The following is a 115343-nucleotide window of genomic DNA, read 5'->3' on the forward strand; positions in this document are numbered from 1 at the left end:
TCACAGCTCACCCCGCTGCATGCGCCGGCTGCGCAGCCAGAAGACGAGGGCGCCGGCCAGCAGCAAGGCCGCGCTGGCGGGCTCGGGCACGGCCTGGGTGAAGCTGAGGTTGGTCAGCTGGTAGCTGTTGCCGTCGGGGCCGATGGCGCGGTCGACGATGAAGGCGATGCCGTCGACCTGGGCGAAGTTGAAGAGGCCGGCCGGCATGTTGGCGTCGGCCCCCTTGAACTGGATGTTGCCGCTGACCGGGCCGCCGCCGGCGGCCGGGTTCAGCGTGATCTCGCCGTTCAGGTAGTAGGTCGCGCCCGGCGCCGCGACGGGGTTGCTGGTGTAGAAGCTGACGATCAGGTTGATCGGCTTGGCCAGCGAGGCGAAGCTGACGCGCAGGGCGTCGTAGCCACTCAGGTCGAGGTTGAGAAAGGGCCCGTTGCTCTGCAGATTGCCGGCCGGAGCGCCATAGGCGCCATAGCCCAGCCCCACCTCGCCGATGGTGCCGGGCGCGGCCGCCACGGTGACCGCGCCGTTGCCGATGGTGGCCGTGTTGCCCGCGCCCGCCGCCGGGTTGGGGAAGTAGGGGTAGTAGTAGGCCGCGCGGTTCTGGCCCGGGACGCCGGCATAGCTGCCGGCTTGCGAGGTCACGAAGTTCTGCGAGGGCGCCATCAGATTGACGACCGGCGTGGGCGCCGCGAAGTCGTCGAGCAGCAGGCTGCTGGCGGACGCCTTGGATATCGGGCACAGCAACGCGGGCAGCAGCGCCGCCAGCGCCAGGGATGGGCGGATCAGTCGGAACATGGGACCTCCTTGATGTCGACGATGGGGACCGCGGCAATGCCACGACTCCCAGCGAAAAACACGCTGGAGGCGCCCATCCGGACAGCGCGATGGAGGTTGAATTAGGGGGCGGGTTTTCCTGGGAGGGCCGCGACAGCCTGTTCGACGCGTGCGCGCCAGATGCTGGCCGCGTCGTCGTTGGCAAGGCGCAGGCGCAGCGCCGTCGCCAGGGCCTCGCGGGCTTCGACGGGTTGGCCCATGGCGCTCAGGGCCAGGCCGCGCTCCAGCCACAGGGCGGCACGCAGCTGCGGCAGGGCATTGGGCTTGAAGCTTGCGTCCAGCAGCTGCAGGCCGTCCCGCGCCGCGGTGGCGGCGTCGGCGGGCCGGCCCGACTCGCGCAGCGCGGCCGCGCGGTTCTGGGCGAGGGCCGGCAGCAGGGGCCGGGCGTCGGGGTCTGCGGGGGGCAGATCGACTGCCAGCGCATCCAGCAGGGACAGGGCCGCTGCCGGCTGGCCGGCCGACAGCAACAGGGCGGCCTGGTCCAGGCGGATGGGCGCCAAGCCGGCCGCCCTGGCCTGTGCGCCCAGCGCGCGCTTCATGGTGGCCAGGGCCGTGTCTATGGCCTGGGCGGCCTCGGCCTTGCGGCCCAGGGCATCGAGCACGCGGGCGCGCAGCTGCAGGGCGCGCGCCAGCGGCACGCTGCTGCCGTTGCTGCGCTGCTGGGCCTGCACGGAGGCAGCCGACCAGGCGTCGGCCTCCTCCAGGCGGCCGGTGTCCCAGGCCTGCAGTGCGGCGGCGCCCAGCATGGTGGAGTGCAGATTGGTGCTGCCGCGCACGATGGGGTCTTGCAGCAGCAGGCGCAGCCGGGTCTGGATGGCCCGGGCCTCGGCGGCGCGCGAGGTCTCGCGGTAGACGCGCATCTGGCGCAGCAGCACGTGGTAGCTGTCGATGTGCTCGGCGCCGTTGACCCGCAGCGAGGTGCTCATGGCCTCGTCCAGGGCGGCTTCGGCGCGGGCATGGTCGCCCAGGCACAGCGCGACACCCGCGATCGCCGTGTCGTCCGTGATGACCCACTGGGGCGCCGGGGGACGCACGGCCAGCGTGATGCGGTGCGCGTCGTCGAGCTTGGCGAGACCCTGGGTGCAGGCGCCGAGAAAGCCGAGGTCCAGCCCTTGGGAGTAGAGCGTGCTGCGCCGCTGCGACTCCGTGCCGCCGATGCTGGTGATGAGCGCGTTGGCTTCGTCCACAAAGCGCATCGAGGTGCTGACGTCGGTGTAGCGGGCCTCGTTGGCCTGGGCCAGCAGGATGCGCAGCTTCAGCGGCGGATCGCCCAGGGGCGCCTGGTCGACGATGCGCCGGGCGCGCTCCAGCAGCTGGGCGCCGCTGATGGAGCCGGCGGTGGGGTCCGTCGCATAGGCCTGCTGGATCAGCGCGTCGGCGACACGCAGGTCATTGGGGCCATAGGTCTTGGCACGCAGCGCGACGCGTTCGCCGGCGAGCTGTGCCGCCTCCGGGTCCAGACCTACGTCGACATACATCTCGGCCAGCGTCTGCAATAGCAGATCCCTGACCTCGGGCGAGCGCCCCGAGTCTTGTCTGGCCTGGGCGGCGCCCATGTCCAGCAGTTCGCGTGCGGTCGTGGCCCGAGCCCGCGCGGGGTCGGGATGGCTGTCGGCATTGGCACGGAACAGCCCGAGCAGGAACTCCTGCACCGCCAGCGCGCGCTGCTCCTGCTGCTGCGCGCGCCGCGCCTGCCACAGGGCCAAGCCCGTTCCCACCAGCAGCGCCAGGCAGGTCAGCACGCCCGCGGCCACGGGCAGGCGGTAGCGGGCGACGAAGCGACCGAGCCGGTAGCGCAGCGTGCCGCGTCGCGCCATCACGGGCACGGCACCCAGGTGGCGCTGCACATCCGCCTGCAGCTCCGCCACGCTGCCGTAGCGCCGCTCGGGTTCCTTGCGCAGCGCCATGGCGACGATGGCATCCAGGTCGCCCGCCAATCGCGCCGCCGGCACGGGCGGTGCGACCTGGGCTTGCGCCGCGCGGCTGGGCGCCTGGGGATCCTGGGTCGCGACCTGCTGCATGGCGGCCGCCAGCGGCAGGTGCTGGACCGGCTGGGCCGGCTCGCCCGTGAGCAGCTCGTGCAGCAGCAGGCCCAGGGCATACACGTCGGCCGCCGTCGTGATGGCGCCACCGGCCAGTTGCTCCGGGCTGGCATAGGCCGGCGTCAGCAGCAGCTCGCGCGTGACGCCGCCGCCCGGCGCGTCCAGCAGGCGCGCCACGCCGAAGTCCAGCAGCTTCACGCGGCCCTCGTCGGTGACCATCACGTTGGCCGGCTTCAGATCGCGGTGCACGACAAGGCTGCGGTGCGCATAGGCCACCGCTTCGCAGACTTCGACGAACAGGGCCAGCCGCTGTGCCAGCGACGCCTGGTGATCCCGACACCAGCGCGTGATGGTCTGGCCGCTCACCAGCTCCATCACCATGAAAGGCTGGCCCGCCGCCGACACGCCACCGTCCAGCAGCCGCGCGATGCCGGGGTGCGTCAGGCGCGCAACGATCTGCCTCTCGGCCTGGAAGCGCGCCAGGTGGGGCGCCACGTCCGCCCGCATCAGCTTGATGGCGGCCTGCTGCTCGAACTCGTCATCGGCCCGCTCGGCGCTGTAGACCTCGCCCATGCCGCCTCGGCCGATGAGGGCCAGCACCCGCCAGGCCCCCAGGCGGCTGCCGGCCGCGAGCGTGGGCGCCGGCACGTCCTCCGCCGCCGCGCCGCTGGAGACGGCCATGGTGGCGGGCTGGTCGAGCAGGGCGTCGGGCGCGTCCAGTTCGGCCAGCAAGGGCAGCAAGGCCGCTGCCAGTGCCGCATCCCCGCCCGTCAGGCGCTCCACGGCCCCGAGGCGCTCCGCGGGGGGCAGGGCCAGCAGGGCATCCAATGCAGCGTCGAGCCGGTCCCAGTCTTCGGGTGTCGGCGGAGGGGCACTGCGGGGCATGAGCTTCAGTATGCACTTGACGACACCCAGCGCATCCTGCGGCAGCGGGCCGCCTATCATCCCGGCATAGACACTGGAGAACACAGTGCAGCGACGCCAGTTGGGGCTGTTGGGGCTCGCATGGACGTTGGATGGCCTGGCGGCGACGAGCACGCCAGCGCCTTCGACCTCGTCCGCCGCCGGGGTGCGGTTGCGTCTGCTGAGCGAGGAGTTTCCGCCCATCAACTTCACCGAAGCTGGCCAGCCCAGCGGCCTGGCCGTGGAAGTCGTGCAGCAGGTGATGGTGCGACTGGGGCAGGTGGTGCCCATCGAATTCCTGCCCTGGGCGCGCGCCTACCGCGATGCGCAGGGGCGGCAACCGATCGCGCTGTTCTCGGCCGCGCGCATCCCCGAGCGTGAGAGGCTGTTCCAGTGGGCCGGACCCATCGTCACCTTCTACAGCAGCTTCTACGCGCGCGCCGGCGCCGAGCGGCTCAAGCGCTTCGACGACGCCCGCCATGCCGAGGACGTGCTGGTGGTGCGGGACTGGTACACGGCCCAGCAACTCGCGTCGGAAGGTTTCAAGAATCTGCGCTACGTCAGCGACCCCATCCAGGGCCTGCGCATGCTGCTGGCCGGCCGCTCGTCGCTGTTCGCCACAGAGCGCATCAGCATGCCCAGCACGCTGCAGTCGGCAGGCATCGGGCCTGACGCGCTGGCCGAGGTCTACACCTATGCCAGCAGCGACGGCTATATCGCCTTCTCGCCCGGAACGCCTCGCCGCGTCGTAGCGGCCTGGCAGGGCGAGATCGACGCCATGAAGCGCGACGGCAGCTTCCAATCCATCTACAAGCGCTGGCTGCCGCAGGACAACCCTCCTCGTTGAGCAGCGTCCTTGTTTTTTGTATTCGGGCCGAGCGCTGGACCGCTCCCGAGCCGGCCCGCCTGGGCGATGTGCTTGCTGGTCGATCCGGCAAGCATCGCCGTCCCCTCGGGGGACCGATCAGACTTGCCGGCGTTCAGCCGGAGCAAGCTGAGCGAGGGGCTTCAGGTCAACATTCGACGATGTTGACCGCCAAGCCGCCGCGGGCGGTTTCCTTGTACTTGGTCATCATGTCGGCGCCGGTGTCGCGCATGGTCTTGATGACCTTGTCCAGGCTGACGAAGTGGGTGCCGTCGCCGCGCAGGGCCATGCGGGCCGCGTTGATGGCCTTGACCGACGCGATGGCGTTGCGCTCGATGCAGGGGATCTGCACCAGGCCGCCGACCGGGTCGCAGGTCAGGCCGAGGTGGTGCTCCATGCCGATCTCGGCCGCGTTCTCGACCTGTTCGGGCGTGCCGCCCATGACCTGGCAAAGCGCCGCGGCCGCCATCGAGCAGGCCACGCCGACCTCGCCCTGGCAGCCGACCTCGGCGCCGCTGATGGAGGCGTTTTCCTTGTAGAGGATGCCGATGGCGGCAGCGGTCAGCAGGAAGTCGGTCACGCCCTTGGCCGTGCTGCCGTGGACGAAGCGCGTGTAGTAGTGCAGCACCGCGGGGATGATGCCGGCCGCGCCATTGGTGGGCGCCGTGACAACGCGGCCGCCGGCGGCGTTCTCCTCGTTGACGGCCAGCGCGTAGAGGTTGACCCAGTCCATCACCTGCAGCGGGTCGCGCAGCGCGGCCTCAGGGTTGGCCGTCAGGTCGCGGTGCAGTTGCGCGGCGCGGCGCTTGACCTTGAAGCCCCCCGGCAGGACGCCCTCGGTCTTGCAGCCGCGCGTGACGCAGGCCTGCATGACCTCCCAGATCTTCATCAGGCCGGCGTCGATCTCGGCCTCGCTGCGCCAGTGGCATTCGTTGCGGCGCATCAGCTCGGCGATGGACAGGCCGTGGCGCTTGGTCTGCACCAGCAACTCGTCTCCCGTCTTGAAGGGGTAGGGCAGCACGGTCACGTCGGGCGCTATTGCCCTCTGCTTGCTGCCGTCGGCCGCCACCTCATCGCTGACGATGAAGCCGCCACCGACCGAGTAGTAGACGCGGTTGGCGATTTCATTGCCCTCGGCGTCGAAGGCGATGCAGCGCATGCCGTTGGCGTGGAAGGGCAGCGTCTCGCGGCGCTTGAAGACGAGGTCTTTTGCTTCGTCGAAGGCCACCTTGTGCTGGCCGACCAGGTTCAGGTCGCCGGCGCGGATCACGTCCAGCAGTTGGGGAATGGCCTCGACGTCGACCGAATCCGGCTCATGCCCGGCCAGGCCCAGCAGCACTGCCTTGTCGCTGCCGTGGCCCTTGCCGGTGGCGCCCAGCGAGCCGTACAGGATGACCTGCACGCGGGCCACCTTGTCCAGCAGTCCATCGTGCTGCAGGCGCAGGCCGAACAGGCGCGCGGCGCGCATGGGCCCGACGGTGTGCGAGCTGCTCGGGCCGATGCCGATCTTGAAGAGGTCGAAAACGGAAACGGCCATGGCTGCCTCGATTTGTTAGAGGGCGGCTTGTGGCCGCCCCATTTCATCCAACGGAGCCCGCGAACCGGGTTGCCGGTCTTCGTGACTCGCCCTCATTTCAGAGGGCGATGGCGATGATCAGGCCTCGTCGTACTCGGTGAGGGGCACGCAGGAGCAGAACAGGTTGCGGTCGCCATAGACGTTGTCCACGCGGCCCACGGGCGACCAGTACTTCTGGCGGCGCAGGCTGGGCAGCGGGAAGGCCGCGGCTTCGCGGCTGTAGCCGTGGGTCCACTCGGTGGCGCTGACGACCATGGACGTGTGCGGCGCGTTGACCAGCGGGTTGTCCTCGCGGCTGAGCTTGCCGGACTCGACGTCGGCGATCTCGTGGCGGATCTGGATCATCGCGTCGATGAAGCGGTCCAGCTCGGCGCGCGACTCGCTCTCGGTCGGCTCGACCATCAGCGTGCCGGCGACGGGGAAGCTCAGCGTCGGCGCGTGGAAGCCATAGTCGATGAGGCGCTTGGCGACGTCCTCGGCGCTGACGCCGGAGGAATCCCTCAGCGGGCGCAGGTCCAGGATGCACTCGTGGGCCACGCCGCCACCCTTGACGCCGGCTATGCCTCCGGAGAAGTGGATGTCGTAGTGATCGCTCAGGCGGGCCGCGACGTAGTTGGCCGACAGGATGGCGACCTCGGTGGCCTTCTTCAGGCCCTCGGCGCCCATCATGCGGATATACATCCACGAGATGGGCAGCACGGCCGCATTGCCCAGCGGGGCTGCGGACACAGCGCCGATGTTGGTGGCCTTGCCCAGGCCCGCGGTGCGGTGCGCCGGCAGGAAGGGCACGAGGTCGTCCACCACGCAGACGGGGCCGACGCCCGGGCCGCCACCGCCGTGGGGGATGCAGAAGGTCTTGTGCAGGTTCAGGTGGCTCACGTCACCACCGAACTCGCCCGGCGCGGCGATGCCGACCAGCGCGTTCATGTTGGCGCCGTCCACGTAGACGCGACCGCCATGGCTCTTCACCATCTGGCAGATCTCCTTCACGTGGGTGTCGAAGACGCCATACGTGGAGGGGTAGGTGATCATGATGGCGGCCAGCTTGTCGGCGTGCTGCTCGCACTTGGCCTTCAGGTCGACCAGGTCGATATTGCCTTCCTTGTCGCACTTGGTGACGACAACCTGCATGCCCACCATCTGGGCCGAGGCCGGGTTGGTGCCGTGCGCTGATTCGGGGATCAGGCAGACCGTGCGCTGCTTGTCGCCGCGCGACTCATGCCAGGCCTTGATGGCCAGCAGGCCGGCGTACTCGCCCTGCGAGCCGGCGTTGGGCTGCAGGCTGATGCCGGCATAGCCGGTGCATTCGGTCAGCCAGTTCTGCAGCAGCTGGTCCAGCTCGGTGTAGCCGGCCAGCTGGTCTTGCGGCGCGAAGGGGTGCACGCCCGCGAACTCCGGCCAGGTGATGGGGATCATCTCGGCCGTGGCGTTGAGCTTCATCGTGCAGGAGCCCAGCGGGATCATGCTGCGGTCCAGCGCCAGGTCCTTGTCCGACAGGCTGCGGATGTAGCGCAGCATCTCGGTTTCGCTGTGATGGGTGTTGAAGACCGGGTGGGTCAGGTAGGCGCTGCTGCGGCGCAGGTTGGCCGGGATCAGGCTCTCAACGCCAGCGGCGAATTCTTCGACCTTGGGCGTGGAAGCACCAGCCGGTGCAAGCCAGGACCAGATGGCTTCGATGTCAGCACGCGAGGTCGTCTCGTCCAGCGCGATGCTGACGTGCTTGTCGCTTTGCTTGCGCAGATTGGCTTGCGCTGCCACGGCCTTGGCGGTGACGGCAGCGGCATCGCACTCGGCCAGCAGCGTGTCGAAGACATGTGGCGTGACGACCTTGACGCCCATGCGGGTCAGGCCGGCGTGCAGGATGGCCGTGTAGCTGGCCACGCGCTCGGCGATGCGCTTCAGGCCTTGCGGGCCGTGGTAGACGGCGTACATGCTGGCCACGACGGCCGGCAACACTTGCGCCGTGCAGATGTTGGAGGTGGCCTTCTCGCGGCGGATGTGCTGCTCGCGGGTCTGCAGGGCCAGGCGCATGGCCGGGTGGCCTTGCGCGTCCTTGCTGACGCCGACCAGGCGGCCCGGCATGGAGCGTTTGAACTCGTCCTTGCAGGCCAGGAAAGCGGCGTGCGGGCCGCCGGCGCCCATGGGCATGCCGAAGCGCTGGCTGTTGCCGGCGACGATGTCGGCGCCGAACTCGCCGGGCGAGACCAGCAGGGTCAGCGCGAGCAGGTCGGTGCAGACGATGAAGGCGGCCTGCTTGGCGTGCGCCTGGTCGGCGAAGGCCTTCAGGTCATGGATGAGGCCGGTGGTGCTGGGGTATTGGCAGACGACGGCGAAGTAGTCGTTCTCGGCCATCAGCGCGGGCGCCATGCCGACCAGCACCTCGATACCCAGAGGCGCGCAGCGGGTCTGGATCACCTCGATGGTCTGCGGGTGCACGTCGCCGGCGACGATCAGCGTGTTGCTCTTGCTCTTCACGCCGCGCTTGGCCAGGGTGACGGCCTCGGCGGCCGAGGTGGCCTCGTCCAGCATGGAGCCGTTGGCGATGTCCATGCCGGTCAGGTCGGTCACCAGGGTCTGGAAGTTCAGGATGGCTTCCATGCGGCCCTGCGAGATCTCGGCCTGGTAGGGCGTGTAGGCCGTGTACCAGGCGGGGTTCTCGAGGATGTTGCGCAGGATGACACCCGGCGTGTGGGTGCCGTAGTAGCCCTGGCCGATGAAGCTCTTGTAGACCTTGTTCTTGCCGGCGATGGCCTTCAGCTCGGCCAGCGCGCCGGCCTCGGTGATGGGCGCGGGCAGCTTCATGCCCTGCGAGCGGCGGATGGACTTGGGCACGACCGCGTCGATCAACGCGGTGCGGCTGGCCACGCCGACGGCGGCGCACATCAAGGATTCATCGACGGCATCCGGCCCGATGTGGCGGGCATGGAATTCGGAGGCGTCTTCGAGTTGGGAGAGCGGCGTCGGCATGGCGGGTCTTGCTTCGAGAAATTACAGGGTCTTCAACAGGGCGTCGTAGGCGGTGGCGTCCATCAGGGCGTCGAGCTGGCCGGGGTTGCTCAGCTTGACCTTGAAGAACCAGCCGGCCTTCAGCGGGTCGGTGTTGGCCAGGGCCGGGTCGTCGCGCAGGGCTTCGTTGACCTCGGTGATCTCGCCGTCGACGGGCATGTAGACATCGGCGGCGGCCTTGACGGACTCGACGACGCCGGCGACTTCCTTCTCGGCATAGCTCTTGCCGACCTCGGGCAGGTCCACGAAGACCACGTCGCCTAGCGCGTCCTGGGCGTGCACGGTGATGCCGACGGTGGCGGTGCCGTCACCATGGACGTCCAGCCATTCGTGGTCGGGGGTGTACTTGATGCTCATCGTTCAGGCTCCGTGTATTAGCCGCGGTAGTAGCGGTTGGGGGTGAAGGGGGTAGAGGAGACGACCATCGGGGTGCGCTTGTCGCGCACGATGGCGAAGACTTCGGTGCCGGCGGCGGTGTGTTCCTTGGCCAGATAGGCGAGGGCGACCGGCTGGTTAACGGTGGGGCCCAGCGTGCCGCTGGTGACGGTGCCGATCTCGGTGCCGTTGGCATCGACGATCTTGGCGCCTTCGCGGACGGGCATGCGCTCCTTGCCGACCAGGCCGACGCGCTTGCGGGCCGCGCCGTTGGCGAGCTGCTCGTCGATGACAGCAGCACCGGGATAGCCACCAGCGCGGGCACCGCCGGCGCGGCGCACCTTCTGGATGGCCCAGGTGATGGAAGCTTCGACCGGCGTGGTCGTCTGGTCGATGTCGTGGCCATAGAGGCAGAGCCCGGCTTCCAGGCGCAGCGAGTCGCGCGCGCCCAGGCCGATGGGCTTGACCTCGGCATGGCTCAGCAGCTTGCGCGCCAGCGCCACGGCGTCGTCCTGGTGGACGGAGATCTCGTAGCCGTCTTCACCGGTGTAGCCGGAGCGGGTCAGGAAGGTGTCGATGCCGTCGAGCTTGAAGAAGCCGCCGGTCATGAAGGTCAGCTTGGCGACTTCGGGGTTCAGGCGCGACAGCACGTCGACGGCCTGCGGGCCTTGCAGGGCCAGCAGGGCGCGCTCAGGGACCGGAATGACTTCGCAGCGGCCGCCGATGTGCTTTTGCATATGAGCAATGTCCTGCTCCTTGCAACCGGCATTCACCACCACGAACAGGTCGTCGGGGCGCCGGCAGACCATCAGGTCGTCCAGCAGGCCGCCTTGCTCATTGGTGAACAGGGCATAGCGCTGCTTGAAGACGCCCAGGTCGACGATGTCGACCGGCACCAGGGTTTCCAGCGCGGCGGCGGCATCGGCGCCCACCAGGCGCACCTGGCCCATGTGGGAGACGTCGAACAGGCCCGCGGCGGCACGCGTGTGTTTGTGCTCGGCCATCACGCCGGCGGGGTATTGCACCGGCATGTCGTAGCCGGCGAAGGGCACCATCTTGGCGCCGAGTTCGACGTGGAGGGCGTGAAGAGGCGTTTGCAGCAAAGAGGACATCAAGAGCTCCGACGGATTTCGGGTTTGGATGTCCTCGCTGTCCGGGGTACCTGAGAGATTGACAAGGCGGTGTGCAGTCCCGCGCTCGCTTGCCCCTTCGGTGGACGGGCTCCAGGACCCGCCTCTCTCCAGTGAGGAACGCCCCAGTGTCTGCCACCGGTGGCGTTTTGTCAGTCCTTTTGCCTGAGCGTTCGAGTGATGAAACCCTGCGCCTTCGGCGGCCCCCAACTTCAACGGGGCGCTCTCCTGACGAATGAGGATTCTATTCATAACTAGGGGCTGTCCCGGCGAACCGTGGAGAGCAGACTCACGCCACTCATTTCTGAGGAGCGTGCCGTGAAGCTCTCCCATCTTGCATTGGCCGGGGCGATGGCCACCCTGGGCGCATCCGCCGGTGCGGTCACCATGGTCACCGCGCAACTGGGCATCAATCCGAACTTCAGCGGTGGCACGGGGCCGGTGAATTCCGTCCTGAACGATCCGGTCTCGGCCGAATTGACCAGCGGCCTCGTGACCGGCGGCTTCAGTTCCAGCGGTACGGGCCATGCCTATGCGCAGATCGGTGCGCTGAAGGTGGACGGCACGTCCGAGGGCAGCCTGAACAGCGTGGTGCGAGCCAGTTTCCGCGACGACTTCAAGCTCGACCTGGCCGGTGTGCCCGCCAACACCCAGGTCACGGTCAACTTCCAGCTGCTGTTCGACGGCACGCTCAGCGTCAACAACTCCAACATTGCCTCGACCTCCTGGCAGGTGAGGGCCGACATGGGCGGCGGCGCCTATGACCTGGGCGGCGACGCGACGCTGTACAACAACTCACCGTCGCTGGCCAAGCATGGCTATTTCGGCGACCCGCTGGGCCCGCTGAACGGCACGGCCACCTTCATGACCGGCCAGACCCTGCCGCTGATCGTGGAGCTGACGGGGACGGCCCAGACGGCATACGACGGCTATGGCGGCGCTTTGGCCTCCTCTTCCTTCGACCTGTCCCACACCCTGCGCTGGGGCGGCATGACGGTGCTGCTCAATGGCGTGCCGCAAAACCAGGTGACCCTGACCTCGGGTTCGGGCTTCAACTATCTGCAGGCCGCGCCGGTGCCCGAGCCGGGCACGCTGGCCATGGCGCTGTGCGGCGCCGCCGTGCTGCTCGTCCGGCGACGCCTGTCCCGCACTTAGTCGCTCTCAGTCACCCATATGCCCCGACTCGAGGGCCTCGCCGTCGATGGGCATGCTCTTGCCGTCGGCACCTTCGAAGAACAGCGGCTTGCGCGCCTTGGCCACCGGGGCGACCTGGTTCATCGTCGTCGCGTCGAACAGGCGGCCGTTCTGCATCACCTGGGTGATGCGGTCGGTCTGGCGGATGTCGGCCAGCGGGTTGCCGTCGATGACGACCAGGTCGGCCAGCTTGCCGGCTTCCAGCGAACCCAGGTCCTTGTCGAAGCCGAAGTTGCGCGCCGGGTTGATGGTGGCGGTGCGGAGGGCCTCCATGGGCGTCATGCCGCCCATGACGAACATCCACATCTCCCAGTGCGTACCCAGGCCTTCGCGCTGGCCGTGGGCGCCGATGGAGGTGTTGACGCCGGCGCGTGACAGCTGGGTGGCCGTGCGGGCGACGCGGATGACGTTGAAGTCCTCCTCGGGCGCAGTTTCGCGGCGCACCGAGCGCGGCTCCAGCACGCTGCGCGGCACGTAGCGGCTCAGCAGCGGGTGCTTCCAGACGTCGGTGCGGGCATACCAGTAATGCTCGCCGTCCAGGCCACCGTAGCCGACGTTCAGCGTCGGCGTGTAGCCGACCGCGGTCTGGCTCCACAGCTGCTTGACGTCGTCCCAGACCTCGGCCAGCGGCAGCGCGTGTTCCACCGTCGTGTGGCCGTCCACCACCATGCTCATATTGAGCTGGAAGAGCGAGCCGCCCTCGGGCACGACCATCATGCCGGTCTGGCGCGCGGCCTCCAGCACCTGCTGGCGCTGGTCGCGGCGCGGCTGCTGGTAGCTCTTCACGCTGATGGCACCTTCGGCCTTCTGGCGGTTCAGGTGGGTCAGCGCGTCGTCCAGGTTGTTGACGTTGGAATAGAAGGGCGTGCGGGCACCGTAGAGGATGGTGCCGGTCGAGTAGATGCGCGGGCCCAGCACGATGCCGGCGCGCTGCATCTCGGCCTGGGTGAAGATGGCCGAGCTGAGGTTGGACGGGTCGTGCAGCGTCGTCACGCCCAAGGCCAGCGACGCGAGGTTGACCCAGCTGGTCTGCGGGATCAGGCCGGAGTCGGTCATGGCGCCATGCCAGTGGGCGTCGATGAAGCCCGGCACGATGGTCTTGCCGTCGGCGGCGATGCGCTTGGCATCGGCCGGCACGGCGACATCCTTGCCGACCGCCACGATGCGGTTGCCGTCGATCAGGATGGTGCCGCCTTCGATGACCTCATCACCCTTCATCGTCACGATGCGGGCACCGGTCAGCGCGACCTTGCCCGTGGGCTTGTCGCTGGCCTGCTCGAAGCCGATCTTCTGCGCCGTGGCCTTGTCCTTGCCCTCGGCATTGGCCGTGAACAGCTCGTCGCCGAGCGTGAAGTGCAACTGCTTGCTGTCGCCACTCCAGTGCAGGGCCGAGCCCGCATTGACGTCGAGCTGGCGCACCGGCAGGGCGTCCATCTTGGCACCTACCGTGATGGCCTTGCCGGACTGGCCCTGCACATTCGGCAGCGGCGTCACATAGGCGTGATAGCGCTCGACGAAGCCCAGCCATTGGCCGTCCGGCGAGACGGTGTACTCGGAAGCCGCGTCGCTGCGCGCGATCTCGGTCTCGCTGCGGTCGCGCAGGTTCAGACGGGTCAGCGAGAAGCGCTGCTCGACCTCGCTGGTGCTGCTGGTCTTGGTGAAGAAGACCTCGTCGCTCCTGGCGCCGAACTGCGCAGCGCTGCCGTCCTTGCTGATGCGCTCGGGCTTGCCCGAGCCATCGGCGGCGGCCAGGTAGAGACCGGTGTCCAGGCTGTGCCAGGGGCTGGTCAGGCCGCCGCCCTTGACCTTGCGGTAGACCACCTGCTTGCCGTCCGGCGACAGGCGCGGCTCGAGGTATTTGCCGGGCTCCTTGACGACGATGCTGTCCTTGCCGGACGCGACGTCCAGGCGGCGGATCGTTCCCTGAGTGTCGTCGCGCCAGGTCGCATAGACCAGGCTCTTGCCGTCGCGCGACCAACTGGGGGCGAATTCAAACGACTCGTCCTGCCTGGTCAGGCGATGCGGCTTGCCGTCGGGCAGATCCTTCACGTAGAGCGAACCCAGGGCCGAGTAGACGACGCGCTTGCCGTCCGGCGACACCTGGGCGCCGCGCAGCTGGTGCACGGCGAACTTCTCGGGCGCCACCACCTGGGCGTAGCGCATCGGCTCGCGCAGTTCGCGGCTGTCCTTCACGTGGAAGGGGATGTCGGCGGCCGTGCCCTTGAAGGGGTCGACGCGCCAGATCTTGCCCTCGGCCCAGACGACGATCTCTTTGCTGCCGGGCATCCAGGCGAAGCTGGGGTAGACGCCCCACATGGCCCAGATCTCCTGCAGGTCGCGCGACAGGCCGCTCCAGGCCGGGAGCTCGCGGCCGGTGGCCAGGTCCTTCAGGAACAGCGTGCTCTGGTTGCGCACGCGGCGCACGAAGGCCAGGTATTTGCCGTCGGGCGAAGGCGTGGGGCGCACCGCGCCGCCGGGGCCGGTCACGAAGGGCTCGACCGAGCCGTCGCTCAGATCCTGGCGGAAGATCTTGTAGATCTCGCCATTGCTGTCCTTGTTGTATTCGAAGACCCGGCCGGGCGTCGTGTCCTGGGAGTAGTAGAGGTATTTGCCGTCCGGCGAGACGGCCGGCTCGCCCAGGTCCTTCTGCCAGTTGGGCTTCTCATTGAGCTGCACGCCCTTGTTCTTGGCCGCGTCGCCGTCGACGTGATACAGCCAGATCTCGCCCGAGCCCGCACTGCGCGTGCCGGTGTAGTGCTTGCGCGCCAGCAGGTATTTGCCGCTGGGGTGCCAGACCGGGTTGTTCAGCAGGCGGAAGTCTTCCTTGGTCACGGCGCGAACGCCGCTGCCGTCGGCATTCATGACCCAGATGTTGTCGCCGCCGCCGGCATCGCTGAGGAAGGCGATCTGCTTGCCGTCCGGCGAGAAGCGGGCCTGGTGCTCCCAGGCGATGGAATGCGTCAGGGCCTTGGCCTCGCCGCCACCAATGGGCAGGGTGTAGAGATCGCCGAGCAGGTCGAACACGAGGGTCTTGCCGTCGGGGCTGACGTCCACGCTCATCCAGGTGCCGGTCTTCACGTCGATGTTGGCCGTCTTGGCCACGCCGGGCGGCGTGTTGACATTCCACGCCGCGGGCTTGGGCGCTTCTTTCGCGGGCTCCTTGGTGGCTTCCTGGGCGTTGGCGACCAGGGCGGCGGCCAGCAGCAATGAGGGGGCGAAGGTCAGACGTGACATGAGGTCGGGTGGGGGAAGACCAAAACCTTCGATGCTAGCGAAGGCCGGCTTGCCCGCCCGTTCGTCACGCCCCGGCCAAGGCCAGGGCTTCGCTCAAGCTGAGGGTTTGTCCCGAGCTCCACGCGGCCTTGGCGCGGTCGCCGCTCAACTGCGAGGTGGCCAGCCGGCGCACGCGGGCCAGCGAGCGGGCCTCGCGGCTGCCCAGGGCGCCGAGGTGGCGCTGCCAGTACTGCTCGGCGAAGGCCGCCAGCTGCAGTGCATGCTCGGGATGACGCAGCCGCGCCAGCGGTCGCGGGAAGAGCTGCAGCGTCAGCGCCCGCGCATGCAGATGCTGGCGGCCATGGGCGATGCGCAGGGCCTGGCGTGCCGCGGCCAGCGCGGCCGGCCAGTCGCGTCGGGACTCATGGGCCATGGCGAGGGAATAGGCCGCGTCGAGCTGTCCCACGCCATCGCCATCGGCCTCGGCCATGCGCTGGCAGGCCGTGATCCAGCCCACCGCCGTGGCGACGTCGCCCAGTTCGATCAGGCATTGGGCGCGGTTGCGCAGCCGCGCCGCGGCCTGGCGGGAATGGCCGACCGCTTCCCACAGCTCCTGGGCGCGGGCGTAGAGCGCCTCCGCCTGGGCCGGCTGGCCGCGCGAGACGGCGATGGCGGCGAGCTGCTGCCAGGCGCGCGCCTCGGTGGTCACGTCGCCGACGCGGCGGGCCAGGGCCACGGCTTCCTCCAGCGGCCGGGTCTGACCCTGCTCGCGGTTGTCGCCGGCCAGCAGCACCCAGGCGCGGCGCACCAGGGCCGGTGCGCGCGCGGCCGGATCGTTGCCGGCCAGATGCAGGGCCTGCTCGGCCTCGGCCAGGGCCAGGGTGCGATCACCATGCGTGAAGGCCAGGTGGGCGCGCAGCTCATGACCGGCGGACGAGGGCGGTGCCAGCTGCAGCAGCTGGCCGAGTTGGTCGACCAGCGTGCGGTCGACGCCATCGCTTTCCCAGCAGGGCCGCATGGCCAGGGCCAGGTTCAGGCCGGTGGTGGCATCGTCGTCGTCGGCCGCGTTGGCGATCAGCGCCCGCGCCAGTTCGCGACGCGGCGCCCAGGCGGTGATGGGCGCCTGCAGGCCAAGGGACGCGGCCCAGTCGCAGAGCTCGGCGCGCAATGTGCCGCGTGCCGCGCGCTGCGCCGCGGCGTCCACGCGGGTCAGCACGCCGCGGCGCAGCAGCTCCAGCATGCGGTAGCGCGGCTCGGCGTCGCCCGCGGCCTGGATCAGCGAATGCCCGGTCAACTCGTTGAGCAGGGCCGGCGTGCCGTCCAGCGCCGCAACGTCGGCCCAGGCGAAGGCGCCGGGCAGGGCCGCCAGGCGTTGCAGCAGCGCACGCGGCTCGGGGCCGAGCAGGGCCAGGCTCCAGTCCAGCAGGCCGGCCACCGAGGCATGGCGCGGCGCGCGCGTCGGGCTGGCCAGCCAGCTGGGCAAGGTGCTGGACTCGGTGCGCAGGTTGCGCCATTGCTCCAGCATCTGCGCGGGCGAGAAGCTGCGCACGCGGGCCGCGGCCAGCTCCAGGGCCAGCGGCAGGCCTTCCAGCTCACGGATGAGTTCGGTCAGCGCGGCCTGGTTGTCGCGGCTGGCGTGGAAGTCGGCCCGCACGGCGCGTGCGCGGTCGATGAAGAGGGCTTGCGCAGTCTCCTGGGCTTCGGACAGGGGCGCCACGTCGACCAGGGTTTCACCATCGAGCTCCAGGGCGTGGCGCGACGTGACCAGCAGGCACAGCGCGGGCGAGATCGCCAGCAGCCGCTGCACGGCCTGGGCGACGACGCCCATGGCCTGCTCGGCGTTGTCCAGCACCAGCAGGCGCAGGGCGCCGGGGTCCTGCAGCGCCGCCTCGATGGCCGGCCAGCCGCCGCCCCGTGTGATGGTCAGGCCACGCTCGAGCGCGGCGACGAGGCCGGCTTCGTCACGCACCTCGGCCAGGGCGGCCATGCCACAGCTCCAGTCCCGCTGGCTGAACTGCCGCCAGGCCAGCTCCACCGCCAGACGCGTCTTGCCGACGCCGCCGGGCCCGATGAAGGTCAGCAGGCGCAGCTCGGGCAGGCGCTCGGCCAGGGCTTCGAGCCGGCCGGGCGGCGCGAAAAAGCGCGTCAGATAGCGCGGCAGGCTGATGGCAAAGGAGGGCTGGGCGGGCGCCGACGCCGACGCGATGGCCGGCTCGGGTCGCAGCGGTGGGTGCTGGGGCATGGCTTCGGCCAGGGCGGCGAGGCGGTGACGCTCTTCGACGACCCAGTCGTCGAAATAGCCGGGCAGCAACTCGCCGCCGTAGATGGCCGTGTCGCGCAGGGCTTCGAATTCCTGGGCGTCGGTGGTCAGGGCGCCGGGCAGCAGCGAGATCTGCAGGCGGTCAGCCTGGATCAGCGGCGCCTCGGGTGTTTCCAGCAAGGCGCGCAGCGTGGACAGGGTCTGGCGCAGGCGGTTGCGGCCGGCGTCCAGTTCGACGCCGGGCCACAGCAGCTCGACGAGTTCCTCGCGCGGATGCTGGCGCTTTGGTTGCAGCGCCAGACGGGCCAGCAGCAGCGTGGCGGCGCGGCTGGGCAGGCGGGTCAGCTCGACGCGGCCGGCGCGCTCGATCTCGAAACCCCCGAGCAGGCGCAGCCTGAGCATGTCAACGGCGCCCGGCCGCCCGTAGGCGTTGACGCGCCCCCTCGGGGGGCAGCGGCCGAAGGTCGCGTGGGGGCCTCATGTTCTATGGCCAGAGCCACCAGACGATCAGGCCGCCGAACACGATCCATTGGATCGCGTAATAGGCAAAGCGGCTCTTGGCCTTGATCTGCTTGCCGAACAGGCGCACCTGCTGCACATAGCCGAAGGCCTTGTTGATGCCGCCGGTCTTGTCGGTGTCCGAGTTGGGTGCCGCCGCGGCGCGGATCAGCGTGTGGCTGATGAAGTGGTTGAACCAGCGCGCCACCGGGTTGTTCAGCGGCCGCTCGACGTCGCAGAACAGGATGATGCGCATCATGTCCGACTGGTTCTCGGCATAGTGCAGATAAGTCTCGTCGAAGATGACGCCCTCGCCGTCGCGCCAGAAATAGCGCTCGCCGTCGACCGAGATATAGCAGCTGTCGGCATTGGGCGTGACCAGGCCCAGGTGGTAGCGCACCGAGCCGGCGAAGGGGTCGCGGTGGGTCACCAGGCGGCCGCCCGGGGGCAGGGCGGCGAACATCGCGGCCTTCACGGTCGGGATGCGCTGCAGCAGCTCGGTCGTCACCGGGCAGAGCTCGCGCGCCGAGGGGTGGGCGTCGCCATACCACTTGAGGTGAAAGCGGGTCCAGCCGGTCTTGAAGAAGCTGTTGAAGCCGGCGTCGTTGTATTTGTCGCTCTTCTTGATCTCGCCGGCCTCGGCCAGCTTGAAGGCCTCGGCGCGGATGTCCTGCCAATGCTCCTGGAGCAGCTTCAGCTCGGGGAAGCCCGCCACCGGCAGATAGGGCTTGGCCGGCAGCCGGGAGAACAGATACATCAGGCAGTTGATGGGTGCCATGAAGGTGGAGTGATCCATCAACTGGCGGAAGAAGCGCAGGCGCACGCGGCCGCGGAAGTGCACATACATCGTGCTCGCGATGAAGATCGCGACGATGCCGAGCTTGATATAGGGGATGTTGTTCATCGTGCGTAGAAATCAGCCTCGCCGGGCGGGCGCGACTTGAAGCGCTTGTGCAGCCAGAAGTACTGGTGCAATTGTCGACGCGCCTGGGCTTCGATCACCGCATTCATGCGGGTGGCGTCGGCCACGATGTCCTTGCTGGGGAAATCTGCCAGCGCCGGCTCGATGACAAGGGTATAGCCATTGGCCTCCCGGCGCGGGTAGCAGGGCAATACCGCCGCCTGGGTGGCGGCGGCCATGCGCGACAGGCCGCCGATGGTGGCCGCCGGCACGCCGAAGAAGGGCACGAAGACCGAATCGCGGTGGCCGAAGTCCTGGTCGGGCAGGTAGTAGAGGCGGTAGCCGTCCTTCAGCGCCCGCAGCGTCGGCCGCGTGCCTTGCTGGCGCGCGAAGATGATGCCGGTGCCGAAGCGCAGCCTCTTGGCGCGGAAGAAGGCGTCCAGCCAGGGATCCTTCTGCACCGAGTAGATGCTGACCAGCGGCGTCTCCAGCGACACGCGCAGGCCGGCCAGGTCCAGGCCGGTGAAGTGGGGCATCATCAGGATGACGTTGCGCCCGTCCAGGGCGCGCAGATGCTCCAGGCCTTCGATGCGCATCAGGCGCTTGAGGCGCTCGCGCGAGGCGAACCAGCCGTAGCCGTACTCCAGCAGCATCTGCACCATGGCGACGAAATGCCGGCGCAGCAGCCGCGCCCGTTCGGCTTCGCTCATTTCCGGCAGGCACAGGCGCAGATTGACCTCGCCGATGCGGCGGCGCGAGGTCGGCAGCGCATAGATCAGACTGCCCACCACCCAGCCCAGGGCCGTGATCACGCGGAAAGGCAGCCAGCTCAGCAGCCACACGACGCCGACAAGCAGCCTCAGGCCCACGATGATCTCTGCCGGTTTTTCAAGGCATTCCTTTTGGAATCAACAACTTGGCTTCTGGTTACGCCACTCGGGCGCCCGGCATTCTCTCAGGCCGGCAACGCCATCCGACGCAGGCGCAGCTGCTGCGCCGCCAGCATCAGCAGCGGGATGGCCGCCAGCCAGGCGAAGGCCCAGGCGGAGGGGTGCGCCACCCAAGCCGCCGCGACCAGACCGCATTGCAGCAGCATGGCGTTGCCGAAGCCCGCACCGCGTCCGCCGGTGTAGCCGGCGACGAGCATGGCCAGCAGCCACAGGCCGAGCAGCACACGCAGAATGAGCCCGGGCAGGCCGGGGGCGTCGATCGACAGCAGGCCCATGAGGGCTGGCCATTGCAGCAGGGCGAAGGTGCAGGGCTCGGACAGGGCGCGGCGGCAGTCGGGAGTCGAAGTCATGGCCAGCTCCAGTGCGGGTTCAGCGCCGGTACAGGCGCAGGCGGAAGGCGGTCGTCGCGACGACGCTGTCCCAGTTGTTCGGCGCCGCGGCGGCATCGAATTGCTGTCGCGTCCGATACGGCCCGCCCGCGGCGATGCTCTGCGCCATGGCGGCGTTCATGTTGGGCAGGCGCATCAGCTCGGCCGGCGACATCTCGCTCACATAGGCCGGCGCGCGCGGCGCGTCGGACAGCGCGTAGTTGTCCACGTTCTCGTCGACGGTGTTGGTCAGGCTCAGCGGTGGCACCTGGGCGCCAGGCTGGCCCGTCGAGAGGTCGGTGGCCGTGCCGGTCACGGTCAACGGCACGGCCCTTTCCGCCTGGATGATGTCGGCGATGACGGCGTCGTCCGGGTTGCCGGTGGCGCGCAGCCGGGCCTGATCGGCGGTGCGCGCATCGCGGCCGAAATGGGCCGTGACTTCGAAGCGCAATGGCACCGACGGTGAGCCGTGCACACGCGTCTTGGCGTGCTCCTCGAAGCCGGCCGACATGCTGCTGTTGGCCGATCGCGTCAGCGGCGTCAGGTTGGCCCAGGACGCGCCGGTGCCGCCGAGGTGGTGGTTCAGCAGATGGCCCATGATGTAGTAGGTCGAGCCGCCGTGGCGGCGCCGCCCCAGGGCCTCCCACAGGCCGCCCGACACGCTGGGCTCGCTGCCCGGCGCATGCACGGCGGTCAGCCGCTCGACGGTGGCCGAGCGGCCCATGCCGGATTCCAGGTTGCCGTATTCCGGCGCGGTGGAGGCACCGGCGCCGCCGCCCATGATCTCCTTGGCCAGGTCGGCCAGCTGGGTGGTCAGCGACACCACCTCGGCCTCGGCGTTGGCACCGGGGGCGGTGGCCGAGCCGTCCGCCGCTGCGGGCGCCGCCGTTCGCTGCACGCGCAGCAGCTCGGTGTGCAGGGCCCGGGCGCGCGCGATCTTGCCCTGCTTGGTGGCGCTGGCACCGACTTCCTGGGCGTCGAGGAAAGCGGTGAAGGACTGAGGCGTCGACGCGATCGTCAGCTGGGCGCTGGCGCCTTCGCCGGTGAAATAGAGCTCATGCCCTTCGCCGTTCTCGTCCGTGAAGGCGAAGTGGCGGTTCCACCAACCCACCACCGCGTCGCGCACGGCTTCCACGCCGCGCCGCGCCATCGCGATGAAGGCCTGGCCCAGCTCGATGGCGCGGTCGATCAGCCAGTCGATGCCCTGGTCGACCAGCTCGCGCACCGTCTCCAGCAGCTCGTGCATGCGCTCGCCGATATTGCCCAGGCCGAACTGGTTGGCCAGGAAGCCGATGGCCACCGGCATGGCGCGGTCCAGCGCATCCTCCAGAAAGCCGGCCGCGCCGTCGATGGCGCCGTGGGCAATGTCCAGGATGCCGTCCAGCACGCGCGAGACGATCTCCAGCATCTCGCGCAGGTATTGCACGAAGGACTCGATGGCGTTGTAGACGGCCACCAGCGTGTTGATGACGGGCATGATGCCGGTCACGTCCAGCAGGCTCATCAGCCAGCGCGTTGCGCGGCCGATGATGGCGTCGGTGACCCAGCTGATGACGCCGTCCAGCACGCGGTCCCAGAGGTTGGACAGCTGGTTCTGGATCTCCACCCACAGCCCCGCCGGTCCCTCGGTGATGAGGATGGACAGGAAATGCCAGGCGCCGGTCGCCAGGTTCATGATCTGGCGCAGCCGCCTCACCGTGCCGGGGTCGAGCTTGCGTTCCAGGCGCTCGAAGATGTGCTCGACGGTGATGCCCAGCACCTGCAGCACGAAGCTGAAGATGGAGGCGATGGAGAAGTCGGTCGGCGGCGTGATGCCGGCGGACTCGGCCTGGCCGAACAGCCAGCCACTGACGCCGTTCAGAAGATGGGTGCCGATGTTGTCGAAGAAGCGCCCGAAGCCGGCCTTGACGGCGCCCAGCAGGTTGATGAGGAAGCCCACCGGATCGGTCAGGATGTCGCCGATGGCCGCGGCGGCCTTGGCCAGCACCTGCACCACCAGCTCGGGCGGCAGGCCCAGCACGCGCAGCACCGACTGGAAGAAGGTCCATGCCGCGCCGGCCAGGTCGCCGTCGACGAAGACCTGGCGCAAGATGCGCAGGGCCGTGGCCTGCACGCGCGGCCACAGCGTCGGGTCGCTGAAGAACTGGCCGAAGACGGGGATGCGCGCCAGGATCTGGTTGAAGACGAAGTTCTTAATCGGCTCGCGGATGCAGCAGGGAATGGCCTCCCAGACGCTGGACAGGATGAGCTGGGGCAGGCGCATCAGGTCGCCCACCACGCCGATGAGCCGCCGCACCACGCCCACGGCGTTCTCGATGAAGGGCGTCAGCGCGTCGAAGCCCTGCAGCAGCCAGTCGAACAGGCCGCGCACCTTCTCGTCCGCCCAGCTGACCAGGCGCAGGGCCGCGTCCTCCAGCCAGCCCAGGGCGTTGGCCAGCATGGCCATCAGCGTGCTGGAGCGCAGGCTGCCCATCAGCGAGGTCACGGCGCCGCCGAGAGCGCCCACCTTGGTCGACACCCAGCCGCCGGCCTCGACGATGACGTTGCGCACGGTGCCGATCACCTGGGTCACCGACGGCAGCACGCTGGCCAGGGTGTCGCGGTTCTCGGCCACGCCGTCGCCGCCTTGCATGGCCGTGGCCGAGGCGTTCAGCTGCGTGGACATCTGCTGCATCTGCTGGCCGAAGTTGCGCATCCACGGCGGCGGCAGCATGTCAGCCACCTTCTGCGCGGTGGCGGCGATGGGCTGCCAGACCGGCGCGGTCTGCTCCTTCACCCAGTCCCAGGCCTCGCCGGCCTTGGTCGTGATCCAGCCGACGATGCCGCCGGAGCTGTCGCCGTTGCCTGCCTCCTCGGGCCCGAAGAGCTGCTCCTTGACCCAGCCCCAGGCGTCGCCCACTGCATTGCGGATGGGCGCGGTCCAGTTCCAGATGTCGGTGCCGAAGGCCTCGATGCGCGCCCACACGGCGCCAGCCTTGTTGCGCAGCCACTCGATGGCCGGCGCGCCATAGCCATTCCACAGATCGCTGAAGAAGTCGCCGATGGGCTGCAGAAAGGTCGTCAAGCGGTCCCACGCCTCGCCGGCCACCTCCGTCACGAAGGTCTTCAGCTCGTCGATGGCGTTCAGCAGCGGCTGGCAGTCGCCCGAGATCAGGGCTGCGGCAATGCCGGCGGCCCGCTCGACCAGGCCGGTGAAGACGCCGAGCATGGCCGTCAGCGTGCCGCTGGGATCCAGGGCATTGAGCACCGCGGTCAGGCCCTCCAGGGCCGACGACACCATGTCGCGCAGCAGGGCCATGGGGCCGCGTTCGATGACGGGCACCAGGCTGGGCGCCACCTCGCGCACCAGGCGCATGGCGACGGCGCCGATGGCGTCGCCCACCGCGTCGACGGCGGCCGAGCCGGCGTCCACCACCGCACCGGCGGCGTCGCTGACGGCGCCGGTCGCACTGTCCCAGGCGTCGCCCGCCCACGAGCGTTGCACGCCGGTGGTCGGCGCCTCCTTGGCGGTCAGCGGCGCGCGGCTGGCCATCAGCTTCGCATTCGCTTCGGCCTCGCGTTCGGCCTTGTCATGGTGGGCGCCGCCGTCGGCCGCACTGCGCTGCGCCGTGGGCGGCGCGGCCGGGCTGCGCTGCTGCACGACGTGGGTGAGTTCATGCGCCAGCAGGCCGCGGCCTTCTGTGCTTTCGGGGTCGTAGCGGGCAGCGCCGAAGACGATGTCGTTGCCGGCCGTGTAGGCGCGCGCGCCCAGGCCTTCGGCGGACGCGGCGGCGGCGCCGTCGGCATGCACGCGCACATCGGCCAGCGGCGCGCCGAAACGGCCTTCCATCTCGGCGCGCACCGGCGCCGGCAGGGGCTGGCCGCGGCCGGCCTTGTCCTGCAGATAGCGTGGCAGGCCGGCAGGCGACGATTTGGAGTTGGCAGCGCGAGGCGGTCCGCGGTTGGCCGCGCCTTTGGGCGTGCGTGCGGTGGCAGTGCGCGCCTGCATGGTGGCTACAGGTCAGATGGCGCGCTGCGGCCCAGCTTGCGGTATTCGGCGCGCAGGCCGTCGGCGATGTCGGCGTAGACGATGCGTTCGCCGCGGGCTCGGGCCTGGGCGGCGGCGGCCAGTACGGCATTGCGCACATGGCCGCCGGCGAAGTCGCCCAGGGCGGCCAGGCGGTTCAGGTCGGCGGCACTGCAGTCGCTGGCCTCGCCGAGATGGGCCTGCCAGAGGCTGCGCCGCGCCGTCGCATCCGGTGCAACGAAGTCGACGATGAAGTCCAGCCGCCGCGCGAAGGCCGGGTCGAAACGGGCGCGGCTGTTGCTGGTCAGCACGACGATGCCGCTGTGGGTCTCGATGCGCTGCAGCAGGTAGTTGGTCTGGGCATTGGCGAAGCGGTCGTTGGCGCTGGCGACCTCCGTGCGCTTGCCGAACAGGGTGTCGGCCTCGTCGAAGAGCAGCACTGCATCGGCATGCTCTGCGCGCGCCAGCAGCTCGGCCAGGTTCTTCTCGGTGTCGCCGATCCACTTGCTCAGCATGGCCGCCAGGTCGACGCGGTAGACCGGCAGGCCCAGGCGATGCGCCAGCCATTGCCCGGCCAGGGACTTGCCGGTGCCGGAGCCGCCGGTGAACAGCATGCGCACGCCGTCGCTGGCCCGCGTGAGGGCCGCGGCACCCAGGCCGGCGTGCAGGGTCTCGCGCTGCCTGCAGCGCTGGGCGATGCGCTCCAGTTCGGCACGCAGCTGCGGGCTGGCGACCAGGGCCTCGTCGGGCACGGCCTCGCTCAGCGGCTGGGCCAGGGCATCGAGGGCGCGGCCGGATGGCGTCATCAACGCGGCGCGGTGCAGGCTGTCGCCCGTCGCCTGGCCGGCGCCGAGCAGGCGGGCCAGGCGGGCGTGGTCGCTGATCTGGGCATAGCCGGCGCGGTAGCGCTGGGCAGCTTCGGTGGCCAGCGCCTCGTCCGTCAGCGCGGCCTGCCAAAGCGCGGTCCGCGTGGCAGCGTCGGGCAAGGGCACGCGCCAGTCGGCCATGGGGCCGTCGCGGCGCACGCCGCCATCCAGGCCGGTGACGACCAGGGCCGGGCCGTCATAGATGGCCAGCGGCGGCAGCGTGGTCACGGCGCCGGGTGCGCCGTCGATCTCGAAAACGGGCACGCGGCCGCTCAGGATCAGCCAGGCTTCGGCGCCGGGCGGCAGGGCTTCCGAGTTCGCAAACCAGGCGGGTTCGCTGCCGAGCCGGCGTACCAGTTCGGTGGCCAGGCCGCTTGCCTCGTGAGGCGCGGCGCTGCGGATGACGAGGCCGGAACGCGGCATGGCCGCCAGGTCGCGGGACCAGGCGGCCAGGGCCGTGTCGAGGGCAGGGACGGCAGCCACGGGCCAGAGGGCGGGCGACGGCGCACCGGGCCAATCACAGGCCACGCCGGCCAGGGCGGCGGCAATCGGCGCGGGCACGCGTGGCGTCATTTCGCAAAGCGGGCGAAGGCCGTGGGCTTCCTCGGCCTGCAGCAGGCCGTGGCGCATGGCGCGGCCATAGGCCAGGGCATGCAGCGTGGCGGCTTCGCCGCGTTGCGGATCGGCGGTTGAGTAGCTCTCGTGCAGAGGCGCCAGGGCGCGGGCCAGCAGGGCCAGCGCGGGGCGAGGCTGGGCTTGCGGCGCCTGCATCCAGGCGATGACGCGGCCGACCAGCGGGTCGTCCTCCACCGCGGCGACCAGGGCCAGGGCCAGGGTTTCGACGGTGCTCAGGCCAAAGGCATCGCGGGCCCGGGCCAGCGGCTCATCCCGTTCGATGCCGGCCAGCGCATGGACGCGCCAATCCTCGCCCCCGGCGGCGGCCAGGGCGTCGCGCAGCAAGCGTTCCTCGGGCGCGGCGGCCGGGTCGCCGGGATGGACGAACAGCGCGCCCAATGCCGCGAGGCCGAAGTCGCGCGGGCGCATCGTCAAGTGCGGCGGCAGGTCGGCGGGGTTCATGAGGGGTAGTGAAAGTGGACGATGCGGCCCAGCCAGGGGACGAAGCCGGGGTCGATGTCGAAGCCGGCGCGGCGGATGCGCAGGTCCAGCGACGCGGCTGGAAACTCGATGTCGATGCGCTCCGGCGAGACCCAGGCCGAGCCGCGACGGCGGGCGATGCGCAGCAGCGGCAGTCGCGCGTCCTCGATGGCGGCGAGGCGGGCCGTGCGCAGCCACTGCACGTCTTGGGCCGGCGGCAGGTCGAGGCCGGCGATGGCGGCATGAAGGGCATCGTCGTCCGGGACAAGGAAGCGCTGGCAGGCGGCGCGCAGGGCGCCGGCCCAGGCGGCCAGCGGGTCGTCGGCGTCATCCAGGCCATGGCGCAACAGCAGAGGCAGCAACAGCCAGAGACCGGACCAGGGACTGACCAGACCGTGGTGGAGGTCGGCATCAAGCGCCGACGCTTCGAGGGCGCGCGATGTGATCGCTGGGGCCCCCGGCACCTCGGTGCTTCGAGGCAGATCGCGAGCCGGCTCGCTGGCGCCTTCGATCAAGCCTGGCGACTCGATCAGCTCAAGCGTCAAAGCGCTGGAGTCGATGGCCCGTCGTTCGAGGGTAGGGCTTTCGCTGCCCGGCGACAAGGTCTTGATGACCTGCGTCAATCTTGCCCGGGCCGCCATTGGGCGTGCGTCGGATGCCGCCGCGTGGGGAGGTCGCTGCACCAGCCCCGGCGGTGCATCCGCTGCGTCGACCACCTTCAGCACGGCGAGCGCCTGCGCTTCGTCGATCGCTTCAATGAAGGGCGCCACCATCCGATGGTGCGCGATCAAGGCGAGCAGCGAACGCGCCTGCTCAGCCTGCCTTTGCTCGCTGAACGCAGTGACAGCCACTGCGGCTTCCTCGTTCGCCATCAGCATCAACGCCACGGCCCGCGCCGGCCAGGCTTGCTCTTCGACCTGCGGCGGCGCAATCTGCTTCCAATACCAGGCCTCGGTCGCTTTCCCCCGCAGCCAGCGCTGCAGCAGCATCTGCCGCGCCACCCTCAGGCTGGGTGCCCACACGGCCTGCGCCGCATCGCCGGCCAGCTCCATCGGTTGGGCCTGCGACGCCAGTTGTTGCCACGCCCGCTCCAACTGCAAAGCCAAGGTCTGCGCGCTCGCACCTGCGGCCGCACGCAGGCGCAGGCGACGCACCAGCACGAAGCGATTCAGCAGGACCGCCGGCTTGGACGACACGCGCAGCGCATCCTCCACGCTGGGCAGCAGGCCGGGCGCCGGCCGCGGCGCGCTGAGGCGCAGGCGTTGGACGGTGAGGTCGGCCGCAGCCATGGTTCAGGCCAGCAGGAAATTGACGGTGGACCGCGCGCTGGGCGTGAAGCCGGCCTGCACGGTCTGGGTGACGCTGACATGGGCAATGCCGCCGACGATGTCGGCCACGACGGCATGGGCTGCGATGCGGGTCGCGCCCAGCGACGCGTTGAGCACCGGGTCCATCAACTGCACCTTCATGCCGACGCGCAGGCGCTCGGGCAGCGAGGGCTGGACCTCGAAGCGCACGCCGGGGTGGATGGGAATGGGCCGCAACAGCCGCCCGGTCAGCAGTTGTCCGGCCGGGCTGTGGCTGGCGGCCAGCACGCAGACGCGCACCAGGGCCGCCATCAGCGCGACGGCGCGCGGCTGGCTGGCATCGACGCGGCGACGCAGCCAGGAGGCGAGGTCGTGGATGTCTTCGCGGTCGTCGCGGTCCAGTTCGGCGAAGTGGGGCAGCGCGGACAGGTCGCCGAGGTCGCCGACGCTGTCGAACTGGCTGAAGCGCTCGGCCCAGTCCAGGCGGATGCCGGCCTTCACCGTGGACAGGCGGGCATGCAGGCAGGTCGCCACCTGGGCGATGCGGGCGAGTTCCTCGGTCACGCGCCGGTTCAGCAGATTGCGCTCGGCATTGGCGGCAGCCAGATCGGCCAGCGAGGCGCTCTTGGCGATGAGGGCTATCTTGCCCACCAGACCCAGGCTGGCCGAGGCCAGGGCGACGTTGGCGAAAGGCAGGGCCTCGCTGCGGGCCAGGCTGACGCTTTCGGCCTGGGCGCGCACGGCATTGAAGCTGATCTGTTGGCTGGCGGTGCCGGCCAGGCCGTTGAGCAGCGTGAGGGCGCTGACGCTGGTGGTGGAGATGGCGGCGGTCGTGGCGGGCAGGGCCGTCAGCAGGCGGTCGGCGACGAAGTGGGTGTCGAGCAGGCTGAGGTGGGCGCGCATGGCCGGGAACCAGTCGACCGGCGCCTGGCGCACGATGCCTATCATGGCCGCCACGTCGCCGGGCGGGTCGTCGTGCTCGGCCAGGCAGGCGGGCACGGCGTCGGGTTCCAGGGCCGAGTAGAGATCGCGCGACGGCAGGGCCACGGTACGGCTGCCGACGCGCGCCCGCGCGAAGGCGAGGAACTTGACGTTCTCCTCGATGGTCGCATCGCGGGAGGCGTTCAACGCGGCGGCGCGTTGCTCGTCCTCGGCCAGCAGGGCGCGCGCGGTGGCCACGTCCTGCCGCGACTCGGCCAGCTCGCGCTCCACCAGGGCCAGGCGCCCGGCGAGGCCGGCGAGGCTGGCATCGATGGCCGTCAGCGACTTCTGGCACAGGGCCAGGGCGTCGCGGTATTTGCGCACGATGCCTTCGGCGGCGCGCAGCACGGCGATGGTGTGGTCGGACAGGTCCACGCCGCCGAGGAAATAGGCCGACTCGTCGCGGGCCTTGTCCTCGGGGTCGGGGTCGAAGCTGAGGTCGGCGAAGCGAATGCGCAGCGCGCTGAGCTTGATGGGTGCGGCGCGCAGCGGCTGGCCGCCGGGATCGAACTCCTTGACGACGCCGCCCACGGTCTGCTTCTCGGCAATGCCCGGCACCTCCAGCTCGTCCAGGTCCAGCCCGAGGGAAGCCAGCTTGCTGATGACCTCGAGGCGGGTGGCGACGGTGAAGTCCTTGGCTTCGATGGCGCGTGGGCGTTCCAGGCGCGAGGCGATGGAGGTGGTGCGGATCTCGGCCTTGCCGGTCAGGGCCGAGGCGTCGGTGACCAGGGCACTGGGGGGCGGTGGCGGCGTCGGTACCGGCGCGAGAGGCGCCAGGCCGGCCAGGTTGAAGCGAGCGTCGAGGCTGGCCTGGTTGCCGAGCAGGGCGCCGATGTTGCCGGCGTTGATGACGCCGCCGGTGGATCCGCCGACGACGCCGGCCACCGGCGTCAGGCCCGCGATCGGGCCTATCGGCACCATCGGCGTGCCGATGACGCGGATGGGCGCGGGTGCCGGCGGCATGAAGCCGCCGATGCGCGCACCGATGCCGCCGACATTGCTGCTGACGTTCAAGGCCGCGGCGCGTTGCGCCGTCGGCGCCGCGGCTGCGCGTGCCATGCCGCGCGGCATGGGCACCGGTGCAATGCCGGTGCGAGTCCGGATGGGGAAGATGGGCGGCGCCGTCGCGCCATCGGGGCGGGTCAGCTGGGTCTGGCTCTTCACCGTGCCATAGAAGTCGGAGAGCTGCTCGCGGGTGGCGCTGGCGTTGTCGAGGTCGGCGATCTGGGTCAGGGCCGGCGACACGGCGAAGCGGCTGGCCTGGGAGGTCTTGAGCACCGTCTGGCGCAGGCGGTACATGTCGGTCTGCACGCGCAGATAGCCGAGGTTGACGGCGTCGTCGGCCTCGTCGATGCGGCTGGACAGGTCGGCCACGGTCTTGCGCAGGCCATTGGCCTGGATCAGCGCGGCCAGGGTCTGGAAGCCGCGTTTGGCGGCATCGGCCTCGGTGGGTGTCAGCTTGCTGTCATCGCCGGTGATGGGGGCGAGCTTGCGGCCGGTGATCAGCGGGTCGGCCAGCAGCGTCTGGAGCTCGGTGGAGTCGCGCCCGCCGTTGGCGTCCAGGCTGGTGTCGTAGGCGCTCTCGAAGGCCGTGTCGGCATTGCCGGCGACGACGAAATCCCAGGACTCGCCCTCGCCGAGCTGGCTGCCGGAGTCCAGCGTCTTCTGGTCCAGCCAGACGGTCTCGACGCCGTCGCGCAGCACGCCCACCGGGCCGAACAGGGCCTGACCGTCGAAGAGGGTGAAGTTCACGCCGCTGACGGTCATGTCTTCCAGCGCCAGCGCGGCAGCCGGCACTTCCAGCCGGTGCCAGCGACCGGGCGTGGGCACCATGGGCGGGTTGTCGGTGGACTGCTGCAGCCGCGAGGGCGTGCCGTCCAAGCCCCAGCCGATCAGGTCCTCGCCCCAGTAGGCGCGGTGTTCCCAGCTGGTGGCCACCTGCCATTGCAGCATCAGCTCGCGGGGCGGGAATTCGCGATCCAGCTGCACCCAGGCATAGAGCACATCGCCCTGCTGCACGGCCAGGGTCACGCTGGCATGGTCGAGGAAATGCTGGTGCAGGCCGCGCACGTTGGCGGAGCGGTGCAGCAGGCCTGGTGGCGCCTGCAGCAGCGGGGCAAAGCGTTCCTCCTCCAGGCGCAGCGGGTCGTCCTGCGGGTCGGGCACCGTGTCGGTGTTGTCGGGGCCTTCGGCGGCGATGCTCAGGGCCTCGCGCTGCTGGCGCTGGCGCTGGCGGCGGCGCAGCCAGTCGGCGCGGTCGTCGACATGGCGCTCGATGGCGTCGGCGATCTTGTGGTCGGCGTCGGCGACCTCGGTCAGCAGCAGCTGGGGGTCGAAGACGGTCTGCGGCACGGGCACGTAGACGCAGAGGCTGTCGCGCACGGCCAGGTCGATGGGCGCGAGGCCGGCCGCGCCTTCCAGCACCAGGTCCAGCTGCTCGATGGGCAAAGGCAGGGCCACCACGTCCAGCGTCGACGGGAAGAAGAGCTGGCGAGCCGCACGCGCGTTGACAGCATCGCGGGGCAGCAGGCCGGCGGGCGGCAGGGTCAGCATCTGGTCGCCCAGGGCGGCGGTGTCGGCGCCCGCGACGGCAGCTTCGGTCAGGTGTTCGGTGAACTGGTCGATGCGCGCCTGCCAGAGGAAGCGCGTGCCGGCGCCAAGCCTGGCGTTGGCCTCGGCGCGCGGGCGGCCGCCCAGGCGGGCAACGGCGGCGCGGTCGGCGAACAGCGGCTGCCAGGCGGTGTTGACGGCCACCAGGGCCAGCGGCACGCCGCTGCGATGCCAGGGCATGCACTGGCTGTTGCCGAGCTGGGCCTCGCGGCCGAAGACGGCATGGGCCAGGGCATTGCGCCAGGTGTTGCCGGGCGCCGGCAGGGGCAGCCATTCGTCGGGCCAGGCGTAGAAGACCGGACGGGCGGCGTCCTGCCTGACCTGGTCCTCGAAGGCTTCGGCGTCGAGGTCGCGCTCGCATTGGTCGAAGGGATCGGCGCCCGGCACGACGCGGTGCTCGATGGGCTCCAGCACGACGATGCCGACCCGGGGCAGGGGCCGGCCCAGGGCCAGCAAGGCGCGCAGGCTGCGGCCGGTGGCGCGGGCGAAGAGCACGCTGCCGTCGGCGTCGGCCGGCATGGCGGGCGCCGGGTCGGCGTCGGACAGCAGCCAGGGTGGCGCGACGACGGGCAGGTCCAGCAGGTCGAAGGAGAAGGCGGTGGGGACGATGACTTCCTCGCCACCGGCACTCAGGCCCGAGCCGGTGTCGATGCTGACGCGCCGCGGCGTGGCCAGATCCAGGCCGGCCGCCGGCAGGGGCGCGGCGGCGGTCGCCATGGCCGCGATGGCATCGTCGTCGAAGGCCAGGGACAGGCCCTCGACCACGCCGGCGCTGAGGGCCCGGTTCAGCAGGGCGATGCGGCGGGCGCGCTGGTTCTGCTCGGCCTCCAGAAGCGGCGCGGTCAGGGCGCGGCCAGCAAAGGCATTCATGCGCCTTTGGCCGTCAGGGGCGGTGCGGCTGGAAAGCCGGGGCTGCACGGCCACGGCCACCTCGCCGGTGTCCAGGGCCAGGCGCTGGCCGCGCGCGCTGCCGGCCGGCGGCGTGACGCTGAGCGCGACGATGCGCGAGCCGTCCAGGGTGGGGGTGCTGCGGTCGCTGGCCATGGTGGTGCGCTCCGTTCAGCGGGGCTTGGCGGGCGTGAAGCGCGCCGCCAGCAGCTTGTCGAGATTGGCCTTGCCGCGTGCCGGCACCTTGATGTCGGCCGTCAGGCGCTCGGCTTCCTGGCCGCTGCTGCGCGCCAGCGTGCGGCCCATGTCCAGCAGGTGTTCGCTGCCGGCCAGCTTGTGCAGGGCCTCCTTGTCTTCCAAAAGATCGGGGCGTTGTTTCGCGAGCTTGGCCAGGCCGTCGGCCACGCCGGGCTTGTTCAGCGCCGTGGCGACCTCGGCGACGGCCGCCTCATCCAGCGTCTTGTGCGTTTCCAGCTGGGCCAGGGCCGCATGGGCCATCAGCGGCTCGGAGAACTTGGTGGCCGACAGCAGCTTGACCGCCTCGGCCCGCGCCAGCGAGTCGGAGCGGTTCAGCAGCTTCTCGACCCGGTCCGTCTCGCCCAGCGCCTTGAAGCGCTCACGGATGATGAGGTCGGGGTTGGGGCCGGCGTTCAGCACGGCCACGGCCACGCCTTCCACCTCGGGCCGCAGCGCCACGTTGCGGCGGCGCGCATACCAGAGCGTCGTCTGGGCGTTGACGAGGCTGGCCCAGGCGGTGTCGACCGGGTCGGTGGGTGGCGCCGGCGGGAACAGGCCGGTCTTCACCAGCCGCGTGTTCTCCAGCAGGCGCAGGGACTCGAGCGGCGAGCGCTTGACGGGCAGGCGCGTGGCGGGCACGGCGAGGACGCGCGTCAGGCGCTGCTGCAGCGCGCGCGCCTGCGCCGCCAGAGCCTCGCGCGGCACCGGCACGAGGATGCTGACGAAGGTGGAGGCCTGGGCCTCGGCGGCGAGTTGCAGGTCGATGGGCGGCAGCGTCAACGACTCCTCCACCAGCATGGCGATCTCGTCCTCGGGCACCAGAGTCAGCTCGGCGGCGATGCCGGCCGGCAGCCAGCTCTGGCTGAAGTCCGCGGTGTTGACGGCCGCCGCCGGCAGGGGGCCGGCGGCGGGCAGGGAGGAGAAGAACTGGGCGGCGCTGGGGCGGGCGCCGAGGGGCCGCTTCAGCACGTCGTCCAGCTGATCCTGGTACTGGGCCAGATGGGCCTCGCGCAGCAGGCGCGGCGCGAAACCGAAGCCCAGCACATCGGCATGCGATTGGCCGGCAGTGCGGCGGGCGAGGTGGACGTCGATCCAGCGCACCGTATCGCCCGTCAGCGCCACCAGGGCCAGGGCCAGGGTTTCGGCCGGCAGATTGGGGCCGGCCTGCTGCACGAAGATCTGGCGCGCCAGCTCGCCACGCATGGCGTCGACGCGGTCGGCGGGAGCGTCGGCCACATAGTGCAGGGTCAGCGCGCTGGCCTCGATGATGTCGCCCGGCTCGACGGTGCGCTCCGCATCGAGACCGGTCGGGTAGCTGGAGACCGGGTTGGCGCTGAACTCCAGAGCGCGCAGGCCCAGCACGAAGATGCCGGTGCGGTTGCGCAGCGGCGGCGCGAGCAGCTTCTTGGTCTTGGCATTGAGCTGCTGGGCCAGGGTCTGCAACTGGAAGAGCTGGGCCAGGGACACGCGCACCGGCCCGGTCAGCGCGACCAGCTCGCCCGCCGTCGTGTAGCCGAAGCCGGGGCTGACCTGCAGCTCGGTCGCCACGCTGCCCTGGGAGACCTCCAGCCCCTCGACCACGCCGGTGCCGAGCGCCCGCGCAAAGCCGGCCTGGCGGGCCAGGAAATAAGCCTGTTCGCGGGTCAGGTCGCGCGCGGCCAGGAATTTGCCGTCGAACCAGCGCGGCCGCACGCGGTGCGACTCTTCCACCATCAGATTGGCCTCGCGCAGGGTTCGGGCGGTGTCCACGCTGACGACGGTGCGCTGGGTGCCGCTGGCGGCGCCGAAGGAGACCTGGGGGGCTTTCTGGATGGCCATGAGGCGTCTCCGGTTCAGATGCCGAACACCGCAGCGAGCGCGTCGGCCGGATAGGCGAAGCGGCGGCTGGTGTTGTCGATATGGGCCGCGTCCAGCGCCGTGAAGTCCGGCGTGGGGCGGACACCGGCGGGCACGGCGGCCGGCGCTTCGACGGTCGGGATCAGCACGCGTGCGAGGAAGAGCGACGTCGGGTCGGCGAGCGAGTCCGAACCATCGGCCGCCGCGCCATGCTCGGGCAGGGGCGGCAGGGTCTCGCCGTCGGGGCGGGCCAGGTCGTGGGCATGCGGGTTGGTCGCGTCGTTCCAGCCGTCGAGCAGGGCGTCGCGCAGCGCGTCGGGCCGATCGGCGGGGGCCAGGGCGCGCACGGCCTGGAAGCGCGAGCGGGGCAGGAAGTCCGTGGCCGGCGCGTCCTTGGCGTCGGGCCTCAGCACCAGCTCGAAGCGGAAGGCGTCGCGCACGCGGTTGGGCACCAGGGCGTCGGTGGCATCGAAGGCGCCCTGGGCGAAGCTGGGCGTGCGGCCGCGGGCCTGGGGCGTGAAGCGCAGGAAGAGGTCGGCCACCACGCCCTGGGCACCATGGGCGGCCCGCAGCGAGTCTGCCGGCTGGGCGCCGAACCAGGGCTCCAGGCGCACGCACCAGGCACGCGGCACTTCGATGAGGCGGCCCAGGCGGTCGATGGCGAGACCCGGGCCGACCTTGAGCTCATGCTCGGTGCCGGCCGCGTTGGCGACGGCTTCGGCCCTCAGGCCGATCAGCGTGCCGGCGCCGGCCAGATAGGCCAGGGCGCGGGCCAGGCGCGAGCGGTGATAGGTCTGCTCGTCGCGGAAGTCGTCGCTGCCCAGCAGCACGCCGGTGTCGTAGAAGGGCCGGTCGGGCCGGTCCAGGCGGTCGGCCGCTTCCAGGGCATCGACTTCATCGAGGGCATTCATGGGATCGGTCCTCTGTCAATGGGCGTCACCGGCGTTACGGGCGTCACAGGCCGGCGCGGCACGATGAGGCCGGCACTGACGCTGACGTCCAGCGAGACCGCCTCGCTCTCCACGCCCTTGTCGTTGATGACGACGAGGGTGAAGCGGTGCTTGCCGGCCGCGAGCTTGTTCTCGACCAGCAGCACCGGCTTCTCCTGATCCAGTGGCTTTCCGACGGTCAAGACGGCCATGGCGCGGTTCACCGCACGGGGCCGAGATAGGTGTAGCGGAAGGTCTTGATGACGCCGCCGATGTCGAAGGACTTGGAGCCGTCGAGCTGGAAGTTCTTGCCGATGTCGGCGATCTGCGGGCCGGCGATGACGGCGGTGGGGCGCTCGCGGTCGGCCACGATGATGTCGACCTTGTCGGGCAGGGAGACATTGCCGGAGTCGTCGATGACCTCGAGCTGGAAGGTATGCCGGCCGCGCGCCAGCGGGTTCTTGGGATCGACCTCGACGACCAGGGTCGGCTGGTCGGTTTCGAAGGGGACGTTGATGTCGAGCTTGGCCATGGTGAGACTCCTTGGAAGGTTCAGTCGGGGTCGGAAAGTCGCGTGAAGCGCCAGCGCGCGATCACGCCATTGGGTGGGGGTTCGGAGCGGCGGCCATCGAGCAGCAGGTTGCCGCCGGGGCTGCCGATGGCAGCGGCGTCCAGATGGGCGCGCGGTGCACCGTCGAAGGCGACCAGGCCGCTGCTGTCGTCCAGGCGCCAGTCCAGCGCGCCGCCGCCGCTGATGCGGTCGCCGCGGCCGATGCCGCTGAGCTCGACGCGCGCCACTTCCAGCGGGATGGGCGCGCGCAGATAGCTGTCGACACCGACCAGGGCGGCGATGCCCACCATGAAGGGCTCGCGCGCCGCCATCACCTTGACGAGGACATGGGCCGGCGCAATCTCCTCGGCCAGGTTGCGCACCATGTCGATGAGTTCGTCATCCAGCCCTTCGTGGACCAGGATGGTGGCGCGGTGGGCGGTGCGCTCGTAGACGCTGGCGACGGTCGCGCTCTCGGCTTCGGAGTCGATGTCCTCGCCGAACAGCGCCAGGAACTCGCGGCGTGCTTGGGCGTCGTCGGCATCGCCCAGGGTCAGGGTGTCGCCGACGAAGGAATTGCCGGAGATGACAAGGCCGGGCAGCAGCGGGTCGTCGCTGCGTTCCAGGTCGATGCCCAGCAGCGTGGCCAGGGTGCGGCGCAGGCGGAAGTCCTCCAGCACGATGATGCGGCCCAGGCTGACGGCGCCGTCGGTGGCGATGTCCAGGGCCAGGGCCAGGCCGCCGCGGGTGCCGCGCAGCCGGCGCAGCAGCGGCGCGTTGGCCAGCCAGGCGCGCTTTTGCGCCGTGGGCAGGCGCGACGGAAAGCGCTCGCCGGTCCAGCGGGCCAGCCAGTCCAGCGCGTCGGGCGGTGTGCTTGAAGGGGCGGTCAGCACGCGGGCGTCGGCGACCTGGTCTTCCAGCGGCGTCAGCACGCTTTCGAACAGGCCCAGGAAGCGTTCCAGGAAGTCGTGGCGCGTGGCATCGCCGCCAGCCGTGCGGTCGAAGACGGGGTCGTCGCGGTACAGCTCGGGCAGGTAGCGACGCAGATAGGAAAAGCGGTCGCCCCAGGCGCGCACGGCGGCGACTTGCGGCGTGGCGCGGCCATTGCCGTGCAGGGTCAAACGCAGTTGCAGGCGGCGGCCGTGCAGTTCGCGCAGCTGCATGCCGGCGCGCTGCACCAGGGCGCCGAACAGGCCGACGCGATTCGCCTGCGGCGCGCAGCCGAGCAGGCTGCCGTGGTGCGGCAGCTCGCTGGGGCTGGCCAACCAGGCGCCGCGCGGTGTACCGGCGGGCAAATCGGTCTGCAAGACGCTGGCATCGCCGAACCAGTGCGGCCACCAGGCGCCGCCAAAAGCCTCCTCGTCGGTGGCGCGCAGTTCCACCAGCACGCCGCAGCCGGGCGGGATGATGGCCTCGATGTAGAGGCGGTGCCAGACCAGGTCGAGGGACTGGGTGTCCACGGTGCGGCCTTGGGCCGTGCCGCTGGCCGCGAAGCCGCGCCAGGACAGCGGCACGAGGGCGCGGCTGAAGCTGGCGCCTTCCGGCGCGTCGGGCACATCCTGCGGACGCACCAGGGGCAGATGGGGTGGCCAGTCCTGCGAAGCGACAAAGCCGCCGGGCGCGGCGTCGGCGCTCGGGTAGCGGCGGCCGAGAGGCTTCTGCAAGGGCGCGGCGGCGGCCGGATAGACCAGGGCCTCGGCCAGGTCGGACACGCGCAGGGCGACCTCGGCCTCGTCCAGCCAGGCAATCGCATGCGCGTACTCGGCGCCTTCGAGGACGGCGCTCTTGCGCTCCGTGCCGTCGATGACGGTCAGATTCAGCTCGCCGTCCGGCCCCCAGGCGATGACGGCGAGCCGTCCCTGCGGGCTGGCGGCCAGGGCGATGGGACGCAGGCTGGCATCGAGCAAGGTCTCGGGCAGCAACTCGAGGCGCGCGTCGTCGGCGTTCTCGGGCTGGGGCCGGAAGGTGCCGGTGTCGTAAACCACGTCACCACGCTCAGGGAAAGGTGTCCCGGCCAGCACGGCGAGGCGGCGGTTGCCGCGGTCCAGCAGCCAGCGGCCGCCGCGGGCATCGCAGGCGACGGCCTGGGGCGTGAACCCCGGTGGCAGCTCCAGGCGCGCGGGGTCGTGGCGGTCGCGCAGGTCGAAGAGTTCGACACGGTCGGCGAAGGCGAAGACGATGCGGTCGTCGGCATCGAGGGCCATGGCCGTCGGCGCGCCGGGGGCCGAGGTGGCATAGCGCGGCACCTCGCCGGGGAAGGCGCCGAAGCCCATCAACGATCCGCCCGGGCCTTCGGGAGTGGGGCGCGAGTCCCAGCGGGCATAGCAGCCGAAGCGGTCGCGCAGCAGCGGCAGCATGGCCAGCTCGGTCTCTGCGCTGGTCAGGCGGGAAACGCCGTCGATGACCGGCGCCACGCCCAGCTCCGAGGCCAGGGACAAGACCTGCTCCACGCCGCCATGCGAGGCGTCGCGCGGCGCCATCGCGCAGCCTTCCGCCAGCGCCCAGTCCTCGGGTCGGGACCAGAGCCAGAAGCGTTGCGAGTTGGCGTCCATGTCAGTACCGCCCGGCCGTCCGAAGGTGCTGACGCACCCCCTCGGGGGGCAGCGTGCGAAGTGAGCGTGGGGGCTTGTTCATCTCAGCAGAGGTCCACGATGACGGGCACCGCGACGCGGGTCGTGCCGCCGCCGGAGGTCGCATCAGGCCCGAGGCGGTTGGCCGGCGCATTGCCCACTTCGACCAGCACCTGCATCAGCTCGGGCAGTTGCCAGGGTGCGAGGGCGACGCGTTGCAGGCCGTTGGCATCCCGGCCGGCCAGGGCCCAGGCGCCGGGGCCGCCGGTGAAGAGATTGACGCCGGCCACGGTGCTGACGCCGGGCACGCGGGCGGCTTCGACCTCCAGTTCGCGGTCGGCCACGGCGCGGCCCAGGGGCCAGCCATTGCCGTCGAAACCGCCGGGCGCCAGCGGCCACAGCAGGCGGCGGATGACGAGGCGTACGGCGGCCAGGGTCTCCTCGCGCGGCGCACCGTCGCGCAGCGTGATGGCTACCGAGACCGACAGCGGCAGGTATTCGCAGCCAATGACATTGAGTTCCGTGGCCAGCGGCCGGCGCGGTTCCAGCCAGGCGTGGACGGCTTCGATGAGCGGCCGGTCGGCGCGCGGGTTGGGCGCCATGCCGACCTCGCCGCCGGCGGTGCCCGGGAGCACCATGACGGCGACGACGCCGGGGATACCGAAGGCGCGGGTGCGCGGTGCAAAGCGCGGCAGCACCTCGACGCGAGCGATGTCCATGCCGGGTGTCTCCCGGGCCAGGCTGGCGTAGTCGTCGGCCGTCACGGCGCGCTCGCGGTGGCGCAGCATGGCCGGGATGCGCTGCTGGGCGGCGTCGACGTCTTCGTCGTCTTCACCGCCTTGCGTCGCCACCGGTTGCGACAGCTTGAGGTTGCTGACCGTGGCGCCGGGCAAACCACTGGCATTGATGCTGGTCGCGACGATGTCCTTCAATGTGCCGGCTGCGAGATTGCCGGCGCGGCCACCGCCGCAGCGGACCGAGACGACGCGCACCCGCGAACCGGCCGGCGGCAGGCGCCCACGCATGCCGTCGCCCAGGCGCAGCTCGCCGGATTCGGGGTCCAGCTCGTAGGCGCGGGCGTCGCGGGCCAGGTCGGCGCGGTGCGAGACCAGGGCGAGGTCGTCCACGCGCGTCCAGGCCGCGTACTGCATGCCGGGCTCGGCGATCTCGAGCTGCAGGCTGTCGGGCAGCACATTGCGCATCGGCAGCGTGATGACCTCATTGGGGCGTCCGGAGGTCTGGGCCACCACCAGGCCCTGGCTGGTCACGCCCTGTTCGATCTGCACCGCATGCAGGCCGGCCCAGCTGAGCAACAGGCGCTGCACGCCGGCGGCGGGCTTCATGCGCAGCCAGGCAACAAGGCGCTGGGCGCGGTCGGGGTCGTCCAGGCGCGGCGGTTCGTCGTCGACGCCGGACACGGCATCGATGCCGCGGGCCGAGTCGCCCACGCCGATCAGCTCGGGGCCGGGCATCAGCACCCGCACGACGCCGGCGCGGCGCAGGCCGTCGGTGCTGTCGTTGCCCGAGGGGTCGAGGGTCTGGTAGTCGGTGGCGCGGGCGCCGCCGACGGAGATTTCCCAGCTGACGCCGATGCGCTCGCGCTCGCCGACGAGCTCCTGGTCGTCGGGCACGGTCAGGGCCGGCACCAGGCCGATATTGAGCAGGCGGGCCGCGCCGGCGCTGTTGCGAGCCAGCTGCTGGACGCAGCGGTCGCGCAGCGCGGTGATGGACTCGCCGCGGGCCGGCTTGGGAGCGAACAGGGCCATCCACAGGCAGCCGTCGACGCTGTCGGCCACGATGTCCACGCCGGCGTCGACCGCGCCATCGGCGAACAAGGCCTGGGTCTGGTAGGCATCCAGCGTGCGGCCGCCGTAGAGAGCGCCGAGCTGGGCCAGGGTGTCGGCCAGCTCGGGGTGGTCGTCGGGGCTGATCCGCTGCTTCAGATAGACCTCGCCAGTGACCGGTGCGACGCTGATCTCCTGGGCGGTCTCGAAGGGCACGGGGCGGGCGATGGTGGCGCGCTCGCGCAGGTCCACGGCTTCGCGGGCCTCGTCGGGCAGGCGCAGCGTGACCAGGCCGCGGGCCATGCGCGCCGGCTTGAGGCCCATGCCCAGCAGGTTGAGGAAGACGCGGCGCTGCAGCTCGGGCACCTGGTTGGCGCGGTAGAGCAGGGCGTCGCCGAGGAAGGCGAACAGCTCGATCAGCGTGCGGCCGGGGTCGCCGACACGCGGGTCGGTCCACTCCGGCGTGTGCGCCGGGATGCGGGCGAGCAGGTCGGCGACGAGGTCGTCGGCGCGGCGGTCGTCGAGCAGGGGGATGGGCAGCGGCATCGCGATCAGCTCCCCAGGGTCAAGGCCAGCGCCATGCGCTGCGGTTCGCCGGTGCGGCGAAGGCGGTAGTGCACGGCGACGTGGACGACGCGCGGGTCATCGGGGTCTTCGTCCACGTCGATGCGCTCCACCTGGGCGCGTGGTTCCAGGCGCGTGATGGCGCCCGTGATGCGCTCGTGCAGGCGGGCGCGTACGGTGAGGTTGTTGGGCTGGTTCAGGAAGTCCTGCACGCCGGCACCGAAGTCGGGGTGCATCAGCAATTCGCCAGGGCGTGTGGCCAGCACGCAGCGAAGGCCATCGGCCACGCTGCGCGCCAGGCCGGGCCAGGGCCAGCGGCCATCGGCGTCGGGGCGGCCCAGCAGCGGGAAGCCGATGGGCGGCGAGAGTTCGGGGGCGAGCTTGCGGGCCATGGCTATTTCTTCCTCGGGACCGGCAGGCAGATCTTCACGAGCGGCAGCCAGAAGAACACCAGGTTCAACAGCGACAGCACGACGTTGAGCAGGATGAAGGCGCAGATCGTGATGATGGGAATCGAGAAGGAGCACAGCCAGCCGAGGCCGATCTCGCTGCCGGCCTTGGGCTTCTTCATGAAGTCCTCGGGCTTGTTGCGCATCAGCAGGTTGGCCAGGCCCGGTGGCACGTCGAAGGCGACGTTGGGCTTCATGGCCGCCAGCGAGGCGCGGTCGAAGGCCGGCAGGGCGATGCGGGCCTGGGGCGTACCGGTGGAGGCATACCAGGGCGCCACGCGGTAGAGGGGCGTCATGTCGCTCCAGACCAGGCGGGTCGGGCAGCCGCTGTCACCGTCTTGGCCACGCACGCGCACGAAGGCGCGGATGGCGTAGAGCGCTTGCGCGTCGTCGAAGCGGCTTTCCAGCGTGCGGGCTTCGGCGGCCCGGCCTTCGAGCACGGTCAACGCGGCGTTGGTGAAGCGGTCCAGCCAGCCGACCGGCACGGGGCCGAAGTCGTCGGGGATGTCGACGGCATCGGCATCCACATCGGTGGCGACGCGCACGCAGGCCTGCAGGAAGGCCGCGCCGCCGACGGCGATGCGGGTCGTGATGCCCAGGGAGCTGATGTTGCGGCCGATGGCCAGTTCGTCCAGCAGCGGCAGCAGGTCCGTGCCCCGGCCGTTGATGTCGAACTCGAAGGCCAGCTGGCGGATGAAGGCGGCGAACTGCTCGCGCATGGCGGCGCTGTCGCCGCTGTCCGGTTCGGCGGCGTCCACCGGGTCGCTGCCGTTCAGCCAGGTCGCGTCGAAGCTCGAGCCTGCACCGGGCAGGGGCCGGATGCTGGCACGGGACAGATAGGGCGAGAGATGGGCCGTGAAGCTGTCTCGCGCGAGTGAGCCGGATGCGCGGGCGGCGCTGTAGTCCACCGCGGCGTTGCTGGGCTTTCGCAAGGCCTCGCTGGTCGGCACGACGCCGTAGAGCAGGCTGCGCCTGGCCGCATTGCAGACATCGGGCATCAGCGCATGCAGCGGGTTGACGGCCTCGGCCGGCAGCACGCTTCGCAGGGCGGCAAGGCGGGCATCGACACCGGGGTTGCCGGTGCGCGGCGCGGGGCGGCGGGTCGGGTCGGGGTCGGTGTCGAAAGCGGCCGCATTGGGGAGGCCGCGCCAGCCGTCGGCCTGCCAGGCCTGCCAGTTATGCGGGTCGGCCAGGGCTTGGTCGTTGAGATCGTCAGGCCCGGCCCAGCGGCGCACGACGAAGCCGCTGGACTCGATCTTCTTTGGGTCCAGGCGCGGCGAACCGAAGACTTCGCAGTGGGTGTCGAAGAGGATGAGGTTGAAGCGCCGGTGGATGGGCTGGAACAGCGCGCGCGGCGGGGCCTGGTCGGGCAGGCGGGCGATGGGCAGCGTGGCGGGCCAGCCAAAACGCGGCCAGGCCGTGGACGTGATGGCGTCGCTGAGGGCCGCGACGAAATCGCCGGCCTCGATGTCCACCAGCACGGCCGGCGCATGCGGATGCTGGCGCGACGGGCCACCCATGGCGACGGCGTGGTGGGTGTGAGGGTCCATGACGGCTGCCATTGCCGGCCTCACCAGATATTCCCGGCGCCGGGCGTGTAGCTCGACGACACGACGGAGTTGGTGATCAACGTGTCGCACTGGACGACGCCGCTGAACTTGGACATGCCGGCGTCGACGCTGACCATGCCGGCGCTGACATTCACCGTCGAGGCATTGACGGTCACCTTGGCCGAGGCGGTGACGGTGATGCCGCTGGGCTCGAGCTTGATGCTGTTGCCGTTGGCATCGACCAGTTCGCAGGAGCCCGGACCGTCCTTCAGCGTCAGCTTCTGGCCACCCGGGGTTTCGACAACGAGCTTTTCCTGGCCGTCCTGATCGTCCATGGTGAGCTTGACGCCATTGCGCGTGCGCAGCACCTTCAGGTTGTTGTTGCCGGAGCCATCCATGCTTTCGGGCGGTTGGGCGTTGCCATGCCAGAGGCCGCCCAGCACGGCGGGCATGCGCGGGTCGCCCTGCACAAAACCCACGGCGACGAGGTCGCCGACGTCCGGAACCCACCAGGCACCGCGGTCCTTGCCGGCGAACGGCGTCACCAGCACGGCCCAGAGCTCGGCGTCCTCGTCCTGCTGGACCACGCCATGCACGCGCACCTTGACGCGGCCGCGGCCGTCGGGGTCCTTCACGTCGGTCACGTCGGCCAGGAAAAGACCGCCGCCCAGCCAGGCCGGGCCAAGGGCCGGCGGGTTGCCGGCGGGAGCGAGGCTGAAGGCGGCGCGGTCCATCGTGATCAGGCCTCCGCCAGGAAAGCCGACTGCGCGACGAACTCTGTCACATAGCCGCTGGTCGGATCGAAGCGGTGGCGGGCCTCGACAACGGCATAGCGGTTGTCGAAGCGCCGGCCCACGCCGTGCAGGTTCACGCGCGTGCCGACGCGCAGGCCGGCATTGCCCTCGGTGCGGCCATGCAGGCGCACGAACTGGCGGGCGCGCTGGTCGAAGGCGGTGTCGGCCAGGGACTGGGCATCCGCCTCGTTGCGGCAGGGCAGGGCGCCGAGGTTCTCGCTGCGCTCGATGCCGATCTCCTGCAGCAGCGACGCGCCGCTGCGGCCATTGCCGGGGCCGGTCTGGGCGCCGGTGCTGGTCTTGTCGAAGGGGCTGCCGCTGGCCGGATCGAAGCCCCGTGCGCCGACCTCGGTGACCTGGCTGGACAGGTCGGCGATGACGCGCACCTCCTGCAGCTGGCTGTAGAGAGTGAGGTCCAGGGTGCCGCGGTCCATGTCGGCACTGCTGCGCACCTGCAGCGTCGTGCCGACGATCTGCATCTCGCAGTCACTGCGACCGAGCACACGGCGCAGGAAGGAAAGGTCGCTTTCGTTCATCTGCACCCAGAGGGCGCTGCCGCTGGGCAGGCCGCTGGCGTCGACGGTCAGGCCGTGGTCGCTCGCGATGGCCTGCAGGACGTCTTGCACGTTCATGTTCTCGTAGCTCCGGCTGCGGCGCTTCATGCGGGCGGAGAAGAGCTTGTCTTCGGCCAGCACGAGCAGACTGGGCGGCGCACCGACCGAGCCGCTGGCTTCGATGGCGTGGATCTGGCCGTCGAAGATCTCGGTGGGTCCCGAGGTTTCGCCGGCATAGAGCTGCACGCGGGCGCCGAGCTTGATGGGGCTGCCGGCGTCGAACACCAGGCCGAGGCTGCCATCCACCATGCCCCAGTTGCCCAGACCCAGGCTCAGACTGCTCATGCCGCCCTCGGCCTCGCTAACGGAGAAGGTGCGCACGAGGTCATCCAGCGCCGGCAGGGCCTGACCGTCCACACGTAGCGTCGGCCGCGCGCTGTAGGCGGTGCGCGAGGAGACGGGGCGTTCGGTGGTTTCGGGAGGCATGGTTTTCGGCTCCTAGTCGGCCAGCAGGCGGGCACGGCGCTCGAGGGCAATGCCCAGTTGCTGGTCCAGCATGGAAGCGAATTCGGGCGTCCAGGCCGGCGTAGGCGCGGCGTTGGCGGCGCCCTGGGCGTCGCGCGATTGCTGACCGGAGCTGGCCTCGGGCGGCGGCACGTCGACGACGATTTCATCGATGAAGATGGGCATGGCTTTGGGTCTCCTGCTCAGTCGTCGAAGCGGATGGCGCGCGGCGCCTGACCGACGTTGGCCCGCAGGCCGGCGGCACCGGCGGGCAGGGCGCGGCCGTCGATGCTGAAACCGGCACCGACGTCGGTGGCGAGTTGCTGCGCAGCGGGCGGCGGCGCCAGGCGGCCGGCGTCGAAGCGCAGCGTCGGGGCGGAGGCCGAGAGACCGATGCCGGCGCTGGCAGCTGCACCCAGGCCGATGCCGGAACCTCCTCCGATTCCAATGCCTGCACTGCCCGCGAAGGACACGGCGGCCTTGAGTTCCACCTTGGCGCTGACGGCCAGCGTCGCACCGGCCGAGAAACGCAGGCTGGCTTCGCCGTTCATGCTGGCGATGGCGCGGGCGGCGCGCAGGTCACCCCCCAGGCCGGCGATGCCGGCGGCACCGCCCATGCCGCCGGACACCTCGAAGGCGCTGCTGCGAGCGCGCGAGGCGTTGGCGGCGGCCGGGTTGTCGCGTTCCAGCGCGCTGAACTCGTTGGGTTGTTCCTTCAGCGCCAGCGCGACGCTGGAGCGCAGCGGCACGCCCTCGGGCGAGAAGAAGTCCAGGGTCTCGCGGTAGCTGTCCGAGATGCCGGTGAAGGTGAAGGTGCCCCACTCGAAGCGCAGCGTGGGCGGCGTGAAGGCGGCGCTGGCCTCGGCACTCTGCGTGCCTGTCGCGTCGGGCGAGCGCACCGCTGCGCGCAGGCGGCGCGTGATGCTGCGCACGTCTTCGCCGGTGTGGGTGGTGTCGAAGAGCAGGTCCAGGCCGAGCTTAGCGCTGGACTGGGTGGCCGTCTGCGTGGTGCTGCCGCTGCCGCTTTGCGGGCTGGTGGAGTTGGTGATCTCGACCTGCAGGGACACCGGGTTGAAGTGGACCTCCACGGTGTCGATGTCCTGCCCATTCCTTTGCAGGACGATCTTGGCCTTGACCACATTCGGCGCAGTCATGATGTCGAGTGCTCCAGTCCTTCGTGCACGATGTGCAGCTCTTCCACGCCCACGTCGGTGCCGCGGGCGTTGAGGTCGGCGGTCTTGAACTTGACCGGCATGGCGCGGCGCAGCGTCCAGCCCATGACGCGCTCGCCGGTCACGTTGCGGATCTCGATCTCGGCCTTGAGGCGGTTCACATAGCCGCCCTGGCCGAGCAGCTCGAACCACTGCCAGAGGTCGCGCGAACGGGTGATGCCGCGCTTGAGCACGACGGTCGCGAAATTGACACCGCCGGGCCGCTGCACGTTGCCCCAGTTGCGGCCACCTTCGCGGATGCTGCGTGGCTCCATGGTGGCTTCCAGGCCGCTCAGTTCGCTGAAGGCGCCCTGGCAGAGCGTGGCGTCGTCACCGCCGCTGCCGTCCAGCGGATCGCGGCTGAAGGCGATGTGGAAGTTGAAGACGCCGATGGGCGCGCCGCGTGCATCCAAGCTCATGTGCGCCCCCCGCTCAGCGAGTACGCTGATCGGCCCCCCGAGGGGGCGGCGATGCTTGGCGGATCGACCGCCAAGCACATCGCCAGGCGGGCCGGCTCGGGAGCGGCCCAGCGCTCGGCCCGAAATACACGCGACACCACATCTGTCATAGAGCCTCCGCCGTATCAACCAGGGGCTCGGCGTCCTGCCAGTTGACGCTGCCGTCCTCGGCCAGGGCCAGCTCGATGCGGATGTGCTCGATGGCGGCTTGCGGCGCGAACTGCACCAGCACGACGACGCGGCCGGCGTCGAGGTCGCTCTGCGTCATCACCGTGCGGTCGCAGCGCACACTGAAGGCCTCGGCCGCGCTGGCGCCGCGCAGGGCTCCGGCCTGCCAGTAGCTGGCCAGCATGTCCTCGAAACGGCTGCGCACGCGGGCCCAGAGGGCTTCGCCGGAGGTCTCGAACACCAGCGTGGCGCCGACCATGCGCGCGGTGCGCATCAGCTGGCCAAGCAGGCGCACGACGCCGGCGCTGCGCCATTCGCGCACGGCGCTCAGTGAGGGATCGCTGAGCAGGCGGATGCCGTTGGCCGTGGGGCCGAAGAGGGCAAAGGTCTCGGCCAGGGGCCAACCGCTGCGGCGGCTGTTCAGGTCGACCAGATAGCCTGCGAACTGGCCGCGCGGCGGCGAACGCAGCTCTTGATCGATGGGTTGCGGATGCACGGCGATCACGCCCATGGGCGCCTGGCCGGCGGCCGGCCGGACCGGGCCGTTGGCCAGCACCGAGGCGGCGATCAGGCCGGCCAGGGCGCCGTCGGGCGGGATCAGGCCTTCGGGCGTGCGCACCTCGCGCAGCGGCAGTAGCCAGGGCGTGGCGCACTCCACCATGCTGGTCTGCAGCGTGATGGCGTCGCTGAGTTGACGCGCCGCCTTGCTGTCACGCGCGGCCAGCGGTGCGGCAACCAGCAGCATCAGGTCGCGGCGCTGGCGGGCCAGCGTGTTGCGCAGTCGCAATACGTTGGTGTTCCAGAGCTCGAAGGCCGCGTCGGACAGCCGCGGAGCCGCGAGCTGGCGCACACCGTTGGTCGGCGGCGTGGCGAAGGTCTCGGTGCCGCATTCGACAAAGACTTCGGGTGCGGCAGGCTCGAAGCCGGGATCGCCGGGAAGCGGCGGCTGGTTCAGGTTGGCGTGCAACTCGGGCAGGTCGGGCGCCAGCACGAGGCTGACGTCCTCCAGCGTCCAGGCCTGCTGCATGCCGTCGTCCAGCATGTCCATCAGCGTCACGGCGGGTGTCGAGCCCAGCGGCCAGGGCGCGCCCAGGCACAGCACATAGGCCTTGCGGCCACCGTTGGCGAAGAAGTCGCGCACCGCCAGGCCCAGCCAGTCGTCGGCGGCCTCGCTGCGGCCCTGCACGGTGCGGGCATGCCAGTCGAACAGGCTGTCGAAGGCTTCCCAGGTGTCGATGGGGGCCGGCATGCCGAGCAGGGTCTCGCGTACGGCGGCATCCTTGAAACCGCGCGCGTTCAGCCAATCCGAGATCGCCCGCGGCAGCGCCACGCCGGCGCGGCGGGTCGTCCAGCCGACGAAGAGCGCGATGTCGGCGCGGGCCGGATGCGGCCGCTCGACGGGGCGGGTCGATTCGAAGCTCAGGCCGAACATGGCAGTGGTCCCGTCATGCGGCCTCGATCTCCAGGCCTTCGGAAGACAGCACCAGCTCTTCCATGGCGACGTCACCGCCGCCCTTGGCCGCCAGCGTCGGGCCGGTGTACTTGAGCGGGATGGCGTTGCGCAGCAACCAGACCTGCACCGGGTTGCGGGCCTCGTCCAGCAGGGTGATGGAGACGTTCTTTTGCGCGTTGACGCCGGTGGTGCGGGTCTCCTTGACCCAATCCCACAGCGACTTGGAGCTGATGATGCCGCGCTTGAGCGTGACGTCGCCGACCTTGTGGACGCCGGGGATCTTGCGCACATGGTTCTCGGCGTCGTTGCCGTAGCGGTACTCGGCCACGGTGATTTCCGAGCCGAGGCCGGAGACGTCGGAGAAGCCGCCGAAGGCTTCCGCGCCGTCGAAGTTGACGAGGAAGTTGAAGGCGCCGTAGGGGACTTTGCGTGCCATGGAGGGCTCCTAATCAGTCTCGGGAGTCAGCCGTCTTCTGGCCGATGCGGAAGATCACGAACTCGGCCGGCTTGAGGGCCGCCACGCCGATCTGGCAGACCAGGCGGCCGTTGTCCAGGTCGTTCTGCGTCATCGTCGAGCGGTCGCAGCGCACGAAATAGGCCTCCTCGGCCTTGCTGCCCAGCAGGGCGCCGTTGCGCCATTCGTTGTAGAGGAACTGCGCGATGGTTTCGCGGATATTGGCCCAGAGGCGCTCGCCATTGGGCTCGAACACGGCCCACTGGGTGCTGCGGTCGATGGAGGCTTCCAGGTAGTTGAAGTAACGCCTCACGTTGACGTACTTCCATTCGGGGTCGCTGCTGGCCGTGCGCGCGCCCCAGACGCGGTAGCCGCGGCCCGGGAAGTAGCGCAGGCAGTTGACGCCCAGCGGGTTGAGCACCTCCTGTTCGCCGAAGCTGACGTCGCGCTCGAAGCGCAGCGCCCCACGCACGATCTCGTTGGCGGGCGCCTTGAAGACGCCGCGCTCGATGTCGTTGCGCGCATAGATGCCGCAGACGAAGCCCGAGGGCGGCAGGGCGATCTCGCGCGGGATGTCGTCGCGGCCCGGGCGGGCATTGGGGTTGGCGATGACGACCCAGGGGTAGTACATCGCGGCGTATTTGCTGTCGATGGTGGCGCGGGCTTCGCGAGCCGCGCCGGCGTTGAGGCCGGAGTTGGTGTCCAGCACGGCGATGCGGTACATGCGCCGGCCCTCGGCATGGCTGATCAGCGAGTTGCGGATGGCGTCGCGGGCGGCATAGGCGCTCGAGCCGGGCGCGGCGACGATGGCGATGTCGTCGAGCTTGGCCAGGGCGGCGAAGGCGCCGGTGTAGCTGGCCTCCATGGGTTCGGCGCCGTCGTTGCCGCCGGACAGCGCGAAGGAACCGCGGCGGCCGCCCACGTTCGCAGCGCCGGGGAAGAGGGCGGTGAGCAGCTGGAAGCCGTTGACGCCGCTGCCCAGGTTGGCGGCGTAGAGGTTCTCGATCTGGTCGACGCGCCGGTTGGGTTGCAAGGGCATGACGGTTCCCAGCCAGCGTGGGTGGGCGCGGTCGTAGCCGAGGTCGTCGATGGCCAGGCTGCCGCCGTCGGCATCGGTCGTGATGACGGCCAGCGTGATCAGCGACACGGAAGCGAGCAGGGCCGCGGCGGCGTCGCGCTGGGCCTGGGTGACGGCGGCCGCAACCGCGGCCTGGGCGGCGGCGTCGGGCGGCGTGACGGCACCATCGCCCGCATCGGTCAGGGCATGCCAGCCGTCGGCGCGCTTGACGAAGTAGCTGAAGGGCAAGCCCACGCCACTGCGGGCCAGCGAGCCCAGGGGCGCGCTGTCGAGCACGCGTTGCGGTGCCGGCGCGACGATCTCGCGGGTCTGGATGCCGCGCAGTTGGGGTTGCTCGCGAGTGGGCACGGCGCCGTCACCGCTGGCGCCGGGGAAGCGGGCGACGAAGCGGATGCGGTTGCTGTCGTCCTCCACCGGCGCGCCGGCGGGCCGCAGATCCACCGTGGTCGACAGGCCGGAGTCGTTGGCGCCGCGCGCGAGGAAGACCCGCGCGACATACAGCCGCGAGCCGCCCTCGTTGAAGTAGGCCCGCACCGCATGCGCCAGGAAGTTGATCGCGTCGCTGCCCAGGTTGAGATTGGCGGTGCCGCCATAGATGCGCTCGAAGTCGGCGAAGCTGGTCAGGATCTCGGGCAGCAGCTCGGCCGTGGCGATGGGGCCCTTGCGCGTCGGACCGGTGAAGGCCGTGGTGCTGGTGCCCACGCCCTCGATGGACTTGGCACGGAAGCTGGTCTCTTCGACGTAGACGCCTGGGGCGAGGTATTCGGGCATGGTGTGCCTCCTTCAATCGTTCAAGCAGGACTCAGGGGAGCGTCAGGTTCATCACTTCGATGCGGCCGCTGGCGAGGTTGCGCGGCGCGGTCAGGCGGGACAGGCTGCCGCCCGCGGCGCGCGCGGCCAGCAGATCGGGGTCAACCAGGCCGCCGGGAGCCAGCGCGGTATCGGCGCTGATGACGACTTCCACGGCGATCTCGGTTTCCACGACCAGCTCATCGGCCCCGGGCGTGACCTGGGCGACGCCGACGACGGCCACCAGGGCCTCGCCGCGCGCGTCCGTCATGCCGCGGCCGAGCACGGCCTGGCTGCCGGGGCGGTGCACGCGGATGGCCGCCTGCGCCACGGGTGCACCGGCGCGCTGCACGCTCAGGCGCAGGGCGGCCCAGGTGGAGAGCAGGGCGGTGGCGGGGGAGGGGTCGAGGGTGATGGGGGCGGCTTCGAACAGCGGTGTTGTTGCGGGCGGCGCAGCGAGCGGCGAGCGGGGCAGGGCGAGCGAGAAGCGGCGCGGCAGATAGCGGTCGGCGGGATCGCGGACGGTTCCCTGCAGCGGCAGCGCGGGCGTCGCCGGGATGGGATCGAAGGCGTTCTCGTAGTCGCGGCGGTCGTCGAGGTTGGCGGCATCGTCCAGGGCCGTCACGACGAAGAAGCCGCTGCGGTTGCGCTGCAGCCGGGCGCCGGGGATGTCCACGCGCAACGGCGCCTCGATGGTGTGGCCCGACATCGCATCGACGAAGCGCAGCGCCGCCCAGACGCGGCGCACATCGCTCTCTATCGTGTGGAAGACGGCACTCATGCGGGCACGCCTCCGTAGTCGAAGCGCCGCGCCACGACGGGCAGGGCGTCCGGCTCTTCGACGTCCAGCTGCACGATGCGGGCGACATAGGGCGCGCTGAGCCGGTAGCCCGGCGCGATGGCGTCCCAGATGCGCATCATGTCTTCCACCGTGATCTCGGCGGGGATGAGCTGCACAACCTCCTCGGCCGACCAGCCGCCGTTGCTGGACAGCGTGGACGCGTCGAGGATGGGCTCGCGGTGCAGTTCGCGCAGCACCCAGGCGAAGACGGCCAGCTCCATGGAGGTGCTGCTGGTCCAGACGGACAGCAGCAGATGCACGTCCAGCGACAGCGGTCGATTCGTCAGCCCCGGCGTGCGGCGCGAATCGCTGGCGCTCAAGTTGCGCATCTGCTCGTTGATGGTGACGCGGTAGGGCCAGATGGACAGCACGGCGCCCTGCCCGCCGAGGTCGGCCAGCAGGCCGCCGCTGCCTATCGCCTGGAAAGCGACCCCGCCATGGCGCTGGCGCAGCTCGGGCGTCCAGGCGTTGTCCAGCCTTTGGGCCAGGGATTCGGCCAGCGAGAGCAGGGCGGATTCGTTGGCCATGTCAGTAGGTCGAGTCCTGGGCCACGACGCCGTTGCCGACCGGGATGACCGGGCCGTACTCGGTCTCGTAGCGCTGCAGGGCCTCGGACAGCAGCTGCAGCAGGGCCTTGGCATAGGCCGGCGTCATCACCACGCGGGTGGGCATGCCGTGAGTCAGCGTTTCGCCCTCATAGGCCTGCGCCATGCGCAGCAGCACCTCGTTGCGGCTGAAGCCGACCTCGAACTGGTTCGCGTACTGATAGCCCCCGGCCGGGCAGCCCTCGGCAGCCCAGTCCCGTCGAACATCGGATGACGACTTCATGCGCCGTATGGCGCAAGGGCCGTGCCATGCCGAGCGGCGTGGGCGACCCCATATGAATCAATGGCTTGCGCACCCTGGTGTGAACGACGTCACATGGCGGGTGTGACGCTGTGCCGGGAAAGCCTCGGCGAATCAAGCAGTTGTGCTGTCACAGCCGCTTGTTACAGCGCACGTGCATTGCGGGCAGGTTCGGGTGCGATGTGGAACTGCTTCATCTTGCGGTACAGCGTCATGCGCGACCACTGCAGCATCTCGGCGGCGCGGGTGCGGTTCCATTCGCAGCGCTCCAATGCCTCGATCACGCGGCTGGACTCGTTGTTGAGCGGCTGCTGCGTCATGCTGAACAACGGCAGTTCGCCGGACTCCAGCGGCCGACCGTCGAACACCAGGCCGGCGGCTTCGACCAGGTTGCGCAGCTCGCGGGCATTGCCGGGCCAGTCGTGCTGCTGCATCAGCGCCATGGCGGCGGGCGTCACGCGCACCGGGCCGGCACCGTCATCCAGTTGACCCGCGAAATGCTCGAAAAGCGGCGCGACGTCCTCGGGGCGTTGGCGCAGCGGCAGCAACTCGACGCGGGCCACGTTCAGCCGGTAGAACAGATCGGCCCGGAAGCTGCCTTTGCGTACTGCCTGTTCCAGCGCGCAATGCGTGGCCGCGACGATGCGCACGTCGACACGGCGGCAGCGCATGGCGCCGATGGGGAAGACCTCGCGTGTCTCGATGACGCGCAGCAGCTTGGCCTGTGCGTGCAGTGGCATGTCGCCGATTTCGTCCAGGAACAGCGTGCCGCCGCTGGCCAGCGAGATCTTGCCGGGGTAGGCCGCATGGGCGCCGGTGAAGGCGCCGCGCTCGTAGCCGAAGAGTTCGCTGTCCAGCAGCGTGTCCGGCAACGCCGCGCAGTTGATGCTGACCATGGGCCCGGTGCGGCGTTCCCCGAGTTCGTGCAGGGCCCGGGCCACGCAGTCCTTGCCGGTGCCGGTTTCGCCGGTGATCAGCACGCTGCAACTCGAGCGCGCCAGCATCGGCAGGCGTGCGCGCAGAGCGGCGAGCGATGGGCTCGGTCCGACGATGCCGGCCAAGGCGTCCTTGATCAGCCGAGCCGCGCGTGCGTCGTCCTGTCCTGACACCAGGGCAGGCAACTGCTTGGGCGCGCTGGCTGGGGTCATGGATGGGCCTTCCTGAGCTGCCCGCCATCACGCGACATTACGTCGGCGGCTTCACGGCTTGATGCAGCGAACCGCGGTTGTACGACCGGAAGCCGGCAGAGGTCATTGGCCGTACGACGTGAACGCTGGGCAGGGCGTTTGCAAGTAAGTTCTTGATCTTGAACGACTTCCAGATTCGAACGCCCAGCGTTTACCTCTCGGAAAGTGGACGCCAACGTTGGGCGACCTAGCCACTGTAGGCGATCGTTGGGTAATGCAGCCAGTTGGTCACCATCGTTGGGTAATACAGCCAGAGGATGTTCGATCACTTGGCCGTTGGTTTGCCGTCAACCGGCCGCGGCCGCAGACGCTGATTCAAGTCTCGGACGGTGCGCTCATCGGAGGTCAGTTCGGTAAACAAGCCGCGGGTCAAGACAGCGGACATTACGACGCTTCCGACCAAGTAGCCGATCAACTGGGTCATGTTCAGCTTGCCATCGATGGCCATCCACACGAATACCAGTGCCAGCCAGGCCACGAACATGGCGAAGAGTGAATAGCCGGCGATTCTTCGGCGCTTCGCTCTTGTCAGCGTCAGGCCTTCAGCGGTGCTCGAAATCTCGCCGTTTCGCACCAGGTGGGCGTATCGGGCTCGGACTTCAGGGATCTCGCAGACCTCGAGACCCAAAAGTTGCTTCGGAGTCGCGCTCGGCCCCAGCTCGTAATGGACCTGAGCCCTGGAAAGCGCGATCAGTGCATCTAGGAGTGCCTCGTCGCTAGAACTATCGTCCGCAGCCAGTTCCAGCATGGCCCTCTGCTCCGCAATTAGCGCAAAGCACTTGGTCAACCGGCGGCTGAGCAGCGCCTGGTACCAGCGCAGGGCTATCCGAAGAGATCGGCATGAAAGGCGGTGCCAGTTGATTGCCTGGGCGATCTGCTGCCACTGAACGTCGGCACCGCCAACCGTCCTTTGCGAAAACACCATCGCCAGCTCCAGAGATCGCTGGGTGATGCTCTCGGCAGTCAGCCGCGGCCTGCTCATGCAGCCTTCCGTCCCGACAGCTGGCTCAACCGTTCTTCGACTTCGGCTTCGTTGCGCGGACCGTCCCTGAGCCATCGATAGAAGAGAGTGATGCGCTGGTATCGAGCGTATTCATTCAGCGGCTTGCCGTCGACGTCGTTGGGATTGGTGGCATCCCAGGCTTTCACGCGTTCCCACAGGGCGGCATCGAGGGGTTCAAGTGCTTCGCGATCCTTCCCGTAGACGACGAAATTGACGTCGATCTTCGCCTCGCGCATCGCATGAAGAACAGGCGTCTTGATGGAATTGCGGCCCTGCTCCCATTTTTGGACAGCCGAGTGAGCAACGTCCAAGATGCCTGCCAGCTCCTCCTGCGTAAGTCCCAGGCGGCGACGTTCGGCAGCCAACCGCTCGCCCGCGGTTTCGGGTGGAGGCAGAGGGAACTCAGGGTTTTTTCTAGGTCTTCCGGCCATTTTCAGCGATTGACACACCCGGCGCGCCGCGCGCAGACTCGCACTTCAAACAAAACAAGTACAAAAGTATTTATTTCGTTTGAAATGCTTCGCAGCAAGTGGAACACATGCAGCCTATTGCGCCCGCTGAGGAAAGTCAGCTTGACGGCCCCGCTTCTACCGGACGAGGCAGGGCCGTCAAGCTGAAGACGAGGGAAGAAGCCGCGCAGTGGTTCGCCGACCGCGGCATCACGATCACTGAATGGGCACTGGAGCGGCGGTTCAGCCCAGCTTTGGTCTACCAGGTGCTCGCCGGGACCCGCAAGGCTGTCCGAGGAAGCAGCTTCCAGATTGCCGTCGCGCTGGGCATGAAATCAGTGCCGGTCGACGATTTCGAATCCGCCTAGAACCTAGGCAAAAAACAGGAGGTGGTGCCAGACGCAAGGACCAAGTCGTCCGAAATCTGGGACCCAAAAACGCCAAACGCGTCAGGGATGGGGATCCACTGACGCGTCGGGACTTTTTCCTAACACCTACATAGGAAGTGTCCGGCGGATTTGGGCAGGCGTCAAGCGCCTGCTGAGCTTTTCGGTCACCGCGCCCAGCGGCGAAAAGACGACGGGCCAGGACAGCCCGTCCCAGCGCAGCCATGGGCGGCCTTCGAGCCGCACCTGGACCCATCCCATCGAGCCTTGGCGGTCGGGCTGTGCCCCGACCGGATGGTGGCTCATGCCTGGACACTTCTCATGAAAGAACAAGACCACTCGGTCGTGACCCATTGGGGCGGCCGTCAGGAACGCTATCGCGAGTTCAAGCGGACCCAGAACCGGGCTCACGACCCTTTCGGCGTCCAGCCCCTGCAATTCGGCTCCGACCTCCATTACGAGGCCTGGGTCCTGGAGCGCTTCTCGCCGACGACCAAGTCGTTGACGCGCAAACCAACGGACGTGAGGGCCGTCGTCGCGGGCACTGATCGCAGCGCCAAAGCTACCTTTGTCGTGACGCGGCGAGATGACTCGGTTGACTATGTCTTCGTGGCCAAGACCGATGCGTCCACCCCAGCGATGCGGGCCCTTGGCAAGATCGCGGCCGCGAACGGCGCGCAAGTCATCGTTCGTACACGCGCCGAAATCCGCGCTCGCGCTGACGAGTTCTGGTGGTGGGAAAAGCTCCGCCAAGTCGCTGTGCTGTGGGTACGAAAGGGCAGCGAATACGACGACGCGCTGGTGGCGTTGGTGGCCGCGGGCAACGGGACGCTGGCGGAGCTCTGCTCGCAGATCGAGGCGCCGCGTGATTTGATCAGGGCGCGCCTGGCACGACTCCACGTCGCAGGGCGGCTGGTGGTCCATCGTCAAGACGGCGAGTTGCACACCTCCGCGGTTGCAGGAGGCATGCAATGACTTCAATCCTCGCACCATCTCGTCAGGGCGTATCGCTTCTCCATCTGACGGCGATTGCCAAGGCAGGCCACACCCGTCGGGTGCTAGCGCAGCTATGTGATTTGCTGCGCGCGACGTCCTCCTCCTCGGAGGTCGGGAGCGTCGTAGCCGGGCCGCAGAGCATGCCGTTCGCTCGTTGCTCCAACGAGTCGAATCAGAACCTGAGCAATGTCAGCGCCGATGAGGAGGGCCATTGAATGGACACCTCTTCAAGAAACGGCCGGCGGAGCGTTCCGGCCGGTGACGGCTCGCGCGCGGGTCGCGTGCCCCGCGGAGCCTTTCGGCGACTGCTTTCCCAGCACCCGCGTATCTCACAGGCCCTCACAGCCTATCTGAACAAAAAGCCGCGGCCGGTTTCGCTAACGCTGCGCGAGCTGCACCAAGTGCTGGTCCAGGCGTGCAAGTGCGAAGGCCTGGGAGCTGACGACTATCCGCTCAACACCAGGAGCCTTGGCCGTCAGGCGCTCTCGCGATGGGCTGAAGGGTTGTCGCAACCTTCGGTTCGGCCTCAACCCAAGAGGTGGCCTGAATGAGCGCCCGGAAATCGGAGATGCGTCGAAAGGCGCTGCTGCTCAAGCTGCCCAAGGACTTTCAAGAATTCAAGTCGTGGCCACGAGAGGCAAGGTCAGCGATACCGGAGGATGAACTGGATCGCTACGACGGCCTGTGCAAGGCGGCGGACCTGTTCACCAAAAAGCAGTGCGTTGCCGACCTTGCCAAGGCTGCCGGCATGCGGCCCTTCAGGGTGCTGGACTACATCGAGACGGCAATCGAGCCGTGGAAGGAAGGCAACGGCATCACGGGGACGCGAGCCTTTGTCCGCTTCAAAGTGCAGAGCAACCGGGTGCGCACTGCCGACCTCCAGCCGTCGGATCCGCAGGACGCTCCAACCGCCGGTTTCAGTGGCTTGTTTGGCAAGCTCTTTACGGACCGCCCCGCCATAGAAACCAAGCTTGTCGAGTTCCTGAACGGGAAACAAAGGCCGAACAAGATCGGCGACAAGACGCTGCACACCAAGTTTCAAGCGATCTGCAAGGAAGAGGGGCTGACTGACGAGGACTATCCCCTTCGCTGCGCGACCAAGGGGTTCAGACCGCTGCTGCGTTGGTTCAAGACGAAATACCTCCCTCAATACCTGCTTGCACACATCAAGAAGAACAGCGGCAAGGCCGCGGGCGTGACGGCCGCGTCGTTGTCGGGTGATGGCGAAGCCAGGACGCCGTTCTGTGACTACCTGGCTTGGGTGATCGACGAGTGCGATTCCAATTTGGAAGCGAAGGTGATCATCCCAAGCGTGCGTTGGGGTGGGGACATCGTGCGCGTGCGCAGGTTTCCTGTCCTTCGCCTGCGTAGCCTCGGCGACTACGCGATGAACATCGCATTCCAAGTCTGCTTCACGCGCCAGGCCAAGGGCGCGGACGTCATCAAGCTCCTCAAGAATGCAGTGCTCGGCCAGCCGGTTCCACCGATGGTGGATCCGAATTTGAAGCCGGTCGAAGGGGCAGGCTTCCCGCAGGACATCTTCGAGAAGCTCAAGTTCGTTGTGCCGGTGGTGATCTATCTGGACAACGCCTTAGCCCACTTGTTCAATGACCTGCAAGAGGTGGTCATGCGACTGTTCGGGGGGCGCGTGGCCTTGGGCCCTCCGGCCACGCCCTTGGGCCGACCTGAAGTCGAGTCCAACATCCATCGCACCCGAAAGTGCTTTGACCTTCAACTGCCCGGGGCACTAGGCAGCGGTCCGAAGGATCCGCTTCGCCAGATCGCCGATTGTCCGACCGAGAAGCTCGTGCACTTCAACCACTATGAGCAGGGGCTCTACTGTCAGCTGGCCAACGAGAACGTATCGGACTCGGCGTCAGCAGGCTACCTTGACTCCTTCACGCGGATGAAGGAACTGTTGGCCCGCGGAACTTTCGAGCCCAACTACTTGCCCGAGCACCTGCGGGAGGGCTACCACTTCTGTGCGCCCAAGCGGCTTCCGGTGAAGTGCGAGATCACCACCAGCGGGCGGCTTCCGTTCATTCTGATCAGCCCCGTGGACCGCCGCTATTCGAGCAAATGGCTGAAGGCCAATCCGCCCGATGGCGTCCGAGAGTACTGGATCCTGCAGGATTACGACGACTTGCGCACGGCCATCATCTGCAACGACGACATGGCCTACGTCGATACCTTGCGGTGCGAAGGGGACTGGGGCCGTGTGCCCTTCGACCATCGCATTCAACAGATCATCAGCCGACGCAAGCACGCCGCCCGCTTCAAGACCCAAGCCAAGGAGATATCGGTCTATCAGATGCTGCAGTTCCTGGCCGACGATGCCAAGACCGACTGGTCCATCGGGCAGGATTTCTGCTATTTCATGAGCTACCTGAAGCGCATGGTGACGCCGGAGGAGTTGGCTGCAGCGCAGATCGAATACGGCAGCGAAGAGGCGCCCCTGGTCTACAACGATGGCTACGTGCCGCCGACCCCGGTGAGGGCGCCCGCCACTCCTGACCCATCGACAGGGCCAGCGATGCCCGCGCCGGCGCGCTCGAGCGTGGCGCCACGACTGCCTGGTCGCCGCTTCAATGTGCCGAGGGGGATGCGATGAGCGATAGCGTCAATGAACCGCCGGAAGATGCAGGACCTCTGCCGAGCAATGTCGAATCGCTCTATTTCTTCGAAGGCATCAGCTGGACGCCACAGATCGAAGATGCCGCACAGGCCGCAGCGCTGTGGATCAACTGCGACCAATGCGGCGCCGCTTTCTGGGGACTGCCACGGGTTGGGAAATCCGAGTTTGCCAAGTACTTCGAGAAAGTGGCCCTGGAGATGTTCGGTGGCACGGTCGTCGTCGTCCGGTTGCAGTTCGGCGGAGAACAGTTCAAGAAGCCCGAGCAACTGCTCAAGCGGGCCCTGACCAACTTGGGAGTTCGCTCAACAGCCCGCGAGCGTGAGTCGTTGCGCATTCGGTTGATGGACGAAATCTGGTTGAAATGCACACCACAGACGCGGCGTGTTGTTGTGATCGGCGACGAACTGCAGAACGTTGCACCGGACCTGTACGGTGAATTCGCTTTGATGGAGGCGGCGATCTCAGAAAAGAAGTACATCCCTTGCCTCATATGCATTGGCCAGCCTGAACTTCAGTCCACGATTGCCAACGTCGACAAGAACCTGCACATCATGGGCCGGCAGTTCCAGGAACTGCGCGAGTTTCGTGGCTTGTCGTTCGACCAGGTCGGCGAGTTCCTGCAGGCGCTGGATGGCGCGGATCACCACTTCACTTGGAAGCATTTTCCAAAGCGCGCTCAGGGCGGCTGGTCGATCGTCAAGTTGGTGCCGGCGATCGAGCAAGCAATCCGGTCCGTTCACGACGTCGACAAGATGAACATGGAGCTGTTCTTCCCGATGGCCTACCTCAGGCAGACCTTGAACTATCTGTTCTTCTTCCTGATCGACCCGGACAACGGTCAGAAGGAGGTCACTCACCACACGGTGCTCGATGCGTTCGACCGAAACGGCTTCAAGAAGGTCATGCTGTCCTACTGCAAGGGCAAGGCGCCAGCGGTCGACCATCAGGAGGCGACGCAATGACGGACAGCTCACGAATCTGGAACCGTCACGGCAAGCAGTACCTTGACCTCAAACTGGAGAAGTCCGCTTTCATCGCCTTCGTCGAATTTTCGTCGGACATGGTGCTGGACGTCAGTGAGGCCGCCACGCTGTCCAAGCAGAAGTGGCAGATGAAGCCGTCCATTTTTCATCTTGGAGAGGAAGTCGCCCTGGACCTGGCAGAGGCTATGGCGATCGATCCGGCGATGTGGGCCCAGGCGCGCGGAGCGGACTTGTTGGCGGGGCGCCCGCCCAGGCGCGTCTTGCTCGGTGACTTGCGTTACTGCCGGTCGTGCTTGCAGGTCGGCAACCATTCCCCGCTGTTCCAGTTGCCTCAACTGGTTCTGTGCCCGATCCACCTGGAGCCGCTTCGGATGGGCTGCCCGCATTGCGGCCGCGCCATCCCGACCAACGCGCTGGCGCTGGCGCGCAACCACTTCTACTGCGGCGCCTGCGATCACAACATGGCAAGCGAGCGTCGGCGGGCGTCGGTCGGTTGCGCGGTTGGCCATCCATCCGTTGAGCGGTTCGCCGCCCTGCGGCGGTTGGTGACCGATCCGCCGGCGCCGGGCGAATCGCGCAGCGAGCTTCGGTGCGACAGGCTGGCGGAGGTTGCCGCGAGTCCAGTGCTGGTGCGACTGCACCACGCACACAGCCTGTGGGGAGATCCGTCGATGGGTCTGGGGCTCCTCAAAATCCGGACGGAGTCATTCCGGCTCGCTGCGGAAGACGGACCTCTGAACCGCCCCAAGTTCTTCGCTTTGGTCCGTGGTGCCGTGATCGGGGCCTTCGAGGAGTTGGCCACGCGGCTCGCCAAGCACGTGAGATTGAAAGAGATGCCGCCAGGCGTGGAGAACGCGATGCATAGCGCGGCACGCGTGGACTTGCGGGTGTCGACGGTAGCCGCAGCGTTTTGGCAAACGGCGGCAGCCTTCGAAGTGCAGCGTTTCGTTCTGGGCGAATTGCCGCCACCCGCAGCCAAGGCTCAACCCTTTTGGTCTTGGCTGCCAGCGCACACGGGCGCGATGCGTCTCCTGGTTGCCCGTCAGGTGCAAGCATTGTTCGTTCGCAGCCTCATCCGAATGAGCAAGCTGCGGTACGGCGTTCAGGTGGCGTGGTCCGAGTTGCCCGATCAGGCGCTTTTCCTGCTGCCCTGGCGCTTGCGCCCGACAGCTGAGCCGGGCGGACTGGAATTCGAGGTTCGGACCCATGTGGACTTGAACACGGTGGATCGCCTGGCTTCGCGGTACCGGAGGCACTGGCTGATTGAAGCGCCAGAGGACGCCTCGACGCTGGGTCTGGTGACGTCGCCGGCCGCGGGAAAGCCATCCCTGTCTTTGCCTGGCGACCCGTCGCTCGGCGATAGCGGTGCCGTGTCACAGCCATAAGCAACCGTGGCCTGGGACGGACTCAGGCCTGAAGGTCCCAGCGCCGTGTCCAGAGGTTCACCCTGCGTCGCACATCTTCCTCCAGGGGTGGCATCTGGTGTGGACGGCTGTCGGCAGCAGACCACGCCAAAACCAAACGAGTCAATCATGACCATTGATATCTCTGCAATTGCGAGGTCCGTATGCAAGCAGGCCGCTGCTGACGACATTTTGATCAAGCTCAGCCACGCGCAGGAGCTGGTCGCGGCTTGCCTGGGCTACACCTCGCTGTCTGCTTTGCAGACAGCCCAAGCAGTGGGGTCTGAGCTCAGGAACTTCCATAAGGCGCGGCACGTGGTCATCGATCTGGATTTGGCGCGGTGCCGAGCGCTGGCACTTGGGCACAGCGCGCTAGCCGGCTCTCTGCAGGAACTGCTTTCGGTGGCTTTCTCTGCTCGTAGCAGATGGACTGAAGTTCACACCGACTTCAGGATCTTCGAAGAGGCACTGAAGCGCATCGCCGGGCAACAGATGCTTGCAGACCCTGACGTCCTTGCGTCGATCGGCGGGGCGCACATGGAGGACCGTTTCAACGTCTGCATCGATGACTCACTGGTGGCCGAGGAGGTACCAGTGTGCGAGCGCGTCAACATGACCTGGACCGGCCGCGTCACTCCAAAGGAGGGAGCGCATATTCCTGGGAATACGCTGCTGGTTGTTGCTGCCGTAAGCGCCAGGCGAGTAGGAGAACGGTGCTTCGAAGGTCCGTTCGTCGAAGTCTTCAGGCTCGCAGTGGCATAGAGGTGCCTCAACCTTTGGTCTGCACCGCTACGTTCGTGGCGAATTGCCGCCACCCACGGCGAGAGCTTCACCCTTCGCATATTCCCGGCCGAAAGAGCCGAAGGCCATGCAGGCGGTCGTGCGCCGTCAGATGCAAGCCCTGTTCGTGCTCAATGTGCTGAGGTTTCGTCACCTCAGGTACGGCGCGGAAGTCGCTTGGTCCGAAACACCTGAGCCGGCGAAATATCTGATGCCATGGCGAATCTGTCGAGCCCGTGAGGGTGCAACCGCTGAGCTTCAAATTCGAGCTCGGGCGGACGGCGCAACTGTTTACCGCGTCGTGAAACGCTACCGGTATAGCCGTTTGACAAAGGCCTCTCCCGACTGCGATCTGACGGCGTTTCTTCGGAACGGGTAGGGCGATCGCCGGAGTCACTACTTGATGGCGGGGTTGTGGGCTTGCGCGCGCCGTGACCGCAGACACAGGGAGCACAGCGCGCCGATTTCTCAGACCGCAGCCCGCCACTGATCGTTGCATCCGGGGAGTGGCAAATCCGACTGCGCTGGCTACACTGAACCGGTGCGTCGCTTCCTTGTTTACCTGCTTCTTCTCGTGGTGCCGCTGCAGTTCGCTTGGGCTGCGGCGTGCGGTTGCTGCGACGAGTTTGGCGGTACGACGACTGAGCACTTGTGTCACCAGGAGCTTGAGCGGGCGTCCGGGCATGCCCACGCAGGCAAGGACGGCAAAGCTTCCAAGGTGGGCAACCAAACGCATGTCTCCTGCGAAAAGTGCCATTTCGGGTGCAGCCTGAGTTTGGCTGTCTCCTTGTGCGTTCCAGACCAGGCGTCCGGGCAAGGTTTGTTCGCTGAGCCGTTGCAACCTGCTTCTCACATTCCTCGTCTGCCAGAACGCCCTGACAGATCGCGCGCAGCCTGATCCGGCGAGACGCGCTGCTTTCTTCCCAATCAGCCGCAGGCGACGCCCGTCGGATCTCCTATTTGGTCTTGCCATTTGGAGTGTTCGATGCGAATGCAGATGCCGGGGCTCGTGCGCCTGGCCCACGGCCAACTTGAACAAACGCCTTTCCTCCACAGGAGGGACATCGTCGTGGCGTCAGTGTTGCTCGGCAGCACGCTGGTGACCGGCTGCGTGGGTTACCCGGTCGCTGGTGCGCGCGATGACTACTGCTATCGGGCCCGCCGACGCTCCGGGTCGAGGGCGACGTGCGTGCCCGGGCGCGTACCTGGCGCCGCGGTTGATGCGATGGTCAAGCGGTTTGAGCCAGTCCCTGGAAAGCTGACCCTGTATCTCGTGCGCAATCGATGGGCGGATACGGCGAACGTAGTTCTCGTCGGCATCGACGGTGGCAACCCAGTGCCAACAGTGCCAGCGTCTTTCCTGAGGTTTTTGATGGCGCCGGGTCCGTACCGTCTCACGTTCAAGTGGGAAAAAGGTAGCGGCCAGCTTAGCGTTTTTGGCGGAGCAGGGCAGATCTTGTTTGTCGACCTGGTGGGTAGCCTTTGGTTTTGGAGCGAGGGCTACCGACTTGGCCTTGGGGATATGCACAGCAATGAGCGCGTCCTGAAAAGTCGGCTGGTCGCAGATGTGGAAGTGGGCGCGCCGCAGTGATGGACAAACGAAAGCAGGGCGACGATGGCGGCACAGCAGTGAACCTGCCGCCGGAAACCGCGGCCGCGCACCTTGAGGCGCTGGCCAAGGGCATCAACGACGTCGACATCGTCGTCCAGGGCTTGCGGAACAAGGTGCCGCCCGCAAAGCCATGGCAACGCCAGCTTCTTGCTCAGTTGGCCGAGGCTGATCGCCACATCGAGATCCTCAGGCTGACCATCTCGTTGGAGCGAGACGCCCGGGAGATTTCGGAGGCCGCTGCACAGTTGAAGCTGGTGCTGCAGAACGCGCATGTCCAGATTGCCAAGGGGCGGGCTGACGGTTGGACCAAGGGGGCCGTCCAGGTGGCACTCCATGCCGCATGGCTGATCAATGCCTTGCTAGCACCATGAGCGGCGGCCATCTGCACTGTGCCGCCGGCCAGACGGCAACGACGTCCACGTGGTGCTCGCCCGCACGGATCGATAGGCCCGGACCCTCACCAGCGCCGGGTGACACACAAGCCGTACTCAACAACTCGCTGACATCAGGAGGCATCGATTGATGAACGATCCTGGCGCTACGCCATCCGCAATTTGGCAGAACGACTTTACGGTCGACAACCTGATCGACTACGCACGCGCGTCCAGGGCGTTGTCGGAGTACATCCGTGTCCTTGTGCATGATGGTTTCGGTCACCTGGTTGTGCCCAGCCGCGGGTCGGTGCCGTTCATCGAAGCGGCGCACACGGCGTGGCGCCTTCAAGCGCGCTCGATGCCCACAGTGCAGGAGAGGGTGCATGAGCTCAGCCAACTGAACTCGTCTCCGTTCATTCGGGAACTCGTGCTCCCGTTCTCGGCCGATCCGCAAGATGCCACGCAAACGACGGCGGCCATCCGGCGCTACTGGTCCCGCGTGCTCGCCGCGCTGGTGCGGCGCGATGGCACCGACCCCTACCTGACCTTCTACAAGATCCTGGTCGAGAACTTGGCAAAGCGATCTTGGCTGGCTGCGTTGCCGAGCAAGCTGCCCAACGAAAAGTTCATCTTCGTCGACACGGTCGTCTCGGGTCGGGCCATCTGCGAAATCTTCAAGGCGTTCGAAGAGGTGGGGCTCGATCAATGCCACTTCATCCTGATCGTTGACGCGGGCGGGGCCGAGGTGGCACCCCAGTACCAGCGCGTCATCGAGCAGATGGCCGCCCTGAGGCGATGCACGCTGATTCCGGTGAATCGCCTGTTCACTGAGGACCGCGGTCCAGCTGTCAGTGGCGTCTGGAGCACCGTCTACCCGCAGGTGCTCGATACGGTGCGCAAGAAGTTCGAGTGGGCCACCGATGCGTATGGCGCGGGAACCTTCTATCACCAGGTGTCGAGTTCGCAGGTGTCCCAACGCGAGGGAATCGGGGACGCCGAGTACAACATGCCGGTCACGCGCATGTTCGCGTCGTTGTCGGTCGGGATCTTCACGGCCGTCAGTTCGCTGCACGAGATGGAGGTAGCAGAGCGCAAGCTGGCGCAAGCGGTCGGGCGCGACGTCGATGGCTTCGATGACATGCTCGCCGACCGACGGTTGGATATCGAAGTCTCGATGCGCCGGCAACTGGAGTACCAGCTGATGAAGTTCCGTCAGACGGTTGAGGAGATGAAGCCCTACACGCCGCTGGACAAGCAGACGACCCGAATCCTCGCCGCGCCGCGGGTCCTCGATGCCCATCCCAACGCCGTCGTCGACGTCTCAAGCTCCCACTTGGTGCGCGTCACCTTGCCGGAGGCGGAGATCGCCAACGTCATGCGAGAGGCCGACCGAGAACTCGCAGCAGGCAAGGACGTCCTTGACGACGATTGGTTCCGATAGCGGGGGGCGCCCGCATCGAGACGCCATCCGGGCAAGCTGTTCGGACACGCGAGACCATTTTGGATGGTTGCGTCAGTCCTGGGCCAGATCCCAGATAAGGTGAGCGTCGATCAGCACGCGCATCTCCCAGCGCACCGCCTCGCCTTGGGCCTGCAGCGCGGCGCGAGCCGCACCGGCAGCTTGCCGGCGCGCAAGCAGCAGGGCTTGCAGGTCGGCCTCGCCCAGGCTGTAGGCACGCTGCATCAGCCGCGCGCTATCGCCACTCAGCCGGGCCGCCTCGCTGGCGATCTGCCAGCGTTCCAGGCTCCCAGTGGCGTCGGCATAGGTCTGCACTGCCTCCAGTTCGACGTCGCGGCGCACCTGATCCAGCGCGGCCTGCAGGGTGTCGGCTTCCTTGCCCGATTGAAGCGCCCGCTCATTTCGGTACGCACCACCCAAAGGGATGCTCACGCTGAGGCCGACGACGCGCTCATTGCGCAGGGCCTCGTTGGCCGTGAACACGCCCACCGTCGGATCGGGGATTCGATCGGCTCGCATACGTGCGGCAGAGACCCTGGCGCGGCGCCATTCGGCGTCTGCAGACTTGATGGGGTCCGCCTCGTCCAGCACCCGTTCGCGCCACCGCGGCTCGGGCCAGATCGGCTGTTGAGGCGGCGGCAGCACGATTCCCTCGGGCACCACGGCTTTGAAACGCACACGAAGCGCGGCCTCGGCCTTGGCCACTTCCGTAGCGGCCAGGCTGGTCTCGCGTGCAACCTCGCCAATCTCGCCCTGAGCGACATTGGCGTCCAGCACCGAGGCATCTCCCGCCCGCTGTCGCTTGGTCACCACGTCGAGGTTGCTGACAGCGATCGCAAGCTGGTCGCGCAGCAGCGCGTGCTGGCGGCGCGCGACGATGACGGCCGTCCAGGCGTCAGAAAGGGCACGCGCGGCCTCGTGGCGAGCCTCACCGACGCGCGCGCGCCCAAGCTCCACCTCCAGGTCGCGAAGTTGCCGATCCAGCCCGGCCTTGCCATTCACACGAATACCGCGTTCGAGCTGGGCCAGCCATTCGTTCGAGCGAGCGCCGCTGTCTTGGTAGTTGCGGCGTTGGCCTTGAACGCGGAGCGTCCACTCATGCGTACCCGCTGCGACGGCCGCACCACCGTGCTTGGCGGCGTCAGCAGCATGGCGTGCACGAGTGACGGAAGAATCTGCTTCGATCCAGGCGCTTGCTTGGGCGGTAGCGGGCAAGAAGCCAGGGGTCAGGACATCCTGAGCCTTGGCGGCGAATGCCATAGCCAGCCAGGCGAGGGCGGTTGCGAGCAGCCGCTTCATTGAAATTCTCCTTGTCGGGCGACCGTCGTGGCCCAGTAGCTCACACCGGTGCGCGCCAGTTCTGGCTGCAACTGAACGAGCAACGCGTCAAGCCGTGCGGCGGGAACCAGCACCTGCACCAGGGCTGCATCACTGCGGCCGCTGACCTGCTCTGAGGTAGTCAGCGCTGCATGCGAGAAGCCATGCGCGTAGGCTGGGCTGCTGACGAAAACGGCCATGTCAAGCAAGGTCAGCAGGGCATCCTGCACTCGTTCCTGAGCTGGGAGCGGGCACAACAGGTTGAGGCAAAGCAAGTCAGCCATGAGCCACCTCCAGGATGGGCTGCGCCGCCGTTGGTCGGCCAAAACGCAGGTAGAGGACTGGCAGTAGGACCAACGTCAGGACCGTCGCTGTGATCAGGCCGCCAATGACGACGATGGCGAGCGGCCGCTGGATCTCCGAACCAGGGCCGGTGGCGAACAGCAGCGGGATGAGGCCGAAGGCCGTGATGGAGGCCGTCATCAGCACGGGTCGCAATCGCCGCATGGCCCCCTGCGTGACGCTGTCGATGGGGCTCATGCCCTCCGCGCTCAGCTGGTTGAAGTAGCTCACCAGAACCACGCCGTTCAGCACCGCGATGCCCAGCAGCGCGATGAAGCCTACGGAGGCTGGCACCGACAAGTACTCGCCTGTGACCCAAAGGCCCACAATGCCGCCCACTAGCGCGAATGGGACATTGCTGAGCACCAGCAGCGCTTGGCGCACGGAGCCGAAGGTGGAAAACAGGATCATGAAGATGATTCCCAGCGCCAGCGGCACGACAAGCCCCAGGCGGGCCGCGGCGCGCTGCTGGTTCTCGAACTGGCCGCCCCAGCTGATGCGGTATCCCGTGGGCAGCTGCACGGCGGCGCTGACTTTCTGTTTGGCCTCTTCGACAAAACCGACGAGATCGCGCCCGCCCACGTTGGCGATGACGACGCTGTAGCGACTCCCCAACTCGCGGTTGATCTGCACGGGACCGGTGTCGCGCAGCAGCGTGGCGACTGATTCCAGTGGCACGGAACGGCCGTCGGGCGTGGAGATGCGCAGTGCCGCGAAGTCCGCCGGCGACAACCGCATGCGCTCCGGTCCGCGCAACACGATGGGCACGCGGCGAGCGCCTTCGATGACGGTGCCGGCACGCTGGCCCTCGATCTGCACGCGCAATGCGTCCTGCACGTCTTCCACCGACAGACCGTAGTTGCCCGCGGCGAGCCGATCCACCACGACGCGCAGGTATTGCACGCCGTCGTTCTGCACTGTGTAGACGTCCTGATTGCCAGGCACCGTCTTCATGACGTCTTCTATCTTGGCGGCAATCTGGTTCAACGTCGACAGGTCAGGGCCGAAGACCTTGATCGCCAGGTCGCCACGCACGCCGATGATCATCTCGGACACCCGCATGTCGATGGGCTGGGTGAAGCTGTACTTGATGCCCGGCATTTGGTCGAGCACCGTTCGCACCTTGGCGATCAGCGCGTCCTTGTCCTTCAGTTGCCACTCGTCACGCGGCTTGAGCACGAGGAAGGTGTCTGTCTGGTTCAGCCCCATGGGGTCAAGGCCGATTTCGTCCGACCCCGCACGCGCCACAACGCCGGTGATCTCCGGGATGTTCTTCATCAGCGCCTGGTGGATCTTCAAGTCCAGCGCGGCGGACTCTTCCAAACTGACGGAGGGCAGCTTCTCGATACCCACGATGAGGTCTCCCTCGTCCATGGTCGGCAGGAAGGTCTTGCCCACAAGCAGGTAGACCAGCGCGGCCACTGCCAGCATGGAGGCGGCAACGATGTAGACGAGCTTTTCACGGCGCAGTGCGCCCTTGAGCAGTGGCTCATAGGCCTTCAGCAGCTTGCGCACCAGCCAGGGATCCTCATGCGACACCTTCTTGAGCAGGAAGCTCGCGACGACCGGGATGACGGTCAGCGACAGAACCAGCGACCCCACCAGCGCGAAAACGATGGTCATCGCCACGGGCACGAAGAACTTGCCCTCCAGGTCTTGCAGCGTCAGCAGTGGCAGGAACACCACCACGATGATGAGCACGCCCGCCACGACAGGTGTGGCGACCTCGCGCACCGCGCGCAGGACCACATGCAGACGCGGCAGCCTGCCGGCCGTCCTGTCATGCCCCAGGTGCTGCACGACGTTCTCCACGATAACAACGGCCGCGTCCACCAGCATGCCCAGCGCGATGGCTAGTCCGCCCAGGCTCATGAGGTTCGCAGACATGCCGGCTGCGCGCATGGCGATGAAGGTGGTCAGGGCTGCCAGGGGCAACACCAGCGCCACCGTCACAGCCGCGCGTACGTTCCCAAGAAATGCTCCGAGCAGGATGAGCACCAGAACCGTGGCTTCCAGCAGCGCCTTGGACACCGTGCCCACAGCTTTCTCGACGAGCTGGGCGCGGTCATAGAAGGCCTTGACCTGGACACCCTTGGGCAATGTAGGTTGCAACTCGGCCAGCTTGCGCTTGACACCATCCACGACCTTCTGTGCATTCGCACCTGCCAAGCCCAGCACCAGGCCTTCGACAGCCTCGGCCTGACCGTCCTTGGTGACCACGCCGTAGCGCGTCACGCTGCCCAGGCGGACATCGGCGACATCGGCCATGCGCACGGGCACACCGCTCTTTACTGCCACGACGATGGCCCGGATGTCATCGGCTGTCTTCAGGCTGCCCTCAGCGCGCACCAGCAGTACTTCGCCGCCCTGACCGAGGCGGCCGGCGCCGTCGTTTCGGTTGTTCTTTTCTATGGCGCTCTTCAGCGCTTCCGTCGACAGGCCCATGATCGCCAGGCGCGCCATATCCGGCACCACCTCGAAGCTGCGCACCTTGCCGCCCAGCGAGTTCACATCGGCCACGCCGGGCACCGTGCGCAGGGCAGGGCGTATGACCCAGTCCAGCACCTCGCGGCGCTCCTCCAGCGTCATGTCAGGCGCCTCGACGGTGAACTGGTACATCTCGCCAAGTGGCGTCGTGATGGGCGCCATGCCTCCAGCCAAGCCGGCGGGCAGATCGCCTTGGATGTTGGCCAGGCGCTCAGCGACCTGCTGGCGGGCCCAGTAGAGGTCGGTGCCGTCCTCAAAGTCGATGGTGACGTCGGAGATGCCGTACTTGGACACCGAGCGCAGCATCTTCTGTCGCGGAATGCCCAGCATCTCGACCTCGATGGGTGCCACGATGCGGCTCTCGACCTCTTCGGGCGTCATGCCCGGCGCTTTCAGGATGACCTTGACCTGGGTGCTGGAGACGTCAGGAAAGGCGTCGATCGGCAGGTTGCGGAACGCGTACCACCCAAAGCCCGCCAACATGGCAGCCCCGAGCAGCACGAAGATGCGCTGTGAAAGCGCGAATTGCACAAGGCGGGTCAACATCACTCACCCCCGCCCAAACCCAGCCATGCCGACTTCAGCGCGATGACAGAGGTGACGGCCACTTCCTGGCCGCTCTTCAGATTGCCCACCACTTCCACGGCCTGACCGGCGCTGCTGGCGACGGTGATCGGTGTGGCGACGAAACCCTTGGCGCTGCGTACGAAGACAAGCGCTTTGTCGTCGTGGTACGTGACGGCCGTCAGAGGCAGGTTCCAGCCACCGCCCGCCGCGAACGGTACACGGGCCTGCACCACCTCGCCTGGGCGCAGTTTGTCGCCTCCCTTGGTCACGCGGGCTCGCAGCGTTTGCGTTTGGCTGTCACCGACCAACGAGCCCACGGAAAGCACCAACGCCGTCACTTCCCGACCAGGCACGGTGATCTCGCCGTTGCGTGGCACCGTAGTGCCGGCGGCCACTTGCACCTCCAGCCACAACTCGCGCAGATTGGCGATGCGCAAGAGCGGGTCGGCCTCCTTCACGCGCTGGCCCAGCTTGGCATCCAGCGACGCAACCACGCCATCCGTGCGAGCACGCACGGTAAGTGCGTCCTCCGGTTGGCCGCTGGCCGTCGCGCGACGCACGGAGCCGGCGTCGGCCCCGGACAGGCGAAGCGCGGCCTCGGCCTGGCGCACAGCGGCATCGGCGCCGGTCTGGGCGGCCTGGGCCTCTTGCACGCGGCGCGCGGGGATGATGCCCTCGGCCAGCAGCGCTTTCTCGCGCTCGAGTGTCTGGCGGGCCAGCTTCGCGCGACTGTCGGCTTCCATCAGCTTGAGCTGCAGTTCGCCATAGGCGGGGCTGGCGATGCGCAACAGCGGCTGGCCGACCTTGACCGTGTCCTGTGGGTTGACGAGCAGTCGGTCGATGACCCCATCCAAGGGCGCGCTGACCATTACGTCCTGATTGGGCGGCAACACCACCCGGGCCGGGGAGGCTAGGCCAGCTATCACTGCCGGCTGACTCAGCTTGCGCACGGTGACGCCCAGGGCCTGCATCTGGGCAGGCGAAACAGCGAATTCAGCGACAGGCTCAGCCGCGGACACGGGCAGAGGCAGGCCGGCGCAGAGCAGCGCGCCAGCAACGGCGGACGCGAGCGCGCGCGCCCGGGGCATTTGAAACATGGGAGAACTCCACAGGGGCCGCCATGACATGGGCGGCCGACAACCGGCGCCGCAACGCGGTGCAACGAGTGATCAGCTGTGGAGCAGGGGAGGGGCGCGCCCCTCAGGGCGCAAAGTACAGAGACTGGGTATGGGGACGTGGTCGACCGCCGGTGTACTTAGACGCGCTGCCTTCGCGTCGTCCGACGGCAGCCGCACGATGTTCCAAATGCGCGAAACGATGATGTCCAGGGTAGGCGTGGCGTCGAACCGGACATCGGCAGCCCGAAGCGTCAGGTTCGAATGACCAAGCCTGTCGTGAACCAACTTTTCAGCATGGGCCCATTCGCTGTGAGCCTCGGAAAGTGCGGGGTCGCCATGCAGCTCTCGGTGAACATCCAGGCTCGCATGCTGCAGCATCATGGCTGGCCCTATCTCATGGGCGTGCGCATGCAAAGGGGCACTGAGCAGGTCGAACACCACGAGCAACAGCACCATCCAGCGCATGAACAACGCCGTCTTGACGACGGGTTGTCTTGCCGTGGTGGTTGCTCGAGTCATAGGGGCCGTCTTAGCTTTGCTGGCAGGGATCTACGAAACGCGGCGCTCGGGGGGACTCGTGAGGTGAAGCGCCTGCAGTATGCGTCATCAAGGCGTAGAAGGCAAGGTACTGGGTGGGAGTACCTGGTGAGGCGGTTTGGATGCCCGCCTGAGTGAAACCGCGCGTGTCACTTCAGGTAAGTGCGAAGGATCGACACCACCTCATCCACCTCGACCTGCCGCTGGGCAGGCGAGATATCGACAGCAGCAACATGATCGCGCAGATGCCCTTCGAGAACCTCGGCCATCAGCCCAGCGACCGCACCGCGGATGGCGGCGATTTGCTGCAGCACCTTGCCGCAGTCCATGTCCTCGCCGGTCTCAATGAGCCGCTCCAGCCCATCGGCCTGACCTTTGATGCGGCGCACGCGCGCCAGCAAGCTCTTTTGTCCTTTGACGGTATGCGTCATTGTGTTCGCCTAGGTAGGGTACTGGGGTAGAGTACCTTCAATCAAAATTCCATACGCGCCGACGTGCATCGGCGCGTCGGCATCATGACCGACTTTCCTACTCTGCTTCAGCAGGGCAACGCTTGGCTGTTCGTCCCCAGTGCCATTCTGCTTGGCGCGCTCCACGGGCTGGAACCCGGCCATTCCAAGACCATGATGGCCGCCTTCATCGTCGCGATCCGCGGGACGATGACTCAAGCTGTTCTGCTGGGACTTTCTGCGACGTTGTCCCATACCGCCGTTGTCTGGCTGGTCGCGCTGGCTGGCCTCTATTTCGGGCGCAACTGGCAGGCTGAGGCCACCGAGCCTTACTTTCAGGTCGCTTCCGCGGTCCTGATCGTTGCCGTCGCGCTGTGGATGCTGTGGCGCACGTGGCGAGAGCAGCATGAACACGACCATCACCACGACCATGACCACGGGCACGACCAGCCACAACGAATCGTGACGGGCCGAGGTGTCTTGCGTGTCGAGATCTTCGAGACCAATGAGCCGCCACGGTTTCGGCTATTCAGCGAAAGCGGTCAAGGTTGGGACGCGGCGGAGGTCGAGATCACGACGATTCGCGATGGCGGTGGCCGTCAGCTATTCACGTTCGTGCGCAAGGACGGATTCCTCGAGTCCGTCGATGAGATCCCTGAGCCCCACGCGTTTACGGCGAGGGTCAATCTCGGCCTTGGCATCGAGCACCACGAACACGAACTTGTCTTCGAGGAGCATCAGCACACGCATGATGTGCTTGAGGTCGGTGATCTGGAGTTCCAAGACGCACACGAGCGAGCCCATGCCAATGACATCAAGCGGCGCTTTGCGAATCGCAACGTGACGACGGGGCAGATCATCGTATTCGGCCTGACCGGTGGACTGATTCCTTGCCCAGCATCCATCACCGTGCTGCTCTTGTGCTTGCAGCTCAAGAAGTTCACCCTTGGAGCCGTGCTGGTGTTGTGCTTCAGCATCGGGTTGGCATTGACGATGGTCGCCTCGGGCGCCATGGCGGCGCTCAGCGTCAAGCATGTCTCGAAGCGTTGGAGCGGTTTCGGCGCGTTCGCGCGCAAGGCGCCGTATTTCTCGAGCGCTCTAATTCTGCTGGTCGGGTTGTATGTCGGCTATGAGGGCATGCATGCCCTGAAGCTGATCGGTGCCTGAAGCATCCCGAGGTGTCGATTCGCCGAACTGGGCGAGGGGCAGGTGACACGACAAAATATCTGCTGGCCCAGCGACCTAGGTGAGGACAAGCAAGCTGCAGTTTTCTGACCCGTATCCCGTCGAGCCCCGGGCCGTCAGGTTTGCAAGGTGCCTGTGGGGTGTCGTGCGCTCGCTGATTCCGAAGCAAGATGACCTGAGCGATGTGCCTGAGGTCATCGTCGCCCACAGTGATTGGTCCTGGTGGCGTCGTCGCCTTCGGTGGCCTGCGGACGATCTGCTGGAGCGGGCACAGGCGTGGCGGGAGCTCGTAGATGCCTGCGCGCGCGTTGTGCCGGCGGCGCTCGACAACCTGGACGCAAGACGTAGCGGGATCTTCGGGAGCTCCCTCGTGCTTTGGGACCACCTCAAAGGTTTCCATGGCGGCTGGCAGTTTGAGGGCTGGGCGCACGACGCAGGAAGCGGATTCAGCCACGCGTCCGTCACCAACCCCTGTGGAGACCTCGTCGACTCCAGAACGGTGGAATCGTTTCGATGTGATATCCGGGACGTCGAATGCATCTTCAACAGCAGGTCGTCCGGCTATGCCTTCGAAAGTGTTCACGCGTTCGGTCGTGACTACAGCGAGTTCAAGAGCGCCCCGATCAGCGAGCAGGGGTTGCAGATGATGCTGGCCCATCGAGGCATCGACATCTTCCGTGACGACGCGCACGATCATCTTGACTTGTACCTGTGGGACGGGCGCTTGATCCTTTGCAACGCGGACGGATCGCATCACTTTGCAGGCGCGGCCTACATCGCCACGCAGCTGGAACGGCCGGTACCGCTGGTGGCGCGCCTCAATATCTACTGGCTTAACTCAGCCGCGTGGCGCTGGCTGATGCAGCAATACCGGATCCTCCACGTCTCCTCGGCGTCGGAGTACGGCCTCAGACGCAACGTCGCGTTGCTGGCGGGATGCTGCTCTTCGATGCCACTGCCGCCCAACGTAGCCGCTGGAGAACTGGTGCTGCTACCGCGCGAAGCACCAGCAACTCAGGCCGTCGTTGATCTGTTGGCCGAGCACGGCGTACGAGATGTTGAAGGTGACCTGAATCGGGTACTGCGAACTCAGGAGGCGGTTCAACGAATCTGCCGCCAGCGCTGGCCAGCGGCGTTTTGAGCCACCTTTGGCGCTCCTGGCGCGCCGCCGTTAGCCAGACTGCGACCCGGGTTGCGCCGAGACGGTCCTCCTGTCGTCATCCATGCTGCTCCGGCTTGGATTGAGCACGTCCATTCCACAGGAAGAACCCCGACACGAACGCCAGAACGACCGCTTGGGCGGCGAGCCCGATGGTGGAAGGGTATACGCCTAGCAGTTCAACGCGCGGCGATGGCAGGGCGCTAGGGGCAATCCAACCGGCCTCCTGCAGTGCGGCTACACCCTTGCCCGTCAGGACAACGGCGAGCACGGCGACGAGCCAGGAGCTGGCGGAGAAGAACTTGCCGATGGGTAGCTTTGCGCTGAAGCGCAGCAGCAAGACGGTGATTGCTGCCAGGCACAGGACGCCGGCCGCCAGGCCAACCAAGATCGCGCGGTCATTGCCCTGGCCCCAGAGCGCCGCGTAGAACAGGATGGTCTCGAAGACCTCGCGATACACCGCAACGAAGGCCAGACCGAACATGAAAAACGCTGACTTCCGGTTCAAGGCTGCAGACATGCGTTCGCGCAGATAGACCTGCCACTGACCAGCAACGCTCTTCTGGTGCATCCAGATGCCCACACTGACCAACACCGCGGCGGCGAACAGACTCGACAGCCCTTCTGTCACCTCACGGTTGGCGCCGCTGATGGTGACGAGGTACGTCGCGGCCCCCCACGTTGCCGCACCTGCGGCGAGGGCCGTCAGCCAGCCGGCGTGAACGTAGCCGAGCACGTCCGGGCGTTCCGCCTTTCGCAGGAACGCAATCATGCCCACCACGACCAGCAGAGCTTCAAGACCTTCTCGTAGCAGGATGGTGAGGCTCCCCAAGAAGGCAGCCGTCGAGTCTGCCTTCGAGTCAGAGAGCACCTGGTCACCCTGGGTGAAGAGACGCTCCACATCAGAAGCAGATGCGGCTACTCGGTCAATCGGAGCCTTGTCTGAAAGCTGTGACCGGTAGCGGCTCATCGCCACTTCAATCTGGCTCTTCAGCGAGCCATCCTTTGCAGCCAATGCATGCTCATAGGGCTCAACACCGTCCAAGTAGGACGACAGGGCAAGGTCTTGAGCCTTCTTGATGTCACCGGCCTTGTAGGCCGCCAAGCTGAGCTGCAGCTGCTTTCGCGCGAGCGTCAGGCCACCAGCAGGAGCCTGGTTGAGCGCATCCGGATTTGCATGCAGGTACGCCATGACCACGCTCGCTTCCTTTCCGCCCAGCGTCTCAGCCAAGTCGTTCTGCGTGAGGCCGACGAAGCTGTCGAAATTGGGGACAGCGGCCTTCGCCATTTCTCCTTCGCTCCACACCTTCTTGCCTTGCTCGATTTCGCTGCTGTCGTGCGCAAAGGTGCCCAGGTAAGTCGCCACAGCCCATCGGTCTTCTTCAGACAGCTGACCGAACGCGGGCATCGCCGTGCCGGCGAGACCCTGCGACACAGCTTGGTAGAGCGCAAAGAGGCTGCGTTGACTGGCACGCTCCTTGTCAGTGAACGCGATGGGCTTAGGGTTCAGTGACTTCCCCACGGGGCCGTCGCCGTTGCCAGTCGCGCCGTGGCAGCTGGCGCAGTTCTGGGCGTAGATCTTCGCCCCGAGCCCAACGTCCGGAATTCTCGAGGGCGCCAGCGGGACGGGATAGACGGCGACAAGGTACTTGGCCAACGCCTTGGACAGCGCGCCAACCTTGCTTGCGTCAGCTCGAGCGCCGATGGCTGCTTCAAGCTCCGTAGCCTGTGCAATCAACGCGGGCTGCTCGCTCTTGGTTTCGAGCGTCGCGATTTTGGTTCGCGCCGTCAGTGCGAACTCCTTCATCTCGTCGTACTCGGACTGAGAGACGACCTTGCCATCCTTGACGGCGCCGGCGTAGTCGACAGCCAAGTAGTCGAGGATTTGCCAAACGCGCTTCACGTCGGCTTCCGACGCCTGCGACACGCTTGAGAAGAGGAACGTGACCAGGATGGCCAGCCCCCTGGCGCTGCGATGGACTGTCTTAGTGAGACTCATTTCGGTTCTCGAGCAAAAAGATGGCCCGCACGATGCGAGCCGATGTGGCCGATGGATTTAGCGAGTGCTTTTCAACAGGCGCAGACCGTTGAAGACAACCAGCAGGCTCGCGCCCATGTCGGCGAAGACGGCCATCCACATGGTGGCGCTGCCGAAGACTGCGAGGACGAAGAACACGGCCTTGATGCCAAGCGCGAGGACGATGTTTTGCCAGAGGATGGCGTGCGTCCGTTTCGAAAGCCGGATGGTCTCGGGCACTTTGCGCAGGTCGTCGTTCATGATGAGCACGTCGGCCGCTTCCTTCGCGGTATCGGTGCCAGCACCGCCCATGGAGAAGCCCACCGACGCCGCAGCCAGGCTCGGCGAATCGTTGACGCCATCGCCGACCATGCCCGTCAGCTGGGTTTGACCCAGCTCGGAAATCACCTTGAGCTTGTCCTCGGGGAGCAGGTTGGCCTGAACGTCGTCGATGCCGACCTGGCCGGCGATTGCCTTGGCGGTCGACGGGTTGTCGCCGGTCAGCATGATTGACCGGATGCCCAGAGTCTTCAGATCGGCGACGGCTTGCCTGCTGGTCTCCTTGACGGTGTCGGCGACCGCGAACAGTCCCAGGACTCGCTCGCTGTCTGCCAGCAATGACAGCGTGTGCCCTTGCGCCTCGTGCTCTTCCAGCCGCGCCTCCAGCTCTGCGGAGCACAGGCCTCGCTCGTGCACCCAGCGGTGATTGCCGAGGATGTACTTACGTCCGTGGATGGTGCCGTGAACGCCTCGGCCCATGTCGGCGCCGAAGTCTTCGACGGCCAGCTCTTCCCCGTCCAAGCCGTTGGACACAGCCTTGGACACCGGGTGGTCAGAGCGCGAGGCCAGGCTCTTGGCAATGCGCAACACCTCGGCTTCAGGAAGGCTCTGCGACAGCGCCGCCTGTGCGACGAGGCGCGGCTTTCCCTCGGTCAGCGTACCGGTCTTGTCGAGCGCGACTACCTTGAGCTTGCGAGCCTCTTCGAGGTAAACGCCACCCTTGATGAGGATGCCGCGTCGCGCCGCGGCAGCCAAGCCGCTGACGACGGTAACCGGCGTCGAGATGACGAGTGCGCAAGGGCAGGCGATGACGAGCAGCACCAGCGCCTTGTAGACCGCCGTCAGCCACGGCCAGCCCATGATGAAGGGCGTTCCGACGGCGACCGCCAGCGCCAGCACGAAGACGGCCGGGGTGTAGATGGCAGCGAACTTGTCGACGAAGCGCTGGGTAGGCGCCCGCTGCCCCTGGGCAGCTTCGACGGCATGGATGATGCGGGCCAGCACTGTGTCGCTGGCGGGCTTGGTCACTTCGAACTCGAGGGCACCGCTCTGGTTGATGGTCCCTGCGAAGACGTCATCGCCCGGTGCCTTGTCGATGGGAATGCTCTCGCCGGTAACGGGGGACTGATCCACAGCGCCCTGGCCCGCGGTCACGCGACCATCAAGGGCGAAGCGTTCGCCAGGCTTCACGCGCGCCGTCGCCCCAACTGCCACCGTCTTGGCGTCCGCGCTGGTCCATGTGCCGTCGGCTTGGCGCACCTCCACCTGTGGCGGTGACAGCGCGAGAAGGCCAGTGATGGCGTTGCGCGCACGCTCAACCGAGCGTGCCTCGATGAGCTCCGCCAGGGAATACAGCGCCATCACCATCGCCGCTTCAGGCCATTGCCCAATGACGAACGCGCCTGCGACCGCCACCGACATCAGGGCGTTGATGTTGAGGTCACGCCGCACGATGGCAGAAAGGCCTTTGCGGAACACGGCAAGACCAGAAAGCCAAATTGCCCCGGCTGCAACAGCCATACCGACGACCTTCCAGGCCAGCATGTCCGGCGCGAAGAAGTCAACCAGCTCCGCAGCAATGGCAACCAGCAGCGCCGCAACCAGGCGCGTCAACTCGGTGCGCTGAGCCTTTGCAGTGTCCTCCGCAGGAGGCGGCGCCGACAGCGTCTCCGTCTTGAAGCCGATGCCATTGATGGCGGCAATGACGGGCTCCCAGGCTGCCGGCGGGGCGTCGATGTCCAGCGCGCGTGCCGGCAGATCGAACCGCAATCCTCGTACTTCGGGGAAACCCTCCAACGCGCGGCGTATCTGTCCTTCCTCGGTCGGGCAGTCCATGGAGGGAATGCGCAGCAGCAGGCCGCCAGACGCAGTGGATGTCTGGGCCTTCGCCGCTGCGACGGATGCAGTGCCACAGCACGACGGCTCACGCCCGTGCTCATGTGCATCGCCATGCCCGTGCTCATGTGCATCGCCATGCCCGTGCTCATGTGCATCGCCATGCCCGTGCCCGTGCCCGGACCCATGAGCATGGCCGTCCTCATGATGGTGCTCCGCGTGGTCACTGTGGTCGTGCTTGTGGGTGCTCATGCTTGATCGTTCTTCAGCTATTGAGGGTATTTGACAACCTGTAGCTGCTACAGAGTCAAGTCCCTACACTTCTGTCCTGTAAGCCCCGGGGGACCCATGAAGATTGGTGACTTGTCCGCTGCGTCAACAACGCCCATCGAGACCATCCGCTTCTACGAGCGGGAGGGGTTGCTGCCTGCGCCTGGCCGTACGCAGGGCAACTTTCGTGTGTACGAGGCGCCGCACCTGGAGCGGCTTCAGTTCATTCGCTACTGCCGAGGCCTCGACATGTCGCTGGACGAGGTTCGTGTTCTGCTGCGCTTCAGGGACGCACCTGGTGAGGACTGCGGGGACGTCAACTCGCTGCTCGACGAGCACATCGGACACGTGTCCAAGCGCATCAAGGAGCTGCGAGCGCTGGAACAGCAGCTCAAGGAACTTCGCCAGCGTTGTGGGGACGCCAGGCGCACGGACCAGTGCGGCATCCTTTCCGGTCTCGCCGAAGCTTCGCAAGAGAAAACGCCGGCGGATCAGAGTGCAAGCCATCTGCGCTCGGTGCACAAGCACTGAGAGTCGGTATACCCGCCGCGCAAACAAAGGGGCGTTGGCTGCTAAAGTTGCTCTCGAGACTGGCGGTGCTGGTCTCCCTGCTTTACCTCCCTGGGCTTAAGGGGCCTTGTTAACAGTTAGGCGCTTCGCTTGCCTTGTAGATCAAGGACTTAGCGAAGCTAACTTTTTTTGTTGTCGAGCAGTCTGTTGCTCGGTGGCATCAATGAGCAACTGGCGACGCCAGGAGCCCGGCTTTTCCTCCCTGAGCCGGCCGGATCGTGACAGCGATTCGGGTTTTGGACCCTCGGGACCGCCTAGGCCCGAGGGTGTCTTTTTAAGGCGGATCGGAAGATCCTGGTCACGCAGGCGGCGCTATTCCTCACAGTGACCTGAGTCACACCGGCTCGACAGGTGGATGCCCAAGGGTTACCACTTTGCCCTTGCTACCTAGGCGCGCCTTCAGCGTGGCGTTCTCGTCAAGCAGCACTTCATTGATCGAGGCCAGACGTTCAACATCGGCTTTCAGCGCATCGAGTTGTTCCCGGAGATCGCGATTCCTCCTCCGTTCTTCCTTGAGCAATTCGACCTTAGCGTCCCTCTGAGCACGCGTGGCCTTACCTTGGGCCGTGCGTATGTCCTCAGCGACTTTCGGGTAGTGGTTGTGGATGAGCGCTGTGGTTACGCCCGCCTCTCGGGCGACGGCTGAGATGGAGAGCTTGGACTCCCCGCTCTTCGCCCGACCGCGCTCGATGCGATACATGGCGAGCCGGAGGTCCTTCTCTCTTGCCTCGGCAGATTTGCGCGAAACGGTCTTGGCCGAAGCCTTCTCGGTGGCTGTGCTCATGCGGCGAACCCTTGCGGCTCTTGGCCAAGCTCCCTCAGTACCGAAGCGCATCGCTCCATGTCGCGTTGGACCAACTGCTGCGCGCCGGCGCCAATATCGTCCAGAAGCGCTACTTCCTTGAGATGGTCGTAGAGCCCGCGGTACAGCGAAGCGTGGACGTGTCCAATGACCGACTTGTCGCAGCCGCTACAACGGGTGCGCTCAAGGTCATTGCCGACGCACAGGTTGTCGTCCGCCGTGCACCATGCATGGCCATTGCTCCTGATAGGCGTGCTGCTGGCCAACGCCTTGACCATGTGGCGATGCGATTTGAAGATCGTCACGGCCTCGCTACCTCGCCAAGCGACGATGTTGGCTCCATAGCCCCCAGCAAGCGGCGCATCCGCCTTCAGCCAGGTGTCGACCAATCCGGCCTTGATGTCTTCGAGACGATCGTGGATCTCAAGGTACAGCGATAGGTCCTGCGATTCGTCGAGGGCATAGCCCAGGGTCATGTCCATCGACCAGTGCTTGAAGTGCTCCTTCAGATACCGAAGATCACCGAACTGGCTTCTCGCTGCGTAATGCGCGAACGTGCGACGGAACTGATGGCTAGCCAGCTTCCAGTCCAATCCGCATCGGATCTTGGCGAAGGTGCGCAAATCCCCTATCCAGCTGCGCAGCGATAGCGATCGCGCCATCCCAGAGACGCCTCTTCCGAGGAACAGCGCCTTGCTGTGGCGCTGCGCTTCAGCAATTTCTGGATCGAGCGGGTTCGTTGCCCGCCGCAAGGTAATTTCCTTGGCGATCGCCTCTTGGTACGGCAAGGCCCACCGCTCCATGATGCGGATTGCCTCAACGCCGGCGGGTGGAATCATCCAGGTCGTAGATCCCTCGTCCGTCTTTGCTGAGACTGACCGCATCCACCAGACCACGTCCGCCTCGCCGTCGTTGCCCGGCGTGCTGAAGAGCGAACCGGTCTGCAGCCAGGCCAACTCATGGTTTCTGCACCCTGACACGCTCGCAATCACCACATAGCAAGCGCGTCGCACGTCCAGCAATTCTTTGGCGAGGCCAGACGGGCCCGCATGGAAGCCAAGTGCCGCCAGCCGCTGACACTGTGCTCCCCAAACCGCAAGCGGCTCCAGGGTCGGATCAGCAGCCGCCACCCGGTCCATCTCGTCCCGAAGGTCCATCACAGCTGGTGCACGCTGCACGATGTCCCATGCTTTCTGGAACAAAGTAGCGAAGACGTCGTCGGGCATCACCGGCGTCTTGCGCTGGCGCACGTCTGAGCCGGACAGCCCTGCCATGTGTTTTGCAGAGGTCTCCGGCCACGGATGCGCCTGCATGGGGTCGGTTGAGTGCTGGCTGAGTTCGAACAACGCCTCGACAGCCCGGAGTCTTCGATCAATCGAAGCTGCGGCAAGGGGTTTGCCGTTTGCCATAGCCCACTCCTTGACGAGCTTCACGTAGGACGTGCAAGCCAGTCGCTTCACCTCGTCGAGGCGGGTGATGTTGCAGGCGCTGAGGTGCCTCAGGAAGGGCAGCAAGTCGTTGAACAAGCCCTGGACGGTGCTGGCCCCCGGCCGCTTGCCGCCTGCACGTCCCCGGCAGTAGAAGCGGTACATCACCTGGCGTATGGAGTCTCGCAACTCCTCCTCCACCAGGTCGAAGGTAATGGCGTGCTTGCGATTCGTCGTCTTGCTCAGCAGCTCCCAGCGATCATCACCGTATCGACTGACCACTACCCACTGACCATCTACCCTGCGTGCCGAGATGACCAGCCCATCGCGCTCCTGCGCGCTCAGCCCGCGAACGTGCGACTGCTGCGCGAGCAGGAATGGGGCCATTTCAGCGTCAGCGAGGTTTGCCTGGGCGCTCATGCGGTCCCCCCGACAGACTGAAGATGTTCGATGTCGTGCAAGACAGAGTCTGATGACCAGAATGGGTGAGGTGTGTGGCGAGCCCGCTCTCTGGCCGCCTCCACCTGTGACGCCTTGAACACGCCTCGAGCGATCCCCGCCTCGATCACATCGCGGTCAATCAGCCGGGGGATGTGCGCCATCTGCTGACGCCACTTTCGTCGGTCGACGTTTGCATGCTCGCGCAGGATGCGGAAGTAGAAGGAGAACAGACGCCAGAGATCGTCCCCTGTCACCACGTAGTTGCGGCAGCGAAGACAGTTCAGGAAGCTGCTACAGGCTGATCCGTCACGCTTCGGCGCATATTCGCCACGCTCGGGGTCCGAGCACTGACCTAGAGGGGTGCGAGCGGTGGCTCCGACAGTGCCAGCAAGTAGCTCTTGGACTAGAACCTTACCCATGAAGGCCCAATTGCGTTCCGACGCTACTGTCGGACGAAGGTAGTGCCGTCCCGTAACCTGGGTGCTGTTCCCAGCGGCCGTGGCCACCGCGGCGACGTTACCGTCAAGCAGCTCGTAAAGGCGATTTACGAAGGTCTTGCGCAGCCGGCTCACGTTCAGTTTCAGCGGCTTGCCGTCCGCGTCGAGCAGCTTGTAGTCGTCGACGAGCTTGGTGATGGCCGATGCCAACGCGTATGCCCCCAAGTCGGTCACGCCGCCGGTGGGGGACTGCGAGCGATAGATCCACACGCGGTCGCGAAGTTCAGGAGATGCTTCTTCACGTAGCTTCTCGGTGCCAGCGATAACGCGGCGAAGCAGTTCCAAGACGGTCGGTCGGAGAGTTGGCGTCGATTCAACAATGCGGTTGATTTTCGACTCCCCCCGAAGGATGACCTTACTAGTGGTGTGTCCCCGCCGCTTGTAGACGACCAGGAACGCGGTGTTGTCCTTCGGATGTGCGCGAATGCAGTCAATAGGAAGTTCGAGGAGCGGCGTCGTGTTGCGGCCCGTGTGTAGCGCAACGACGAGAAGCGCATAAGCGACCAACTCCCCAGTGGGTTCGCAGCCAGGCGTGAACCAGGGCATCACTGCGGTCTTCACTGCTGCCGTGAACGCCTTACGCTCAGCAATCGACAGTGGCGTCTCCCCTTTGTACTTCCGGTCCACCCCAGGGAATGGATTTGCTGGGAACGTCGCGTCATCACCACTTGAGACCAAGTTGAAGAGACGCCGCCGCCCCAAGGCTTGCAGCACGGGCTTCGTGTTCTTGTAGTACGTCTTCTGGGAGGTGGTGCTTAGCTCTAGATCTCGGAGCGACACGAGGTACGAGTCGATGACCGGCCGACCGATGTCGGCCAGCGTAAGGTCGCGGTTGAGCGCCACACGCAACACAGCGAGATGGTCCAGAAACTTTGCAAGGCCTTCACAGTAGCTAGCGACTGTGCGCGGCTCTACCTGGGAGTCCTGCTTGAGCAGGAAGCGCTCGACCTGACGCTGGCAGGCGTAGGTGACAGCGTCGATGCCAAGTCCGTACCAGGGTCCGAACTTGAAGTTCACCCTACGCGCAGGGTTCGGGGGGAACTGCACCGACGTCACGGACGGCGGCATCGCATCGGCTGGAACGACAGCATGGCCAGCAGCATCTGCCTCGTGTTCGACACACGGAATGGAGAGGTCGGTCTTAACGAACTTCTTGGTCTTGGGCATGGGGCGGTTGCTCACTCGGCGAGCTCAGGGCTGTCGAAGCACTCGTTCAGTTCCTCGTCGTAAGCAAGCACTGCTTCGTCGGCAAGTTCGTTGACCAGGTGCAAGTAGGTCATCGTGGTTTGGATTGAGTTGTGCCCAAGCTGGCGCTGGAGGAAGACCAACGGCTCCACGCGGTTGCGGTCGGTCTGACGCTGTAGAGCGAGCAAGGTTTGAGTCGCGTAGGTGTGCCTCAGCAGGTGCGGCCAGGCAGGGAAGCCGGCCTGGCGTCCCAACTCGCGAACGATGCGTTCGAAGCCTTTGCCGCTTGCGGCGTAGGGCTCACCCGCCTGATTGAGGAACAGCGCTTTGTGGGCGGAGCCGAAGCCGCGCTCTCCGCGATGGTGCTTGGCGTAATGGTGCAGGTCCCTCATCAAGCCACGGGGCATGTAGATGTCGCGGGGCTTGCTCCCCTTGGTCTTCATGCCGGACCCGTCATGCGGGTCCAGGTGTACCTTGACGTTGAGAGAGCTGCAGCCAGCTCGATCAGGATCGGAGACATATGCCAACGGGAACGTTGCCAGTTCGCACCGCCTGAGACCCGTGCCCAGTGCCAAACGGATCACGACCCGATGATGGACATTTGTCGCCAGGGCCAAGAGCGCTTGAGCCTGATCCTTGGTAAGGAACTTCGGGAGCGTCTTGATTTCCCGTGGCATCACGTCGCGAACGGTGACGGCGCCACCGGATGCGTCGACGTGGGCAAGGAAGCTTTGGCTGCGATCGATGCGACGGATCTCGTTGTCGAAGGGCAACTTTTCGATCCACGCCTGACGCTGGGCGAATTCATAGAACTCACAAACGTAGCCAAGGCGCTGCCTGATCGTTGCCGGCGCTAGCTCGACATGGTCTCGGCAGTAGTCTCGGTACGCTGCCACGAGCGATTTCTGCTCTCCCCTATCGACATCGTCCCAGGCGAGCTCGTGGGCCTGCAGGAACCCGAAGAAGTCGTAGATGCTCTGCCCGATGGCGTCCCATGAGTTCTGGGAACCGATCGCACCCCTTAGCAAGTAGTTGCGAAGGAAGGTGTTGGCCTCCCTGCAGCTTTGCATGTTGTCCCAGAGCAAGATCGGGAACCCAGCGTAGGGGACCCCGTTGATGACAAGCTGTGGCGTTGCTTTGACCAGGCGCAAGTGAACTTTCGAATGAGGTCGGACGCAGTGAAGCTGATCAGCGGTCACCCACCTGCTGAAAAGTCACTGTGTGTTTGAGGGTTGGACCATGAGTACATGGCCCAACCGGGGGGCGCCTCCGGCGGCCTTGCCGGGGGCTCTCTCTAAATCCTTGATAACAGAATACCAATCCTGTTAACTGATCAAGGGCCCCATAGCTGAGCAGGAGCGTCGGCGTGATGACAGCGTCGAAGCTTTATGGCCCCGGCTCTTGCCGGGGCCGCGTTTTTTCTGCCTCGCCTGGACGCCCGCCGCCGGGATTCCAACCGCAAATGGAAACTTGACGGATGCCATGGCAGCGAAAGTTTCATCGTCAAGCCTGCTGCGGCCAATTCATACCGATAAGCGCAGCTCAAGTGACTTGGCCTGTCGGCTCGTGATGATGGGGATAGTTATTGACGCGTCGCACGCGCATCAAGGCAAACGCGGCTGGGACCACGAAAAGCGACAGCAGCGGTGCCGTCACCATCCCGCCCAGCATCGGCGCAGCAATGCGGCTCATGACCTCGGAGCCCGTGCCAGATCCCCAGACGATGGGCAGCAGGCCGGCGAGGATCACGGCCACCGTCATCGCCTTCGGACGCACGCGCAGCACTGCACCCTCACGGATGGCGTCGAGCACGACCTCGCGTGTGATGGGCATACCGGCGCGCATCCGGTCTTCCAGGGCGTGCTTGAGATACAGCAGCATGACGACGCCGAACTCGGCCGATACGCCCGCCAGCGCGATGAAGCCAACGCCGGTGGCCACGGACAGGTTGTAGCCCAACAGGTAGAGGAACCAGATTCCTCCGGTCAGCGCCAGCGGCAACGTGGCCATGATGAGGGCAGCCTCCTCGGCGCGCCGGAACGTCAGGTACAGCAGCACGAAGATGATCAAGAGCGTGGCAGGCACCACCACCTTGAGCCGTTCGTTGGCCCGCTCCATGTATTCGAACTGGCCAGAGTAGGCCAGGCTCATGCCTGGCTCGAGCCGCACCTGTTGGGCGACCTCCCGCCGCAAATCGCCAACCACCGAGGCGATGTCCCGTCCTCGCACGTCGATGTAGACCCAGCCCGATGGGCGGGCGTTCTCGCTCTTGAGCATGGGTGGTCCGTCAACGAGGGTCACGGCTGCCAGAGTGCCGAGCGTCACCTGCTGGCCAGCGGGCGTGAGCACCGGCAGATTGCGCAGCTTCTCCGGCGTATCGCGCAGCTCGCGCGGATAGCGCAGGTTGATGGGGAAGCGCGCCAGGCCTTCTACCGTCTCGCCGACGTTCTCGCCGCCTATCGCCCCTGAGATCACGGACTGAATGTCGCTCACGTTCATGCCGTAGCGCGCGGCGGCCACGCGGTCGATCTGCACGTCGACATAGCGTCCGCCGGTCAGCCGCTCGGCCAGCGCCGAGCTGACGCCCGGCACGTTCTTGGCGGCCGCCTCGACCTGGGCGGCGATCCGGTCAATCGCGGAGAGATCGGTGCCGGACACCTTCACGCCGATGGGGCTCTTGATGCCGGTGGCCAGCATGTCGATGCGATTGCGGATCGGCGGGATCCAGATGTTGGTCAGGCCCGGCACTTTCACCGTGCGATCAAGCTCCTCGACGAGTTTTTCCGGGGTCATGCCAGGGCGCCACTGATCGCGTGGCTTGAGCTGCACGGTGGTTTCGAACATCTCCAGCGGCGCGGGGTCGGTAGCGGTCTCCGCCCGGCCGGCCTTGCCAAACACCCGTTGCACCTCTGGCACCGTCTTGATCATGCGATCGGTGATCTGCAGCAGCTCGGCGGCCTTCTGGGCGGACAAACCTGGCAGTGCGGAAGGCATGTACAGCAGGTCACCCTCATCCAGCGGCGGCAGGAACTCGCCACCCAGGCGCATCACGGGCCAGGCGGTGGTGGCGAAGACCGCGACGGCCACGACGAGCGTGGCCTTGGGCCAGCGCAGGACCGCGTCCAGCGCGGGGCGGTATAGCGCGATCAGTGCGCGCGTGATGGGGTTGCGCTGTTCGTCGGGAATGCGCCCGCGGATCCAGTAACCCATCAGCACGGGAATGAGGGTGATGGACAGGCCGGCGGCCGCTGCCATGGCATAGGTTTTGGTATAGGCCAGTGGCCCGAACAGCCGTCCTTCCTGCGCCTGCAACGTAAAGACCGGCACGAAGGACAGCGTGATGATCAGCAGCGAGAAGAACAGCGCCGGGCCGACCTCGACTGCGGCGTCGGTGATGACTGCCCAGCGCGCTTCGCCCTTCAGTTCCTCGCCGGGGTGGGCGTGCTGCCAAGCCTCCAGCTTCTTATGCGCGTTCTCGATCATGACGACTGCGGCATCGACCATGGCGCCGATGGCGATGGCGATACCCCCGAGCGACATGATGTTGGCGTTCAACCCCTGCTGCTGCATCACCAGGAAGGCCGCCATCACGCCCAGCGGCAGCGAGATGATTGCCACCAACGCCGAGCGCAGGTGCCACAGGAAAACCACGCAGACCAGGGCGACCACCGCAAACTCTTCGAGCAGCTTCATCGACAGGTTGTCGATGGCGCGCTGGATCAAGGAGCTGCGGTCATAGGTCGTGACGATCTCGACACCCTGAGGCAGGCTGGACTGCAGCTGCTTGAGCTTGTCCTTGATCGCGGCAATCGTCGCCTGGGCGTTCTTGCCGTTGCGCAGGATCACCACGCCGCCGACCGCCTCGCCTTCGCCGTCCAGTTCGGTGATGCCACGGCGCATCTCCGGTCCGACCTGCACGGTCGCGACCTGGCTCAGCAACACCGGCACGCCGTTGCGGCTGGCCAGCACGATGCTGCGGAATTCATCCAGCGACTTCAGGAAGCCGCTGGCGCGCACCATGTACTCGGCCTCGGCCAGCTCCAGCACGGCGCCGCCAGCCTCCTGGTTGCCGTTCATCAGCGCCTCGCGTACCTGGTTATGCGTGATCCCGTAGGCGATGAGCTTGGCCGGGTCGACCACCACCTGGTACTGCTTGACCATGCCGCCCACCGTGGCCACCTCGGCCACGTTGGCGACGGCCTTCAGCTCGAACTTGAGGAACCAATCCTGCAGCGCCCGCAGCTGTGACAGGTCATGGCGACCTGTGCGGTCCACGAGGGCGTACTGGAAGACCCAGCCCACGCCGGTCGCGTCGGGGCCGAGCGAGGGCTTGGCCGTCGCTGGCAGCCGGCCCTGCACCTGGCTGAGGTACTCCAGCACGCGGGAACGAGCCCAGTACAGGTCCGTGCCGTCATCGAACAGCACATAGACGAAGGAGTCGCCGAAGAAGGAGAACGCCCGCACGGCCTTGGCGCCGGGCACCGACAGCATGGTGGTCGCCAGTGGATAGGTGACCTGGTTCTCGACGATCTGTGGCGCCTGGCCGGGGTAGCTGGTGCGGATGATGACCTGTACGTCGGACAGGTCGGGCAGGGCGTCGATCGGTGTCGAGCGCAGCGACAGCACGCCGGCGACGGCGAGGAAGAGCGTGGACAGCAGCACCAGGAAGCGATTGCCGACCGACCAGCGGATCAGCGCGCCGATCATCGTGCGCCTCCCGGTGTCTCGCGCTGCATGGCGACGACTTCATAGCCGTCCTGGCTTTCCCGGAAGGTGAAGCGGACGGTGTCGCCCACCTTCACGCCCTTGGCCAGCTCCGGCCGCGCGAGCCGGAAGCCCATCTGCATGGCTGGCCATCTGAGGGCCGGCACGGCGCTGTGATCCAGCGTGACGCTCTGCCCCGAAAGCTCCACGATCCTGCCGACCGCCTGAAGTGCCGAAACGGCAGAAGCTGTCGATGAGGCCGCCGGCACGGCAGCCGCGCTGGCAGCAGGCGCTGCCGGAGTGGCCTGGCGCTGCAGCACACCCTGCATGCTCGCTTCCGAGTCGATCAGGAATTGGCCGGACGCCACAACCTGTTGGCCGGGCTGCAATCCCTCCAGCACCTCCAGCTTGTCACCCAGCTCGCGACCCAGACGCACCTGGACCGGCGTAAAGCGCCCAAGCTGCTCAGCCACATAGACGACAGCACGCTGGCCTGTGCGGATCACGGCCTCGGCAGGCACGACGAGCACCTCTTCGGCCGTCCCGCCCAGGCGCATCTGAGCAAACATCCCCGCCCGCAGCCGGCCTTGCGGATTTGGGAGCTCGGCCCGGACGCGCAGGGTGCGTGTCTCAGCATTCGCCTCAGGCAGGATCGCTGTGATCTTGCCGCGCAGTGTCTCGCCGGGAAACGCCGCCAACAACACCTCGACGGGCTGTCCGACGCGGGCGACGCTGGCCTGGGTTTCGGGGAGGGCGGCTTCTAGCCAGACGGTCGACAAACCGGTGATGCGGGCGAGGCTCATGCCTTGGGACACTGTCATGCCGGGTCGCACCATCAACTCCTGTACCAGCCCGCCGGTGGGGGCGTGCACGTTGGAGAGCGCCTGTACCTGTCCGCTGTGTTCCACCTGCTGGATCAGGGACGTCGGCATGCCGAGCAGCACCAAGCGCTGGCGGGCCGCGGCGGTCAGGGCCGCATCGCCCGTTTGGCGCACCGCCAGGAATTCCTGCTGGGCGCCTGCCCACTCGGGAACCAGCAGTTCGGCGATGAAGGCACCGTTAGCGACGACATCGCCCGGTGCCAGGCGGGCCACCCGTTGGACGAAGCCAGCGGTGCGCGCCTGCAGGATGGCCACGTCGCGTTCGTTGAGCTGCACGACGGCCGGCACCTGGAACGAGGCGCCGAGCCGCTGCTTCTCCACGGTTGCGGTGCGTACCCCCAGGGTCTGGGCGACGCGCGGGTCGACGGCAACGCCACCTGAGGGCGCCTCATCGGCGTACTTGGGCACCAGCTGCATGTCCATGAACGGCGACTTACCTGGCTTGTCGAACTTCTGCTGCGGCACCATGGGGTCGTACCAATACAGGGCCTTGCGCTCACCGGCCGGACTCTTGGTCGTCTCTTTGGTTCCGGACACCGTGGCGGATGGGTCCGACATCGAGGCCGTACGCCAATGGGCGACGCCGTAGCCCAGGCCTGCGCCCGCAGCGACGAGCAGCATGGCGACGGCGGACAGTTTCTTGTTGGAGGTCATGGGGTCACTCCGCAATGAGATAGGCCAGGCGGGCCTGCTGGGCCAGCACCTGGGCTTGAAGATCGAGACCGCGCAACTGCGCTTCGGCAGCGCTCTTGCGGGCGGTGAGCACGGCACCGAGGTCGGCGCGGCCGGACTGGTAGCTGGCCAGGGTCACCTGGGCGCGCTCCCGGGCAAGCGGTTGCGTGGCGGTTAGCTGGCGCTGCAGCACACGCTCCAGTCGCTGCAACTCCGCAACCTGGGTATCCACCTCGGCGCGGATGCGGCGCAGCGCATCCTCCCGCTCGGCCTCAAGCCGCTCGACGTCCTTACGGCGGGAAGCGACAACGGGTTCCTGGCGCGTGGCCCGTGAGACGGGCAGCTCGAAGGTGAGCTGGAACGAGACCATGTCACCGAAGGACCGTGCGCGGTTGCCGTAGGCGACCTCCCAGCCCCAATCACCCTGGCGCATCGCTTCTGCCTCGCTGAGGTCGGCGCGAGCCATTGCGAGCATCGGGTTGAAGGCCAGCAGTTCGGCATGCCGATCAAGCCCGCCCAGCAATCGCGCCAGGTCCGGCCGCAGCGGGGGCGGTTCAGCCTCAGCGGACAGTTCCGGCTGGTCGCCGGTCCAGCGCCGCAGTTGGACCCGTGCCTGCTCGACGCCGGCCTGCAGTTCGTCCCTTCGGTCGGCCAGCTCCAAGGCCTCCTGGCGCACCATCAGCGCATCGCCGGGCGTGGCGGCTCCGGATGCGACGCGGGCAGACAACGTGTCCTGCAAGAGGCGGTTCTCTTGCTCGAGCGTTGCGAAGACGTTCAGCTTTTGCTCGGCGAAGTGCAGGGCGAGCCAGGCCAGCGCCGCCTCGCGGCGTACCGCCAGGCGTTCGGCTTCCAGCATCGCGTGCTCGCGCTCGGCCTTGGCGTCGGCAGCGTCGCGCTGGGCGGCCCGCTTGGCAGCGTTGGGCACGTCCTGCATGACGCCGACACGTCGCATGGTCATGGACTCGCGGTTCCAGCTGAAACGCTCGCGACCTGAGATCGGGAAGTTCTCGATGCCGACAGCCAGCTTGGGGTCGGGCAGGCGCCCTGCGGCCGTGCGCGCCTGTTGCGCGCCTTCTGCCGCGGCCTGGCGCGCCGTCAGTGCGGCGGAGCGCTGTTCAGCGAGCAACAAGGCCTGTTCGAAGGTGACGGGGGCCGCATGCACGGCGGCGCCTGCAAGTAAGCCTGCCGCGATGACAGCCTTGCGGATGCGGCGGCAGGTAGCTCCTGTGCCGCCGGAGCGGGACCAAGATCCCGCCCAAAAGAAGATGGCCATGATGGCGCTCCACAAAAAGCCTGGAAGCAGTCGGCAAGCGACGCGAGACGTGGGCACGCCGCCGCGCGTGCGGCAGCGCGGACGTCAGGGCTTAATTGCGGAGGACCTGGAGGGTGAGATACACCGGCAGCGTGCCGTCTGGCGGGCCGGTGTGGGCGGTAATGACCGCAGGGAGTGCCTCTGCGGTCTCGGGCGGGAGCCAGAGGGCCAGGCGGGTGAAGAGCTGATCGAGGAGAACCGCGGGCGCAAGGTCAGGCGCCGGCGCGTTGTTGACCGTCTGCTTGTCGCGGTCGCAATGCGCCTTGCACAGCTGCGGCTGTTCGGTGTCCATCCCGGACATCTGGTCGCAGTCGGCCATGCCGGCCATGCTGACCATCGGCATCGACTCCGAGCCGGTCGGGACGGGGCAGGCGTAGGCTGCCGTAGAGAGCTGCAGACACACCAGCACCGCCGCGAGCAAGCTCGCGATCCAGCGCCGGTAGGTCTTGTTCAACATCATGGGCAAAGTCTATCCGCGTGTGGCCGGGGGCGTTAGATCCAGATCAAAGTCTGCGCGTTTCCGTCCAGAGCCAACGCGTAAGCGGTATGCGTCGGCGACGGGTTCCGTCGCCTTACACCACGGCAGGTTTGACACGGAGGGGCCCTTGATCGACCTGGTTATCGCCTCAGATCTGCATGTTCATGACTTCGCTGTAGGCCTGAACCAGCCGGTTGCGCACCTGCAAAGTCGCCTGAAAAGCGATGTTCGACTTTTGTCCGGCGATCATCGTTTCCTCGAGACTGACCGTGGGGTTGTCCAGCGAGAACTCCTTGCTCAACCTGCCCGACTCCTTTTGCAGGTCGCTGGTGGTTTGAAGCGCACTTGCCAAGGCATCCTGAAACCCTCGCCCTTGTACCGAAGCCGGCTTGGTCAGTGCCTCGGCCGAGCGAGCGATCGACTGGATCGAGTCCATCGGCGTCAATCTCATTTGCACAATGCACCTCCCACGGTTCGGTGATCGGAATCGACAGCTGTGATACCGCCAGCCTCGCGGCTGCAACAGGATGCGCTCGTCATAGATGGGAAAACGCCGGAACTGGGTCCGCTAAGGGGCACAGTTCGTGGCCAACGATTCCTTGCCTACCTGCGTAGGCAGCGCTTGAGGGGCTTGCTGCTTTGCCGAGCGACGCCTGCCCATCCAGACATGGAACGGGACCACGGCGCAACTGAGCAGGCCAACTGCAATATGCAGCCAACGGGTAATTTCCCGCCACTCCTCGTCACCGTAGTAGAGGAACCAACCGCTCAAGCCGAGCAGTCCCATGATGATGAGGGTGAACGCACCGGACCAAAGGTTGCGGCGGATGCGCCAGGCCAGCCGGATATGCAGCGGCAGCAAACCTCCGACAACGGTAAGTGCAAGGGCGGCGGCAACGCCGTGTGTCACGAGCAGCCTGTGCTCAGCGGCAAACCAGTTCAACCGCAGCCAGTCATGAACGACGAGCCAGGCAGTTCCGCTTGCTGCGACCACTGCCAACGTGCCATAGGTCGCCCACCGCTGAAAAGCTGGCAGGCGAATGCTGAACGGTTGAGGTCTTGTCGTCGTCATAGTCGGATGACCGTTGCTCGCGCTCGCCTCTGGATGCTGGCGGGAAGGGAGCCTCGCAACGCAACTATTTTCGTGAGCGCATCGGCCTGCAGGCAGCTTTTCGCGACCACAGAAACGCTCCCTGGCAGGCCAACACGCCTCTGGTGCCTCGGATTCACGATGGCACTTGCCGCCTTGCCGTCGTTGCCCAGGTTGGAGGCGAAATAGCTGGCGGACGTCGCGACGGCACCGTTTTGCAGCCGTCCGATCAACTTCATGTCAGTCGGCGACTTCGGGCATCGAACCCAGATTTCTTGTGGCGCCGAGCCGAAGGCGTAGAGGTCGCCCCCGGCGTTGACAAGCCCACTTTGCATGCCCCGACTGCGCAGGACACGCACCGCCTGGTCGACAGCAAATCCTTTTGCGATGCCTCCGAGATCAAGCGAAACCCGTTGGGCGACGTTGACGCGGCCACCCTCTGCCAACCTGATGGCACGGGACATGGACGTTTTGGATCGGCCGACAACGGCGGGGCGTGAGCGAGGTAGCAAGCCGCCTCGCACGAGAACCCGACCGACGTTGCAATCGAAAGCACCGGCGCTCGCCATGTGCAGCTGCAACGCCTCGCTGAGCACAGCGCTCGTCCAGCGATGCACGCGCAGGTGACAGCCAGGGCGAGCCCGGTTGAGCCGGCCCACGTCGCTGTCATGGCGATGAAAGCTCATCAGCCGCTGCACCCGGGCTATGGCCGAGAACGCAGCGCTGACCGCGCCCGTCACCTCGGATTCAGGCACGCCTTCCTGGCCTTGTGCCCGTATGGTGACAAACGTGCCCAGCAATGGCTGCATGCGTTCAACGCTTGCCACTGTGAAGCCCCTTCAACGCCAAGTCATAGACAGCCAGAACCCGCCGCACCCCGTCTGTGATGTGCTTGGAGGACAGCGTGGCGCCCGTGATGTTGGCGATGTCCTTGTTGAGCCTGACTGGCGACGCGGCAGTCTTGCCGACAAACTGCTGCCGCCACGCGGCCCCTCGCACCTCTGAGCCGTAGGTCTCGCGGTATTCGAGGATCTCAATCTGCTTCACGCTGCCATCGAGGTTGAGCCCCACGGCATAGGTGATCAGCTCGTGCTTGCCGACGACTTGATCGACGATGAAGAACCCTTGGCCTTCCACCGACCAGACGCCGTCTTCCCGAAACGGCTCGTGGACGCCCGATCGGGCGAACAGTCCATCACGCTGCTCTGGCGTCATGGCCAGCGCGACCTTGGTGAACTTCCCCGCGGGGAACATGACCTGCTGAGCCTGTTCGGTCGAGAAGAAGACGCTGGCCGAAGCGGCGGTCGAGGCGACAGCCAGGGGAACGGCGAAGAAGGGTTCCCAGCGCATCAGAACGGCACTCCCAGCTTCAGCACGAACTGGTTGCGTGTGTGCTCGTCGCCGTAGATACGGCCGCCGCTGATCACCTCCTTCTGATCATCCTGGAAGCCACTCGCCCAGGGCATCTGGCTGCGCCAGGCCGCCGTCAGCCACCAGCCCTTGGTGGCGTAGTGGACGTTCGGCCCAAGGAACCACGCCGAGTGGTTGGCCACCCCGTACCCGTAGCCCGTGAACTCGCGATGGTTGCGGACTTCGATACCTGCAGACCAGTTGTTCATGAAGCGGTAGGAGACCCCTGTCAGCAGATCGAGCTCCGTCGCCTTTTCGACGTCGCTGCCCCGCTTGTTGTTCTCCAGGGCGGTGCTCAGATTGGTGGCCCAGATGACGCGGTCGTCCAAGAAGTTCTTCTGCAGGATGAGCTTGAATTCCAGCTCCTTGTTGCGACGCCCCCAGGAGGGCTCGACATAGACGGCCAGCCCGACAGGGTCCACCAATGGGTTGGATAGCTGATAGATGTTTTCCCATGACACCGACTCCACGCGACTCATCTTGTAGCGGGATGTGGGATCGAAGGTGTCGGGGATGTCGGTGTTGGGGCCAGCGGTCGTGCCGTCCATCTGGTTGCGATAGGCGCGGATGAAGCGGGAGTTCAGGTAGATGGCCGTTTGATATTTAGACGTGATGCCGAACTCCAGCTCGGAGCGCAAGCGGACGTTGGTGTAGTCGCCCCGTGTCTGCTTGGTCTGAACGTCGACCCATTGCTCGAATTCCCTAGTCCCTGGAGGCGCGACTTCAGCGGTGTAGATCCAGCCCATAGGGGATTCGCCAGCGACGGCGGAGCGAGAAAGAAGGGCCAGGCCAATGACCGTGGCGGTCGCCACGCGCTGAGAAGACAGGAGCATGCTTATCCAATGCAAATGAGAATCGTTATTATTCTCATTGTGTGCGCATGGTGTCAACGTGCAGCTGTCAGCCAGCTTTCTGCAGAAGGAGCGAGAGCGCGGAGCGTCAGTCGGCCAGCTCGTCCAGGATCGGGCAGTCCGGCCGATGGTCCCCGTGGCAGCACTCGGCCAGGCGCTCCAGGGTTCGCTTCATGGCGTCCATCTCCTTCATCCGGACTTCCAGGTCGGCGACGTGCGCCAGCGCGATGCGCTTGACGTTGGCGCTGGCCCGGCGCCGGTCCTGCCAAAGCTTCAGGAGTTCGGCGATCTCCGCCATGCTGAAGCCCAGGTCCCGAGCTCGCCGGATGAAACGCAGGGTGTGCACTTCCTTGTCGGTGTACTGGCGATAGCCGGAGTCGGTCCGCCCGATCTTGGGCAGCAGCCCCAGCGATTCGTAGTGCCGGACCATCTTGGCGGACACCCCCGACTGGCTGGCCGCCTCACCGATGTTGAAGGGGCCGGTCATGCTCATGCTGCTCATTGAATACTTCCTTTCCAGCGGCGCAGCATCAGCGCGTTGGTGACGACGCTCACGCTGCTGAAGGCCATGGCCGCTCCTGCGACCACCGGGCTGAGCAGCCCGAAGGTGGCCAGCGGTATGCCGACGACGTTGTAGGCAAAAGCCCAGAACAAGTTCTGGCGGATCTTGGCGTAGGTGCGCCGCGAGATGTCGATGGCGTCAGCGACCAGCGCCGGGTTGCCCCGCATCAGAGTGATCCCAGCGGCGTGCATGGCCACGTCAGTACCTGTCGACATCGCGATGCCCACGTCGGCAGCCGCCAGGGCAGGGGCGTCGTTGATGCCGTCGCCGACCATCGCCACGCGCCTGTTTCCGCTCTTGAGCTCGGCAACGATATCGGCCTTGTCCTGGGGGAGGAGCTCGGCCCGGAATTCGTCGATCCCGAGCTGGCGGCTGATGGCGGTGGCGCTGCCGCGGTTGTCGCCGGTGAGCATCACCGTGCTGACGTCCATCTCATGCAGGCGCCGAATGGCGTCCACCGCAGACGCCTTGGCCGCGTCACCGAACGCCAGCAGTCCAAGCAGGTGAGGGCGCTCACCAGCTTCGGCGAGCCAGGACACCGTGCGTCCCTGAGCTTCCAGCGCGGCGGCGATCTTGGCCATCGCCGACAGGTCGACGTTGAGTTCCTGCATGAACCGCGTGCTGCCCAGCCTGAGGTTTCGGCCGCGCACGACGGCCGCCATCCCACGTCCGGCAATTGCTCGGACCTCGCTGGCCGGCGGCACACCGACCCGCTCCCGCTTGGCAGCCTCGATGACAGCACGCGCCAGCGGATGCTCGCTGTTGTTCTGGATGGCTGCAGCCGCTCCGAGCATGCTGCTGGTGTTGCCATCGACCGCCTCAAACGCCACGAGTTCCGGCTTGCCCTCGGTCAGCGTCCCGGTCTTGTCGAAGGCGACGACCTTGACGCTGTGCGCGACCTCGAGTGCTTCGGCGTCCTTGATCAGAATCCCGTGACGTGCGGCAACGCCGGTGCCGGCCATGATGGCGGTGGGCGTGGCCAGGCCAAGGGCGCACGGGCAGGCAATGACCAGCACTGCAACGGCATTGAGGATCGCAGCCTCCCAGTTGCCCGTGCCCAGCCCCCAGCCCAGCAGTGTCAGGGCAGCGATGCCGATGACCACCGGGACGAACACGGCGCTCACCTGGTCGACAAGTCGCTGGATAGGCGCCTTTTTCGCCTGCGCCGACTCGACAAGCCGAACGATGCGTGCGAGGGTGGATTCGGCACCGACCGCCGTGGTCCGGATGAGCAGCAGACCCTCAGCGTTGACGGAGCCGCCGGTCACGCGGTCACCGACATGCTTGGCCACGGGCAGGCTTTCACCGGTGATCAGCGATTCGTCGATCTCGCTGGCACCCTCAACCACCTCGCCGTCGACAGGAATCCGCTCGCCCGGGCGCACGACAACCTGGTCGTCAACACGAACCTCGGCGATCGCCACATCCAGATCGGCACCGTTGCGGCGAACCCGGGCTCGTTCGGGGCGGAGGGCGTTGAGCGCGCGAATCGCCTCCGTGGTCTGCCGCTTGGCACGCGTCTCCAGCCACTTGCCGAGCAGGACCAGCGTGATAACGACCGCCGAGGCTTCGAAGTACAAGTGGTTCATGCCCCGGTCGCCATGGACCCACAGCTGATAGGCGCTCAAGCCGTAGCCCGCACTTGTGCCCAGGGCGACGAGCAAGTCCATATTCCCGGCGCCGGCGCGCAACGCTTTCCATCCAGCCCGGTAGAAGCGCGCGCCAAGCCAGAACTGGACCGGCGTGGCCAACGCGAGTTGCAGCCAGCCCGGGAGCATCCAGTGGGCACCGAACAGCGTGGCGAACATCGGAAGCACGAGCGGGGCGGAGAGCGCCATGGCCACCGCGATGGGCCACCATTCGGGCAAAGCCGGTTTTGCCGACGGAGCATCCCGGCCGCTTAAATCATTGGCACTGGCTGCAGCTGAACCAGGGGCGGGTACGACGCGCGAGGCGTAGCCGGCCTTGTCGACGGCCGACAGTAACGCGGCGAGGTCGGCTTCCCGTGTTGTGACCTTGACGTGGGCTTGCTCGGTGGCGAGGTTGACCTCTGCCGCGGTCACCCCGGGCACCTTTTTCAAGGCCTTCTCGACGCGCGCGACGCAGGATGCGCAGGTCATGCCCTCGACCTGGAGCGTCACGGCCTGCTCGGGAACGTCGTAGCCGGCTTTCTGGACCGCGGCGCGCAGGCTGTCGAGGCTGACCTCGGGCCCGGCGTCGACCGTGGCGGCCTCGGTGGCGAGGTTGACGGTGGCCTCACGCACGCCAGGCAGCTTGGACAGCGCCTTCTCGACACGGCTCACGCAAGATGCGCAGGTCATGCCCGCCACGGGAAGCTGCCACTGCCGGGTGGCGGCGCTGGGTGTGATGGAGGCCGTCGTGTTCATGGTTTTCCTTTTCCGGCGCGTCGTGTGTCGGCCATGAACGGAAGTCTCAAGCTTGCCATGATGGGAAGGTCAAGCGGTTTTTGCGTAGAACTTTCGGCGACCCGCCGCGACCGGCGTGTCTCAGCCCAGCAGCCGGACCCGCTCCTCGATGAAGCCGGCAATCTGGGCCGGCGTGAAGCGCCGGGCGTCGACGTAGCCGTCGGTCTTGAAGACCCCTTCCACGGGCCCGTCGTCGGTGCGGACGAACATGATCCGGCCGTGATCGCGCTCCATGAGGATCTCCTTGATCGCCCGGAACTCGATGCCGCACCATTCCTTGCGCTGGTAGTCGCCGCCGATGAAGACGACGATCAGCTTGGAGCGATTGCGGTAGAGGTCCTGCAGCAGGTTGTCCAGCGAAGGACGGGCCAGCTGCGACACGTAGTTGTTGTCGTAGAAGTAGGAGTTGGGCCCGAGGCGCCGTTCCAGCTCGGCGGCCACCGCTTCCACCGTCGCTCGGGCTTCCCCGGGGAAAGACAGGCCGACGTCGAACACATGGGTGGTGATGTCGACTGCTCGCGAGATGTCGCGGACCCAGGGCGGCAGCGCGATGCCGGTGGCCCGCAGCTCCTTGGCCAGGTTGACCTCCTTGACCGCCCAATGGGTGCGGTTCAATTCCCACTTGCCGATGTCCAGCTCGAAGGAGTACGTGACGAGGTCCTTGGCCGACAGGAAGGGCTGCACAGCCTGCAGCTCGTATTCCAGGCGCACCTGGCCCTGGCGCTTGGTGATGTCGGTCAGCACGCCAAACTGGGGCGGCGTGCTGCTCGGGGTCTCATACGCGAAGATGCAGGGGAGCTTCTTCAGCTCGTTGATCGCCCCAGCGTCCAACGCTTCGAACTTGCGGCTGATTTCCTTGTCGGTGTACTCGCACACGCAGCGCGACGCCTCGATGGTCCAGGGGCTGCCGTCCCAGGTCCCGTCTCTGCCAGATACCAGCAGGTTGTACATGCGCTTCCCATGTCGTTGACTTGATGGCGGCTATTTTCCCGCGCGAAGGCGAAGCGAGTTGAAGACGACGCTGACCGACGACAGGCTCATGGCCAGGGCGGCGATCATGGGCGACAAGACCCAGCCCGTGAACGGGTAGAGCACGCCGGCGGCCAGCGGCACACCCAGCGAGTTGTAGATAAAGGCGAACATCAGGTTCTGCCGCATGTTGGCGACCGTCGCCTCGGAGATGGCCCGGGCCCGGGCGATGCCGCGCAAGTCACCCTTGACCAAGGTGACCTGGGCGCTGTTCATCGCCACGTCGGTGCCGGTGCCCATGGCGACGCCCACATCGGCCTTGGCCAGTGCAGGGGCGTCGTTGATGCCGTCTCCGGCCATGCCGACCACGCGACCCTCCTTTTGCAGGCGGTCGACGAGGGCCAGCTTGTCGGCTGGCTTCACTTCGCCGTGGAACTCGTCGATGCCCAGTTGGCGGGCGACGGATTCGGCGGTGGTCAAGCCGTCGCCGGTGGCCATGACCACCCGCATCCCAGCGCTCCGAAGACTCTGCACCGCCTCTGGTGTGCTCTGCTTGATCGGGTCCGATACGGCCAGGATCCCGAGCAGCCAGCCGTCCTCCGCGAGGAACATGACGCTGCTGCCCTTTTGCCGCAGTTCCTCTGCCGGGGCGCGAAGCGGTGACACATCGACCCCGTCCTGTCCCATCAACGCGGTGTTGCCCAGCGCCAACCGGCGACCGGAAACCTGGCCGCGGACGCCGATACCGGTGGACGACTCGAAATCAACGGCCTGTTCCAGCGGCAGCTTACGGGCGCGGCCGGCGTCCACGATGGCATGGGCCAGCGGATGCTCACTGCCTTGGTCCAGGCTGGCCGCCAGAAGGAGGATTTCGTCGTCAGACCGTCCTGGGACGGCGATGGCTCGCTCGAACGTCGGTTTGCCCTCCGTCAGCGTGCCGGTCTTGTCCACGATCATGGTGTCGACGCGGCGGAAGTTCTCGATCGCCGAGGCGTCACGGAACAAGATGCCCTGCGTTGCCGCCTTGCCCGTCGCAACCATGATGGACATCGGGGTCGCCAAGCCAAGAGCGCAAGGGCAGGCGATGATCAGCACCGAGACGGCGTTGATAAGCCCGTATTGCCAGCCCTGGGGACCACCGAGCAGACCCCACGCGAAGAAGGCGGTCAGCGCGATGCCGATCACGACGAGCACGAACCAGCCGGCGACCTGGTCGGCCATGCGTTGCATCGGCGCCTTCGAACGCTGAGCCTGCGCGACCATCTGCACGATCTGGGACAGCATGGTCTGGGAGCCCACCCGCTCGGACTGCATCACCAGCGACCCGGTGGTGTTGATCGTCGCGCCGATGACCTTGTCGCCGGGACGTTTCATCACGGGAACCGGCTCGCCCGTCAGCATGGCCTCGTCGATCGCGCTGGAACCTTCGAGGACCACGCCGTCGACTGGGACTTTTTCACCAGGCCGCACGCGCAGCCGATCGCCGACGTGCACATGGGTGAGCGGCACGTCGGCCTCGGAGCCGTCCGGCTCGATGCGGCGGGCGGTCTTGGGCGCCAGCCCGAGCAACGACTTGATGGCCGCAGAGGTCTGCGAACGAGCCCGCAGTTCCAGCATCTGACCCAACAGTGTGAGCGAGATGATGACGGCCGCAGCTTCAAAGTAGACACCGATGCGGCCATGAGCCGCGAAGCTCTGCGGGAAGAGTTGCGGCGCCGCGGTCGCCACGACGCTGTAGAGGAACGCGGCGCCGGTGCCGATGCCAATCAACGTCCACATGTTGGGACTGCGGTGCAGCAGAGACTGCCAGCAGCGCTCGAAGAAGGGCCAGCCCGCCCAGAAAACGATGGGCAGCGAAAGCACCAGTTCGAGCCAGCTTTGCGCAGCGGGCGCCATCAGGCCCAGGCGGTGTCCGCCCATTGCCAGGACCGTGACCACGACCGTCAGCGGCAACGTCCACCAGAAGCGGCGGGAGAAGTCGCGCAGCTCCGGGTTGTCGTCGTCTGCCGTCGCCTCCGGGATCAGCGGCTCCAGCGTCATCCCGCACTTGGGGCAGTTGCCCGGCCGATCCTGTCGAATCTCCGGGTGCATGGGACAGGTGTAGATCGTCGCGCTCGCCGCAGCCGCTTCTCCCACGTTGGAGATCGCGGCCGCGGCAGGCCGCAACGCGGCGGCGGGGCCCGCCGACGCCGGCGGCTCGTCGGGCACCGCCCCGTGGTCATGGTGTTTGTGTGCGGCCGACATGCCGTGGACGGCATGATGTCCATGGTGGTCGCTGCCCTTGGCTTTGGCCGAGGCGCCTTGCAGGACGAGGTTCATGCCGCATTTCGGACAACGCCCGGGTGCCGGCTGCTGGACCTCAGGGTGCATCGGGCAGCTGTACTGTGGCGTCACGTCTGGCGCGGACGGGTGCTGGCCGTGGTCGTCATGGGAATGGTGATCCAACTTGTTCTCCACATTGAACCTGCAGCGGTCGCCGGGCCGGCCGCCAGAACTCAATCGTCGTCTTTTGGACGCTCAATGTGCTCTTTCTGATGTGCGCCGTGACCGTGGCGGTGTCCGAAGAGATGCATCAGTGGGCATGCCAGCAGAAGCAGGAAGGGCACCGCCTGCAGGACGTGGTCGAAATGGCGTGTCAACAGGAAGTAGGCGCCAATGGCACCAAGCACCCAGGCGACGACGGCAACGAAGCGGCGAGCCGGGCGATTCGAGGAGGAGGTGGGCGTGTTCATGAGCCCATGCTCGGTGAACTGGCGGCCCCACCCCTTGACCTCGATCAAGCGCCCGCCTCAGTGGCACCCACCGCAACAGCTTGCACCGGCCTGGGAGGACGGCGTTGCTGCTGCCGAGGCCGGGATCGGTGTGTAGCCGGCTTCTTGGATCGCTTCCTTGAAGTCGGCCTCATCGCCTGATTTGGATTCGATCTGGACGCGCTTGGTGGCAAGGTCGACGGAGACGTCGGCGTCCTTGTCCGCTTGTTTCACCGCCTTGGTGATCATGCTCACGCAGTGGCCGCAGGTCATGTCGTTGACTTCAAAAGTGATCATCTACAACTCCAGGTTGGTTACTCGGTGCATGCACTTTGAAGCTTCCCACCGTGGCAAGGTCAAGCGGTTTTGCGCAAATTGTTTTTATGTGCCGCGGACCGTTCAATCACCGTGATTGCCACCGCTGTGCTGGCCCTTCGGCCCTCCACGGCTGCCCGCAAGCGGCTCACGCCCCTTGAAGGGCTGGTAGTCAGCGACGCCAAAGTGCCGCTTGAGCTCGTTTCGCATCATCTCGATGTCAGCCGTTTGGCTCATCCACATGGTCCGGCATTCCCTGCGCAATTCTTCGTGGCTCAGGTCGCTGCCGGTGACGCACGCGTTGACGGGTTCCATCAGGGTGTAGTGGTGGCGGCTGAAGACTTCATAGAACAGGTGATTGAAGTCGGCACCTGGCCGTGCCTGGTCCAGCACGGCGATCATGCGGCGGCTTTCGTCGCGAAGCTTGGGCTGGTAGTCGATGCCGTACCAGTCGCGCAGGAAGCCTTTGAGCGTAAGAATCTCTTCGCGCTGCATGCGGTTGTTGCGCCGTGCCATCGACTTCAGGTCGTCCAGCGTGGCCTTGGCTGGCGTCACGGCGAAGCCGGGCGTCGGTGAGGTGCCCTCGGACGGTGAAATCTCACCGTTGCGCTGTGCGTCCGTTCCGGCAGCCAGCTCGGTGATCCGCAGCGCTGCGTAGTGGTGATCGATGCTCATCTGCAGGAACTCGATCTCGAATGCGGCAGTCAGTCCAACGCCCGGGGCGTCGGCCTTGGCCGTGAAGGGCACCACGAGGGATGTGCAGGTCACCGCAATGGCAGCCCAGCGGGTAAGAAGTCGTGTAGTCATGTCATGTCTCGGCAAGGGGAGGGGGACGCCGCGCCGTTTGATGGCCTCGCAGAGGCTCCACAGCCAGAGCGTCGGCTGCATCGCTCGCGCCTCAGGGGCGGATTGCGGCAGCGCTTGGAACGGCGCTGATCAATGCGAGTGATCGGTGCCGGACTGACCTGTTGTGGAAGTCGATGCCTGAGCCATGCGACGGCACTCGTCGGCGCAACGACGGCACGCCTCGGCGCACGCTTGGCAGTGGTCCATCTGGTGCTTGGCGCACTCCTCGGCACATGCCTCGCAGATGTCAGAGCAAAGCGTGCAAATCGCCGGTGCGTTCTCGCTGCCCCGAGCCATGGCGGCCGAGGCAAGTTGGCAGATGGCTGCGCAATCCATGTCCAGCGCGATGCAGCGCGCCATCATCTTCACGTCCTGCTCTTGCAGGCATGCCGTCGAGCAGTGATTGCACGCGGCGGCGCATTGATCGCAGGCCTCGATGCACGAGGCGTGTTGTTGGTGGGCCATGTTCTTGCTCCTTCGATGAAACCGGAAATTCGGCTCCCTCAAAAGGCAAGACGCGCGCCCACTGCTACCCCAGCCAAAGACCCAAACACAAGCGCACCGACCCCTGCCTGCGCTGTCCGCGAGACGTCGGTCGATGCTTCAGGAAGATGTTGCAGTCGTTCAGGTCAAAACTACATCTGGCTGGGGTCGGAGGCAAAGAGGCTGGGTACACGCTTGCGATGAAAGCCACGACGGGCGGTGGCTCTTGCAGCGCGCATAGGCCACCTTAGAAGCTCCTACCGAACGCCAAACGCACACGGAGATGACATTTCCGTAATGTTCGGCGCCCTCGATGGGCGAGCGGATTTAATGCCGCCGGCAGGCCGCCGTGACAGCGGATGACGGCGCAGCCGGCTTCACTTCAAACGCGGGGGTAGCGAGCGTTCGTGCTTGACCTTCCCATCGGGGCAACCTTCATGATCTGCGGCTCGCGTCCTGCGCAGGGCGCCGACGAGCGACATACCTCATGACCTCACCGCAAGAGCTGGGACATTTCGAGCATCGGTTTGAGGCCAGATCCGAAGCGCGCCGCCGCCTCCCGATGCTGTTGCAGCTGGCTGTACGGAAGGTAGCGGATGCCGAGCTCCGACACGCGGGAGAACGCCGGTCGCCTCAGCTGCAGTTGAACATCGTCGCGCCGGCTGTCGGGCGCCACAAGGAACAGCGTGCTGCCCGCGCCGACTGTGGTCCCCAGCGCCAGGTCCAGCATGCGCACGATGCCCGAATAGATCGATGTCGAGTGCTCGACCTCGAACGCGGCGCACACCTTGCCGCTTCCTGCCTCGAGCCAGACCACGTCGATGAGCCGGACCGACTCTGCGCCGGCCGTGCTGGCGCGGGTGAGCTCAGCGGTGCAACCGTCTCCGAGTTGGCCGTCGCCATAGGCCCGGCCTCGATCATTGGTGGCGATCCACACCTCGAACCCCAGCGCCTTGCCGAGGTCCCTCAGCCAGCCTTGAATCTGCGTGTGCGTGGTGTCGCTCTCCCGTTCAGCCGCCCACTGCTTCTGCAGGGCCGCAGACTCGGCGCGCACCTGCGCCAGGTCGGCTTCCCAGGCCTGAAGGCGTGCACTGTCAGTGGCCAACGGAGGCGCCTGGTAGCGACCCGAGCCGATTTCGAACAGCAAACCAGCCAGCGCGCCAAGGTCGTTGGACAGGCGCGTGCGGTGTTGAGTATTCAGCCGGATCGCCCCCTCGCGCATGGACAGGTAGTGGTCCCAGCGACCAAGCTTCACATTGCTGCCCGTCACCGCGTTGTAGCCCTTGACGATGGCGGTGTTGAACGGCAGGACCAGCGTGGGGTGGATGAAGTACAGCAGGTTTGCGACCGCTGGGCCCAGCCCCTTGATCTGCTGCGCGTCGATGCGCTGGATCGCGTCGATGACCGCCTCCGCGGTATCGCAGCAGTCACACGCGTGCAGCAGCCGCGCAAACGCCCGTTGGTTGTCGGCGTTTTCGTAGATGTCGGGGATGCGGAGCTTGGGCTTCCACAAGAAGGCGTGGTCCGCACCCTTGAAGATCTGCCGCTGCTCGGCAACCGAGCCCACCACCGTCTCCAACGTCGAACCACGGTACGCGTTGCCGAAGGTTCCGGCCTCGATGTCCTTCACCACCTCGCCGATGCCTCGGCGGATCGACCGGAAATTCTTCAGCCGCTCTTCCCACAGGAACCAGCTGTTGTAGGTGCTGTGCGGATCGGCCTTCCAGTGGTCAATCAGCAAGGCAAGGCTGTCGTGCATTCAATCCTCCCAGATCAAGGTGGATTGTGGCGGTGGCCATGCCCAGTGGACATGCAGAGGAACGCGTATTGCCACCGCGCGACCTTCAGCGTGCCGGCGGCCAGCCCCCTGTCGCCGTGTTCCGCTGCGCCCGCACCGCCTATGTCTCAGCTCTCGGAGAACCCATGATCGTCCAGCCCATCGACTATTTCCTGATCGTCTGGTTCGCGCTCGCCGGCCTGAGTGCGGCCTACGTGGCATGGGACCAGTTTCGCCACAACCCCGAGCCCGTGGTGATGAAGTGGGGGTTCGTGCTGGTGACCCTCTACATGGGGCCGATCGGGCTGCTGCTGTACGTGATGGCGGACAAGGAGCCTGCGCCGGGCGAGCACGAGGTCTTCATCAAGCCGCTTTGGAAGCAGGGCGTGGGCTCGACGATCCACTGTGTCGCAGGCGACGCGACCGGGATCATCCTGGCCGCGGTCGTGACGGCATCGCTCGGGCTGCCGATGTGGGTCGACTTGATCGTGGAGTACGTGGCGGGCTTCGCTTTCGGCCTGTTCATCTTCCAGTCGCTGTTCATGAAAAACATGATGGGCGGCAGCTACTGGGAGAACGTGCGCAAGTCGTTCATGCCCGAGTTCATCAGCATGAACGCCATGATGGCTGGGATGGCGCCGGTGATGACCTTGCTGATGATGGGTCGGGACATGCGCGCCATGGAGCCGACCGAGATGCTCTTTTGGGGTGTGATGTCGGTGGGCGTCATCGCCGGCTTTGCGATCGCCTACCCCGTCAACGTCTGGATGGTGTCCCGGCAGATGAAGCACGGCCTGATGACGCAGCGCGACAAGGCTCATGACGAAAAGGCGCCGAACGCGCCCACGAAGCAAAGCGCCGAGAACACGCCGGCCTCGATGGCACACCAGGACCACGCGGGCCACGGGAAGCATGTGGCCGAAAGCGCTGGACACGAGAAGGCCATGGCCCCGGCCAGTCGTTCTTCTAACCATGGAGAACACGCGAAGTCGGAGGGTTCCGAAACCGGTCAAAGCGGTGCATCACAAGGCGCCTCGCATGGCGGACAACATGGCGCTCATGCCATGCAGCCTCAGGTGACGCGGCCGCAACTGGTGACGGTCAGTCTGTTCACCACGTTGATGCTGGCCGGCGGCATGACCTTCCCGGCGATCTTCGTGAACATGCGACTCTCAGCGCGTGACGTCCAGGCGTCGATCATGCCGCCGGGGATGAAGTCCTTCTGGGACACGCCAGGCGAGGCCATGCGCGACATGGCGGCAGTCCATCCGCGTCTGGTCCAGCACGAGCCGCCTGCCGACGCGCGTGGAGACCGCCCCCTGTTCGAACGCAATGAAGACGGCGTCAAAGTGTTTGAGCTCGAGACCGGGGTCGTGCGCTGGAACGTGCTGCCCGACGTCAAGGTCGAGGGCTACGCCTTCAACCAGCAAATCCCCGGCCCACGCATCCGCGTCACCGAGGGCGACCGGGTGCGCATCAAGGTGACCAACCGGCTGCCCGAGTCGACAACGGTGCACTGGCATGGGCTCATCTTGCCCAACGGCATGGATGGACCCGCCAACATCACTCAGCAACCGATCCCCCCAGGTGGCAGCTTCACCTACGAGTTCACGACGGAGCAGGCGGGCACATTTTTCTATCACACGCACGATCACGCAGACCGTCAACAGGCGCTGGGACTCTATGGCGCGCTGATCATCGATCCCAAGCCGGGATCACCGGCTGCAACCGAGCTGCGCGCCGACAAGGAATACGTCATCCAGCTGCAGGAGTGGCTGCAGCGGGAAGGCCTGACGTACCCGGCCATGCTGATGGAGGGCGGGTTGCCGAACTACTTCACCATCAACGGCAAGGCCTTCCCGTCGACGGATACCGTCACGATGAAGGTAGGGCAGACGATCAAGTTGCGCTTCATCGGCACCAACAACAATTTCGTTCACCCCATGCACGTGCACGGCGGGCCGTTCACCGTCGTCGCCCGCGATGGCTACGACCTCAAACCAAGCGCGCGATTCGAGGCGGACACTGTCAATGTGGGCCCTGGCCAGCGCTACGACGTGCTCTGGACGGCGCGCCGCCCCGGGGCGTGGCTGGTGCATTGCCACATCCCCCATCACACGACCAACAACAACGTCGAGCACCACGGAGGCGGCGGGCTGATGATGGTGTTGAATGTCCGAGACTGATCGGAGACAGCAGGTGCAGGACATCCCCACCCAGGCTTTGCCCAACGCTCAAGCCAGACCTCGCGTCACCGATATCGTCGACTGCGTCGTCATCGGGGCTGGGCCGGCGGGACTCACCGCCGCCATCTACCTCCGACGATTTCACCGGGACGTTCGGGTGATCGATGCGGGCGAGCCGCGCGCCGGGAAGATTTCCCGGTCTCACAACGTTCCAGGGTTTCCCGATGGGATCGCGGGCCACGAACTGCTGCTCCGGATGGCGGTTCACCTCGAACGCATGGGCGGCGTCGTCACCCGAGGCGAGGTGCAATCCGTGATTCGGGTCGAAGAGGGTTTGTTCGAAGTGGGGCTGGAAGAGTCGACTCTGCGATGTCGCTTTGTGCTTCTCTGCACCGGCGTCGTCGACCGGCCGGCTTCCATACCGGGCGCTGACTTGGTTGAGCATGCCGACCTGATGCGCTACTGCCCCGTTTGTGACGGCTATGAGCACACGGGCAAGCGCATCGGCGTGCTGGCCAACTCTGCCCACAGCCTGGCCGAGGCCAAGTTCCTGAAGAACTTCAGTGATTCGGTGAAGGTCATCCCAGTGGAGGGTTGTGTGGAATCCATCGGGGCCCAGGCAGCCGAGTTGGGGCTGGAATGTCTTGCCGGCCTTGCCACTGAACTGTCTGTGGATCCGTCAGGCAGCGTGATCGTCCAGGTGGGGCGAAGCCATCAGCAAAGCGTCGACGTCCTGTACTCGGCGCTTGGAGTAGATCCCCGCGCGTCACTGGCCTTGTCGCTGGGCGTCAAGCTCGATGATCGGCAATGCATCGTCGTCGACCACCATTGCCGAACGAACGTGCCCAATGTGTATGCCGCGGGAGACGTGGTGAGCGCGCTGGACCAGATCAGCGTTGCCGTGGGCCATGCCGCCATCGCCGCCGCGTCGATCCACAACGCCTTGGGCTCAGCGGACGCATCTGGGAAGTAGGGCAGGGCGCGCGTGCAGCGTCAGGCTGCGCATGGGCAGGTAGGTCTCTGTGGGTGGTGCCACGGCGGTGTCACCGTCCGGCGTCACCATCCGGCCATGCTTGACAACCTCGCCTCGCGCTTTTTCGCATGTGCGGCACCGGTGCTGCTCACCGCTCTGATGGCTCCGGTTGCCGGCGCGGCGGAGTCTCGTGCCGCGTCTGAGTGTCGGAGCACCGTTTTGAACGACGAGGAAGCGGAGGCGGTATGCGCGCTGCCGACGTTTCAGACCGACAGGGCAGTCCGCTTTCAGGCGCGTTTCCTTGGCAGCCACGACGACAGCGTGGTGTCGCTTCGTGTGGTCACGCTCAGTGGCGCCCCTGTCACCTGCAAGGAGGGGAGCAAGACAGAGTCGCGCTTTGAGGATGGCGAAGTGACGCTGGAATGCGCCGTCACCTCACCGGTGCCGCGATCCGGCGGCGAGCTGAAGGTCAAGATTTCCATGCATCACCTGCAGCTTGACAGGACGGAGCTGCTGATCGACTGAAGACCGCGATTCACGGCGGTAAGACTCCACAGCGTTCAGCCGCCCAGGGTGCGGTCCTGCTTCTGGAACCAGGCGAGAGCGCTGTCGAGATGCGATGGGTCAAAGTCTGGCCAGAGTTCGTCCACGACATAGATGTCGGCATAGACCGATTGCACGGGCAAAAAACCGCTGAGGCGACGACCGCCGCCCCAACGCACGATCAGCTCCATGCGCGACACCTGCTCGGAATGCAGCTGACCGGTGCGCAGGCCATCCAGGTCCCACTCCCAGCCGTAGTTAGCGAGGAAATTGACCTTGATGCCGCCTGCGCACCGCTGCCGGTAGCCGGCCAGTTCGGCGGGGAACTGGGATGACCGCTCATCGCCGACAACGAGAAGGGCAGCACCACGGCGGACGATCTCTTGCGCAAAGGCCACGCAGGCCGACCGAAAGTGTTCCGTCTGTGCGGTGGGCCGGCGGGTGTTGTCCTGGGTAAATCCGTAGACCGACACCTCTTCGATGCCGAGGCGTTGGCATTGCTCGAAAAGCGATAGACCGGGCTCGATGCCATGCGCGTAGCCAGCCTCCTTCGGCAGTTCGTTTCCAACGGCCCAGCGGCGGTTGCCGTCGGGGATGAAGCCAATGTGGCGGGGAAGAACCATGCGGGTCAGCGTCGAGAGGTGAAAGGAGGAATGCGGAGCGTCGTCGCGCCGTGTGTGGCGCTGGATCGCGTCCGCGCTGGCGCAGGTCAAGAGTGGCGCATTGCCGGCTCCGTGTAGGTCAGCATCAGCAAGCCGAAGATCAACAACGGTAGCAGCCAGGCGTCCCTCAGCCTGGCCGGAGAGTCCTGAGAAGCTGTTGCGCCGGGGGCTTGGCGAGACGCGGCGGATCTCGTCATGAGGACCTCCGCACCGCGTGCCGCCGCGGCCGTGAACAGGGCGATAGCAAAACCGCGGTGTTGGACTTGCATTAGCGCCATCGCGGCAGCATCAGCTGATCCACCGTGTTGCGCATGGGCAGCAAAGACAGTTGCCGTCACCGCGAGGGCCATCGGAACTGCGAGCCGCCAGATGGGGGTCGACAGCCGGCCACTCAGCACCAACGCCTCCACTACGCCGGCGACGAACAGGCTGCCGCCCTGCAGAAGGTGTTGCCGCGTCTCTGCTGCGTAGTTCACGGGTACGGCATCGCCATGGATCCAAACATCGGCCACGGATTCCAGGCCGTAGCCGACGAACAGTGCTGGTAGCAGCCACGGGATCCACTGCCAGCGCCAAAGGCCGCTCGCTCGGACAAGCATCAGCAGCGAGACCACTACGAAGGCAGCACCTCCGATCCAGTGAACTTGTTCCGAAGTGAGATCCATGCTGGCTCCTGGGCTTGAGGTTCAGGCCTGCGTCCAGACCTGATGCGCAGCATCTGCAATTCGCACGCCAGCGCGAGCCAGCGTCTCGTGGCTGGTTGTGGCCGAAAAGCGCCGATCCAGCGGCGCGTGTTCTCCTGTCATCGGTCAGGACCGAGACACGTATGGCGTGCGGGATCTGGTGCAGCAAGTTTTCCCGGCTCTTGGAAGTTCTCCGCTGAGTTCATCAGCGCCGGGACATCGTCACGACGCTGACTTGTTTGCTCGTCTCAGGGCTGCTTGACGAGCTCGAGCTTCAACCGCACGTCTGCTTGGCCCTTGTTGCTCCACGTCCAGCAGTACACCTGCTCACTCGTCACGTTCAAGGTGCCTTTGGACGAGGTGCTTCCATCCTCTTTTGCAGGAAAGCGCACGGCCTTGTCCTCGTGGTAATGGATGTTGAAGTTCGTCGGTGCGCTTCCCTCAAAGGTCCATTGCACCTGCGCGCCCGGTTTGAGCCCGTCGCACACCTCAGCGAACTTGGCAGGCGCTACGGTCAACTGGTGCTCGTAGCGCCCATTCGCGTCCCAGGTGACCTGGATGAGTTCGGCTTTCGCCCGCGGTGCGGCAACGATCAAGGCTGCAGCGGCGAGGAAGTAGAACGGACGGCGCTTGGAGTTCATGGGGGTGGCCTTGGAGTGGGTGGAGGTGAGGGCGGCGTGGTTGGGTGCGCTTCGTCATGCGTGTGGTGGCCGTGGCGGTGCCGCCATTCGAGCCAGCCGGCGAAAGAGCACACGGCTACCGCGCCGACTAAAGCCAGAAGCAGCACGACGGCTTCCAGTTCGTAGGTCATGTCGTCTACCGGATGCACGGCTGCGACTGATGGGTTTGCTATTGACCAGGGTCGATGGCGGGAGCCCGTGCACGATCTCCCTTGCGCATCGCGGTATCGCTGCCTGGGGCGTTGATGCTGGATTTCATCGAGGTTCCTTTCTGGCTCAAAAGGTCATCGATAGGAGTTGAAGACACGGGTGCCGCCGTCCTTCGCCACGAGCAGCACGTCGTAGGCTGCCTTGACTCCACCGCTTTCCATGCCGGGTGAACCCAGAGGCATCTCAGGGACGCTCAGACCCAGCGCGGCAGGGCGCTCGCGAGTGAGGCGCAGGATGTCCGCGGCAGGCACGTGTCCTTCGACGACATAGCCGTCGATCCTTGCGGTGTGGCAGGAGCTCAGCGATTCCGGCATGCCGAAGGTCTTCCGGAAGAGCGCGACGTCCGCCACGATGCGTGCCTGCACAGCGAAGCCGTGATCCTGCAGATGCTTGATCCACTTGCCGCAGCAGGAGCAATCGCGGGTGCGCCAAACCTCGATGCTGGGTTGGGGAGCGACTGCAAAGGATCGAGACGACACGCCGCCAAAGATCGCCACGCCCAGGGCGGCCTTCATGCTCAGTCGCAGGAGCTCGCGGCGTGATGCCCCGGCCCCCTGATGCATCTGCGAGGACATGCCGGCCTCAGTGCTTGTGGTCGGCGTGGCCATCGGCCTTGGCGGCGGTGGGCTTGCTCGAACCCTTTGCGGCGGCGACGGTGACTGCACCCTTCATGCCGGCGTCGTAGTGGCCGGGCTGCAGGCAGGCGAAGTCGACCTTGCCGGCCTTGGTGAATTGCCAGATGACCTCACCGGTCTTTCCCGGCGCGACGGTGACCTGGTTGGGGTCCGAGTGCTCCATCTCCGGGAACTTCTTCATCAGCTCGTAGTGCTCCTTCAGCTCGGCTTGAGTGCCCAGCACGAACTCGTGCTTGACCCCACCGGAGTTCTTGACCACGAAGCGGACCGTTTCGCCCTGCTTGACGTCCAGGCTGGACGGCGTGAAGCGCATGTTGTCGGTCATGTCGACATTGACGGTGCGCGTGACCTTGGCGGCTTTGCCGGCCTCACCGATGGCGTCGCTGTCGCCGTGGCTGTGAGCGTGGCCGTCGGCAGCCTTGGCGCCAGCTTTGGCGGCCGGCGCGGAAGCGGCATGGTCTACGCCGTCATGGGCCTGGCTGGCGAGGGGGGAGAGCGCGACAAGCGCGGCTGCGATGGCGATGAACGACTTTTTCATGGGAACTCTCTTCTGAACTGATGAACGGAAAGGGAAGTGGTGCGGCCGGGCCTCTACGACCCAGGCTGTTTTCAGTGGTTGTGACCGGAGCCGCCTGTGGGCTTGCGGATCTGGACCTCGATCTCTCGCGGCTTGTTGCGCTTGGACGGCGGCATGGATTGGCCGCCTTCGCTCGCAAAGCGGGCGGGCTCCGGCATGGAGCCGGTCCATTCGAAGGCGTTGGTGCCCTTGGGGTGCTTGAACCAGCCCGGATCTTTGTAGTCCCCCGCCTTCTGGTCGGCGCGCACCTTCACCACGCTGAACATGCCGCCCATCTCGACGGAGCCGAAGGGGCCTTCGCCGCCCATCATCCGGGCGGTGTTGTCGGGGATGGGCATCTCCATCTCGGACATGTCTCCCATGCCGCGCTCACCCATCACCATGTAGTCGGGAATCAGCTTGTTGATCTCCTTGACCACGCCGCGGTGCTCCACGCCGATCATGGTGGGCACGTCGTGGCCCATCGCGTTCATCGTGTGGTGGCTCTTGTGGCAGTGGAATGCCCAGTCACCTTCCTCGTCGGCCAGGAACTCGATCTGGCGCATCTGGCCCACCGCAACGTCCGTGGTGACCTCGTACCAGCGCGTGGACTTGGGAGTCGGGCCGCCGTCGGTGCCGGTGACCAGGAACTCGTGGCCATGCAGGTGGATGGGGTGGTTGGTCATCGTCAGGTTGCCCATGCGGATGCGCACCTTGTCGCCCTTGCGCACGTTCAGCGAGTCGATGCCCGGGAAGATGCGGCTGTTCCACGACCACAGGTTGAAGTCGAGCATCGTCATGATCTTGGGCGTGTAGGCACCCGGCTCGATGTCGTAGGCGTTGAGCAGGAAGACGAAGTCGCGGTCGACTTCTTCGATCAACGGGTGCTTGGCCTTGGGGTGCGTCACCCAGAAGCCCATCATTCCCATCGCCATCTGCGTCATCTCGTCGGCGTGCGGGTGGTACATGAAGGTACCCGGCCGCCTCGCTACGAACTCATAGACAAAGGTCTTGCCGGGCTCGATGGGCATCTGATTGAGGCCGACAACGCCGTCCATACCATTGGGCAGGCGCTGGCCATGCCAGTGGATGGAGGTGCGCTCGGGAAGCTTGTTGGTCACGAAGACGCGGACGCGATCACCCTCGACGACTTCGATCGTCGGGCCGGGCGATTGGCCGTTGTAGCCCCAGAGGTGCGCCTTGAAGCCCGGCGCCATTTCGCGCACCACGGGCTCAGCGACCAGGTGGAACTCCTTGACGCCGTTGTTCATGCGCCAGGGCAGGGTCCAGCCGTTGAGCGTGACCACCGGGTTGTAGGGACGGCCGGTGTTGGGCACCAGCGGCGCCATGGTGTCGGGTTTGTCCTGCAGCACCGGCTCAGGAAGCGCGGCCATCGCCACGCGGCTCACGCTGGCCGCAGTCACAGCCACGCCGGCGCTGGCGCTACCGATCAGGAAATTGCGTCGATTGGATGTCATGGTGGGGTGTTGGGTTCAGTGACTGATCAGTGCGCAGCGGCGCCTGAGCGGCCGGGCGCAGCCTCGGTCATGCGGCTCATGTCGGCACCGGGCGTTCCGAGGAGTTCGGCCTGCAGACCTGCGTCGGCCAGCCAGAAGTCGCGCTGGGCATCGATGGCCTGAGACACGCTGGTGATCTGCTCGCGCGCATCGGCCAGCAGCTCGAACACGCCAATGAGCATGCCGTTGTAGCGAAGCACGTTCTCCTCGGCGATGGTCTTGCGCAGCGGCACGATTTCGTCGCGGTAGTGGCGCGCCAGGTCGTACGCGGTTCGGTAGGCGCTGTATTGCTCGCGCACGCGGGAGTTCGCCTGCACGGCGATCTGGGCCGTCCGGTTCACGGCAGCCATGTAGGCGGCCTGCGCGCCGGCTCGGCGGACATCACCGAAGTCGAAGATCGGCAGCGGCAGGCTGACGTCATAGCCCTTCTGCGGCGCGGCTCCGGTCGCGCTGTTTCTCGACACCCCGATCTCCAGCGCGTTGACGACGCTGGTGACCCGGGTGAGGCCTTGTTCCCGAGCGAGGAAGTTCAGGCGCGAACGTGCGAGCTGCACATCCAGCCGTTGGTCTAGGGCGGTACGGGCCACACTGGCCTCGTCGCGCGGCGTCTTCGGCAGTTCTGGCAGCCGATCAGGCAGCTTCAGCTGCGCCGCCTGCGCGTCGTTCAGGCCGAGCACGCGGATGAGGGTTTCGCGGGCACTACGCTCGGCATGCTGGGCGCGGGCCAGCTGCGCTACGGCGTCTGCCGCGAAGGCCTGCTCGCGGGCGCGCTGCAGCTTGCTGTAGTTGCCCACGGCCTGCATGCGGCGGGCCAGTTCGGCGCTGGCATCCGCAGTCGCCTTGATCTGCTGTGCATACAGGAGGGATTGCTGGGCTGCGACAGCGTTGACCCAGGCGCCCCGCGCCTCATTGGCGGCCTGTACGACGCTGCCGGCCAGCGACAGGCGAGTCATCTCCTGCTGGTAGCTGGCCATGCGCAGGTGGGCTGGCAGCAGGAGCAGGTCGAGCACCGAGAAGCTCAGGACGCGATTGATTTCGAGGTCCCGAGTGCCGCCCTCATTGCGCACCAGCCGCTCGAACGCGAACACCGGATTCGGCAGCCGGGCGCTTTGCGTGGCCGCGGCGGAGTCGGCAGCCGCTTCGTACAGCATCGCTTGAAGTGACGGGCTGTAGGCCAGCGCGATCTGCACGGCGTCGTCTGCTCCCAGCGGCCGGGCCAGGCGAGCATCGAGGTCGGACTGAGCCTGCTGACGTGCTTCGTCCGTCGTGAGCCAGCGGGCCACGGCACCAGATTGCTGGCGTCCCAAGTCGCGGGCCGCCTCGAAATTCTGGTTGATCGAGGTGCTTGCGCAGCCACTGAGGACCAGGATGGCGGCCAGGGCTGCGACCGCGAGCTTGGGGCTGCGACGCAGTCGTGACGTGCGCTGTTCAGCGCCCGAATATGACGTGGTTGATGTGGTCATGCTCAGTGGTGGCCGGAGTGAGAGCCCGATGCGGGGACGGACGCGGGCTGAGCCGCGGGCATGGCAGGGGATTTCGCAGCCCCGGCAGGCGGGGGCTTGGGTGTAGGCGACACGGGTTGACCTTGCATGGGCATCGCGTGACCTTGATGCGGTGATGCCTTACCTGGCGCCGACGCGCTGCTCGGCGTGCTCGCAGCCGGGGCAAGGGGTACGACTTGCCCAGCAGCGGAGGGGCCACCTTCTGCCGGCATCTTCATCCCACCATGGCTCGCGGGCATCGCGTCGTTGGCTGATGCCGGCGCAGGATTACCCCCCTGGGCTTCCTGCGCATACGCCTGCCAGCCGCCAATCTGGCGAACCAGGTCGTTGGACTGTCGCCAATTGGTGACCGGCTGCTCGGTGAATGCGCGGTAGCCCTCGAAGGCCGACCGATAGGTGGCCGAGGCGCCGGACGCAGCCTTGGCAGGCGCGGT

Annotated in this window: 93 protein-coding genes and 2 riboswitches (1 of these 95 only partly in view); of the genes, 18 read left to right on the forward strand and 75 right to left on the reverse strand. The window is 66.8% G+C overall.

Going from position 1 to position 115343, the window contains the following annotated elements; genetic code table 11:
• On the reverse strand, nt 1-4 hold the 5' end (the start) of the coding sequence (locus AC3WOE_RS03285; RefSeq protein ID WP_492688245.1) for a hypothetical protein. The gene continues 788 nt to the left of window position 1, outside the view; the window shows 4 of its 792 coding nt (coding positions 1-4); its start codon is at nt 2-4; its stop codon lies beyond the left edge, outside the window.
• A complete protein-coding gene (locus AC3WOE_RS03290) occupies nt 1-792 on the reverse strand; it encodes a PEP-CTERM sorting domain-containing protein (RefSeq protein ID WP_492688246.1) in 792 nt (263 codons plus the stop codon). Before AC3WOE_RS03290 ends, AC3WOE_RS03285 begins: the two co-directional genes overlap by 4 nt.
• A gap of 101 nt (nt 793-893) precedes the next feature.
• Nucleotides 894-3758, reverse strand: coding sequence for a serine/threonine-protein kinase (locus AC3WOE_RS03295; protein ID WP_492688247.1), 2865 nt, complete (start codon nt 3756-3758; stop codon nt 894-896).
• Between the two features lie 85 nt (nt 3759-3843).
• Between AC3WOE_RS03295 and AC3WOE_RS03300 the strand changes: the two genes are divergently transcribed.
• The gene (locus AC3WOE_RS03300; protein WP_492688249.1) at nt 3844-4623 is read left to right on the forward strand and encodes a substrate-binding periplasmic protein; all 780 of its coding nucleotides are present in this window, start codon (nt 3844-3846) and stop codon (nt 4621-4623) included.
• A 166-nt stretch (nt 4624-4789) separates the two neighbouring features.
• On the opposite strand, the gene AC3WOE_RS03305 is transcribed toward AC3WOE_RS03300, so the two are convergent.
• The 4 genes from AC3WOE_RS03305 to gcvT all read right to left on the reverse strand — a co-directional run bounded on the left by AC3WOE_RS03305 (nt 4790) and on the right by gcvT (nt 10710).
• Nucleotides 4790-6178 carry an L-serine ammonia-lyase gene (locus tag AC3WOE_RS03305; RefSeq protein WP_492688251.1) on the reverse strand — a complete coding sequence of 463 codons (1389 nt, stop codon included), beginning with the start codon at nt 6176-6178 and terminating at the stop codon, nt 4790-4792.
• A gap of 117 nt (nt 6179-6295) precedes the next feature.
• Nucleotides 6296-9184 carry an aminomethyl-transferring glycine dehydrogenase gene (gene gcvP, locus AC3WOE_RS03310; RefSeq protein ID WP_492688252.1) on the reverse strand — a complete coding sequence of 963 codons (2889 nt, stop codon included), beginning with the start codon at nt 9182-9184 and terminating at the stop codon, nt 6296-6298.
• Between the two features lie 21 nt (nt 9185-9205).
• Complete coding sequence (gene gcvH / locus AC3WOE_RS03315) at nt 9206-9580, reverse strand: glycine cleavage system protein GcvH (RefSeq protein WP_492688253.1); 375 nt, start codon at nt 9578-9580, stop codon at nt 9206-9208.
• A 17-nt stretch (nt 9581-9597) separates the two neighbouring features.
• Nucleotides 9598-10710, reverse strand: coding sequence for a glycine cleavage system aminomethyltransferase GcvT (gene gcvT / locus AC3WOE_RS03320; RefSeq protein WP_492688255.1), 1113 nt, complete (start codon nt 10708-10710; stop codon nt 9598-9600).
• Between the two features lie 27 nt (nt 10711-10737).
• A riboswitch (glycine riboswitch) is annotated at nt 10738-10852 on the reverse strand.
• Between the two features lie 19 nt (nt 10853-10871).
• A riboswitch (glycine riboswitch) is annotated at nt 10872-10969 on the reverse strand.
• A gap of 77 nt (nt 10970-11046) precedes the next feature.
• Between gcvT and AC3WOE_RS03325 the strand changes: the two genes are divergently transcribed.
• Complete coding sequence (locus AC3WOE_RS03325; RefSeq protein ID WP_492688257.1) at nt 11047-11883, forward strand: hypothetical protein; 837 nt, start codon at nt 11047-11049, stop codon at nt 11881-11883.
• A gap of 6 nt (nt 11884-11889) precedes the next feature.
• On the opposite strand, the gene AC3WOE_RS03330 is transcribed toward AC3WOE_RS03325, so the two are convergent.
• From AC3WOE_RS03330 to AC3WOE_RS03480, 31 genes are all read right to left on the reverse strand, one after another.
• Entirely contained in the window at nt 11890-15156 is a 3267-nt protein-coding gene (locus AC3WOE_RS03330; protein WP_492688258.1) for an amidohydrolase family protein, read from the reverse strand.
• 64 nt (nt 15157-15220) lie between these two features.
• Nucleotides 15221-17797, reverse strand: coding sequence for an ATP-binding protein (locus tag AC3WOE_RS03335; protein WP_492688260.1), 2577 nt, complete (start codon nt 17795-17797; stop codon nt 15221-15223).
• 82 nt (nt 17798-17879) lie between these two features.
• The gene (locus tag AC3WOE_RS03340) at nt 17880-18779 is read right to left on the reverse strand and encodes an aspartyl/asparaginyl beta-hydroxylase domain-containing protein (RefSeq protein WP_492688474.1); all 900 of its coding nucleotides are present in this window, start codon (nt 18777-18779) and stop codon (nt 17880-17882) included.
• Nucleotides 18780-18793: 14 nt separating this feature from the next.
• Entirely contained in the window at nt 18794-19663 is an 870-nt protein-coding gene (locus AC3WOE_RS03345; protein ID WP_492688262.1) for an LpxL/LpxP family acyltransferase, read from the reverse strand.
• 86 nt (nt 19664-19749) lie between these two features.
• Entirely contained in the window at nt 19750-20094 is a 345-nt protein-coding gene (locus AC3WOE_RS03350) for a hypothetical protein (protein ID WP_492688264.1), read from the reverse strand.
• Between the two features lie 19 nt (nt 20095-20113).
• On the reverse strand, nt 20114-24100 hold the full coding sequence (locus AC3WOE_RS03355) for an eCIS core domain-containing protein (protein ID WP_492688265.1): 3987 nt from the start codon (nt 24098-24100) through the stop codon (nt 20114-20116).
• A 5-nt stretch (nt 24101-24105) separates the two neighbouring features.
• On the reverse strand, nt 24106-26061 hold the full coding sequence (locus tag AC3WOE_RS03360) for an ATP-binding protein (RefSeq protein ID WP_492688267.1): 1956 nt from the start codon (nt 26059-26061) through the stop codon (nt 24106-24108).
• Entirely contained in the window at nt 26058-27368 is a 1311-nt protein-coding gene (locus AC3WOE_RS03365) for a hypothetical protein (RefSeq protein ID WP_492688268.1), read from the reverse strand. Before AC3WOE_RS03365 ends, AC3WOE_RS03360 begins: the two co-directional genes overlap by 4 nt.
• 3 nt (nt 27369-27371) lie before the next feature.
• On the reverse strand, nt 27372-32021 hold the full coding sequence (locus AC3WOE_RS03370; RefSeq protein ID WP_492688270.1) for a hypothetical protein: 4650 nt from the start codon (nt 32019-32021) through the stop codon (nt 27372-27374).
• Nucleotides 32022-32036: 15 nt separating this feature from the next.
• The gene (locus AC3WOE_RS03375; RefSeq protein WP_492688478.1) at nt 32037-33920 is read right to left on the reverse strand and encodes a hypothetical protein; all 1884 of its coding nucleotides are present in this window, start codon (nt 33918-33920) and stop codon (nt 32037-32039) included.
• 14 nt (nt 33921-33934) lie between these two features.
• Nucleotides 33935-34849 carry a hypothetical protein gene (locus tag AC3WOE_RS03380; RefSeq protein ID WP_492688271.1) on the reverse strand — a complete coding sequence of 305 codons (915 nt, stop codon included), beginning with the start codon at nt 34847-34849 and terminating at the stop codon, nt 33935-33937.
• On the reverse strand, nt 34846-35079 hold the full coding sequence (locus AC3WOE_RS03385; RefSeq protein ID WP_492688273.1) for a hypothetical protein: 234 nt from the start codon (nt 35077-35079) through the stop codon (nt 34846-34848). The genes AC3WOE_RS03380 and AC3WOE_RS03385 overlap by 4 nt, the downstream gene beginning before the upstream one ends.
• Before the next feature lie 8 nt (nt 35080-35087).
• The gene (locus AC3WOE_RS03390) at nt 35088-35399 is read right to left on the reverse strand and encodes a hypothetical protein (protein ID WP_492688274.1); all 312 of its coding nucleotides are present in this window, start codon (nt 35397-35399) and stop codon (nt 35088-35090) included.
• 20 nt (nt 35400-35419) lie between these two features.
• Nucleotides 35420-37969, reverse strand: coding sequence for a phage tail protein (locus tag AC3WOE_RS03395; protein ID WP_492688276.1), 2550 nt, complete (start codon nt 37967-37969; stop codon nt 35420-35422).
• Between the two features lie 83 nt (nt 37970-38052).
• Nucleotides 38053-40317 carry a baseplate J/gp47 family protein gene (locus AC3WOE_RS03400; RefSeq protein ID WP_492688278.1) on the reverse strand — a complete coding sequence of 755 codons (2265 nt, stop codon included), beginning with the start codon at nt 40315-40317 and terminating at the stop codon, nt 38053-38055.
• A 5-nt stretch (nt 40318-40322) separates the two neighbouring features.
• The gene (locus AC3WOE_RS03405) at nt 40323-40727 is read right to left on the reverse strand and encodes a GPW/gp25 family protein (RefSeq protein WP_492688279.1); all 405 of its coding nucleotides are present in this window, start codon (nt 40725-40727) and stop codon (nt 40323-40325) included.
• 2 nt (nt 40728-40729) lie between these two features.
• A complete protein-coding gene (locus tag AC3WOE_RS03410) occupies nt 40730-42334 on the reverse strand; it encodes a hypothetical protein (RefSeq protein ID WP_492688281.1) in 1605 nt (534 codons plus the stop codon).
• 20 nt (nt 42335-42354) lie between these two features.
• Complete coding sequence (locus AC3WOE_RS03415) at nt 42355-43068, reverse strand: phage baseplate assembly protein V (RefSeq protein ID WP_492688283.1); 714 nt, start codon at nt 43066-43068, stop codon at nt 42355-42357.
• Between the two features lie 5 nt (nt 43069-43073).
• Entirely contained in the window at nt 43074-44168 is a 1095-nt protein-coding gene (locus AC3WOE_RS03420; RefSeq protein WP_492688285.1) for a phage late control D family protein, read from the reverse strand.
• A gap of 12 nt (nt 44169-44180) precedes the next feature.
• Nucleotides 44181-44372 (reverse strand): hypothetical protein, encoded by a 192-nt coding sequence (locus AC3WOE_RS03425; RefSeq protein ID WP_492688286.1) that lies wholly within the window; start codon nt 44370-44372, stop codon nt 44181-44183.
• Nucleotides 44373-44389: 17 nt separating this feature from the next.
• On the reverse strand, nt 44390-45340 hold the full coding sequence (locus tag AC3WOE_RS03430; protein WP_492688287.1) for a CIS tube protein: 951 nt from the start codon (nt 45338-45340) through the stop codon (nt 44390-44392).
• Nucleotides 45337-45816: a phage tail protein gene (locus AC3WOE_RS03435; protein ID WP_492688288.1), complete on the reverse strand. Its 480-nt coding sequence runs from the start codon at nt 45814-45816 to the stop codon at nt 45337-45339. Before AC3WOE_RS03435 ends, AC3WOE_RS03430 begins: the two co-directional genes overlap by 4 nt.
• A 145-nt stretch (nt 45817-45961) precedes the next feature.
• Nucleotides 45962-47455 (reverse strand): hypothetical protein, encoded by a 1494-nt coding sequence (locus AC3WOE_RS03440; protein ID WP_492688289.1) that lies wholly within the window; start codon nt 47453-47455, stop codon nt 45962-45964.
• A gap of 13 nt (nt 47456-47468) precedes the next feature.
• A complete protein-coding gene (locus AC3WOE_RS03445) occupies nt 47469-47912 on the reverse strand; it encodes a phage tail protein (RefSeq protein ID WP_492688291.1) in 444 nt (147 codons plus the stop codon).
• 13 nt (nt 47913-47925) lie between these two features.
• On the reverse strand, nt 47926-49779 hold the full coding sequence (locus AC3WOE_RS03450; RefSeq protein WP_492688293.1) for a phage tail sheath family protein: 1854 nt from the start codon (nt 49777-49779) through the stop codon (nt 47926-47928).
• Between the two features lie 31 nt (nt 49780-49810).
• On the reverse strand, nt 49811-50578 hold the full coding sequence (locus tag AC3WOE_RS03455) for a hypothetical protein (protein WP_492688295.1): 768 nt from the start codon (nt 50576-50578) through the stop codon (nt 49811-49813).
• Entirely contained in the window at nt 50575-51165 is a 591-nt protein-coding gene (locus tag AC3WOE_RS03460; RefSeq protein ID WP_492688297.1) for a Pvc16 family protein, read from the reverse strand. Before AC3WOE_RS03460 ends, AC3WOE_RS03455 begins: the two co-directional genes overlap by 4 nt.
• A gap of 1 nt (nt 51166) precedes the next feature.
• Nucleotides 51167-51466, reverse strand: coding sequence for a DUF3467 domain-containing protein (locus AC3WOE_RS03465; RefSeq protein ID WP_492688298.1), 300 nt, complete (start codon nt 51464-51466; stop codon nt 51167-51169).
• Nucleotides 51467-51627: 161 nt separating this feature from the next.
• On the reverse strand, nt 51628-52632 hold the full coding sequence (locus AC3WOE_RS03470) for a sigma-54 interaction domain-containing protein (RefSeq protein ID WP_492688299.1): 1005 nt from the start codon (nt 52630-52632) through the stop codon (nt 51628-51630).
• Between the two features lie 304 nt (nt 52633-52936).
• Nucleotides 52937-53653 carry a hypothetical protein gene (locus AC3WOE_RS03475; RefSeq protein WP_492688300.1) on the reverse strand — a complete coding sequence of 239 codons (717 nt, stop codon included), beginning with the start codon at nt 53651-53653 and terminating at the stop codon, nt 52937-52939.
• Complete coding sequence (locus AC3WOE_RS03480) at nt 53650-54105, reverse strand: helix-turn-helix domain-containing protein (RefSeq protein WP_088481204.1); 456 nt, start codon at nt 54103-54105, stop codon at nt 53650-53652. The genes AC3WOE_RS03475 and AC3WOE_RS03480 overlap by 4 nt, the downstream gene beginning before the upstream one ends.
• A gap of 107 nt (nt 54106-54212) precedes the next feature.
• Between AC3WOE_RS03480 and AC3WOE_RS03485 the strand changes: the two genes are divergently transcribed.
• From AC3WOE_RS03485 to AC3WOE_RS03530, 10 genes are all read left to right on the forward strand, one after another.
• Nucleotides 54213-54491, forward strand: a complete 279-nt coding sequence (locus AC3WOE_RS03485) for a DNA-binding protein (RefSeq protein ID WP_409982556.1) — start codon at nt 54213-54215, stop codon at nt 54489-54491.
• 339 nt (nt 54492-54830) lie between these two features.
• Nucleotides 54831-55484, forward strand: a complete 654-nt coding sequence (locus tag AC3WOE_RS03490) for a hypothetical protein (RefSeq protein WP_492688302.1) — start codon at nt 54831-54833, stop codon at nt 55482-55484.
• Nucleotides 55481-55720 carry a hypothetical protein gene (locus tag AC3WOE_RS03495; protein ID WP_492688304.1) on the forward strand — a complete coding sequence of 80 codons (240 nt, stop codon included), beginning with the start codon at nt 55481-55483 and terminating at the stop codon, nt 55718-55720. Before AC3WOE_RS03490 ends, AC3WOE_RS03495 begins: the two co-directional genes overlap by 4 nt.
• Before the next feature lie 332 nt (nt 55721-56052).
• Complete coding sequence (locus AC3WOE_RS03500) at nt 56053-58116, forward strand: hypothetical protein (protein WP_492688306.1); 2064 nt, start codon at nt 56053-56055, stop codon at nt 58114-58116.
• Nucleotides 58113-59102: an AAA family ATPase gene (locus tag AC3WOE_RS03505; protein ID WP_492688308.1), complete on the forward strand. Its 990-nt coding sequence runs from the start codon at nt 58113-58115 to the stop codon at nt 59100-59102. The genes AC3WOE_RS03500 and AC3WOE_RS03505 overlap by 4 nt, the downstream gene beginning before the upstream one ends.
• Nucleotides 59099-60508, forward strand: coding sequence for a hypothetical protein (locus tag AC3WOE_RS03510; RefSeq protein WP_492688309.1), 1410 nt, complete (start codon nt 59099-59101; stop codon nt 60506-60508). Before AC3WOE_RS03505 ends, AC3WOE_RS03510 begins: the two co-directional genes overlap by 4 nt.
• A gap of 147 nt (nt 60509-60655) precedes the next feature.
• Nucleotides 60656-61288: a hypothetical protein gene (locus AC3WOE_RS03515; protein WP_492688311.1), complete on the forward strand. Its 633-nt coding sequence runs from the start codon at nt 60656-60658 to the stop codon at nt 61286-61288.
• 1003 nt (nt 61289-62291) lie between these two features.
• A complete protein-coding gene (locus AC3WOE_RS03520; RefSeq protein WP_492688312.1) occupies nt 62292-62897 on the forward strand; it encodes a hypothetical protein in 606 nt (201 codons plus the stop codon).
• Entirely contained in the window at nt 62897-63289 is a 393-nt protein-coding gene (locus tag AC3WOE_RS03525) for a hypothetical protein (protein WP_492688313.1), read from the forward strand. Before AC3WOE_RS03520 ends, AC3WOE_RS03525 begins: the two co-directional genes overlap by 1 nt.
• A 151-nt stretch (nt 63290-63440) precedes the next feature.
• Nucleotides 63441-64733 (forward strand): hypothetical protein, encoded by a 1293-nt coding sequence (locus AC3WOE_RS03530; protein ID WP_492688315.1) that lies wholly within the window; start codon nt 63441-63443, stop codon nt 64731-64733.
• Nucleotides 64734-64805: 72 nt separating this feature from the next.
• Here AC3WOE_RS03530 and AC3WOE_RS03535 read toward each other — a convergent pair whose 3' ends face one another.
• The 6 genes from AC3WOE_RS03535 to AC3WOE_RS03560 form a co-directional block, all read right to left on the reverse strand.
• The gene (locus AC3WOE_RS03535) at nt 64806-66050 is read right to left on the reverse strand and encodes a TolC family protein (RefSeq protein ID WP_492688316.1); all 1245 of its coding nucleotides are present in this window, start codon (nt 66048-66050) and stop codon (nt 64806-64808) included.
• A complete protein-coding gene (locus tag AC3WOE_RS03540; RefSeq protein WP_492688317.1) occupies nt 66047-66352 on the reverse strand; it encodes a DUF3240 family protein in 306 nt (101 codons plus the stop codon). The genes AC3WOE_RS03535 and AC3WOE_RS03540 overlap by 4 nt, the downstream gene beginning before the upstream one ends.
• Nucleotides 66345-69443 carry an efflux RND transporter permease subunit gene (locus tag AC3WOE_RS03545; protein WP_492688319.1) on the reverse strand — a complete coding sequence of 1033 codons (3099 nt, stop codon included), beginning with the start codon at nt 69441-69443 and terminating at the stop codon, nt 66345-66347. The genes AC3WOE_RS03540 and AC3WOE_RS03545 overlap by 8 nt, the downstream gene beginning before the upstream one ends.
• Nucleotides 69443-70561, reverse strand: a complete 1119-nt coding sequence (locus AC3WOE_RS03550; protein ID WP_492688320.1) for an efflux RND transporter periplasmic adaptor subunit — start codon at nt 70559-70561, stop codon at nt 69443-69445. The genes AC3WOE_RS03545 and AC3WOE_RS03550 overlap by 1 nt, the downstream gene beginning before the upstream one ends.
• Nucleotides 70562-70633: 72 nt before the next feature.
• The gene (locus AC3WOE_RS03555) at nt 70634-71101 is read right to left on the reverse strand and encodes a hypothetical protein (RefSeq protein ID WP_492688322.1); all 468 of its coding nucleotides are present in this window, start codon (nt 71099-71101) and stop codon (nt 70634-70636) included.
• Between the two features lie 167 nt (nt 71102-71268).
• Nucleotides 71269-71550 (reverse strand): metal/formaldehyde-sensitive transcriptional repressor, encoded by a 282-nt coding sequence (locus tag AC3WOE_RS03560; protein ID WP_492688323.1) that lies wholly within the window; start codon nt 71548-71550, stop codon nt 71269-71271.
• 84 nt (nt 71551-71634) lie between these two features.
• Between AC3WOE_RS03560 and AC3WOE_RS03565 the strand changes: the two genes are divergently transcribed.
• Together AC3WOE_RS03565 and AC3WOE_RS03570 are read left to right on the forward strand one after the other, a co-directional pair.
• Nucleotides 71635-72735: a nickel/cobalt efflux protein RcnA gene (locus AC3WOE_RS03565; RefSeq protein WP_492688324.1), complete on the forward strand. Its 1101-nt coding sequence runs from the start codon at nt 71635-71637 to the stop codon at nt 72733-72735.
• Between the two features lie 163 nt (nt 72736-72898).
• Entirely contained in the window at nt 72899-73894 is a 996-nt protein-coding gene (locus AC3WOE_RS03570; protein ID WP_492688326.1) for a DUF6685 family protein, read from the forward strand.
• A 76-nt stretch (nt 73895-73970) separates the two neighbouring features.
• Here AC3WOE_RS03570 and AC3WOE_RS03575 read toward each other — a convergent pair whose 3' ends face one another.
• The gene (locus tag AC3WOE_RS03575) at nt 73971-75911 is read right to left on the reverse strand and encodes an FTR1 family protein (protein ID WP_492688327.1); all 1941 of its coding nucleotides are present in this window, start codon (nt 75909-75911) and stop codon (nt 73971-73973) included.
• Nucleotides 75912-75968: 57 nt separating this feature from the next.
• On the reverse strand, nt 75969-78296 hold the full coding sequence (locus tag AC3WOE_RS03580) for a heavy metal translocating P-type ATPase (RefSeq protein WP_492688328.1): 2328 nt from the start codon (nt 78294-78296) through the stop codon (nt 75969-75971).
• 96 nt (nt 78297-78392) lie between these two features.
• On the opposite strand from AC3WOE_RS03580, the gene cadR reads away from it, so the two are divergent.
• A complete protein-coding gene (cadR, locus tag AC3WOE_RS03585; protein ID WP_088481162.1) occupies nt 78393-78845 on the forward strand; it encodes a Cd(II)/Pb(II)-responsive transcriptional regulator in 453 nt (150 codons plus the stop codon).
• A gap of 373 nt (nt 78846-79218) precedes the next feature.
• Here the strand turns inward: cadR and AC3WOE_RS03590 are convergent, their stop codons facing one another.
• From AC3WOE_RS03590 to AC3WOE_RS03695, 22 genes are all read right to left on the reverse strand, one after another.
• Nucleotides 79219-79668, reverse strand: coding sequence for a TetR family transcriptional regulator (locus AC3WOE_RS03590; protein ID WP_492688330.1), 450 nt, complete (start codon nt 79666-79668; stop codon nt 79219-79221).
• The gene (locus tag AC3WOE_RS03595; RefSeq protein WP_492688331.1) at nt 79665-81533 is read right to left on the reverse strand and encodes a hypothetical protein; all 1869 of its coding nucleotides are present in this window, start codon (nt 81531-81533) and stop codon (nt 79665-79667) included. Before AC3WOE_RS03595 ends, AC3WOE_RS03590 begins: the two co-directional genes overlap by 4 nt.
• Nucleotides 81530-83218 (reverse strand): site-specific integrase, encoded by a 1689-nt coding sequence (locus AC3WOE_RS03600; RefSeq protein WP_492688333.1) that lies wholly within the window; start codon nt 83216-83218, stop codon nt 81530-81532. Before AC3WOE_RS03600 ends, AC3WOE_RS03595 begins: the two co-directional genes overlap by 4 nt.
• Before the next feature lie 11 nt (nt 83219-83229).
• The gene (locus tag AC3WOE_RS03605) at nt 83230-84387 is read right to left on the reverse strand and encodes a tyrosine-type recombinase/integrase (RefSeq protein WP_492688334.1); all 1158 of its coding nucleotides are present in this window, start codon (nt 84385-84387) and stop codon (nt 83230-83232) included.
• A 391-nt stretch (nt 84388-84778) separates the two neighbouring features.
• Nucleotides 84779-87943 carry an efflux RND transporter permease subunit gene (locus AC3WOE_RS03610; RefSeq protein ID WP_268149209.1) on the reverse strand — a complete coding sequence of 1055 codons (3165 nt, stop codon included), beginning with the start codon at nt 87941-87943 and terminating at the stop codon, nt 84779-84781.
• Complete coding sequence (locus AC3WOE_RS03615) at nt 87940-89475, reverse strand: efflux RND transporter periplasmic adaptor subunit (RefSeq protein WP_492688335.1); 1536 nt, start codon at nt 89473-89475, stop codon at nt 87940-87942. The genes AC3WOE_RS03610 and AC3WOE_RS03615 overlap by 4 nt, the downstream gene beginning before the upstream one ends.
• Before the next feature lie 4 nt (nt 89476-89479).
• Nucleotides 89480-90766, reverse strand: coding sequence for a TolC family protein (locus tag AC3WOE_RS03620; RefSeq protein WP_088481159.1), 1287 nt, complete (start codon nt 90764-90766; stop codon nt 89480-89482).
• Between the two features lie 91 nt (nt 90767-90857).
• Complete coding sequence (locus tag AC3WOE_RS03625) at nt 90858-91265, reverse strand: hypothetical protein (protein WP_088481158.1); 408 nt, start codon at nt 91263-91265, stop codon at nt 90858-90860.
• A 166-nt stretch (nt 91266-91431) separates the two neighbouring features.
• Nucleotides 91432-91719, reverse strand: coding sequence for a flagellar hook-basal body complex protein FliE (fliE, locus tag AC3WOE_RS03630; protein ID WP_088482370.1), 288 nt, complete (start codon nt 91717-91719; stop codon nt 91432-91434).
• 132 nt (nt 91720-91851) lie between these two features.
• Nucleotides 91852-92355, reverse strand: coding sequence for a DUF2231 domain-containing protein (locus AC3WOE_RS03635; protein WP_144397091.1), 504 nt, complete (start codon nt 92353-92355; stop codon nt 91852-91854).
• Complete coding sequence (locus tag AC3WOE_RS03640; protein ID WP_088481156.1) at nt 92352-93182, reverse strand: FAD:protein FMN transferase; 831 nt, start codon at nt 93180-93182, stop codon at nt 92352-92354. The genes AC3WOE_RS03635 and AC3WOE_RS03640 overlap by 4 nt, the downstream gene beginning before the upstream one ends.
• A 4-nt stretch (nt 93183-93186) precedes the next feature.
• Complete coding sequence (locus AC3WOE_RS03645) at nt 93187-93723, reverse strand: FMN-binding protein (protein WP_088481155.1); 537 nt, start codon at nt 93721-93723, stop codon at nt 93187-93189.
• A complete protein-coding gene (locus AC3WOE_RS03650; protein ID WP_268149199.1) occupies nt 93723-94616 on the reverse strand; it encodes a DUF6662 family protein in 894 nt (297 codons plus the stop codon). The genes AC3WOE_RS03645 and AC3WOE_RS03650 overlap by 1 nt, the downstream gene beginning before the upstream one ends.
• Nucleotides 94617-94722: 106 nt before the next feature.
• Nucleotides 94723-95127 (reverse strand): Cu(I)-responsive transcriptional regulator, encoded by a 405-nt coding sequence (cueR, locus tag AC3WOE_RS03655; protein ID WP_268149197.1) that lies wholly within the window; start codon nt 95125-95127, stop codon nt 94723-94725.
• Between the two features lie 5 nt (nt 95128-95132).
• On the reverse strand, nt 95133-97583 hold the full coding sequence (locus AC3WOE_RS03660) for a heavy metal translocating P-type ATPase (RefSeq protein ID WP_268149195.1): 2451 nt from the start codon (nt 97581-97583) through the stop codon (nt 95133-95135).
• A 120-nt stretch (nt 97584-97703) separates the two neighbouring features.
• Nucleotides 97704-98573 carry a TIR domain-containing protein gene (locus tag AC3WOE_RS03665; protein ID WP_268149193.1) on the reverse strand — a complete coding sequence of 290 codons (870 nt, stop codon included), beginning with the start codon at nt 98571-98573 and terminating at the stop codon, nt 97704-97706.
• A gap of 30 nt (nt 98574-98603) precedes the next feature.
• Complete coding sequence (locus AC3WOE_RS03670; RefSeq protein ID WP_276597079.1) at nt 98604-101036, reverse strand: copper-transporting P-type ATPase; 2433 nt, start codon at nt 101034-101036, stop codon at nt 98604-98606.
• A gap of 50 nt (nt 101037-101086) precedes the next feature.
• Complete coding sequence (locus AC3WOE_RS03675) at nt 101087-101323, reverse strand: DUF2933 domain-containing protein (protein WP_268149191.1); 237 nt, start codon at nt 101321-101323, stop codon at nt 101087-101089.
• 57 nt (nt 101324-101380) lie between these two features.
• On the reverse strand, nt 101381-101638 hold the full coding sequence (locus AC3WOE_RS03680) for a heavy-metal-associated domain-containing protein (RefSeq protein ID WP_268149189.1): 258 nt from the start codon (nt 101636-101638) through the stop codon (nt 101381-101383).
• 102 nt (nt 101639-101740) lie between these two features.
• Complete coding sequence (locus AC3WOE_RS03685) at nt 101741-102544, reverse strand: DUF305 domain-containing protein (RefSeq protein WP_492688340.1); 804 nt, start codon at nt 102542-102544, stop codon at nt 101741-101743.
• A gap of 48 nt (nt 102545-102592) precedes the next feature.
• On the reverse strand, nt 102593-102967 hold the full coding sequence (locus AC3WOE_RS03690) for a four-helix bundle copper-binding protein (protein ID WP_268149185.1): 375 nt from the start codon (nt 102965-102967) through the stop codon (nt 102593-102595).
• 511 nt (nt 102968-103478) lie between these two features.
• Nucleotides 103479-104744: a type II restriction enzyme NmeDI-related protein gene (locus AC3WOE_RS03695; RefSeq protein ID WP_268149183.1), complete on the reverse strand. Its 1266-nt coding sequence runs from the start codon at nt 104742-104744 to the stop codon at nt 103479-103481.
• Between the two features lie 164 nt (nt 104745-104908).
• On the opposite strand from AC3WOE_RS03695, the gene AC3WOE_RS03700 reads away from it, so the two are divergent.
• The 3 genes from AC3WOE_RS03700 (at nt 104909) to AC3WOE_RS03710 (ending at nt 108446) form a co-directional block, all read left to right on the forward strand.
• Nucleotides 104909-106948 carry a multicopper oxidase domain-containing protein gene (locus AC3WOE_RS03700; protein ID WP_268149181.1) on the forward strand — a complete coding sequence of 680 codons (2040 nt, stop codon included), beginning with the start codon at nt 104909-104911 and terminating at the stop codon, nt 106946-106948.
• Nucleotides 106935-107921: an NAD(P)/FAD-dependent oxidoreductase gene (locus AC3WOE_RS03705; RefSeq protein ID WP_268149179.1), complete on the forward strand. Its 987-nt coding sequence runs from the start codon at nt 106935-106937 to the stop codon at nt 107919-107921. Before AC3WOE_RS03700 ends, AC3WOE_RS03705 begins: the two co-directional genes overlap by 14 nt.
• A 96-nt stretch (nt 107922-108017) precedes the next feature.
• Nucleotides 108018-108446, forward strand: a complete 429-nt coding sequence (locus tag AC3WOE_RS03710) for a hypothetical protein (protein ID WP_268149177.1) — start codon at nt 108018-108020, stop codon at nt 108444-108446.
• 35 nt (nt 108447-108481) lie between these two features.
• Here the strand turns inward: AC3WOE_RS03710 and AC3WOE_RS03715 are convergent, their stop codons facing one another.
• The 7 genes from AC3WOE_RS03715 to AC3WOE_RS03745 form a co-directional block, all read right to left on the reverse strand.
• Nucleotides 108482-109177 (reverse strand): undecaprenyl diphosphate synthase family protein, encoded by a 696-nt coding sequence (locus tag AC3WOE_RS03715; RefSeq protein WP_492688343.1) that lies wholly within the window; start codon nt 109175-109177, stop codon nt 108482-108484.
• Nucleotides 109174-109791 carry a hypothetical protein gene (locus AC3WOE_RS03720; protein WP_492688344.1) on the reverse strand — a complete coding sequence of 206 codons (618 nt, stop codon included), beginning with the start codon at nt 109789-109791 and terminating at the stop codon, nt 109174-109176. Before AC3WOE_RS03720 ends, AC3WOE_RS03715 begins: the two co-directional genes overlap by 4 nt.
• Nucleotides 109792-110057: 266 nt before the next feature.
• Nucleotides 110058-110450, reverse strand: a complete 393-nt coding sequence (locus AC3WOE_RS03725) for a hypothetical protein (protein WP_492688346.1) — start codon at nt 110448-110450, stop codon at nt 110058-110060.
• A 323-nt stretch (nt 110451-110773) separates the two neighbouring features.
• Nucleotides 110774-111214 carry a DUF411 domain-containing protein gene (locus AC3WOE_RS03730; RefSeq protein WP_492688348.1) on the reverse strand — a complete coding sequence of 147 codons (441 nt, stop codon included), beginning with the start codon at nt 111212-111214 and terminating at the stop codon, nt 110774-110776.
• A 67-nt stretch (nt 111215-111281) separates the two neighbouring features.
• Nucleotides 111282-111872, reverse strand: coding sequence for a cupredoxin domain-containing protein (locus tag AC3WOE_RS03735; protein ID WP_492688350.1), 591 nt, complete (start codon nt 111870-111872; stop codon nt 111282-111284).
• A 71-nt stretch (nt 111873-111943) separates the two neighbouring features.
• Complete coding sequence (locus AC3WOE_RS03740) at nt 111944-113368, reverse strand: multicopper oxidase family protein (protein ID WP_492688351.1); 1425 nt, start codon at nt 113366-113368, stop codon at nt 111944-111946.
• A 26-nt stretch (nt 113369-113394) separates the two neighbouring features.
• The gene (locus AC3WOE_RS03745; RefSeq protein ID WP_492688352.1) at nt 113395-114597 is read right to left on the reverse strand and encodes a TolC family protein; all 1203 of its coding nucleotides are present in this window, start codon (nt 114595-114597) and stop codon (nt 113395-113397) included.
• Nucleotides 114598-115343 lie beyond the last annotated feature (746 nt).

The organism is Roseateles sp. FW305-36, from assembly GCF_058787015.1.

What these genes read in the sequence shown, in the direction of transcription:
- AC3WOE_RS03440 (WP_492688289.1), bottom strand. Translation starts at nt 47,455, where the DNA reads ATGTTCGGCCTGAGCTTCGAATCGACCCGCCCCGTCGAGCGGCCGCAT.
- AC3WOE_RS03640 (WP_088481156.1), bottom strand. Translation starts at nt 93,182, where the DNA reads ATGCAGCCATTGCTGGGCACGTTTGTCACCATACGGGCACAAGGCCAG.
- AC3WOE_RS03710 (WP_268149177.1), top strand. Translation starts at nt 108,018, where the DNA reads ATGCTTGACAACCTCGCCTCGCGCTTTTTCGCATGTGCGGCACCGGTG.
- AC3WOE_RS03560 (WP_492688323.1), bottom strand. Translation starts at nt 71,550, where the DNA reads ATGACGCATACCGTCAAAGGACAAAAGAGCTTGCTGGCGCGCGTGCGC.
- AC3WOE_RS03420 (WP_492688285.1), bottom strand. Translation starts at nt 44,168, where the DNA reads ATGCCTCCCGAAACCACCGAACGCCCCGTCTCCTCGCGCACCGCCTAC.
- AC3WOE_RS03490 (WP_492688302.1), top strand. Translation starts at nt 54,831, where the DNA reads ATGAAAGAACAAGACCACTCGGTCGTGACCCATTGGGGCGGCCGTCAG.
- AC3WOE_RS03615 (WP_492688335.1), bottom strand. Translation starts at nt 89,475, where the DNA reads ATGACCTCCAACAAGAAACTGTCCGCCGTCGCCATGCTGCTCGTCGCT.
- AC3WOE_RS03445 (WP_492688291.1), bottom strand. Translation starts at nt 47,912, where the DNA reads ATGGCACGCAAAGTCCCCTACGGCGCCTTCAACTTCCTCGTCAACTTC.
- AC3WOE_RS03700 (WP_268149181.1), top strand. Translation starts at nt 104,909, where the DNA reads ATGATCGTCCAGCCCATCGACTATTTCCTGATCGTCTGGTTCGCGCTC.
- AC3WOE_RS03480 (WP_088481204.1), bottom strand. Translation starts at nt 54,105, where the DNA reads ATGGCCGGAAGACCTAGAAAAAACCCTGAGTTCCCTCTGCCTCCACCC.
- gcvH (WP_492688253.1), bottom strand. Translation starts at nt 9,580, where the DNA reads ATGAGCATCAAGTACACCCCCGACCACGAATGGCTGGACGTCCATGGT.
- AC3WOE_RS03725 (WP_492688346.1), bottom strand. Translation starts at nt 110,450, where the DNA reads ATGAACTCCAAGCGCCGTCCGTTCTACTTCCTCGCCGCTGCAGCCTTG.
- AC3WOE_RS03555 (WP_492688322.1), bottom strand. Translation starts at nt 71,101, where the DNA reads ATGACTCGAGCAACCACCACGGCAAGACAACCCGTCGTCAAGACGGCG.
- gcvP (WP_492688252.1), bottom strand. Translation starts at nt 9,184, where the DNA reads ATGCCGACGCCGCTCTCCCAACTCGAAGACGCCTCCGAATTCCATGCC.
- AC3WOE_RS03580 (WP_492688328.1), bottom strand. Translation starts at nt 78,296, where the DNA reads ATGAGCACCCACAAGCACGACCACAGTGACCACGCGGAGCACCATCAT.
- AC3WOE_RS03650 (WP_268149199.1), bottom strand. Translation starts at nt 94,616, where the DNA reads ATGCTCCTGTCTTCTCAGCGCGTGGCGACCGCCACGGTCATTGGCCTG.
- AC3WOE_RS03660 (WP_268149195.1), bottom strand. Translation starts at nt 97,583, where the DNA reads ATGAACACGACGGCCTCCATCACACCCAGCGCCGCCACCCGGCAGTGG.
- AC3WOE_RS03515 (WP_492688311.1), top strand. Translation starts at nt 60,656, where the DNA reads ATGACCATTGATATCTCTGCAATTGCGAGGTCCGTATGCAAGCAGGCC.
- AC3WOE_RS03470 (WP_492688299.1), bottom strand. Translation starts at nt 52,632, where the DNA reads ATGACCCCAGCCAGCGCGCCCAAGCAGTTGCCTGCCCTGGTGTCAGGA.
- AC3WOE_RS03575 (WP_492688327.1), bottom strand. Translation starts at nt 75,911, where the DNA reads ATGAGTCTCACTAAGACAGTCCATCGCAGCGCCAGGGGGCTGGCCATC.
- AC3WOE_RS03625 (WP_088481158.1), bottom strand. Translation starts at nt 91,265, where the DNA reads ATGATGTTGAACAAGACCTACCGGCGCTGGATCGCGAGCTTGCTCGCG.
- AC3WOE_RS03380 (WP_492688271.1), bottom strand. Translation starts at nt 34,849, where the DNA reads ATGAATGCCCTCGATGAAGTCGATGCCCTGGAAGCGGCCGACCGCCTG.
- AC3WOE_RS03645 (WP_088481155.1), bottom strand. Translation starts at nt 93,723, where the DNA reads ATGCGCTGGGAACCCTTCTTCGCCGTTCCCCTGGCTGTCGCCTCGACC.
- AC3WOE_RS03530 (WP_492688315.1), top strand. Translation starts at nt 63,441, where the DNA reads ATGAACGATCCTGGCGCTACGCCATCCGCAATTTGGCAGAACGACTTT.
- AC3WOE_RS03720 (WP_492688344.1), bottom strand. Translation starts at nt 109,791, where the DNA reads ATGGATCTCACTTCGGAACAAGTTCACTGGATCGGAGGTGCTGCCTTC.
- cadR (WP_088481162.1), top strand. Translation starts at nt 78,393, where the DNA reads ATGAAGATTGGTGACTTGTCCGCTGCGTCAACAACGCCCATCGAGACC.
- AC3WOE_RS03395 (WP_492688276.1), bottom strand. Translation starts at nt 37,969, where the DNA reads ATGGACGCCAACTCGCAACGCTTCTGGCTCTGGTCCCGACCCGAGGAC.
- AC3WOE_RS03620 (WP_088481159.1), bottom strand. Translation starts at nt 90,766, where the DNA reads ATGGCCATCTTCTTTTGGGCGGGATCTTGGTCCCGCTCCGGCGGCACA.
- AC3WOE_RS03430 (WP_492688287.1), bottom strand. Translation starts at nt 45,340, where the DNA reads ATGACTGCGCCGAATGTGGTCAAGGCCAAGATCGTCCTGCAAAGGAAT.
- AC3WOE_RS03360 (WP_492688267.1), bottom strand. Translation starts at nt 26,061, where the DNA reads ATGAACCCCGCCGACCTGCCGCCGCACTTGACGATGCGCCCGCGCGAC.
- AC3WOE_RS03505 (WP_492688308.1), top strand. Translation starts at nt 58,113, where the DNA reads ATGAGCGATAGCGTCAATGAACCGCCGGAAGATGCAGGACCTCTGCCG.
- AC3WOE_RS03400 (WP_492688278.1), bottom strand. Translation starts at nt 40,317, where the DNA reads ATGCCGCTGCCCATCCCCCTGCTCGACGACCGCCGCGCCGACGACCTC.
- AC3WOE_RS03690 (WP_268149185.1), bottom strand. Translation starts at nt 102,967, where the DNA reads ATGGCCCACCAACAACACGCCTCGTGCATCGAGGCCTGCGATCAATGC.
- AC3WOE_RS03370 (WP_492688270.1), bottom strand. Translation starts at nt 32,021, where the DNA reads ATGGCCAGCGACCGCAGCACCCCCACCCTGGACGGCTCGCGCATCGTC.
- AC3WOE_RS03475 (WP_492688300.1), bottom strand. Translation starts at nt 53,653, where the DNA reads ATGAGCAGGCCGCGGCTGACTGCCGAGAGCATCACCCAGCGATCTCTG.
- gcvT (WP_492688255.1), bottom strand. Translation starts at nt 10,710, where the DNA reads ATGTCCTCTTTGCTGCAAACGCCTCTTCACGCCCTCCACGTCGAACTC.
- AC3WOE_RS03525 (WP_492688313.1), top strand. Translation starts at nt 62,897, where the DNA reads ATGGACAAACGAAAGCAGGGCGACGATGGCGGCACAGCAGTGAACCTG.
- AC3WOE_RS03590 (WP_492688330.1), bottom strand. Translation starts at nt 79,668, where the DNA reads ATGAGCACAGCCACCGAGAAGGCTTCGGCCAAGACCGTTTCGCGCAAA.
- AC3WOE_RS03330 (WP_492688258.1), bottom strand. Translation starts at nt 15,156, where the DNA reads ATGTCACGTCTGACCTTCGCCCCCTCATTGCTGCTGGCCGCCGCCCTG.
- AC3WOE_RS03485 (WP_409982556.1), top strand. Translation starts at nt 54,213, where the DNA reads ATGCAGCCTATTGCGCCCGCTGAGGAAAGTCAGCTTGACGGCCCCGCT.
- AC3WOE_RS03695 (WP_268149183.1), bottom strand. Translation starts at nt 104,744, where the DNA reads ATGCACGACAGCCTTGCCTTGCTGATTGACCACTGGAAGGCCGATCCG.
- AC3WOE_RS03385 (WP_492688273.1), bottom strand. Translation starts at nt 35,079, where the DNA reads ATGGCCGTCTTGACCGTCGGAAAGCCACTGGATCAGGAGAAGCCGGTG.
- cueR (WP_268149197.1), bottom strand. Translation starts at nt 95,127, where the DNA reads ATGAGCATGACCGGCCCCTTCAACATCGGTGAGGCGGCCAGCCAGTCG.
- AC3WOE_RS03500 (WP_492688306.1), top strand. Translation starts at nt 56,053, where the DNA reads ATGAGCGCCCGGAAATCGGAGATGCGTCGAAAGGCGCTGCTGCTCAAG.
- AC3WOE_RS03600 (WP_492688333.1), bottom strand. Translation starts at nt 83,218, where the DNA reads ATGCCCAAGACCAAGAAGTTCGTTAAGACCGACCTCTCCATTCCGTGT.
- AC3WOE_RS03665 (WP_268149193.1), bottom strand. Translation starts at nt 98,573, where the DNA reads ATGTACAACCTGCTGGTATCTGGCAGAGACGGGACCTGGGACGGCAGC.
- AC3WOE_RS03540 (WP_492688317.1), bottom strand. Translation starts at nt 66,352, where the DNA reads ATGGCTGACTTGCTTTGCCTCAACCTGTTGTGCCCGCTCCCAGCTCAG.
- AC3WOE_RS03435 (WP_492688288.1), bottom strand. Translation starts at nt 45,816, where the DNA reads ATGAGCTTGGATGCACGCGGCGCGCCCATCGGCGTCTTCAACTTCCAC.
- AC3WOE_RS03520 (WP_492688312.1), top strand. Translation starts at nt 62,292, where the DNA reads ATGCGAATGCAGATGCCGGGGCTCGTGCGCCTGGCCCACGGCCAACTT.
- AC3WOE_RS03495 (WP_492688304.1), top strand. Translation starts at nt 55,481, where the DNA reads ATGACTTCAATCCTCGCACCATCTCGTCAGGGCGTATCGCTTCTCCAT.
- AC3WOE_RS03460 (WP_492688297.1), bottom strand. Translation starts at nt 51,165, where the DNA reads ATGGCCAACGAATCCGCCCTGCTCTCGCTGGCCGAATCCCTGGCCCAA.
- AC3WOE_RS03375 (WP_492688478.1), bottom strand. Translation starts at nt 33,920, where the DNA reads ATGGCCATCCAGAAAGCCCCCCAGGTCTCCTTCGGCGCCGCCAGCGGC.
- AC3WOE_RS03350 (WP_492688264.1), bottom strand. Translation starts at nt 20,094, where the DNA reads ATGACTTCGACTCCCGACTGCCGCCGCGCCCTGTCCGAGCCCTGCACC.
- AC3WOE_RS03610 (WP_268149209.1), bottom strand. Translation starts at nt 87,943, where the DNA reads ATGATCGGCGCGCTGATCCGCTGGTCGGTCGGCAATCGCTTCCTGGTG.
- AC3WOE_RS03415 (WP_492688283.1), bottom strand. Translation starts at nt 43,068, where the DNA reads ATGGACCGCGCCGCCTTCAGCCTCGCTCCCGCCGGCAACCCGCCGGCC.
- AC3WOE_RS03735 (WP_492688350.1), bottom strand. Translation starts at nt 111,872, where the DNA reads ATGAAAAAGTCGTTCATCGCCATCGCAGCCGCGCTTGTCGCGCTCTCC.
- AC3WOE_RS03405 (WP_492688279.1), bottom strand. Translation starts at nt 40,727, where the DNA reads ATGGCCCGCAAGCTCGCCCCCGAACTCTCGCCGCCCATCGGCTTCCCG.
- AC3WOE_RS03595 (WP_492688331.1), bottom strand. Translation starts at nt 81,533, where the DNA reads ATGAGCGCCCAGGCAAACCTCGCTGACGCTGAAATGGCCCCATTCCTG.
- AC3WOE_RS03730 (WP_492688348.1), bottom strand. Translation starts at nt 111,214, where the DNA reads ATGAAGGCCGCCCTGGGCGTGGCGATCTTTGGCGGCGTGTCGTCTCGA.
- AC3WOE_RS03550 (WP_492688320.1), bottom strand. Translation starts at nt 70,561, where the DNA reads ATGTTTCAAATGCCCCGGGCGCGCGCGCTCGCGTCCGCCGTTGCTGGC.
- AC3WOE_RS03455 (WP_492688295.1), bottom strand. Translation starts at nt 50,578, where the DNA reads ATGAGTGCCGTCTTCCACACGATAGAGAGCGATGTGCGCCGCGTCTGG.
- AC3WOE_RS03305 (WP_492688251.1), bottom strand. Translation starts at nt 6,178, where the DNA reads ATGGCCGTTTCCGTTTTCGACCTCTTCAAGATCGGCATCGGCCCGAGC.
- fliE (WP_088482370.1), bottom strand. Translation starts at nt 91,719, where the DNA reads ATGGACTCGATCCAGTCGATCGCTCGCTCGGCCGAGGCACTGACCAAG.
- AC3WOE_RS03425 (WP_492688286.1), bottom strand. Translation starts at nt 44,372, where the DNA reads ATGCCCATCTTCATCGATGAAATCGTCGTCGACGTGCCGCCGCCCGAG.
- AC3WOE_RS03355 (WP_492688265.1), bottom strand. Translation starts at nt 24,100, where the DNA reads ATGCAGGCGCGCACTGCCACCGCACGCACGCCCAAAGGCGCGGCCAAC.
- AC3WOE_RS03295 (WP_492688247.1), bottom strand. Translation starts at nt 3,758, where the DNA reads ATGCCCCGCAGTGCCCCTCCGCCGACACCCGAAGACTGGGACCGGCTC.
- AC3WOE_RS03410 (WP_492688281.1), bottom strand. Translation starts at nt 42,334, where the DNA reads ATGGACCCTCACACCCACCACGCCGTCGCCATGGGTGGCCCGTCGCGC.
- AC3WOE_RS03390 (WP_492688274.1), bottom strand. Translation starts at nt 35,399, where the DNA reads ATGGCCAAGCTCGACATCAACGTCCCCTTCGAAACCGACCAGCCGACC.
- AC3WOE_RS03705 (WP_268149179.1), top strand. Translation starts at nt 106,935, where the DNA reads ATGTCCGAGACTGATCGGAGACAGCAGGTGCAGGACATCCCCACCCAG.
- AC3WOE_RS03365 (WP_492688268.1), bottom strand. Translation starts at nt 27,368, where the DNA reads ATGGCTGCGGCCGACCTCACCGTCCAACGCCTGCGCCTCAGCGCGCCG.
- AC3WOE_RS03545 (WP_492688319.1), bottom strand. Translation starts at nt 69,443, where the DNA reads ATGTTGACCCGCCTTGTGCAATTCGCGCTTTCACAGCGCATCTTCGTG.
- AC3WOE_RS03565 (WP_492688324.1), top strand. Translation starts at nt 71,635, where the DNA reads ATGACCGACTTTCCTACTCTGCTTCAGCAGGGCAACGCTTGGCTGTTC.
- AC3WOE_RS03465 (WP_492688298.1), bottom strand. Translation starts at nt 51,466, where the DNA reads ATGAAGTCGTCATCCGATGTTCGACGGGACTGGGCTGCCGAGGGCTGC.
- AC3WOE_RS03335 (WP_492688260.1), bottom strand. Translation starts at nt 17,797, where the DNA reads ATGCTCAGGCTGCGCCTGCTCGGGGGTTTCGAGATCGAGCGCGCCGGC.
- AC3WOE_RS03635 (WP_144397091.1), bottom strand. Translation starts at nt 92,355, where the DNA reads ATGACGACGACAAGACCTCAACCGTTCAGCATTCGCCTGCCAGCTTTT.
- AC3WOE_RS03740 (WP_492688351.1), bottom strand. Translation starts at nt 113,368, where the DNA reads ATGACATCCAATCGACGCAATTTCCTGATCGGTAGCGCCAGCGCCGGC.
- AC3WOE_RS03685 (WP_492688340.1), bottom strand. Translation starts at nt 102,544, where the DNA reads ATGCAGCCGACGCTCTGGCTGTGGAGCCTCTGCGAGGCCATCAAACGG.
- AC3WOE_RS03290 (WP_492688246.1), bottom strand. Translation starts at nt 792, where the DNA reads ATGTTCCGACTGATCCGCCCATCCCTGGCGCTGGCGGCGCTGCTGCCC.
- AC3WOE_RS03680 (WP_268149189.1), bottom strand. Translation starts at nt 101,638, where the DNA reads ATGATCACTTTTGAAGTCAACGACATGACCTGCGGCCACTGCGTGAGC.
- AC3WOE_RS03450 (WP_492688293.1), bottom strand. Translation starts at nt 49,779, where the DNA reads ATGCCCGAATACCTCGCCCCAGGCGTCTACGTCGAAGAGACCAGCTTC.
- AC3WOE_RS03675 (WP_268149191.1), bottom strand. Translation starts at nt 101,323, where the DNA reads ATGAACACGCCCACCTCCTCCTCGAATCGCCCGGCTCGCCGCTTCGTT.
- AC3WOE_RS03535 (WP_492688316.1), bottom strand. Translation starts at nt 66,050, where the DNA reads ATGAAGCGGCTGCTCGCAACCGCCCTCGCCTGGCTGGCTATGGCATTC.
- AC3WOE_RS03510 (WP_492688309.1), top strand. Translation starts at nt 59,099, where the DNA reads ATGACGGACAGCTCACGAATCTGGAACCGTCACGGCAAGCAGTACCTT.